The organism is Hafnia sp. CBA7124 (assembly GCF_002355555.1).
Classification (GTDB): Bacteria; Pseudomonadota; Gammaproteobacteria; order Enterobacterales; family Enterobacteriaceae; genus Hafnia; species Hafnia alvei.
Genome location: NZ_AP017469.1, coordinates 230686 through 346028 on the forward strand (window position 1 = coordinate 230686; position 115343 = coordinate 346028).

Consider the following 115343-nt stretch of genomic DNA (forward strand, 5'->3'; position numbering starts at 1 on the left):
GATATCTCTCTACATAATGGGGTAAGAATAATGAGCGTAATCAATCACACTTTAGGTTTTCCGCGTGTCGGCCTGCGTCGCGAACTGAAAAAAGCACAGGAAAGTTACTGGGCGGGCACTATCTCTCAAGATGAACTACTGGCCGTGGGTAAAGAACTGCGTGCTCGTCATTGGCAACAGCAGCAGCAAGCGGGCGTTGATTTACTACCGGTCGGCGATTTTGCATGGTATGACCATGTGTTAACCACCAGTCTGTTGCTGGGCAACGTACCGGCTCGTCATCAAAATGCAGACGGCTCAATCGATCTGGATACGCTTTTCCGCATCGGTCGTGGACGTGCGCCAAGCGGCGAACCTGCGGCGGCAGCTGAAATGACCAAATGGTTCAACACCAACTATCACTACATGGTTCCGGAATTCACGCAGGGGCAGAAATTTTCTCTGGGGTGGACGCAGCTGTTAGAAGAAGTGGATGAAGCGTTGGCGTTGGGTCATAACGTAAAGCCAGTGCTGCTCGGGCCAATCACCTATCTGTGGCTCGGTAAGGTCAAAGGCGCACAGTTTGATCGCTTAGACCTTCTGCAAGATATTTTGCCGGTTTACCAGCAGGTTCTGAAAGCGCTGGCAGATCGCGGTATTGAATGGGTGCAAATTGATGAGCCTGCGCTGGTGCTCGAATTACCGCAGGAATGGCTCGATGCTTATCAGCCAGCCTATCAAGCGTTGGCGGGGCAGGTGAAACTGCTGCTGACCACCTATTTCGAAGGGATCAGCCATAACCTTGAAACCATCCGTTCGTTACCGGTTCAAGGCCTGCACGTTGATGCAGTGCACGGCAAAGATGACCTGAACGCCTTGCATAATGCGCTGCCGCAGGAGTGGTTATTATCGGTCGGTGCGATTAATGGCCGTAATGTATGGCGCGCTGATGTCAGCCAGTGGTTCGAGCGTATTCAGCCGCTGGTGACTCAGCGTCAAATTTGGGTGGGTTCTTCATGTTCCCTGCTGCATAGCCCGATTGATTTGAGCGTGGAAACACGTTTGGACGAAGAGGTAAAAAGCTGGTTTGCGTTTGCTCTGCAAAAATGTGCTGAGCTGGCGCTGTTAACTCAGGCAATTAACGAACCGGTTGCAGAGAATCTGCAAGCGTTAGCGGATTACAGCGCACCGATCCGTGCGCGTCGCAGCTCTCGCCGAGTGCATAACGCGCAGGTAGAGCAACGTCTGGCGGCGATTACAGCGCGTGATAGCGCCCGTAACCAGCCTTATGAACAGCGCGCAGAAGCCCAGCGTAAGCGTTTCAATTTACCGGCATGGCCGACAACAACTATCGGCTCATTCCCGCAAACTACGGAGATCCGTGGCCTGCGTTTAGACTTCAAACAAGGCCGCGTTGATGGCAGCAACTATCGCACGGGCATCAGCGAACATATCAAACAGGCCATTGCCGAGCAGGAACGTTTAGGTTTGGACGTGCTGGTGCATGGTGAAGCCGAACGTAATGACATGGTGGAATACTTCGGTGAGCATCTTGATGGCTTTGTGTTTACTCAAAATGGTTGGGTGCAGAGCTACGGTTCCCGCTGTGTTAAACCTCCGGTTATTATTGGTGATATTAGCCGCCCTGAAGCGATTACCGTTGAGTGGGCGAAATATGCTCAGTCGCTAACGGACAAACCGGTGAAAGGCATGCTGACAGGACCGGTGACGATCCTCTGCTGGTCATTCCCGCGTGAAGATGTGACGCGTGAAACCATTGCGAAGCAAATCGCGTTGGCATTGCGTGACGAAGTCGAAGATTTAGAAAAAGCAGGCATTGGTATTATTCAGATCGATGAACCTGCACTGCGTGAAGGTTTGCCGCTGCGTCGCTCTGATTGGCAGGCGTATCTGGAGTGGGCGGTTGACGCCTTCCGACTGAATGCGGCCGTTGCACAAGACGACACCCAGATCCACACGCATATGTGTTACTGCGAGTTCAATGACATCATGGATTCTATCGCGGCACTGGATGCCGATGTCATTACCATCGAGACTTCTCGCTCTGATATGGATCTACTGGAGGCGTTTAAAGAGTTCGAATATCCAAACGAGATCGGCCCTGGCGTGTATGACATCCATTCGCCAAATGTGCCGAGCGTTGAGTGGATTGAAGATCTCTTACGTAAAGCCGCGCAAAACATTCCGGCTGAGCGTCTGTGGGTAAACCCAGACTGTGGCTTGAAAACGCGTGCATGGCCAGAAACGCGCCAGTCATTGGCGAACATGGTTAAAGCGGCGCAGCGTCTGCGTGAGCTTGAGGCTTAATAGGACGCTAGTTGCTTGAGTTTAATTATGTTTACTCAAGTTTGATTTTAGGGGAATCGTAGGGATGGGGTCGTAGCAGCTTTAGCTGCCGGAGCGCCCCGCCCTGCGATAGCCCCGTGTATCTCGGTTTAATAAACGATCGATAAAATATCTTTGGTTTCGGATGCTGCGCAATGCGGCATCCGACTCATCAGCTACAGGCATTGAGGAATCGCGACAAAGGAACTGCCGTCGTTGGTGGTGAGATAGTAAGTTGCGTTTGCTGGCTGATAAATTAAATGCTTACCGCTGCGATATCCGCGCAGACTATCGACATCAGCACTGTACCAGCGCTCGTTGGCATTGTTTGGGCTTTTATCATAGGCATCCCCACCGATACTTTTGTTTTCTAACAGTAAATTACTCGCCCAAATAGATTCTTGTGTATTTCCACTCCAGCCAAATCGCTTTGCTTTATCGGTGGTGACATAGCTGGCGGGTAGCTCTTGGTGCTGATTGATTTGGCGGATTAAAGAGCTCAAACCCTGAGTATCGTTGATGGTTGCTGAGGATTGATGCATGAGCTGTTCGTTGGCCTGACGTACCACGCTTTCGCAGTTAGGTAGCTGCTCCGCCAAACTGGACGCAGAAAACACCAGCAACGCTGAAGCCAATAAGGTGTGATGGTATCTGATTTTTCTCATAATTTGCCTCCGTACGTAGCTAAACCTATGAATCAAACCGTCATGGAGCTGTTGCGTATAACGAGGCCACCACACGATGTGATGGCCTGCCGAATAGGGTGTTTTAGTTATGAGCAAAGAAAGAGGGTTTGTACGGAATGAATTCGTGTCTATCCATTCCTTAACAATATAAAACCAAACAAAGTGCAACAAAGCATTAACATAATGTGCCATGTGATGAAAAGGTCAAACCAAAGAACCTCTTGGCGCTAAAAGCTCTGTGTTATTCTCAAAAAAACCAAATCAAGCCTATTGATATCAAGGATGCAATGCTGATGAGAGAACTTACCCATGCGCTGACGTTGTGGTTAAAGCAGCCTGAGCGGCAAGGACAGGTGTATTTTACGGGTAATCAGCAACCTGCACCGGAACTGGCATATCAGGTTAATTTCCCGCGCTTAGAACTGGTGTTAGAAGGCCAGCAAAAAATGAGGTGGGAGGACGTGCAAGGCGGTTCGGCTGAACATATTCTGCAAGCGGGCGACGCCCTGTTTGTTCCGGCCGGAGGGTGGAATAGCCCTGAATGGAGTACACCGGTGACAACGTTGAGCATTTTGTTCGGCAAGCAGCAGCTTGGGTTTAGTTTACTAAGCTGGAACGGTGAGCAGTATCAGGATTTGGGTAAGCAAAATGTGGCGCGTCGTGGCCCGCGTGTGGGCTCATTTCTATTGCAGGCGCTAAATGAACTGACGTGGAACCAGCGCGATCAAAACACGGCGCGTTTCATCGTGAAGGGATTGATCAGCCATTGTTTAGATTTACTCGGCAGCCAGGTTCAGACCGCATCACGTAGTCAGGCGTTGTTTGACGCGGTGCGTCAGCATGTTGATGAATTTTATCGCGATCCGTTAACCCGCGAGTCTGTTGCGCAGGCATTTTATATTTCGCCTAATTACCTTTCACATCTATTCCAAAAAGCGGGAGGCGTAGGTTTTAATGAATATCTCAACTACACGCGCCTTGAACAGGCCAAGCATTTGCTGAAACGCTACGATATGAAAGTAAAGGAAGTCGCTCATGCGTGTGGCTTTGTTGATAGTAACTACTTTTGTCGACTGTTTCGGAAAACTACCGAACGTTCTCCTTCGGAGTATCGCCGCCAGTATCGGAGTCAGTTATTGGATAAGGCGTAGCAAAACAGGTTAGCGAATATTCTGTCTAGGCAATGTTGATGTGTGTTTCCTGCGGTGATGTGACGATCTTTTTCACCGCTGTTAATGTGCGCTCCGGGAAGCGCAGAAATGTGCTGATACTGCTGTGAACGCAGCGGCAATGGGTAAAGCGCTCGGCACCTTCCAGTTCTATATCGGCAATTAATAACACGACATCCGCAGAGGCCACGTCGTGCTCTGATAGCAGATTTTCGATACCAAGTGCCCCTTGAGTTTCAATTTTTACCTGCCATTTTTCTTGTTGGCAGATTTTCTCCAATCGCTCTGCGGCCATATAGGTATGAGCTACGCCGCTAATGCAGCCGGTGACTGCAACCAGTTTGATGGTCATTTTCGTATCCTCGCAAGCACACTCATTACCCGCCCGTTATAACACGATATCCAGCCTTGATGGCCAGTTGCCGTATTGGTTCGATCTCTGCCTCGTTAGGTGCTACTACGTCGCTCATTTTATAAGGGCGATTGAGCAGACGATATTTGGCCTCACCAAACTGATGAAACGGCAGTAAATGGATTTCGGGGAGTTTAAAAGGTGCCAAGAATTTTAATATGGCCTGAAAATTGTCTACGTCCAGCGTGTAGCCGGGAATAAGCGGCACACGTGGTATAAGTAGTATTCCTTCTTCTATCAGCCGAGTGAAATTACGTAAAACACGTGGTTGGTGCATATTGAGCAGATTTTTCGCTCGTTCCTCATCCATAATTTTTAGATCAAACAGGATGGAATCACACTGCTTGGCCAGTTCGAGAAACGTTGTGAGGCTGGTATCGCCTGCCGTTTCTATAGCGGTATTAATACCTAAATGTTTAAGCTGGGTGAGAAGTTGGAGGGCAAAAGGCGCTTGCATCAGTACCTCGCCGCCAGAGAGGGTGACGCCCCCTCCAGACGAACGGAAAAATACGTCGTCTTTCAGCACTTCTTTCAAAAGATCGTCGAGCGAAATATCGCGCCCAATACGCTCCATCGCAGCGGCCGGACACTCATCGGCATTATTCAGACACGGCTGGCAATGCAGGCACTTGGCTTCGCGGCGTACGATGTGTATTTGGTTAGAAATAGATTCAGGATTTGCGCACCACGGGCAGGTGTGCGGGCAGCCTTTGAAAAATACGACGGTGCGGATCCCGCCGCCGTCGTTAAGCGAATAACGTTGGATATTAAAGATCCGCGCCATATTGCTGGGCAAGCGCCCAGCGGATGTTGGCGGGTTAGAGCTGATGTGCCGTACGGCGAATGATGTCATCTTGGATCTCCTTCGACAGCTCAACAAAGAAGGCGCTATAACCAGCCACACGCACTACGAGCCCCGCGTAATCTTGTGGTTTCTCCTGTGCGGCACGTAATGTCTCAGTATTCACCACGTTAAATTGAATATGTTGTAGCTTGAGCTTAGTAAATGCACCCAGAAAATCGGCGAGTTTATTCAGCCCAGCTTGCCCTTCGAGTGTGGACGGAGTGAATTTCACGTTCAGCAATGTACCGTTTGAAAGCAGATAGTTATCCAATTTACTTACCGATTTGAGCACGGCGGTGGGCCCCTGTGCATCTTGACCGAGCATCGGCGATAGCCCGCCGTCGGCCAGTTGTTCACCTGAGTAACGCCCATCAGGCGTTGCGCCAACTACCGCACCGAGCGGAACATGGGCTGAAACAGTATAGGAACCCGGTGTGAACTGCCCACCTCGAGGGTTGCGGTAGGTTTCAACTTCTTTGCAGTAAAAACGCAGTAGATCGGCGCTGATGTTATCCACCACGTCGATATCGTTGCCGTACTTCTCAAAGCGATTGATAAGGCGGGCACGAATTTTCTCACCTTCTGGCGTTGCAAAGTTAGCCTTCAGTGTTGCAATCAGCTCATCAAAACTAAGTCGCTGTTGATCGAAAACCATGCCTTTCAACGCATGCAGAGAATCACTAAGGTTTGCGATACCGATGCCTTGCACACCCGAGAAATTGTAGCGCGCTCCCCCTTCGGTGATGTCTTTGCCGTTGCTGAGACAATCACTAATGAAGGATGAAAGCAGCGGTACCGGCGCCCAATCACGGTGGCCGATATCACAGATATTACTGCCTTGCGCCATCAATTTTACGTAGTGGCAAATTTTGTTGCGGATCTGTTCCAAGAGATCTTCGTAATGCAGATTAGCGTTGCCTTCATTTTCAAGCAGAACGATCTCCATGACTTTGAGTAGATTAAACATGGCAATGTCATGCAAGCCGTAGGTTTTGCCCGGAATAGAGAGTTCTACGCAGCCGACCACCGAATAATCTCGTGCGTCTTCTAGCGAAACGCCCCGATTCAAAAATGCAGGGACAACGACTTCATCGTTGAAGATCTGGGGAATACCCGTGCCGATGCGAATAGTTTCGGCAGTTTTCAACAGGAAAGGGCGGTCGATTAATTCATTCACACGCACGCCGAGGTTGGGCTGTGGAAGCTGAGTGCTTTGGTATGCGTCTAGGCATAAAAACGACAAGATGTTGACCGCACTGCGACCTGTTTCCGTTAGGCCACCCAGCAAGATGGTATAACCCGTTGGAAAACCAGCAAAATAGCGTGCGCTTGAGGTGGAGCGTAGTAGCACGATATCGTTGCATTTGATCCACAGTGATTCCAATAGTTCGCGCAGGAAAAGTGGGTCTTCGCCTTGATTCAATGACGATTGATAGAAGGGCAGCATATATTGGTCAAAACGCCCTAGCGAAAGGGAGCTGGCGTTCGACTCATATTGCAAGATGATGTTCATATACCAAAACAGCTGACAGGCCTGATAGAAATCCTGCGGAGGCTCAGTGGAAATGATGCCGGATACTTCTGCTATTGTGACGAGTTCTTGGCGACGATGCTCATCAGGGCAAGCCAACGCCATTTCTTGCGCTAGCGCGCTATAACGCAGTATGTGGCGCTGCGAGGCTTCTAGCAGTAGAAAAGCAGCTTGATAAAAAGCGTTATCAGGTTGCTCGGCGATCAGTAAGCGCATTTCGCTGACCAGCGCGCCTAGGCCATTTTTCAGCAGACGAGGGTAGTCAATGATGATGTGCCCTTGCCCTTTATCGGTTTGGTTAATACTGAAAATTTGCGTTTTTACTGCGGTCTTAACTTCATCGTCCATCTGCCCATTGATAAAGTCTTTCATTGAACGCTTTTCCCAATAAGGGAATAGCTGGTCACGGTAAATGGCTTTATCTGCCTCTGAGATCTCGAAGCGATCCTGTGGGCGAGTCGAAAATTGGTCTAGCTCTTTGAGAAGCCAATAGGGATCCATCTCCGGAGACATGATCCCTGCGCGTGGTTTAACGGTGCGGTTACCCGCAATTAACTCATCGGCTCGGATAGAGATCTCAACATGATCGAGTATGTATGCGGTGGCTTTCGCTCGGCGCAAAATCGTTGGCTCGCCCTCAGTTTGCTGGTGGCTTGCGGTATAGAGCAAGGCTCGCTCCAGTGAAATTTCTCTAGGGTTAGCAAACATCGCTGCTTTTAAGCGTTCGATACGAGCGGTCATAGTGGACTCCGATCCGAGGATTCAGCGGGGAAAATGATTATGGATTTAACAATCCACATCGGTTCCTGCAATTAGGCCATTTGTGAAATATGGGACTCTATTTTGCCCATGATGGCATCTGCACGTTTAACCGCGTCGCTGATGTTGACGCGTACGATGGTTTTACCTTGGAATCTTTCCTCGAACTTGATGCCAATGTCTTTGGTTAAGATCACCATATCTGCAGATGCAACATCTTCGGCCGTTAATTCGTTTTCTAATCCGATGGAGCCTTGGGTTTCAACCTTGCATTCCCAGCCTTTGGTTTTCGCCGCGCGTTCTAAGGCTTCAGCCGCCATATAAGTATGGGCAACACCTGATGGGCAAGCGGTTACAGCGATAATCTTTGTCATAATGATGTCCTCAAAACAGAATTAATTGATTTCAAAATCCAGATCTAAATCGTCTTCTTGATTCTCAAGTTGTACGGCCTGTTTTTTGGCTGCCAAACTTTTCAATAAGTTGACGCACAGCGCGGTAACCACCATGCCAACGGCCAACGCGGCGATATAACCCAGTTTCCCTTCAACGACGGGCAGAACGATAAGTCCTCCCCAGCCGGCGTAGCACTGAGCTCCAAACAATGCCGCGGTCACAGCACCGCAGGCGGAGCCGATCATGATGGATGGGATTACCCGTAATGGGTCGGCGGCGGCAAAAGGTATAGCGCCTTCGGTGACGCCCACGCAGCCCATGAGCAGCGCGGCTTTACCCGCTTCTTTTTCTTCCGTGTTGTAATATTTGCGGCCAATCAGGGTGGCAAAACCCAACCCAAGAGGCGGAATGGCAATCGCGACGGCGGCAATGGCCACAACGCTATAAACGCCTTGAGCAACGCAGATAAGCATGAAGGCGTAGGCGACTTTGTTGACGGGACCACCCATATCAAAAGCCAACATGAGCCCCATGATGACCGCAAGGACGACGATGCTTCCCTGCTGCATACCTTGTAACCAATGGGTCAGGCCTGAGGTGAGCGCACCAACGGGCTCGCCTAATCCCCACATCATGATCCCCGCAGTCAGGAGAGTGCCGATAATTGGAATAACGAAGATAGGCATGACCGAACGTAGGATCTTGGGAACGGGGATCTTCTTGAGATAGAACACGATGATACCGCCGATAATCCCAGCAATGATGGCCCCGAAAAAGCCCGCGCCAAATGAATTTCCTACCCATGCACCGATGGCGCAGGGAGCTAGCGCAGAACGGTCGGCGATGGAGTAGCCAATATAGGCAGCCAGAAAGGGCACCATCAATGTCAGACCAGCAACGCCGATATCAAATAGCTTTTTTAAATTGGGATCGGTCGCTGCGTCGGGCACGGCACCTTTGCCGTACAACATGACGGACACGGCAAGTAGGATGCCGCCGGCGACGACAAAAGGGATCATGTGTGAGACGCCAGTCATTAAGTGCTGGCGGGTATTTTTAAGTATCTGAACCAACTCTTTCATCGCGTTCTCCAGTACAGAGAGTAAATGCATAGGATGAGCCATTAAGGCCGATCTGACTCGAAACTGGACTCCACAATAGGCAATCTAAAGTTCGGCAGACAGTGGAGAAAAATGCCATTTACTGGATATTTGTACGGTGTGGATGAAAATGAGATCGGGCGCAAACTTATGGTGAATGAATCGAAGAATCTAGCGTTAATTTGCGATGTGAGCGGCATCTCACTTTTTACGGGTGATTACATTTGTCCAGTGTTTGGCATTTTTGTCCCATATCCGCATAGGTCGCACTGCTTCTATCCTGTCTAGCATTATCAAGCGTTAGCTCAGGAGAGTGTGCCATGTCGCAAGTGCTGAAATTTACCTGTGAATTACCGAACGGTGTTCATGCCCGCCCGGCGAGCCATATCGAAACGCTGTGCAATCAGTTCACCGCGCATATTGAGTGGCTTAATTTACGCACTGGACGAAAAGGGAATGCCAAAAGTGCTTTGGCGCTGATTGGTACCGATACTTTGCACGGCGATGAATGCCATCTCATGATGGAGGGCGCTGATGCCGAGCAGGCGCTCGAGCGCCTGTCTTCCTTCATTAAGAACGAATTCCCCCACTGCGATGCGCCTTTGCCACAGGTAGCACAAACGCAGGAGGAAGAATTACCGCAGTCCTTAACCAATCTGCACCCTAAAATTGTGCGTGCGCGTTCAGTTTGCGGCGGGATTGCGAATGGCATTTTGGTGCATTTGTCTGGCATCGATTTTAATCGTCTGGGTGAGCTGCCAGCGTCACGCGGCGTGGAAGTAGAGCAAAGAGAGCTGGACGCTGGGCTAAGTCGCCTATTGAAGTCTTTGGAACTTCAATTGATGGATGATAGCGGAACGGCCAGCGCGGTTCTCGAGGCGCATCGTTCGTTATTAAGTGATAACTCTCTGCGTAATAAGCTCTTAGAACAGGTTGTTGAAGGTGCTAGCTGTGCTCAAGCTATCGTGGCTGCCGGTGAGTATTTCTGTCAGCAGTTTGCCGCATCGGCCAGTGAATATCTGCAAGAACGCGCGTTAGATGTACGCGATGTGTGCTTCCAGCTGTTACAGCAAATTTATGGGACTCAACGGTTCCCTTCCCAAATAGCCCTACAGCAAAACAGCATTTGCATGGCGGATGAACTGACGCCAAGTCAGTTTTTAGAGCTGGATAAATCGCTATTGAAAGGGCTGCTGTTGAACAGCGGTGGTAGTACGTCGCATACGGTTATTTTGGCGCGCTCATTCAATATCCCCACGTTGGTTGGCGTTGACGCCAATGCTCTTGCAGATTATGTGCAGCAAAACGTGCAGATTGACGGTGACTTAGGGCTGATCGCGCTGGAGATGTCGCCTGAAGTACAACGCTATTATCAGCAGGAAGCGCAGGTACAGGCATGCATTCGTGAACAGCAGCAAACCTATCTTTCGGCACAAGGACGCAGTGCAGACGGCGTACGTTTGGAAGTGGCCGCGAATATTGCCCATTCCATTGAGGCCGCACCGGCGTTTGGTAACGGTGCCGAATCGGTAGGGTTGTTCCGAACCGAAATGCTGTATATGGATCGTGCGCATGCGCCTTCAGAAAATGAGCTTTACAATATTTATTGCCAGGCGTTAGAGGGAGCGAATGGGCGTAGCATTATTGTGCGAACGATGGATATCGGGGGCGATAAGCCGGTAGAGTATCTTAAGATCCCGGCAGAAAATAACCCGTTCCTTGGCTATCGCGCCGTGCGTATTTATCAGGAATTTATCTCTCTATTCCATACCCAACTGCGCTCGATCCTGCGCGCCTCCGCGCACGGTTCGCTCAAGATAATGATCCCGATGATTTCTTCCATGGAAGAGATTTTATGGGTGAAAGATCAACTGGCTGAAGTGAAGCAAAACTTACGTGCAGAACAGATCCCTTTCGATGAAAAGATCCAGCTTGGCATCATGCTAGAAGTACCGTCGGTGATGTTTATCATCGATCAATGCTGCGAAGAAATTGATTTCTTTAGTATTGGCAGCAACGACCTGACCCAGTATTTGCTCGCCGTCGATCGCGATAATGCCAAAGTGACGAAACACTATAACAGCCTAAATCCTGCCTTCTTGCGTGCGCTGGATCATGCCGTTCGTGAAGTACATCGGCAGGGTAAATGGATCGGGCTGTGTGGTGAGCTTGGCGCCAAAGGTTCTGTTCTACCGCTTTTACTGGGGTTAGGGCTTGATGAAATTAGCATGAGTGCCCCTTCAATTCCTGCCACCAAAGCGCGTCTGGCACAGCTAGATAGCCGAGAGTGCCGTTTGTTACTTAATCAAGCGATGGCCTGCCGCACGTCTTTAGAGGTAGAGCATTTATTGGCGCAATTCAGGATGACGCAGCAAGACGCGCCGTTGATTAGCGCAGACTGTATTTCGCTAAGTAATGATTGGCGCAGCAAAGAAGAAGTCATCAAAGGTATGACCGATAACCTTTTGTTGGCAGGGCGCTGCCGCTATCCACGCAAGCTGGAAGCAGATCTGTGGGCGAGAGAGGCGGTGTTTTCTACCGGCTTGGGTTTTGGTTTCGCTATTCCACACACCAAATCCGAGCATATTGAGCAGTCCACCATCAGCGTTGCGCGGCTTCCACAGCCTGTAGTTTGGGGAGACGAGGAAGCCCAATACATCATCATGTTAACGCTGAACAAACATGCCGCTGGCGATCAGCATATGCGCATTTTTTCTCGATTAGCGCGTCGCATTATGCATGAAGAGTTTCGCTCGGCGCTGGTTGAAGCCAAAGAGGCAACCGATGTGGCTAATTTACTGGCTCGTGAGCTAGATATTTAATCTAAGGAAATAGGCTATGGAACTCTATCTAGATACCGCGGATATTGCAGAAGTAAAACGTTTGGCTCGTATTTTCCCCTTGCAAGGGGTGACAACTAACCCAAGCATTGTCGCCAAAGGAGGCCAGCCGGTTTGGGAGGTTTTGCCGCAGCTTAGGGAGGCTCTCGGTGGCAATGGCATTTTATTTGCGCAGGTGATGGGGCGAAATGCTGAGCAGATGGTTTTAGAGGCCAAACAGCTTGCGGAGCGCAATTCTGGGTTGGTGGTGAAGATCCCTGTAACGCAGGAAGGTCTGGCGGCCATTAAGCAGCTGAAGACATTAGGCATCCCAACGCTGGGGACTGCGGTTTATAGTGCTGCGCAAGGATTATTGGCTGCGCTGGCGGGCGCTGATTATGTCGCACCTTATGTGAATCGCATTGATGCACAGGGTGGTGATGGAATTAAAACGGTGCAGGAACTTCAGTCGCTGTTAGAGATGCATGCTCCGCACGCCAAAGTGCTAGCAGCCAGTTTTAAAACACCGCGTCAGGCCTTGGATTGCTTATTAGCGGGTTGTGAAGCGATAACGCTGCCGCTAGATGTGGCACAGCAATTTTTGGCTTCCCCAGCCGTGGATGCGGCGGTGGATAAATTTGAACAGGACTGGCAAGGGGCGTTTGGTTGTTTGTCGCTCTGTTAACGACATAATGGCGGAGTGAGTCTTTAATTTTAGGCTCGTTCCGCCAATCCATCGCTAGCTTCGAATAAAGGATATGGTTAAAAATATCGCTGACTAATGGGATGCAAGTTCTCGGAAGAATGCGGGGTTAGCCTGAATAGTTGCTAACACTTTTGCAGCCAGACCCGTTGGGTTACGTCTTTTTGTTTCCCAGCTTTTGATGGTATCGACGCTGGTTCCCAGTGCTTTTGCCATTTCGCTTTGCGAAACGTTAAGTTGCTCTCTGATCGCCTTTACATCAGCGATAGCGTAGCGGGTAACGCGTGCTGGGTTTTTAAGGCCATTTTTAATGTCGACAGCCTCCTCAAGAGATGTTTTTAGGTCGTCAAAAAAGCTCATATCACACCTCATCTTTCAGCAATTTCGTTAGCTTCTTTAGCTCTGCTTTTTCTGTATCGGTCAGGCTGTCTTTGGTGCTTTTGGGATAGGCCATGATCAGATAAATAATATCTTCAGTCGCTAGAAAGTAAATCACACGAGCACTACCGCTTTTTCCCTGTGAGCCAGCCGCCATTCTAATCTTTCGTAGGCCACCTGTTTTCTGTATCAGGTCGCCTTTGCTTGGAGAGCTAATCAGTTCTTTTTGAAGCTCTTTTAATTCATCGTCCGTGGCAATCTGCTTGATTTGCCGCGTAAACATCGGTGTTTCGATAAACTCAAGCGCGTGACTCACGGAGTCTGTTCCTTTATGGAGGTAAATAGTACACCTGTAGATGTACTATGTACACTTGAACAAATATGATTCAGCCATAGAGCAGCTAACAATAAGCGTATCGTTCACGGCACTAAAAATATGTGAGTAGAGATAGCCTAGAAAAGTAACTTGGTGGCGAAGATTAGGCGTGAAGGCCAACAATGAAAAAGGATATTTTCTACTTTGGTGAGAATATGCGAGCAGCATTCCAGCAACGTTGTGGAATGGTCATTTTTAGATCAAAAAAGGGAGGCCTACGCCTCCCTTTCAAATTGGAAATCTACTGACTACAGCAGGCGACGAGCGGCCTCAACGACGATTTTCACCGCGTGAGATTCTGTTTTCTTCATCGTTTCTGCATTTGGAATTTCTTGCTGAGTGCGGTTAACGATAACGCCCGCAACCATACCTGCACGCAGGCCTTGGCTTGCACACATGGTCAGCAAAGTCGCTGATTCCATCTCAAAGTTCATCACGCCCATTTCCTGCCACTCTTTCATTGAGCCTTTGAAACGGCTCACTACGCGGCCAGAGAATGTGTCGTAGCGCTCTTGACCAGGATAGAAGGTGTCAGAGGAGGCGGTTACGCCGATGTGAGTGGTTGCGCCAACGGCCTTAGCGGCGTCTACCAGAGCGGTTGTACAGGTAAAGTCAGCAACGGCTGGGAATTCCATTGGGGCAAAGTGCAGGCTCGCACCATCTAAACGTACGGAACCGGTGGTGACCAGGACATCGCCCACGTTGATGTGCGGCTGAATTGCGCCAGTGGTGCCTACGCGCAGGAAGGTACGAATACCCAACTGTGCCAGTTCTTCAACGGCGATAGACGTTGATGGGCCGCCAATGCCGGTTGAGCAAACGATGACAGATTTGCCGTCTAGCTCTGCACGCCAAGACGTGAATTCACGATGTGAGGCCAGCTTAACTGGGTTATCCATCAAATTGGCAATTTTTTCTACGCGCTCAGGATCACCAGGAACGATAGCCAAGGTTGCGCCTTTCAGATCGCTTTTTACGAGGCCAAGGTGGAAAACATCAGACTTAGACATACGGACTCCTCTGTCATTGCTATAAGTTGTAAGGAGGAACAAAAACGCACTCTACTGAAATTCATCGGCTAAATGCGTGACTCAAATCACTACGTATGAAGAAACAATAACAAGAACGACAAATAATTGTGATTAAAATCACATAAAGTGGCGAGTTAGCCGTTTTTTTCACCGCCAACAGTGTGGCATGCCTATTTTGTGTTCGCCAGCGAAGCGGGCATTTGGTGGATGATAATGTGTTGTCTTGGCTTTCCAGAAGATTGTTTATACCCGTCATATATGAAGTTGCATCGGCGTTGGCTACGTTGGCTTATCGTCGCGATGTAACGCCAATTATTGAGGGTTTGCTTCTCAAGCAAACAAATTATTGCTATTTATACTTAACATTCTTGCAATATATTCAGACAGGGAGCTTTACATGAAGACTGAAGATCTCATCACATTGGTAAACTCGCCATCCACGTTCTCCCCCGCTGCGGGCACGATTGCTCAGAGTACCGTTCATACCGATAGCGAAGGTTTGCATGCCGGATTTACCACGATCCCTTCTCAGGGAGACGATCTTCCTGCTTATTTAGCTAAACCCTTGCATGCCGATGGCCCGCTACCGATTGTGTTGGTCGTGCAGGAAATATTCGGTGTGCATGAGCATATTCAAGATGTTTGCCGCCGTTTAGCCAAGCAGGGCTATTTGGCTATCGCGCCCGAGCTGTATTTTCGTCAGGGCGAAGCCAGTGATTACACCGATATTCCAACGCTATTTCAAAACCTCGTCAGCAAAGTGCCAGACAAACAGGTGTTGGGTGATTTAGACCACGCGGCGCATTGGGCGGCCCGTCACGGTGGTGATGCTAGTCGTTTGTATATCACTGGATTCTGCTGGGGCGGGCGTATTACGTGGCTATATGGCGCGCATAATCCGCAGCTTAAAGCGGGTGTTGCGTGGTATGGACGCTTTGTTGGGGACAAAACGCTCACCTCTCCTAAGCATCCTGTAGACATTGCCGCTGAGCTCAGCGCGCCGATGTTAGGGCTTTATGGTGGTTTGGATGACAGTATTCCGCAAGAAACGGTGGACACCATGCGCCAATCGCTTCGTGCAGCCAACGCAACGGCGGAGATTATTGTTTATCCACAGGCAGGCCACGCCTTTTATGCCGACTATCGCCCAAGTTACAACGCTGAGGCGGCGAAAGACGGTTGGGAGCGTATGTTGGCATGGTTTGCTACCTATGGCGGTGTGAATAAGCCTGATTAATCAGCTGGTTTTTGGGATTCAGTGCGGCGGGGTTTTACCGTTTTTCACTGAATCTGATAAGGTGGGAGTGATAATCTAAAATAATAAGAGGTCATGATGACAGCGACTATTTTTTTGCATCCCTCCTTGGCCCCATTGGAAGGCGGCGTTAATTTCCGTGACATGGGCGGCTATCTGGCTGCCGATGGGCGTCGGATTAAGCGTGGTAAGTTGTTCCGTTCGGGCGCGTTAGACCGCCTAACGGACAAAGATTTGAGCTACCTGCAAGACGTACCGATTAAAAATATCCTCGACTATCGTGATGCCGATGAAGTTTCTAATAAGCCTGATGTGCTGTGGGATGCGGTGCGCTATATCAACTTGCCAGCCAATCCGCTGAGCACTGAGGTGAACGCCAATCTGGAGAAACTCACCAGTGAAGCGTTGGAATCTTTTGATGCGAACGCATTTATGCTGGAGCTCTATCGCCGTTTACCCTTCAGTAATCATGCTTATCAGCTGTTAAGCACATTGCTGCAAAGCGGTGAGGAAGGTGCGATTGTGCAGCACTGTGCGGTAGGTAAAGATAGAACGGGCGTAGGCTCCGCGTTGGTGCTGTTTGCTTTAGGCGCCGATGAAGCAACGGTGATGGAAGATTATCTGCTAACCGAAACCACGCTAGCGCCATTCCGCAGCCAAATGCTGGATTACCTCTCTATTAAATTGAACGAAAAAGCGCTGGGGCAGTTTTCTCACGTACTGTCTGCCCGTGAGGAATTTTTGGTGACGGCGTTGGATGCGATCAAAGAGAAATACAGCACGGTTGATCGCTGGCTGGAACAAGAGTATGGGCTAAATATGCAGGTGAGATCACAACTTCAGCAACAGTTCCTTGAGCCGTAAATCTCCGATATTTAAAGCAAGTGGAGCCTTTCGGCTCCACTCAATCCATTTTTCATACCGCTTACGTAACCAAAGCGCCGCTTAACCAAATTCAACCCCCTCCACAAATAGCCCTCCAGTATGTTAGCGCCTGAGAAATCCTCAGGAGATAATAACTATGCAACACGCAATTACATTCGTTATTGCTACGCTGTGTATCCTTACGATCTGCTACCGTTTATACGGTATCTTTTTCGTAAAAAAGGTACTGCGTGCAGATGATAACGAAGTGACTCCATCACATACCTTTGAAGACGGGAAAGATTACGTACCTACCAAAAAATGGGTTAACTTTGGTAGTCACTTTGCGGCTATCGCCGCGGCGGGACCTTTGGTTGGTCCGGTTCTGGCGGCACAGTTCGGCTATTTGCCGGGCTTCCTCTGGCTGCTGATTGGCTGTGTGGTCGGCGGCGCAGTGCATGACACCGTGGTGCTGTTCGCTTCCATGAAACACCAGGGTAAATCCCTATCTGAAGTGGCTAAATCTGAACTGGGGCCGATTGCGGGCTGGTGTACCGGTTTAGCCATGCTGTTTATCATCACGATTACCATGGCAGGCTTGTCGATGGTGGTGGTGCATGCGCTGGAACGTAACCCTTGGGGGACTTTCGCTGTATTCATGACCATTCCTATCGCGATCGGCGTGGGGCTATGGGAACGTGTGACCGGCAGTATGAAGGGGGCAACTTATGTAGGTATCGCGGCTATTATGGCCTGCGTATTCTTCGGCCCACATATTCAAAATACGACTTTTGGCGAGTGGCTGACGTTTAAAGCGACGACCGTAAGCCTGTTGTTGCCAGCCTATGCCTTCTTTGCAACGGCGTTACCGGTGTGGATGCTGTTGACGCCACGCGGTTATCTTTCAAGCTTTATGAAAATCGGCGTGTTTGGCGCGTTGGTTATCGGCGTTATCTTCATTAACCCAGAAATCCAGTTCCCTGCGGTGACTCAGTTCATCCATGGCGGTGGCCCGGTTCTGGCTGGTCCAGTGTGGCCGTTCATCTCTATCACCATCGCCTGTGGCGCAATCTCTGGTTTCCATGCGTTTATCGGTTCTGGCACTACGCCAAAACAGATCGACAAATGGAGCGATATCCTGCCAGTTGGTTTTGGTGCGATGCTGGCAGAGTGTGTGGTCGGCGTGATGGCGCTGATTGCTGCAACCTCTCTGCATCCTGCAGACTACTTTGCGATTAACTCCAGCGCGGAAGCGTGGGCTGGGTTAGGCATGGAAGTGGTTCACTTGCCGAAACTGAGCGAAGAGATTGGTTTGGATCTCTATGGCCGTACCGGTGGTGCCGTTACGTTGGCGGTGGGTATGACGGATATCTTTATCCGTGTGCCATGGTTTAGCAATTTGGCGTCTTACTTCTTCCAGTTCGTCATCATGTTTGAAGCGGTATTTATTCTGACCGCGGTTGACTCTGGTACTCGTGTAGCACGCTACCTGCTGCAAGATTTCTTGGGTGACCTGTGGGCTCCGCTGAAACGTACTGACTGGCTGCCAGGTTCAATCTTCTGCTCTATCATCGCCTGTGCGCTGTGGGGCTATCTGTTGAACTCCGGTGATATTAACTCGGTGTGGGCGCTGTTTGGTGTGTCCAACCAGCTGATGGCTTCCGTTGGTTTGATTATCGGTGCAACAATCATCCTGCGTTTGGCGACCAAGCGCGTGTATATGCTGACCTGCGTTATCCCGTTAGCGTATCTGTTCGTGACCGTAAACTATGCCGGTTACTGGATGATTAAAAACGTCTATTTCAACTCTGCGGCGAAAGGCTACAACATCTTCAACGGCACCATCTCAATCATCATGATGGTATTGGGTGTGATTATCCTGATCTCTGCTCTGCGTAAATGGCGTGAACTGTGGGATGTACGTGGAAAAGAACTGCGTGCTGAACAGACGACCGCAACAGCATAAATAATTAAGTTTTACTACTCTCTTAAACGGCCGATTTATCGGCCGTTTATTTTTGGTTAATCCACAACGCTGCTTTGATGCCGTATCCTGCCAAAATACCCCTTATCAAGAGAGCGATGCCGTGACGTTAGATAGCATTATTCAGGTTGTGGTTGAATTTGTTCGCAACCATGAACATTGGGCCATTCCGATCGTTTTCTTTTTAGCTTTCGGCGAGTCGCTGGCATTTTTATCACTGTTATTACCCGCAACGGTGATTTTGCTTGGCTTAGGTGCGCTGGTTGGCGAAAGCGGGATCGCATTCTGGCCGCTGTGGATTGCTGCTAGCGTCGGCGCCTTTATGGGGGATTGGGTCTCATACTGGTTTGGCGATCGCTATCAGCATCAGGTTGAGCATATGTGGCCGCTTTCTCGTCATCCGCATTTGATGGTGCGCGGGCATGCATTCTTTGAACGCTGGGGAACGTGGGGCGTATTTATTGGCCGATTTTTTGGCCCACTACGTGCTGTTGTTCCGCTGGTAGCGGGGATTTGCGGGATGCCGAAGCGGTATTTTCAACTGGCCAATTTACTCTCGGCCATCCTGTGGGGATTTGCCATGTTGGCTCCCGGCGCTTTTGGCATCCAATGGCTAAACGGCTGGCTTGACTGAGTTTCGCTGCGTTTCATTGCACTTTGCGCGCAGCCTCGCAGACTTTGCTTACTCGCTCTGGACATCCATACAGTATATTATTACCGTGACGTTCAGAAAAAGTCATCAAGGCGGAGGCAGGGTGGATTCCAGCATATTTTATGGTTTAGCAGGCGGCGTTGTTGGCCTGCTGCTGGGTTGGTTACTGGCAAGTTTGCGTATGCAACAGCATCGATTGACGCTGGAGGGCGATTTGCGCCTGCATCAGCAGGAAATTGCGCAGTATCAGCAAGAGCAACAGACGCTGATTCAGCAACGCCAGCAACAAGAACAACAGGTGCGAGAGAAAGAACAAGAACTACGCACGTTATATAGCCAATATGCCGCGACGCAGGAGAAGTTAAACCAACAGTCGATTTGGCGTGATGAATATGAACAACTTAATCAAGAACTTCGCGCTCTACGTGAAGTTAATAGCGCGCAGGAAGCCGAACTGCGCGAAGTGACGATTCGCTTGGAAGAAACCCGACTGGGGGCTGAAGAAAAGCAGCGCTTGCTGATTAACAGCGAGCAGCGCCTGAGTGCCCAATTCGAAAATCTCGCTAACCGTATTTTTGAGCAGAGTGGAAAGCGTGTCGAAGAACAGAACCGGCAAAGCTTAAATGGCTTGCTGAGCCCGTTGCGCGAACAACTCGATGGCTTTCGCCGTCAGGTTCAAGAGAGTTTTGGACAAGAATCGCGAGAGCGGCACACGTTGGCGCATGAAATTCGTAATCTCCAGCAGTTGAATGCGCAAATGGCGCGTGAGGCCGTCAACCTGACTAAGGCCTTGAAAGGGGATAACAAAACGCAGGGTAACTGGGGTGAGGTGGTACTTAGCCGCGTTTTAGAGGCCTCGGGTCTGCGTGAAGGCTATGAGTATCAAACGCAGGTGAGTGTGCAGGTTGGGGTGAATAACCGCATGCAGCCGGATGTGATTGTGCGTCTTCCGCAGGGTAAAGACGTGGTGGTTGATGCCAAGATGTCGCTGGTGGCTTATGAGCGCTACTTTAATGCCGAGGATGATGCAGTGCGAGAGCTCGCGCTGCAAGAACATGTCGCCTCGGTTAAAGGCCATATTCGCCAGCTAGGGCGTAAAGATTATCAGCAGCTCCCCGGATTGCGCTCGCTTGATTATGTTTTGATGTTTATCCCCGTTGAGCCTGCATTTTTGGCAGCGATCGATCGTGAGCCAGAACTGATTAGCGAAGCATTGCGGCATAACATCATGCTGGTAAGTCCGACGACCTTATTGGTTGCGTTGCGTACTATCAGCAATTTGTGGCGCTATGAACATCAAGGCCAAAATGCACAGAAGATCGCCGATCGTGCATCGAAGCTATACGATAAAATGCGCTTGTTCGTCGATGATATGGAATCTCTTGGGCAGAGTCTGGATAAATCACAGGCAAGTTATCGTCAGGCAATGAACAAACTGGCGCAAGGCCGTGGTAATCTGATAGGGCAAGTCGAGAGTTTCCGTACTCTGGGAGTGGAAGTGAAACGGCCAATTAGCCCTTCACTTGCCGAAGAAGCCCGACTGGAAAATGAACCCGAAGATGAGGAGTTTGCTGAACCTGCGGATTACGCTACCCAGCAACCTGCCATAAGAGTCGCTAATGGACTCGATGATTAACACTGCTCCTTGCTTCGACTAGGCCGAGCACTGTTCGCACCACCGAACAGCGCTTAATCGCGTAGATTCACAATCAATCAGATTAAAAGCAGGCTAAGAAAAAATGGTAGATCAAACGCCGGAAACCACTCATTTCGGTTTCAAAACCGTCGCCACCACTGAAAAAGCAGGCAAAGTTGCCCAGGTATTCCACTCCGTTGCGGCAAAGTACGACTTGATGAATGATCTCATGTCATTTGGCATACATCGGGTTTGGAAGCGTTTTACCATTGATTGCAGCGGCGCACGTCGTGGGCAAAAGGTGCTTGATCTTGCCGGTGGTACGGGCGATCTAGCGGCCAAATTTTCACGCATTGTAGGCGAGCAGGGCGAAGTTGTTCTGGCTGATATCAACGACTCCATGTTGAAGATTGGTCGCGAAAAACTGCGTAATCTGGGCGTGATCGGCAATATCAACTACGTTCAAGCCAACGCTGAAGCGCTGCCGTTCCCTGATAACCATTTTGACTGCATTACCATTGCCTTTGGCCTGCGTAACGTGACCGATAAAGATAAAGCGCTGCGCTCGATGTATCGCGTGTTGAAGCCGGGTGGACGCTTGCTGGTGCTGGAGTTCTCTAAGCCGCTACTTGAGCCGCTGAATAAAGCCTATGATGCTTATTCATTCCACATCCTGCCAAAAATCGGCGAGCTGGTTGCGCATGATTCTGAAAGCTATCGCTATTTGGCAGAATCTATCCGTATGCACCCCGATCAAGAAACGCTGAAATCCATGATGGATGACGCTGGTTTTGAAAACACCACGTATTTCAACTTAACCGGTGGGATTGTTGCTCTACATCGTGGTTACAAGTTTTAACTGAAGGATCGCTATGCTGACCCCATTGCTAAACCCATTATTGACTGGTGCGATTGAAACGGCGCTCAACCGAATTTTGTACCGCGATCGGGCGCTAAACAGCGCTCGTCAGCGCCTGACAGGTAAAGTGCTGGGTGTTTTCGTTAATGAAATAAACTCGCCGATCTATTTGGTCTTTAGTGAGAGCCGTGTGGATGTTTTAGGCGCATGGGAAGACAACACGGATTGCAGCGTCACGACGAGGCTATCCGTATTGCCCGAACTGCGCGATCGTCAGCAACTGACTGCACTTATTCGTTCCGGTGATTTAAACGTAGAAGGCGATATTCAGGTGGTACAGCAGTTCATCGGTCTGTTGGATTTAGCCGAATGGGATCCTGCTGAGCTGTTAGCGCCGTACACGGGCGATATTGTTGCCCAAGGGATGAGCCAGTTTTTACGTAAAGGTGCCAGCTTTATTGCCACGGGCTGTAAACGTCAGCAGCAGTACATTGGTCAAGCGATGACCGAAGAGTGGCGTGTGGCTCCGGGTGCATTGGAAGCGGCGTGGTTTAACGAAGAGGTTGATGCCGTCAATCGTCAAACGGAAAGTCTGGATAAGCGACTTTCTCAGCTTGAGGACAAGGTATGACGCCAACGGAACTGTGCCGCTTTTATTTGATTGTGCGTGTGTTCCTGACATACGGCCTCGATGAACTGATCCCGAAAATGCGCATGACTTTGCCGCTGCGCATGGGCAGGCATTTGCTGTTTTGGATGCGTAACAAGCACAAGGACAAACCTCTTGGTGAACGCCTGCGTTTGGCATTACAGGAGTTAGGGCCGGTTTGGATTAAGTTTGGCCAGATGATGTCGACTCGTCGCGATCTGTTCCCGCCGATGATCGCCGATCAACTGGCGCTGCTTCAGGATCGCGTAGCACCTTTTGATGGTGCTCTGGCCCGTAAGCAAATTGAAGATTCAATGGGCGGCCCGCTTGAGCAATGGTTTGATGATTTCGACCAAAATGCGCTGGCTTCGGCTTCTATCGCTCAGGTTCATACGGCAAAATTAAAAGAGAACGGCCGTGAAATCGTGCTGAAAGTGATTCGCCCCGATATTCTGCCCATTATCAAAGCTGACGTGCGCCTGATGTACCGTTTTGCGGGCTGGGTTCCGAAGCTGATGCCGGATGGCCGTCGTTTGCGCCCACGCGAAGTGGTGCGTGAATACGAAAAAACGTTATTGGATGAGCTCAACTTGCTGCGAGAAGCGGCGAACGCCATTCAGCTTCGTCGTAATTTCGAAGACAGCCCAATGCTGTATGTTCCCGAGATTTACTCTGATTACTGCCGTGAAAATGTGTTGGTGATGGAGAGAATCTACGGTATTCCGGTGTCTGACTTGCCTGCTTTACATGCGCAAAATACCAATATGAAACTGTTGGCAGAGCGCGGCGTTCAGGTCTTCTTTACTCAGGTCTTCCGCGATAGTTTCTTCCATGCGGATATGCACCCCGGCAACATTTTTGTGAGCTATGAACACCCAGAAAATCCGCAGTATATCGGTATCGACTGTGGCATCGTGGGCAGCTTAAACAAAGACGATAAACGCTATCTGGCGGAAAACTTTATTGCGTTCTTCAATCGTGATTATCGTAAGGTCGCTGAGTTACACGTTGATTCTGGCTGGGTTCCGCGCGATACCAACATTGAAGATTTTGAGTTTGCCATTCGTACGGTGTGTGAACCTATTTTCGAAAAGCCATTGGCTGAAATCTCGTTTGGTCATGTGCTGTTAAATCTGTTCAACACTGCGCGGCGCTTCAACATGGAAGTGCAGCCACAGTTGGTTCTCTTGCAAAAAACGCTGCTGTATGTGGAAGGACTGGGGCGTCAGCTTTATCCGCAGCTAGATCTGTGGACGACGGCTAAGCCTTTCTTGGAAACATGGCTGCGCGATCAGGTTGGGATACCTGCGATTATTCGTTCCTTGAAAGAGAAAGCGCCGTTCTGGGCTGAAAAGCTGCCGGAGCTACCAGAGTTATTCTATGACAGTCTGCAACAGCATAAAGCCTTGCAGCAGAGCGTCGACCGTTTATTCACGCAGCTTGATAAACAACGTAATCGCCATGGACGCTCACGATATTTGTTTGGGATTGGCGCTACACTATTACTGAGTGGTACGATTTTGGTTGCCGCGAAAATTGCAGTCTGGCCAGTTTGGGTTATTGCTGGCGGATGTGTCGCTTGGATTGCTGGATGGCGTTATACCCGCCAGTAGATACCCAAAACGAGTAATTCATCGTTCCTAGCGCATACTTTTGGTTAATTGTTATTGGTTAGTAGTTCAATATTTCTGCGTGACTACCGTATAATGCGGCGCACGAATAACCCCTATCAATAGAGGTGATTAAAATGGGTGGTATCAGTATTTGGCAGTTGTTGATTATTGCAGTGATCGTAGTACTGCTGTTTGGTACTAATAAGCTGCGTACTCTGGGTTCCGATCTTGGTGCGTCAATTAAAGGTTTTAAAAAGGCGATTGGTGATGAAGACAAAACCCCACCGTCGGCTAACACAAACAACACTGCGGCCCCGCAGGATGCAGACTTTAAGTCTCTGTCCGAGCAGCAGCCTGAAGTGAAGAAAGAAGAATCTAAGAGCCAGAACAAAGAGCAGGTGTAAGCCGTGTTTGACATCGGGTTTGGTGAGCTGCTGCTGGTAATGGTCATAGGTCTAGTTGTACTAGGCCCTGAACGTTTGCCTGTTGCAGTGCGTACGGTTGCCGGATGGATCAGGGCGCTGCGATCTCTTGCGGCCTCTGTTCAGAACGAACTGTCGCAGGAGTTAAAGCTTCAGGAGTTGCAGGATAGTTTGAAGAAAGCCGAAAGCGCTGGTCTTCAGAATCTGACCCCTGAACTAAAAGCCTCAATGGATGAGCTAAAAGAAGCCGCAGAGTCAATGAAGCGCAGTTATCAGACTCAGGTTGCTGAGCCTGTTGCAAAGGCTGCTGAAACCATCCATAAACCGGATGCGACAGACCCTGAAGCGTTTCACGACGAAGTCGATGCAGGCTTAAGAGAAGATGAACGCAAGCGTGCCGAAGCCGTTAAGGTGGAAGCAACCAATGCAACATCGGCTGAGCCGGTAGCCACAGAGGACGCTTTGGTTGATGCTGAAAAACCAGCAGTGAAAATTCCAGAGCAGCCTGTTCCCTCTCACTCTACAACAAGCGATCGTTAAAGCATGGCCGTTGATGATACCCAGCCTCTGATTAGCCATTTAATCGAGCTACGTAAGCGACTCTTAAATTCGATTATTTGTATTCTGGTGGTATTTCTGGCGCTGGTCTATTTTTCCAACGACATTTACCACCTGATTGCATCGCCGCTGATTAAGCAGCTGCCACAGGGCGCTAGCATGATCGCCACCGATGTCGCATCGCCGTTCTTTACGCCGATTAAGCTGACAATGATGGTGTCGGTGTTTGTTTCTGCGCCGATGATTTTGTACCAGATTTGGGCTTTTGTGGCTCCAGCCCTTTATAAGCATGAACGCCGCCTGCTGATGCCATTGCTGGTTTCAAGCTCGTTCCTGTTCTATTTAGGTATGGCGTTTGCCTACTTTATCGTGTTCCCATTGGCGTTTGGTTTCTTTGCGAAAACCGCACCGATTGGTGTGACAATCGCAACGGATATCAATAACTATCTCGATTTCGTTATGGCGCTCTTTATGGCGTTTGGCGTGTCGTTTGAGGTTCCGGTAGCCATTATTTTACTGTGCTGGAGCGGAGTAACTACGCCAGCGGAGTTAAAACAGAAACGCCCATATGTCATCGTGGGTGCCTTCGTTGTGGGTATGTTGCTCACGCCGCCTGACGTGTTCTCGCAAACACTGCTGGCGATCCCAATGTGTATCCTGTTTGAAATCGGCGTATTCTTCGCTCGGTTCTACGTGGGTAAACGCCGTTCTCGTGATGAAGAGGATGAGGGAAGCGAAGAAGATACCGACGAGCAGCCAAAACAGGGCTGACACAATAAGTGCCAGAGGCCGCCGAAAGGGCGGCCTCTTTACATGGTTTTTGGAGTGCTTTCATGCTGGATATTGGTGTTAACTTAACAAGCAGTCAGTTTGCCAAAGATGTTCCTCGGGTAGTCGAGAGGGCACGTATGGCTGGGGTGAGTGCGATGTTGGTCACCGGTACCGACGTGCACGAGAGCAAACGCGCTATCGCCATGGCGCAGGAGTATCCAGATTACTGCTGGGCAACGGCCGGTGTTCATCCACACAATGCCAGTTCATGGGATCAGCAATGCGCCGAGGAGATTGCCGCGTTGGCTGTTTTGCCAGAAGTCGTTGCCGTTGGCGAATGTGGTCTTGATTTTGATCGCAACTTTTCGACTCCCGATGAACAAGAGCGAGCTTTTACCGCCCAGCTGGCGTTGGCATCAGAGCTCAACAAACCGCTGTTTTTGCATTGCCGGTCGGCACATGAAAAATTTATCTCTCTATTGCGTCCATGGTTAGCCAAAATACCCGGCGCGGTAGTACATTGTTTTACCGGTAGCCGTGAAGAGCTACATGAATGTTTGGATCTGGGGCTTTATATCGGCATCACCGGATGGGTTTGTGATGAGCGACGTGGCCTTGAGCTGCGTGCCATGCTGCCCGAGATCCCAACTGAGCGTCTATTGCTTGAAACTGACGCGCCCTATTTACTGCCGCGTGACTTAGAAAACAAACCTAAATCGCGACGTAATGAACCCTGTTTCTTACCGCACATCGTTTCACAGGTCGCTGGCTGGCGTCAGCAGGATGTGGAGTGGTTAAAGCAGGTTACTGAAAATAATGCCCGCCAACTTTTTCGGCTGGTATGAGTAAGGAGAATAACGTGAGCTATGCATTTCCAGGGGCCTTCCCAGGCCGTCGTCTGCGTCGTGTTCGTCGCCATGATTTCAGCCGTCGCTTAGTGGCTGAAAACGTTCTGACCGTAGACGATTTGATTTACCCCGTGTTTGTTATGGAAGGCAAGAATCATCAGGAAGAAGTTTCCTCAATGCCGGGCGTGCACCGTATGACGATCGATCTGCTGGTTAAAGAAGCAGAAGCGATTGCCAAACTGGGCGTACCGGTATTGTCGTTGTTCCCGGTTATTGGCACAGACAAAAAATCACTGCACGCTGAAGAAGCTTATAACCCTGATGGGTTGGTGCAGCGCGCCGTACGTGCGCTGAAAGATGCGGTTCCTGAACTGGGGTTGCTGACTGATGTGGCGTTAGATCCTTATACTACGCATGGTCAGGATGGGATTATCGACGCTGATGGCTACGTCATTAACGATATCACCAAAGAGATTTTAGTGCGTCAGGCGCTTTCTCATGCCGAAGCCGGTGCTGAAATTATCGCTCCGAGCGATATGATGGATGGGCGTATTGGCGCCATTCGCGACCAGCTTGAAGCGCAGCAGATGGTCAATACTCAGATTATGGCGTATTCCGCTAAGTATGCTTCTTGCTACTACGGCCCATTCCGTGATGCATTGGGCTCTTCTGGCAATCTGAAGGGGGGCAATAAGAAAACCTATCAGATGGATCCTGCCAATAGCGATGAAGCCTTGCAGGAAGTGGCTCAAGATCTGCAAGAAGGCGCTGATATGGTGATGGTAAAACCGGGTATGCCGTATCTGGATATGGTGCGTCGTGTGAAAGACACCTTCGGTGTGCCGACCTTTGCCTATCAGGTTTCCGGTGAGTATGCGATGCATATGGCCGCCATCCAAAATGGCTGGCTGCAAGAAAAACCGGCGATTATGGAATCTCTGATTTGCTTCAAACGTGCGGGCGCTGACGGCGTGCTGACTTATTTCGCCAAGCGTGTTGCCCAGTGGCTGCACGATGCAGAAATGAATCGCTAATCATTGCTTGAAGTAGACAAGAACCGCCGTTGATATTTCACGGCGGTTTTTTTATTTAACGCTTTTCGAAATCAGTGTTTTCAACGCTTTGCTGAACCGGTTTATTAAGCAGGTTAAGCAATAGAATGGCGCGTTTTTCGCCATCGGCTTCGCTGTAAATGGCTTCAAAACCTTCAAATGCGCCGCTGGTGATGACAACGGTGTCGCCGGGCGCTGGCGTATCAGGATCAATGAGCTCAGTGGGGGGGGCCGTCATTAACTGCTTGATAACCTTAAAAGGAATAGTGGCCGGTAGAGATCCAAATCGAACGAAATGGCTAACCCCGCGCGTAGATTGCACCGTGGTGGTGTGAATTCTTTCGGGATCAAGCTCGATAAACATGTAGTTAGGGAACATAGGTTCCTTCACCTGTGTACGTTTACCGCGTACGATCTTTTCCAACGTAATCATTGGAGTAAAGCAAGGGATTTCCTGACGCGTCAGATGTTCTTTCGCACGCTCTAATTGACCTCTTTTGCAATACAGCAGATACCACGATTCCATAACAACCTACAATTTAATGACTTACCTAGAGCATAGCAAAAGGTCGGATTGATAGACAGTTTCAGGTATTGATAGCGAGTATTTCCTATTGCTTATGCCGAAGTTTTACATTTTTTGCCACTTCAGGCAGAAGATCACAGCGTTGACCATAATTATTAGTTATAAATGTCGCCCTATATAACCACCCAGATGACGAGTGGTTTCGGCGTGATAAAGCGCAATAAAATTATTCTCAATGTCAGGAGAAATTTCCATGGAGTTGTTTTTACTGAGTAACGGTAAGGTTTCCGGTGAATCTGAATTGCTGGGTTATGCAAAAGGGCCCATCCAGTCCATGCTGCTAAGTAAGAAGATACGTTCTGCTGTACTGGTTCCTTATGCAGTGATCCGCGGTAATTACGACGCCCGTGCCGCAGAATTAGAAAACTCATTAGGTATTCAAGTTACCAGTCTGCATCATTTTGGCGATCCGGTAAAAGCCATTGAAGAGGCTGAATGTATCCTGGTGAGCGGCGGTAATACGTGGCTGCTGAACCAAATGCTGCATGAGAATGGCCTGATTGTGCCGATTCAGCGCGCGGTACGTGAACGTGAGATCCCCTACATCGGCTGGAGTGCCGGTTGTAACGTGGCAACGCCAAGCATTCGGACCACCAACGATATGCCGGTACGCAATAGCGTGGTACTGCCTGCGCTAGGCTTATTCCCTGTTCAGATAAACCCGCACTATATCGATGCCCACCTGAGTGGTCATATGGGCGAAACGCGCGACGAGCGTATCGCTGAGTTCTGTGCGGTGAACCCAAGTGAATATGTGATTGCGTTACGTGAAGGCAGCTTGCTGCATGTCTCGGGCGACGAGCTGGAATACTACAGTGTGAAAGCGCAGGGCTACAAAGTGTTCCGCCACAACCAAGAAACTCATGAGTATTTTGATACGCAAGCACTGGCTGAGATGGTGCCTTTTCGCTGCCGTTAATTGCCCATAAGTAAAGACATACCGTTTGTTGCTGGCAGCCAATCGAATGATAATGCTTATTAAAGCAATTAGTTACCTGCTTGTAACAAAAGTGCAGCAACCAGAGTGAAGAACGCTTATAATGGGTTCTTCACCAGCCCAATAAGAAAGCTATGAAATACCGTGACTTGCGCGAATTCCTCTCTTTGCTGGAACAGAGAGGTGAGCTAAAACGCATCAGCCAGCCAATCGATCCTTATCTGGAAATGACAGAAATTGCTGACCGCACTTTGCGTGCCGGTGGCCCAGCGTTGCTGTTTGAAAACCCGAAGGGGTATGACATTCCTGTTCTGTGTAACCTGTTTGGCACCGCAAAGCGTGTCGCCTTAGGAATGGGGCAGGAAGATGTTAGCGCGTTGCGTGAAGTCGGTAAGCTGTTGGCATTTTTAAAAGAACCGGAGCCGCCAAAAGGGTTCCGCGATCTGTTTGATAAACTGCCTCAGTTTAAGCAGGTTCTGAACATGCCGACGAAACGGCTGAGCACCGCACCGTGCCAAGAGCTTATTTGGCAGGGTGATGATGTTGATTTGGGGCGTATTCCAGTAATGCATTGCTGGCCTGAAGACGCTGCCCCGCTGATTTCGTGGGGGCTGACGGTGACCCGAGGCCCGCATAAAGAGCGGCAGAACCTTGGTATCTATCGCCAGCAGGTTTTGGGCAAGAATAAAGTGATTATGCGCTGGCTATCTCATCGTGGCGGTGCGCTTGATTTCCAAGAGTGGTGCCAAGCACATCCCGGTGAACGCTTCCCGGTGTCAGTGGCTTTAGGTGCCGATCCGGCGACGATACTCGGCGCGGTGACGCCGGTGCCGGATACGCTTTCTGAATATGCGTTTGCTGGGCTATTGCGCGGCAACAAGAGCGAAGTCGTTAAATGTATTTCTAACGATCTGGAAGTGCCAGCCAGTGCTGAAATCGTGCTGGAAGGCTATATCGAGCCGGGTGAAATGGCGCCAGAAGGACCTTATGGTGACCACACGGGTTATTACAATGAAATCGATAATTTCCCTGTCTTTACCGTGACTCATATTACCCAACGTCGTGATCCTATTTACCATTCGACCTATACGGGACGTCCACCGGATGAACCTGCGGTGATGGGGCTGGCATTAAACGAAGTTTTCGTGCCGATTCTGCAAAAGCAGTTCCCAGAAATCGTGGATTTTTATCTGCCGCCAGAAGGGTGTTCATATCGCATGGCGGTCGTTACCATGAAGAAACAGTACGCCGGTCATGCCAAGCGCGTAATGATGGGCGTCTGGTCGTTTTTACGCCAATTCATGTACACCAAATTCGTCATTGTTTGTGATGACGATATCAATGCTCGAGATTGGAACGACGTTATTTGGGCAATCACTACTCGAATGGATCCCGCGCGTGATACGGTGATGATTGAAAATACACCGATAGATTATCTTGATTTCGCTTCACCGGTGTCGGGGCTGGGTTCCAAAATGGGACTGGATGCCACCAACAAATGGCCGGGCGAAACACAACGCGAATGGGGACGCCCCATTGTTATGGATGAAAAAGTCCGTACGCGGATTGATGCCATCTGGGATGAACTGGCAATTCTGGAAGATAACCATACTGACGCTAAGAATAGCCGCAAGCCTAATTAACGGCGGCTGTCTGGTTATGCAAAACCCATTATCCGATAGAGTAACTACATGACAACGTTGAGCTGTAAAGTCACTTCCGTTGAGGCTATCACCGATACGGTTTATCGTGTTCGCTTAGTGCCGGAAGCACCGGTTTCGTTTCGCGCGGGCCAGTATTTGATGGTCGAAATGGATGAGCGTGACAAGCGTCCGTTCTCTATGGCTTCAACGCCATTGGAAAAGGATTTTATCGAACTGCATATCGGCGCTTCAGAGATTAATCTCTATGCGATGGCGGTGATGGATCGCATTCTGAAAGATCGTGTGGTGAATGTTGATATTCCTCACGGCGACGCTTGGCTGCGTGAAGAGGGTGATCGTCCATTAGTGTTGATCGCCGGTGGTACAGGATTCTCCTACACTCGCTCTATTTTAATGATGGCGCTGGCACAGCAGCCTAATCGTGAGATTGCGATTTATTGGGGTGGCCGTGAATCTAAGTACCTTTACGATTTGGCCGAGCTAGAAGCGCTGCAAGAAAAGCATCCACAGCTGAAAGTTATTCCTGTGGTTGAACAACCAGAAGAGGGCTGGAACGGTCGAACTGGCACCGTTTTGAGCGCGGTTTTGCAAGACTACGGTTCGTTGGCAGAATACGACATCTATATCGCTGGGCGTTTTGAAATGGCGAAGATTGCGCGTGAGCGTTTCTGCGCCGAGCGCGAAGCTAAAGCAGAGCATATGTTTGGCGATGCGTTTGCGTTCATCTGATATAACGCCTCTGCTAGTAGTGTATCGGCTGCTAGCTGAGGGTGTTCTGCCAGAAATAAAAAACCCGCCCCTGACAGGCGGGAAGTACGGCAACTAAACTTTGTACCCGTTATGCTTCAAGCGGCAAGAGAGCTGGTTAAACCCGCTCGAATACGGTCGCAATACCCTGACCTAATCCAATACACATGGTTGCCAGACCAAACTGCACGTCACGGCGCTCCATTAGATTCAGCAGCGTAGTTGAAATACGTGAGCCGGAACAGCCGAGCGGGTGACCTAAGGCAATTGCGCCGCCGTTAAGATTCACCTTTTCATCCAACACATCCAGCAGCCCAAGATCTTTTAGACACGGTAAGGTCTGAGCCGCAAACGCCTCGTTCAATTCAAACTGTCCGATATCTGAAATACTCAGTCCTGCACGCTTTAAGGCGAGCTGGGTAGCAGGCACAGGGCCGTATCCCATAATGGAAGGATCGCAGCCCACTACGGCCATCGAACGAATGCGTGCACGTGGTTTTAAGCCCAATGATTTGGCGCGTGACTCGCTCATCAACAACATGGCCGATGCTCCATCGGAAAGTGCCGAGGAGGTGCCTGCCGTGACGGTACCATTTACCGGATCGAAGGCAGGCCTTAACGCTGCCAAGCTAGCGACGGTGGTTTCAGGGCGGATGACTTCATCATTAAACAGCATTTTCAACACGCCATCGGCGTCGTGACCTGCGGTAGGGACGATCTCGTTTTTAAATGCGCCAGAAGTTGTGGCGGCATAGGCGCGCTGATGTGAGCGAGCGGCAAATTCATCCTGCATTTCGCGGCTGATTTTGTGCATTTTCGCCAGCATTTCGGCGGTCAGCCCCATCATGCCAGCCGCTTTAGCAACGGTGCGGCTTAGGCCTGGATGGAAATCAACGCCGTGGCTCATCGGTACGTGGCCCATATGTTCAACGCCGCCAATTAGGCTAATCTGTGCGTCGCCGATCATAATGGCGCGAGCGGCATCGTGAATCGCCTGCATCGACGAACCGCACAGGCGGTTAACCGTCGTTGCCGGTACGCTATGTGGCAGTTCAGCCAGCAGCGCGGCGTTGCGTGCAATATTAAAGCCTTGTTCCAGCGTTTGTTGTACACAGCCCCAGTAAATGTCATCGATCTCTTTTGCATCGACGTTTGGGTTGCGGCTGAGCAGTGATCGCATCAGATGTGCCGAGAGATCTTCAGCTCGAACCTGACGATATGCGCCGCCTTTTGAGCGACCCATTGGCGTGCGGACGGCATCGATAACCACCACGTTTTCAATTGAACGGTTTTCCATGATTCCTTCCTTAATCCTGTTGCGTGGCGCTGGGGGCCATCGTTGCGTCGGTCTCAATCGGCGCCGCCGCCGGATAATAGGTCGCGTTGGTTTCTGCTTTGGCGCGTAGGCCTGCTGGCACCTGATATAGCTCACCTAAATGCTGGTAGCGTTGGGCCATTTCGACATATTGCGTAGTGCCGATGGTGTCTAGATAACGGAATGCGCCGCCGTGGAACGGGGGGAAACCAATGCCATAGACCAGCGCCATATCTGCTTCTGCAGGACTTGCCACGATTTTCTCTTCGAAGCAGCGAACAACTTCGTTGATCATCGGGATCATCATCCGAGCGATGATCTCTTCATCACTGAACTGTGCGTTAGATGGCGCAACCTCTGCTAACAGAGTCGCAGTTTGCTCATCCTGCACTTTGCGTGGTTTGCCTTTGCTGTCTTGCTCGTAACGATAGAAGCCCACACCGTTTTTCTGTCCAAAGCGCTGCGCATCAAACATCACGTCCACCGCATCGCGATAGTTTTTACCCATACGCTGCGGGAAACCTTGAGCCATCACCGCTTGAGCATGATGTGCTGTGTCGATGCCGACGACGTCGAGCAGGTAAGCCGGGCCCATAGGCCAGCCAAACTGTTTCTCCATCACTTTATCAACTTGGCGGAAATCAGCTCCGTCGCGTAACAGCAGGCTAAAACCGGCGAAGTAAGGGAACAGCACGCGGTTGACGAAGAAGCCAGGGCAATCATTTACCACAATCGGCGTTTTGCCCATTTTGGTGGCATAAGCGACAACGGTGCCAATTGTTTGATCGGAGGTTTTAGCCCCGCGAATGATCTCGACCAATGGCATGCGATGTACTGGGTTAAAGAAGTGCATGCCGCAGAAGTTTTCAGGACGTTGCAGCGAGGCGGCTAACTGATCGATAGGGATGGTGGAAGTATTCGAAGCCAGCACCGCGTCTGGTTTAATCAATGATTCTGCTTCCGCTAAGACGGCAGCTTTAATTTTTGGATTTTCAACTACGGCCTCAACCACGATTTGCGCCTGCTCAATACCCGCGTAGTTCAGCGTTGGTTGGATTGTGGAGAGGATCTGCGCCATTTTCAGGCCATTGATTTTCCCTCGTTCGAGCTGTTTGTTGAGGAGTTTGCCGGCTTCATTCATACCGAGCAGCAGCGATTTTTCACTGATGTCTTTCATTAACACCGGCGTGCCTTTCAGCGCAGATTGATAGGCGATACCGCCGCCCATAATACCCGCACCGAGCACCACGGCTTGTGAAGGGACTTGTCCAGACTGGGCAAGTTTCTTGGCTTTGCCTTTCACGAACTGATCGTTGAGGAAGATCCCAACCAGAGCGCGAGCTTGGGTGGTGCGGGTTAATGGCACAAAGCTGGCGGTTTCAAGCTTGAGTGCTTCGGCACGTTTTAAACCGGCGGCGGCTTCAATGGTTTTCACCGCGGTGATTGGCGCAGGGTAGTGTTTCCCTGCGGTTTGCATCACCATGCCTTTGGCCGTGGTGAAGCTCATCAGCGATTCAATCGGGCTGAGCTTTAGCGGTTCCAGCTTTGGCTGGCGCTGTGCTTTCCAATCCAGTTGACCATCGATGGCTTGGTGCAACATTTTGAGTGCGCCACTAACCAGCTTATCTTGCGATACCACCGCGTCGACTAAACCGACTTTGAGGGCTTGTTCAGCGCCAATATCTTTACCGGCGGCAATGATCTCCAGTGCGCTATCCGCACCGAGCAGGCGCGGCAAACGAACCGACCCGCCGAAGCCAGGCATAATTCCCAGCTTAGTTTCTGGCAGGCCAATGCGAACGTCCGGTGTAGCGATGCGGAAATCGGTGGCTAATACACATTCGCAACCTCCGCCCAGCGCATAGCCATTTGTGGCGGTAATGGTGGGGACGGGTAAATCCTCTAAGCGGTTAAATACGCTATTGGCGAAGTTGAGCCATTGCGTGAGTTTTTCTGCTGGAGCCGCAAAGAGAGACAAAAACTCGGTGATATCTGCGCCAACGATAAAAGCGGCTTTGGTTGAACGCACCAATAGGCCCCGCAGCTGCGGCTGTTTTTCAAGCACGTCTAGGGCTGCGCCTAAGCTGGCAACAGTTTTGGTATCCAGCTTGTTAATGGCGGCTGGAGCGTCAAATACCAGCTCGGCAATACCGTCTTCGAGCCAGTTTACATGTAGGTTTTCGCCTTGGTAGAGCATCGTGATCTCCTGAATCAGCGCAGTTGATCTGGTATGACCAGATGTTTTGAAGTGTGGTTTTAATGTTAAAAAAATGCAAACAAAACATTGCGCATTTGCAAACTCGATCACAGAGAGTTGAATGGGATTTTTGCCAACTTCCTGTTTTTAAGGAGGGCTGTGATAAGATGGAAAAATTCGTTGTGGGCAAAGGGTCATTTACATGGAAACACTAGCTTCGTTGTATTCTGAACACATGGAAACGCTGCAGCAGCGCACCCGTGAGGTTTTAGCGCGTAGTCAATTGGATGGATTACTGATTCATTCTGGTGAGTTGCTATCGTTGTTCTTAGACGATCGCGATTATCCGTTTAAGGTGAATCCTCAGTTCAAAGCTTGGGTGCCGGTGACTCAAGTACCTAATTGCTGGCTGTGGGTAGACGGTGTGAATAAGCCGAAGCTTTGGTTCTATTCTCCCGTTGATTACTGGTATAGCGTTGAACCATTGCCAGAAGCGTTTTGGACTTCTCATGTAGAAATGACCGCTTTGCGTAAAGCGGATGACATTGCACAGCTGTTGCCAAGTGCGCGTGAGCGTGTTGCCTATATTGGCTATGTGCCGCAGCGCGCACAGTCTCTGGGCATTAAAGCCGAAAATATTAATCCGCAGGCGGTGCTGGATTATCTGCACTACCATCGCGCATACAAAACCGGCTATGAACAAGCGTGTATGCGCGAAGCGCAAAAGACGGCAGTAGTTGGGCATCAAGCGGCGTTGGAAGCATTCCAGTCAGGTATGAGTGAGTTTGATATCAATCAGGCTTATCTGACGGCAACAGGACATCGTGATACCGATGTTCCTTACGACAATATCGTGGCGCTGAATGAGCACGCTGCGGTTCTCCACTACACCACGCTTCAGCATAAGTTGCCTTCTGAAGTCCGTAGCTTCTTGCTTGATGCGGGCGCGGAGTATAACGGCTATGCGGCTGATTTAACGCGTACCTATGCGGCTAAAAGCGATAGCGATTTTGCAGCCTTGGTCAGCGATATGAACAAAGAGCAGCAGGCGCTGATCGCGACACTGAAATGTGGTGTTCGCTACACGGATTACCATCTGCAAATGCATCAGCGTTTGGCAAAATTACTCAAAAAACACCATATTCTAAAAGATATCAGTGAAGAAGCCGCCGTGGAACAAGGGCTGACATGTCCATTCCTGCCGCATGGCTTGGGGCATCCGCTTGGGCTACAGGTTCATGATGTTGCAGGTTTTATGCAGGATGAAAATGGTACCCATCTGGCCGCGCCAGAAATGTATCCGTTCTTGCGCTGCACGCGCATCATGGAGCCGGGAATGGTGATGACCATCGAACCTGGCCTGTACTTCATTGATTCACTGCTCGCGCCGTGGAAAGAAGGGAAGTTTAGTCAGCACTTTGATTGGGCCCGCATTGACGCTTTCCGTCCTTATGGCGGGATCCGTATTGAAGATAACGTTATTTTCCATGAGAAATCCGTGGAAAATATGACGCGCGATCTGCATTTGGATTAATGAGTCAGCCTTATCTTATTCCCGCTGAGGCGCTGAGCTTCAGCGAGGAAATCAAAAAAAGCCGCTTCATTACCTTGTTGGCACATACGACGGGTAGTGAAGCGGCAAAAGCTTTTGTCACTCAGGTGAAATCAGAGCATCCTGATGCGCGTCATCATTGCTGGGCGTTTGTTGCTGGTGCACCGGATGATTCTCAACAGTTAGGTTTTTCCGATGATGGAGAACCGTCGGGAACGGCGGGAAAGCCCATGCTTGCTCAACTGATGGGCAGTCATATTGGTGAGATTACAGCGGTCGTCGTACGTTATTATGGCGGCATCCGATTGGGAACCGGTGGTTTGGTTAAGGCCTACGGGGGTGGTGTTCAGCAAGCATTAAAACTTTTGCCGGTAGCGCGTAAAGTGCCACAGGCTGAGTATACTTTGCAGTGTGACTATGGATTATTGACCCAAGTTGAAGCCGTTATAGCGCAGGCTGGGGGCGAGATCTTGCAGAGTGATTATGCTGTTGATGTGCTGCTGACGGTGAGTTTGCCAGTGCTGGTTGTAGAAGACGTCGCTGAAAAGTTACGCAACATGAGCCGTGGCTCATTGCAATTACATCAGACTTCGTAATAATCCCCCGCATTATCTTTTTTGTTGTACTTATTACTCTTTAATTGAGCAAGGAACGTGCCCGAATGCATTTTCGTGCCATTATCCGCATCGTCGGTTTACTCGTCATATTGTTCTCTGGAACTATGATCATCCCGGGGCTTGTTGCCCTGATTTATCGTGACGGTGCAGGCCGGGCGTTTACTCAAACTTTCTTTGTTGCGCTAACGATCGGTACTTTGCTGTGGTGGCCACAGCGTAAGCAAAAACATGAGTTAAAGCCGCGCGAAGGTTTTTTGATTGTTGTGCTGTTCTGGACGGTGTTGGGCAGCGTTGGGGCATTGCCTTTCCTGTTTTCAGAACGTCCGAACCTCAGCGTGACAGATGCCTTCTTTGAATCGTTCTCCGGTTTAACAACCACAGGGGCAACGACTCTTGTTGGTTTAGATAACCTCCCTAAGGCTATTTTATTCTATCGACAGATGCTGCAGTGGCTTGGCGGTATGGGGATCATTGTTTTGGCCGTGGCCATTTTGCCTATTTTGGGTGTAGGTGGATTGCAGCTCTATCGTGCAGAAATGCCGGGGCCGCTAAAAGATAATAAGATGCGCCCACGTATTGCTGAAACGGCTAAAACATTATGGTTCATCTATGTTTTGCTGACCGTCGCGTGTGCGGTGGCATTGTGGGGGGCAGGGATGGATGTTTTCGACGCCATTTCTCATAGCTTCTCGACTATCGCGATTGGCGGATTCTCAACGCACGATGCCAGCATAGGCTATTTCAACAGTCCTACTATCAATACCATCATTGCGGTATTCCTACTGATTTCCGGCTGTAACTTCAGTTTGCACTTTGCGCTCCTAAGCGGGCGAAGCTTGAAAGTGTATTGGCGCGATCCTGAATTCCGTATGTTCATTTTTGTTCAGCTGACGCTGGTGGCGGTATGTACCCTTGTTCTATGGTGGCATAACGTTTATCAAACGGGACTACAAACGGTGAATCAGGCGTTTTTCCAAGTGGTGTCGATGGCGACAACTGCTGGGTTTACTACTGACAGCATTGCGCACTGGCCGTTATTTCTGCCTGTGCTTCTATTATGTTCCGCATTCATCGGCGGCTGTGCGGGTTCAACGGGCGGGGGGCTGAAAGTCATCCGTATTCTGCTGCTGTTCTTGCAGGGGTCGCGTGAACTTAAGCGACTGGTGCATCCTAATGCGGTCTATACCATCAAGCTAGGTAGCCGAGCCTTGCCGGAACGTATCCTTGAAGCGGTATGGGGTTTCTTCTCTGCCTACGCATTAGTCTTCATCATTAGTATGCTTGCGATTATCGCGACAGGGGTTGATGATTTCTCTGCGTTTGCTGCTGTGGTCGCAACCTTGAACAACCTCGGACCAGGATTAGGGGTGGTTGCAGATAACTTCACCTCGATGAATGATGCGGCTAAATGGGTGCTGGTCGTCACCATGCTGTTTGGTCGATTAGAAGTCTTCACCTTGTTAGTGCTGTTTACGCCAACGTTTTGGCGTAATTAAAGTATTCACGATTAATTATGGATAATGCCAGAGGCCGTAAGCCATGAAGAAAACATTAGTGCTTTATTCAAGCCGAGATGGACAGACAAAAGCTATCGCCTCTTATATAGCCTCAACCTTATCTGAAACGACGATGTGTGATGTGCAAGATTTGGCAATCTCGATGGATATCGATCTTGCGAACTATCAGGCGGTCGTGATTGGTGCATCGGTTCGCTACGGACACTTTCAACGTGCGCTATATCAGTTCACTAAAACGAACGCCGCACAGCTAAATGCAATGCCGAGCGCTTTCTTTGCCGTAAACCTCACTGCTCGTAAGCCTGAGAAGAGAACACCACAGACCAATGCGTATACGCGCAAGTTTTTGCTTGCGACACCTTGGCAGCCAAAACAATGCTCGGTGTTTGCAGGAGCGCTGCGTTACCCACGATATGGTTGGTTAGATAAGGTCATGATCAAACTTATTATGAAAATGACCGGTGGGGAAACGGATACGACTAAAGAAGTTGAATATACGGATTGGCAGGATGTAGGGCGCTTTGCACAGGAATTTGTCCGTTTAACCAGCGGTATGGTGCGATAATCATCAAAAAGCATAACTTTTGTTGATAAATTACGCGTTCAGTAATTATTTTCAAATAAACACTTGTCAGCCGTTCAGAAGTCCCTATAATGCGCCACCACTGACCGGGAACAACGACGCAAACGTCGCTCGGTGAGGAAGAGAAAAGCCTCGCAGTAATGCGAATTTCTGAAAAGAAAAAAGCTTGACTCTTCAGGAGGAAAGCGTAATATGCACCTCCCGAGTTGCTGGAACGAATGTTCGCAATTCGCTGCTCTTTAACAATTTATCAGACAATCTGTGTGGGCACTCACAAGGCAATATCTAACGTCCTCGGACGATAAAATATTAAAGTCTTGAAGAGTGACCAAGCAGTAATTCATTTAGTTGAATTATTACGAAAGTTAATTTTCGAGCATCGCTTAACTTGTTTAAGCAAATCAAGCTTTTAATTGAAGAGTTTGATCATGGCTCAGATTGAACGCTGGCGGCAGGCCTAACACATGCAAGTCGAGCGGTAGCACAAGAGAGCTTGCTCTCTGGGTGACGAGCGGCGGACGGGTGAGTAATGTCTGGGAAACTGCCTGATGGAGGGGGATAACTACTGGAAACGGTAGCTAATACCGCATGACGTCTTCGGACCAAAGTGGGGGACCTTCGGGCCTCACGCCATCAGATGTGCCCAGATGGGATTAGCTAGTAGGTGGGGTAATGGCTCACCTAGGCGACGATCTCTAGCTGGTCTGAGAGGATGACCAGCCACACTGGAACTGAGACACGGTCCAGACTCCTACGGGAGGCAGCAGTGGGGAATATTGCACAATGGGCGCAAGCCTGATGCAGCCATGCCGCGTGTATGAAGAAGGCCTTCGGGTTGTAAAGTACTTTCAGCGAGGAGGAAGGCATTGTGGTTAATAACCACAGTGATTGACGTTACTCGCAGAAGAAGCACCGGCTAACTCCGTGCCAGCAGCCGCGGTAATACGGAGGGTGCAAGCGTTAATCGGAATTACTGGGCGTAAAGCGCACGCAGGCGGTTTGTTAAGTCAGATGTGAAATCCCCGAGCTTAACTTGGGAACTGCATTTGAAACTGGCAAGCTAGAGTCTTGTAGAGGGGGGTAGAATTCCAGGTGTAGCGGTGAAATGCGTAGAGATCTGGAGGAATACCGGTGGCGAAGGCGGCCCCCTGGACAAAGACTGACGCTCAGGTGCGAAAGCGTGGGGAGCAAACAGGATTAGATACCCTGGTAGTCCACGCTGTAAACGATGTCGACTTGGAGGTTGTGCCCTTGAGGCGTGGCTTCCGGAGCTAACGCGTTAAGTCGACCGCCTGGGGAGTACGGCCGCAAGGTTAAAACTCAAATGAATTGACGGGGGCCCGCACAAGCGGTGGAGCATGTGGTTTAATTCGATGCAACGCGAAGAACCTTACCTACTCTTGACATCCAGAGAATTTGCTAGAGATAGCTTAGTGCCTTCGGGAACTCTGAGACAGGTGCTGCATGGCTGTCGTCAGCTCGTGTTGTGAAATGTTGGGTTAAGTCCCGCAACGAGCGCAACCCTTATCCTTTGTTGCCAGCACGTAATGGTGGGAACTCAAAGGAGACTGCCGGTGATAAACCGGAGGAAGGTGGGGATGACGTCAAGTCATCATGGCCCTTACGAGTAGGGCTACACACGTGCTACAATGGCATATACAAAGAGAAGCGAACTCGCGAGAGCAAGCGGACCTCATAAAGTATGTCGTAGTCCGGATTGGAGTCTGCAACTCGACTCCATGAAGTCGGAATCGCTAGTAATCGTAGATCAGAATGCTACGGTGAATACGTTCCCGGGCCTTGTACACACCGCCCGTCACACCATGGGAGTGGGTTGCAAAAGAAGTAGGTAGCTTAACCTTCGGGAGGGCGCTTACCACTTTGTGATTCATGACTGGGGTGAAGTCGTAACAAGGTAACCGTAGGGGAACCTGCGGTTGGATCACCTCCTTACCTAAAGATAGCGTTAAGTGCAGTGTCCACACAGATTGTCTGATGAAATTAATGAGCAAGAGCACCTGTTGATGTTGTGAGTTTTAAGACTCATGCTGATACGAAACGAGAAGGCGAAAGCTTTGTCGGTATTTTCGTGTCCCCATCGTCTAGAGGCCTAGGACACTGCCCTTTCACGGCTGTAACAGGGGTTCGAATCCCCTTGGGGACGCCATTCCGATAATGAGTGAAAGACATTATCACCCGTTCTAATGAACGAAAAATCTTAAAGATGATTCTAACGAGTCGTGTTTAAGATATTGCTCTTTAACAATCTGGAACAAGCTGAAATTTGAAAGCTTAAGCAACTGTGAGACACACTGACACAGTTTGTATTAAGCAGTCTCTCAATTTTTTGCAATCTTGAATGCTGTCTTGAACCGGTTCGTAACCGCGTTCACTAAAGAGACACCTTCGGGTTGTGAGGTTAAGTGACTAAGCGTACACGGTGGATGCCTAGGCAGTCAGAGGCGATGAAGGACGTGCTAATCTGCGATAAGCGTCGGTAAGCTGATATGAAGCGTTATAACCGACGATTTCCGAATGGGGAAACCCAGTGCAATTCGTTGCACTATCGTTAAGTGAATACATAGCTTAACGAAGCGAACCAGGGGAACTGAAACATCTAAGTACCCTGAGGAAAAGAAATCAACCGAGATTCCCCTAGTAGCGGCGAGCGAACGGGGAGCAGCCCAGAACCTTAATCAGCGTATGTGTCAGAGGAACGGTCTGGAAAGTCCGGCGATACAGGGTGATAGCCCCGTACTTGAAAATGCATATGTTGTGAGTTCGATGAGTAGGGCGGGACACGTGACATCCTGTCTGAATATGGGGGGACCATCCTCCAAGGCTAAATACTCCTGACTGACCGATAGTGAACCAGTACCGTGAGGGAAAGGCGAAAAGAACCCCGGCGAGGGGAGTGAAATAGAACCTGAAACCGTGTACGTACAAGCAGTGGGAGCCTCTTTATGGGGTGACTGCGTACCTTTTGTATAATGGGTCAGCGACTTATATTTTGTAGCAAGGTTAACCGAATAGGGGAGCCGTAGGGAAACCGAGTCTTAACTGGGCGTCAAGTTGCAAGGTATAGACCCGAAACCCGGTGATCTAGCCATGGGCAGGTTGAAGGTTGGGTAACACTAACTGGAGGACCGAACCGACTAATGTTGAAAAATTAGCGGATGACTTGTGGCTGGGGGTGAAAGGCCAATCAAACCGGGAGATAGCTGGTTCTCCCCGAAAGCTATTTAGGTAGCGCCTCGTGAACTCATCTTCGGGGGTAGAGCACTGTTTCGACTAGGGGGTCATCCCGACTTACCAACTCGATGCAAACTACGAATACCGAAGAATGTTATCACGGGAGACACACGGCGGGTGCTAACGTCCGTCGTGAAGAGGGAAACAACCCAGACCGCCAGCTAAGGTCCCAAAGTCATAGTTAAGTGGGAAACGATGTGGGAAGGCATAGACAGCCAGGATGTTGGCTTAGAAGCAGCCATCATTTAAAGAAAGCGTAATAGCTCACTGGTCGAGTCGGCCTGCGCGGAAGATGTAACGGGGCTAAACTATGCACCGAAGCTGCGGCAGCGACACTTAGGTGTTGTTGGGTAGGGGAGCGTTCTGTAAGCCGTTGAAGGTGGCTCGTGAGGGTTGCTGGAGGTATCAGAAGTGCGAATGCTGACATAAGTAACGATAAAGCGGGTGAAAAACCCGCTCGCCGGAAGACCAAGGGTTCCTGTCCAACGTTAATCGGGGCAGGGTGAGTCGACCCCTAAGGCGAGGCCGAAAGGCGTAGTCGATGGGAAACAGGTTAATATTCCTGTACTCGGTGTTACTGCGAAGGGGGGACGGAGAAGGCTAGGCTATCCGGGCGACGGTTGTCCCGGTTTAAGCGTGTAGGGGGAAAGCGTTGGTAAATCCGCGCTTTTATTAACCCTGAGGCGTGATGACGAGTCACTACGGTGATGAAGTAGTTGATGCCAAGCTTCCAGGAAAAGCCTCTAAGCTCTAGGTAACATTGAATCGTACCCCAAACCGACACAGGTGGTCAGGTAGAGAATACCAAGGCGCTTGAGAGAACTCGGGTGAAGGAACTAGGCAAAATGGTGCCGTAACTTCGGGAGAAGGCACGCTGGCGCGTAGGTGAAGTCCCTTGCGGATGGAGCTGAAGCCAGTCGAAGATACCAGCTGGCTGCAACTGTTTAATAAAAACACAGCACTGTGCAAACACGAAAGTGGACGTATACGGTGTGACGCCTGCCCGGTGCTGGAAGGTTAATTGATGGGGTCAGCCGCAAGGCGAAGCTCTTGATCGAAGCCCCAGTAAACGGCGGCCGTAACTATAACGGTCCTAAGGTAGCGAAATTCCTTGTCGGGTAAGTTCCGACCTGCACGAATGGCGTAATGATGGCCAGGCTGTCTCCACCCGAGACTCAGTGAAATTGAACTCGCTGTGAAGATGCAGTGTACCCGCGGCAAGACGGAAAGACCCCGTGAACCTTTACTATAGCTTGACACTGAACATTGAGCCTTGATGTGTAGGATAGGTGGGAGGCTTTGAAGCGTGGACGCCAGTCTGCGTGGAGCCAACCTTGAAATACCACCCTTTAATGTTTGATGTTCTAACTCCGGTCCCTAATCGGGATTGAGGACAGTGTCTGGTGGGTAGTTTGACTGGGGCGGTCTCCTCCTAAAGAGTAACGGAGGAGCACGAAGGTTAGCTAATCACGGTCGGACATCGTGAGGTTAGTGCAATGGCATAAGCTAGCTTGACTGCGAGAGTGACGGCTCGAGCAGGTACGAAAGTAGGTCATAGTGATCCGGTGGTTCTGAATGGAAGGGCCATCGCTCAACGGATAAAAGGTACTCCGGGGATAACAGGCTGATACCGCCCAAGAGTTCATATCGACGGCGGTGTTTGGCACCTCGATGTCGGCTCATCACATCCTGGGGCTGAAGTAGGTCCCAAGGGTATGGCTGTTCGCCATTTAAAGTGGTACGCGAGCTGGGTTTAGAACGTCGTGAGACAGTTCGGTCCCTATCTGCCGTGGGCGTTGGAAGATTGAGAGGGGCTGCTCCTAGTACGAGAGGACCGGAGTGGACGCATCACTGGTGTTCGGGTTGTCATGCCAATGGCATTGCCCGGTAGCTAAATGCGGAAAAGATAAGCGCTGAAAGCATCTAAGCGCGAAACTTGCCTCGAGATGAGTCTTCCCTGAGACCTTGAGTCTCCTAAAGGAACGTTTAAGACTAAGACGTTGATAGGCTGGGTGTGTAAGCGTAGCGATACGTTGAGCTAACCAGTACTAATGATCCGTGAGGCTTAACCTTACAACACCGAAGGTGTTTTAAGACGCAGAGACGCGAAAACACAAAGAGTAAGCTTGTTGAACAGATTGGATTGACTGGTGAGCTGTAGAGATACGGAGCACGGGTTAATTAACAGAATATGCCTGGCGGCGATAGCGCGGTGGTCCCACCTGACCCCATGCCGAACTCAGAAGTGAAACGCCGTAGCGCCGATGGTAGTGTGGGGTCTCCCCATGCGAGAGTAGGGAACTGCCAGGCTTTAATTAAAGTAAAGAACCTCAGTCGAAAGACTGGGGTTTTTTGCTTTATATAATTTGATAATTGCCGACTTGAGCATGGAACGGCCCGCAGGGGCGTATCATGCGACAAAATCGTCGGGAACGATTTTGAACAACGCGCAGCGTTGGCCCGAAGGGCGAGTCTCAGGATGAGACGAGTATTGTAGGGAACGGTCAAACGTCATCGAAAGAACCTCAGTCGAAAGACTGGGGTTTTTTGCTATGGGAAATTTGAAAAGAATAAATCATCTTCATTATTGATATTAATTATCAATTGCATTGACATATTTTCTGCTCTATCTAGAATGCGAATCTCTTATTTCCGCTTGGATGCGCATTATGAAAAACATTTCTCTGGTTATTATTTCCTCTATTTTGTCATTTACCAGCCATTGTTCAGTAGCAAAAGAGCCAACAAAGGCTGTGATCGCTCATGTAACTGCATCGACAGCAGATACATTGAGCATTACACACGCTGCTGGCGTCACTCAAATCCATAAGAACCCACAACGTGTCATTCTGTTTGATTTTGGTACCTATGATTCACTGGAAAAGCTAGGGCTGACAAGCCACGTCGTTGGTTTGCCAAAATCAATACCTAGCTATATAAAAGGCAAAGTATCATCTTCAATGACTGAAGTTGGGGGAATGAAAGACCCGGATTTAAATGCGATTGCACTGTTACAGCCTGATTTGATTATTATTACGGGCCGTCAAGGCAATTCATATGATGCGCTTTCCGCTATCGCACCAACGATTAGTTTAGCTACTGATCAGAATACATATTTTGCATCAGTGAAGACAAATGCGGAATTATTAGGCCAGATATTTGATAAAAAAGATGACGTTGCTCGTTATATCGAGGCTTTATCTCATCAAATAGCGTCTATAAAGTCTGATAAAGCGCCGGAGAATCTTACTGCTTTAACGTTGATACATAACAATGGTAATTTTGGCGTGACTCACCAGCCTATTGTTTTTGATGTATTAGGGATGAAACAGGCAAAGGTTATCTTGCCAAAATCAGATAATAGTCATAAGAAGCGCGTACCGCTAACAACGCACGACATCGCCCAGGCAAATCCGAATATTATCTTCATTGTGGACCGCAGCGCGGCTATTGGCACAAAGCCGTTGGATAAAGCAAAATTTGAAGATGATAATCTGCGTTCTACATCGGCTTTTAAAAATGGAAAGATCGTTTATCTGACGCCTGATCTTTGGTATTTATCGGGGGCAGGTTTAGAGAGCACAGCCGCACAATTAACTGAGGTAGCAAACGCACTTTAGCAGTGAGCTGCAATTAACGGCGGTATAAGATAATGCCGCCATTTTTATTCTCTTTTGGCTACACATCTATTTATCCAAAAATTCAAAGAAGGATCGGTTAGACTAAGCGTAGTTTAGTCAGGATGAGATCCTTGTTTCATGTCTAATAGCCGTACATCGCTTACCAAATTCACTACATTTGGAATCAACGCCAAAGCCAAAGATATTATTGTTGCCACATCACCGGATTCTTTAGCGGAATTCTGGCGCATAGCAGTCGATCGGCATGATCCTGTGTTGATCTTAGGCGAGGGTAGTAACGTATTATTTTTAGAAGACTTTTCTGGAACCATACTACTTAATCGCATCAAAGGTATCACTATTACGGAAGACGGTGATAGCTGGCGACTTCATGTGGGGGCTGGAGAGAATTGGCATGAGCTGGTGAAGTATTCACTTGAACAGGGCATGTCTGGGCTTGAAAACCTCGCGTTGATCCCAGGATGTGCGGGCTCTGCACCTATTCAAAATATTGGTGCTTATGGGATTGAATTCCAAAGAGTTTGTGACTACGTCGATGTATTGAATTTACGTACGAATGAAGTCTTTCGCTTAACCGCTGATGAATGCCAGTTTGGCTATCGGGAAAGCATTTTCAAGCACAGCTATCGTGATGGCTACGCCATCATCGCTGTTGGTTTACGTTTAGATAAGTTATGGCAGCCCGTACTGAACTATGGTGACTTAGCCCAGTTGCCTCGTGAAACGGTAACGCCGAAGCAGGTCTTTGATTCAGTTTGTCATATGCGTAAGACCAAACTGCCAGACCCGCACGAAACGGGTAATGCCGGTAGTTTCTTTAAAAACCCGGTTGTGACGGCAGCCGTTGCGGCGCAGATTAAAATGATATTCCCTGATGCCCCTATGTACCCACAAGCATCGGGCGATATGAAGCTCGCTGCGGGTTGGCTTATCGACCGCTGTGACCTTAAGGGGTTTCAGGTTGGCGGAGCCGCAGTGCATCAGAAACAGGCATTGGTTTTAATTAATAAAGATCATGCTACGAGTGCTGACGTTGCTATGCTGGCGCAAGCTGTACGCAACAGGGTTGCAGAGAAATTTGATGTGTGGCTAGAACCTGAGGTTCGTTTTATATCGGCTACTGGTGAAGTTAACGCGGTTGAGGTTTTGTCATGAAAGATATCAGCGTGCCCCTACGTTTAATCAACATTCTCTCCGATGGTGAGTTTCATTCAGGTGAATACTTGGGTGAGCTGATGGGAATGAGCCGAGCGGGCGTCAATAAGCATATCCAGACAATCCGTGACTGGGGAATCGATGTTTTTACGGTTCCTGGAAAAGGTTATAGTCTGCCATCACCGATGCAGTTACTTGATGAGCAAGAAATTACGAAACAACTACCCGAAGGTGGAGTGACGGTACTCCCGGTGGTTGATTCTACTAATCAGTATCTACTCGATCGTATACACGAGCTGCGCTCTGGTGATGCATGCGTCGCTGAGTATCAGCAAGCGGGTCGTGGACGTCGTGGTCGGCACTGGTTTTCACCTTTTGGTGCCAATCTGTATCTCTCTATGTTTTGGCGTTTAGAGCAAGGACCTGCAGCGGCGATGGGCTTAAGTTTGGTGATTGGGATCGTGATGGCTGAAGTGCTGCGCGAGCTTGGTGCTCCGGATGTGAAGGTGAAGTGGCCAAACGATCTTTATCTCAACGATAAGAAATTAGCGGGCATTCTCGTCGAGTTGACGGGAAAAACCGGTGATGCAGCGAATATTGTTATTGGCGCTGGCATCAATTTATCTATGCGCTCTCCAGATACTTCGATAGTCAATCAACAGTGGATTAATCTTCAGGAAGCTGGCGTTAAAATCAATCGTAATGAGCTAGTTGCCCAGTTATTGAAGCGGCTGCGAGATACTTTGATTGATTTTGAAACACGTGGTTTGGCACCGTTTGTCGAACGCTGGCGTGAGCTTGATAATTTTATTGACCGTCCGGTTAATTTGCTGATTGGTGAGCAAAAAATTTATGGGATCGCTCGCGGCATCGATGCTCAAGGAGCGTTACTTCTAGACCGAGAAGGTGAAGTGACACCATTCATCGGTGGTGAAATTTCTCTGCGCGGCGCATAACAAAAAGGGCATCAAAATGATGCCCTATTCTCGCTAACCTCAACGGGTTATTTACGTAGACGCACGCTTTCAACTGCGTGGTTTCCACCCTTTGTCATGATCAGACTTGCGCGTTCACGCGTCGGTAGGATGTTTTGTGTTAAGTTTAGCCCGTTGATCTCTTTCCATAAATTTGTTGCTATTTCAACAGCTTCCGATTCCGGTAACTGAGAGTAGTGGTGGAAATATGAGTCCGGGTTGGAAAATGCACCTTGGCGGAATTTCAAGAATCGATTGATATACCAGCCTTGTAGTAAATCCTCCGGTGCATCAACATAAATTGAGAAATCTACGAAGTCAGACACGAAAACACGATGTGGATCGTGTGGGTAATCCATGCCGCTTTGTAGAACATTCAATCCTTCCAATATAAGAATATCTGGCTGCTCAATAACTTTGCAGCTGTCAGGGATAATGTCGTAGATCAGGTGAGAATATTGCGGAGCCGTCACTCGCGGTGCACCGGATTTTATCTCAGAAACAAAGCGCACAAGATTTTGAATATCGTACGATTGCGGGAATCCTTTTTTCTTCATCAAACCGCGTTCTTGCAGCACTTTATTCGGATGCAGGAAACCATCAGTTGTCAGTAGTTCAACTTTACGGTGCTCTGGCCAGCGGCTCAATAGAGCTTGTAATACGCGAGCCGTCGTGCTTTTCCCAACAGCTACGCTACCCGCAATCCCAATAATATACGGGATGCGCGGACCGTTAGTGCCTAAAAACTGTTCGAGAACGGCTTGGCGGCGAACGTTTGAGCTGAAATAGAAATTAAGTAGGCGAGAAAGTGGCAGATAGATTTGAGCAACTTCTTCTAACGAAAGATCTTCGTTAATACCCTTTAGATTAGCAATTTGTTCTTCCGTCAGTGTTAATGGAACGGAGTTACGCAGTGCAGCCCATTGTTGGCGACTAAACTGTAGATACGGTGTCGCCAAAGATTGATCTTTCTTCATATGCCCAATTCTGCCTGTTAGCGCGGGTCGGGAACGGCGACAGACGCCAACTCCAGATGGATAACGAGCTGCACATTATAATCAGCTTCGCTACGGCCGTAGTGTTTTTTTTTAAAACTTTGACTCAATCTACGTAATGGTTGTAATGCGATCAAGAGATAAGGGGAATGTAAGAAAGGAAAAAAGCGGAGGCTAAAAATAAATGTGCCCCCGCTAGGAGAACTCAGCTAGCTTTTGCAGGTTGGACAACGGCGAAGAGGCGTTTGTAGTAGATCGCGGTAGGGTGGTATTGACCGTCGGGTGTACAGGCATAGTCAGGGATTTCCCCCATGCATCGATAACCTTCCGTTCGATAGAAAGCTTCAGCAGCCGATCCCGCTTGAGTATCTAAATAGAGTAAGCCTCGATGTGCCTGCATCGCTGACTTTTCAAGCGTGATAATCAGCTGGTGCGCAACCCCTAAGCGGCGTGCGCTGCTGTGAACCATGAGTTTTTGAATTTCAGCCCGATTGCGGCCATTAGGCTTCTGGCAAAGAGAAAGCTGCACTGTACCAATCACACGATGCTCATCACGGGCTATCCATAATAACAGCTCTCCTTTGGCAATCAGGGGCCGCAGGCTATGGAAGTAGCATTCAGCATCATAATGATCAATCTGTGTGTCATATCCCAAAGAGGCACCGTTAGCGACCGCGTCGGTCAAAAGCAGAGCAAGTTCACTGCGGTATACTGGTAATGTGGCATCGTTAAGCAGCACAATTTTCATTGGCGATTCCTCCAGAACGGGTCATGACTTGGTATAAGCAAAGAGCAGGCCAAGTTGCAGAACTGCTAATTACGTGGGGGAGTCAGCCTAATAAGTGTAGCTTTTGCTTTGCGTTGGTGCAGAAAGCATAAAATTAATGCACCAGAAAAGTGTGATTGTGATCAATACCAATGTTTTTGAACACGCCGCCGTGGCTGTGAAACATGAGATGTTGAATGATGTGAGGCGGCTTGTAGGGACTAAAATCATGCTATTTTGTGAGCAATTAAACGGTCTAAAAGACGTTTTTGACTGTTTTCTGACCGAAGGTGCGCAAAATTGAATTTTTTTGTTGCATAGAGCACGATCACTACCTAGAATGCGACCCACTTGATGCCGGCTTAGCTCAGTTGGTAGAGCAACTGACTTGTAATCAGTAGGTCACCAGTTCGATTCCGGTAGCCGGCACCATCAAGTAAAAGCAACACCAAGTGGTGGGGTTCCCGAGCGGCCAAAGGGAGCAGACTGTAAATCTGCCGTCTCAGACTTCGAAGGTTCGAATCCTTCCCCCACCACCATTTATTCGCCTTAGAGATAGGGCCTGAGGTGTGGTTTAATCCTACATCTCAAAATGTATCAGTGAAGATCTCACTTCATCGATACAAAACTCTACAGAACAATCAGGTAGCCGAGTTCTAGGATGCGGGCATCGTATAATGGCTATTACCTCAGCCTTCCAAGCTGATGATGCGGGTTCGATTCCCGCTGCCCGCTCCAAGTATTGCTGATATGGCTCAGTTGGTAGAGCGCACCCTTGGTAAGGGTGAGGTCCCCAGTTCGACTCTGGGTATCAGCACCACTTCTTTTCTCCTCCTCTGATTTCATTCTGTAAAATATTCAGCTAGTGCATACAAATCATTTGCTTGGTTGATGTGGTGATATCACCGATTTATCCGTGTCTTAGAGGGACAATCGATGTCTAAAGAAAAGTTTGAACGTACAAAACCGCACGTTAACGTCGGTACTATCGGCCACGTTGACCATGGTAAAACAACGCTGACCGCTGCAATCACTACCGTTCTGGCTAAAACCTACGGTGGTTCTGCTCGTGCATTCGATCAGATCGATAACGCACCAGAAGAAAAAGCTCGTGGTATCACCATCAACACTTCTCACGTTGAATACGACACCCCGACTCGCCACTACGCACACGTAGACTGCCCAGGCCACGCCGACTATGTTAAAAACATGATCACCGGTGCTGCGCAGATGGACGGCGCGATCCTGGTTGTTGCTGCGACTGACGGCCCTATGCCTCAGACTCGTGAGCACATCCTGCTGGGTCGTCAGGTTGGCGTTCCTTACATCATCGTGTTCCTGAACAAATGCGACATGGTTGATGATGAAGAGCTGCTGGAACTGGTAGAAATGGAAGTTCGTGAACTTCTGTCTCAGTACGACTTCCCTGGCGATGATACTCCAATCATCCGTGGTTCTGCTCTGAAAGCGCTGGAAGGTGCACCAGAGTGGGAAGCTAAGATCGTAGAACTGGCTGAAACTCTGGATTCTTATATTCCACAGCCAGAACGTGCTATCGATAAGCCATTCCTGCTGCCAATCGAAGACGTATTCTCTATCTCTGGCCGTGGTACAGTTGTTACCGGTCGTGTAGAGCGCGGTATCGTTAAAGTTGGTGAAGAAGTTGAGATTGTTGGTATCAAAGATACCGTTAAATCAACTTGTACCGGCGTTGAAATGTTCCGTAAACTGCTGGACGAAGGTCGTGCAGGCGAGAACGTAGGTGTTCTGCTGCGTGGTATCAAGCGTGAAGATATCGAACGTGGTCAGGTTCTGGCTAAGCCAGGCACTATCAAGCCACACACCAAGTTCGAATCAGAAGTTTATATTCTGAGCAAAGATGAAGGCGGCCGTCATACTCCGTTCTTCAAAGGCTACCGTCCACAGTTCTACTTCCGTACAACTGACGTGACCGGTACCATCGAACTGCCAGAAGGCGTGGAAATGGTAATGCCAGGTGATAACATTCAAATGACTGTTAACCTGATCCACCCAATCGCAATGGATGATGGTCTGCGTTTCGCAATCCGCGAAGGCGGCCGTACCGTTGGTGCTGGTGTTGTTGCTAAAGTCATCGAATAAGATTTGACGCGACACGCGATAAAAGGGCATCATTTGATGCCCTTTTTCTACGCTAGTGATACTAGAACCTATCTCATCAGTAGTTTTAGCGTCATAATTACAGGTGAGATGGGCTCTGATAGTACGGCGTATCGTGCCGAATAGCGGATCATTTATCTGATCTTGCTCTTTCTTTGAAGAGGTAACCGCGCTTATCGCGTTTGTTTCTTGTAAGATACCCATTCGGTTTGGTTTGCCTCGCGTTGCGGGGCGAAGTTGTTTTTCACAATCTAGTGACAGGTTGGTTTATGAGTGCGAATACCGATGCTCAAGGGAGCGGGCGCGGCCTACAAGCGCTAAAATGGCTGGTTGTCGCCGTGCTGCTGATCGTGGCCATCGTAGGTAACTTCCTTTACCGTGATGTGAGTCTGCCACTGCGCGCGATGGCTGTAGTCGTGATTATCGCAATTGCTGGTGCCGTAGCATTATTGACAACTCAAGGTAAGGCTACCGTGGCATTTGCCCGTGAAGCGCGTACCGAAATGCGCAAGGTCATCTGGCCAACGCGTCAGGAAACGTTGCACACAACATTGATCGTGGCTGCGGTCACCGCCGTCATGTCACTGATTCTGTGGGGGCTGGATGGTATTCTGGTCCGTTTAGTTTCGTTTATTACTGGCCTGAGGTTCTAAGATGTCTGAAGCCCCTAAAAAGCGTTGGTACGTCGTTCAGGCGTTTTCCGGTTTTGAAGGCCGTGTAGCTCAATCGCTGCGCGAGCACATTAAACTGCACAACATGGAAGAGTTGTTCGGTGAAGTCATGGTTCCGACAGAAGAAGTTGTCGAAATCCGTGGCGGGCAACGTCGCAAAAGCGAGCGTAAATTTTTCCCTGGTTACGTGTTAGTTCAGATGGTAATGGAAGATGCCAGCTGGCACTTAGTGCGTAGCGTGCCGCGTGTGATGGGCTTCATCGGCGGAACTTCTGATCGTCCAGCTCCAATCAGTGACAAAGAAGTTGATGCTATCATGAACCGTCTGCAGCAGGTTGGTGATAAGCCTCGTCCGAAAACTCTGTTCGAGCCAGGCGAAATGGTCCGCGTCAGCGATGGTCCATTTGCCGACTTTAACGGCGTGGTTGAAGAAGTTGACTACGAAAAAAGCCGCCTGAAAGTCTCTGTTTCTATCTTTGGTCGTGCGACCCCAGTAGAACTGGACTTTAGCCAGGTCGAAAAAGGCTGATAAATAATTAAGCGATCGCTATGATTGCTGATTGCCAGAGGCGCGAAATTGAACTACAATTTCGCGCCTTTTGTTTTTATGCGCACCACATTTTCGAATGTATCGCGTGTAAACGTTTTGCAAATAACGGGGAGCCTTTTTGAGGCGTTATCACCCAATCGAGGATATTTACCATGGCCAAGAAAGTACAAGCCTACGTTAAGCTGCAAGTTGCAGCTGGTATGGCAAACCCAAGTCCGCCAGTTGGTCCAGCTCTGGGTCAGCAAGGCGTTAACATCATGGAATTCTGTAAGGCGTTCAATGCTAAGACTGACAGCGTTGAAAAAGGTCTGCCGATCCCTGTTGTTATTACCGTTTATTCTGACCGTTCTTTCACCTTCGTTACCAAAACTCCTCCAGCAGCAGTACTGCTGAAGAAAGCAGCTGGTATCAAGTCTGGTTCTGGCAAGCCGAACAAAGACAAAGTAGGTAAAGTAACGAGTGCTCAGGTTCGTGAAATCGCAGAAACCAAAGCTGCGGACATGACTGGTTCTGACGTTGAAGCGATGATTCGCTCCATCGAAGGTACTGCTCGTTCCATGGGCCTGGTAGTGGAGGACTAAGAAATGGCTAAGCTGACCAAGCGCATGCGCGTGATCCGTGACAAAGTTGATGTTACTAAACAATATGACATCACCGAAGCCGTTGCTCTGTTAAAAGAGCTGGCCACTGCTAAATTCGTTGAAAGCGTTGACGTTGCTGTCAACCTTGGCATCGATGCTCGTAAATCTGACCAAAACGTACGTGGTGCTACCGTTCTGCCACACGGCACCGGTCGTTCAGTACGCGTTGCTGTATTTGCTCAGGGTGCGAACGCTGAAGCTGCTAAAGCTGCAGGCGCAGAACTGGTAGGTATGGAAGATCTGGCTGACCAGATCAAAAAAGGCGAAATGAACTTCGACGTTGTTATCGCATCTCCAGATGCAATGCGCGTTGTTGGCCAGTTGGGTCAGGTTCTGGGCCCACGCGGCCTGATGCCAAACCCTAAAGTTGGTACTGTAACTCCTAACGTTGCTGAAGCAGTTAAGAATGCTAAAGCAGGTCAGGTTCGTTATCGTAACGACAAAAACGGCATCATTCACAGCACCATCGGCAAAGTTGATTTCGACTCTAACCAGTTGAAAGAAAACTTGGAAGCTCTGCTGGTTGCTCTGAAGAAAGCTAAACCTGCGACTGCTAAAGGCGTTTTCATCAAGAAAATCAGCCTGTCCACCACCATGGGTGCTGGCGTAGCAATCGAACAGGGTAGCCTGACCGCAGTAGCTAACTAATTCTCTCAGAGAATAGCTAATTGCGTTTTCGCTTTACGCGGGCGCGAGATTTGTATAAAATCTGACGCCCGCGCATTCTTTAATGAATATAAAGCGAACGAATTTTCGGTTGGAGTCTGGCCTTATCCAGACCTCCGTCCAAGACCGCAGGTGCATCGAAAGATGCTTAATCGTCCTGCGTAGACGGTGACAGAACCTAAAAAATCTTTTGATTACTGGATTCTGCTCACCGTATTTAACGCCTAGACCGTTTTCGGTTTTAGGTGATGTGAGTTCCGGGGAATCCTCCCCGGCCAAAATCCAGGAGCTAAAGCTAATGGCATTAAATCTTCAAGACAAACAAGCGATTGTTGCTGAAGTCATCGAAGTAGCCAAAGGCGCGCACTCTGCTGTTATTGCTGACTCTCGTGGCGTAACAGTAGATAAGATGACTGAACTGCGTAAAGCAGGTCGTGAAGCTGGCGTTTACATGCGTGTTGTTCGCAACACCTTGATGCGTCGCATCGTTGAAGGCACTCCTTTCGAATGCCTGAAAGACACGTTTGTTGGTCCAACCTTAGTTGCATTTTCTATGGAACACCCGGGCGCTGCTGCTCGTCTGTTCAAAGATTTCGCGAAAGCGAATGCAAAATTTGAGGTTAAAGCTGCAGCCTTTGAAGGTGAGTTGATTCCAGCGGCCCAGATCGACCGCCTGGCAACTCTGCCAACTTACGAAGAAGCAATCGCACGCCTGATGGCAGCCATGAAAGAAGCCTCTGCAGGCAAATTGGTTCGCACTCTCGCTGCTCTGCGCGATCAGAAAGAAGCTGCTTAATCAGCCTTTCTTTTCTAACGCGTTTGCTTACGTATAATCTATTTCTGAATTTTAGGAACAATTTTTATGTCTATCTCTAAAGACGATATCTTGAATGCAGTTTCCGAAATGTCTGTAATGGACGTTGTTGAACTGATCTCCATGATGGAAGAGAAGTTCGGTGTTTCTGCTGCTGCAGCTGTAGCTGTTGCTGCGGGTCCAGCTGAAGCTGCTGAAGAAAAAACTGAATTTGACGTTATTCTGAAAGCTGTTGGCGCTAACAAAGTTGCAGTGATCAAAGCTGTACGTGGCGCAACTGGTCTGGGCTTGAAAGAAGCTAAAGATCTGGTTGAATCTGCACCAGCTACACTGAAAGAAGGCGTTAGCAAAGATGACGCTGAAGGCCTGAAAAAATCTCTGGAAGAAGCTGGCGCTGAAGTTGAAGTTAAATAAGCCAACTCTTTTGGTAGCAGCCTAAGCAATTAGGCTGATGGCTGGTGACTTTTTGGTCACCAGCCTTTTTGCGCTGTAAAGGATGCTCGTGGTATTTCACACTGTTTGGCCACTAGTATTCCCTCAATACTTGTTTCTATCTTCGACTTAATATATTGCGGCTTTCCACTTTGGGAGTTCCGGAGTAAAGCGTAACGAAATGGTTTAAGAGTGATAGAAACAAGTATTGCGAAAGGTGTTTCTGCCTTTCGGTCACAAAATGGTGTTGCATGAACTGTCCTACTAGGACGGACAGAGTGGGTCACTGATCAGCGAGCTGAGGAACCCTATGGTTTACTCCTATACCGAGAAAAAACGTATTCGTAAGGATTTTGGTAAGCGTCCACAAGTTTTGGACATACCTTATCTCCTTTCTATCCAGCTTGACTCGTTCCAGAAATTTATCGAGCAAGATCCGGAAGGGCAACACGGCCTGGAAGCAGCATTCCGTTCCGTATTCCCAATCCAGAGTTACAGTGGTAATTCCGAGCTGCAGTATGTCAGCTATCGTCTCGGTGAGCCGGTATTCGATGTTAAAGAATGCCAGATCCGTGGCGTAACTTACTCCGCTCCGCTGCGCGTTAAACTGCGTCTGGTAATTTACGAGCGTGAGGCGCCGGAAGGCACCGTTAAAGACATCAAAGAACAAGAAGTCTACATGGGTGAAATTCCACTCATGACTGATAACGGTACTTTCGTTATCAACGGTACTGAGCGCGTAATCGTATCTCAGTTACACCGTAGCCCAGGCGTGTTCTTTGACAGCGATAAGGGTAAAACCCATTCATCGGGTAAAGTGCTGTATAACGCACGTATCATCCCTTACCGTGGTTCATGGTTAGATTTCGAATTCGATCCGAAAGACAACCTGTTTGTGCGTATTGACCGTCGCCGTAAATTACCTGCGACCATTATTCTGCGCGCATTGAACTTTACGACAGAGCAGATCCTTGACCTGTTCTTCGACAAAGTTGTCTTCGAGATTCGTGACAATAAACTGCAGATGGAGCTGGTTCCAGAACGTCTGCGTGGCGAAACTGCGTCCTTCGATATCGAAGCTGACGGCAAGGTCTATGTTGAAAAAGGCCGCCGTATTACCGCACGCCACATTCGCCAATTGGAAAAAGACGGCATTACGCTGATCGAAGTTCCAGTTGAGTACATTGCTGGTAAAGTCGTCGCTAAAGATTTCATCGACGAAAATACCGGTGAGCTGATCTGTGCAGCCAACATGGAGCTGTCACTGGATCTGCTGGCTAAGCTGAGCCAAGCGGGTTACAAGCGTATCGAAACGCTGTTCACCAACGACTTGGATCACGGTGCTTATATTTCTGAGACCATTCGCGTCGATCCAACTAGCGACCGCTTAAGCGCGCTGGTTGAAATCTATCGCATGATGCGTCCTGGTGAGCCACCAACACGCGAAGCAGCTGAAAACCTGTTCGAGAACCTGTTCTTCTCCGAAGACCGCTATGATCTGTCTGCGGTTGGTCGTATGAAGTTCAACCGTTCTCTGCTGCGTGAAGAGATTGAAGGCTCCGGTATCCTGAGCAAAGACGACATCATTGAAGTGATGCGTAAACTCATCGATATCCGTAACGGTAAAGGCGAAGTGGACGATATCGACCACTTGGGTAACCGTCGTATCCGTTCCGTGGGCGAAATGGCTGAGAACCAGTTCCGTGTAGGTCTGGTACGTGTTGAGCGTGCAGTTAAAGAGCGTCTGTCTTTGGGCGACCTCGATATGCTGATGCCTCAGGACATGATCAACGCCAAGCCAATTTCTGCAGCCGTTAAAGAGTTCTTTGGTTCCAGCCAGCTGTCTCAGTTCATGGACCAAAACAACCCGCTGTCAGAAATTACGCATAAGCGTCGTATCTCCGCGTTGGGCCCAGGTGGTTTGACTCGTGAGCGCGCAGGCTTTGAAGTTCGAGACGTTCATCCGACTCACTACGGTCGTGTATGTCCAATCGAAACGCCTGAAGGTCCAAACATCGGTCTGATCAACTCCCTGTCTGTTTATGCACAGACTAACGAATACGGCTTCTTGGAAACCCCATACCGCCGCGTTCGTGATGGAATTGTAACTGATGAGATTCATTACCTGTCTGCTATCGAAGAAGGCAACTACGTCATCGCTCAGGCGAACTCCAACTTGGACGACGAAGGCCGCTTTGTAGAAGATCTGGTTACTTGCCGTAGCAAAGGCGAATCAAGTTTGTTCAGCCGCGATCAGGTTGACTACATGGACGTTTCCACCCAGCAGGTGGTTTCTGTCGGTGCTTCCCTGATCCCGTTCTTGGAACACGATGACGCCAACCGTGCATTGATGGGTGCGAACATGCAACGTCAGGCCGTTCCAACTCTGCGTGCTGATAAGCCGCTGGTTGGTACCGGTATGGAACGTGCTGTAGCCGTTGACTCCGGTGTTACCGCTGTTGCTAAACGTGGTGGTGTGATCCAGTACGTGGATGCTTCTCGTATCGTTATCAAAGTTAACGAAGATGAGATGTACCCAGGCGAAGCAGGCATTGATATTTATAACCTGACCAAATACACCCGTTCTAACCAGAACACCTGCATCAGCCAGATGCCGTGTGTCAATCTGGGCGAACCAATTGAACGTGGCGACGTGCTGGCTGACGGCCCGTCTACCGATCTGGGTGAATTGGCTCTGGGTCAGAACATGCGCGTGGCATTCATGCCATGGAACGGTTACAACTTCGAAGACTCCATCTTGGTGTCTGAGCGTGTTGTACAGGAAGACCGCTTCACGTCTATCCACATCCAGGAACTGGCCTGTGTGTCTCGTGACACCAAACTGGGGCCTGAAGAGATCACCGCTGACATCCCTAACGTGGGTGAAGCTGCGCTCTCTAAACTGGATGAATCCGGTATCGTTTATATCGGTGCAGAAGTGAAAGGTGGTGACATTCTGGTTGGTAAAGTAACGCCTAAAGGCGAAACTCAGCTGACTCCAGAAGAGAAACTACTGCGCGCGATCTTCGGTGAGAAAGCATCTGATGTTAAAGATTCTTCTCTGCGCGTTCCAAACAGCGTTTCTGGTACCGTTATCGACGTACAGGTCTTTACTCGCGACGGCGTAGAAAAAGACAAACGTGCGCTTGAAATCGAAGAGATGCAGCTGAAGCAGGCTAAGAAAGACCTGACTGAAGAACTGCAGATCTTGGAAGCTGGCTTGTTTGCCCGTATCCATGACGTGCTGGTATCTGGTGGTGTTGAAGCTGAGAAATTGGCTAAGCTGCCACGCGACCGCTGGTTAGAACTGGGTCTGGCTGATGAAGCTAAACAGAACCAGCTCGAGCAGTTGGCTGAGCAGTACGACGAACTGAAATCTGATTTCGAGAAGAAACTGGATGCTAAGCGTCGTAAGATCACTCAGGGCGACGATCTGGCTCCAGGTGTACTGAAAATTGTTAAGGTTTATCTGGCTGTTAAACGTCAGATCCAGCCTGGTGACAAGATGGCAGGCCGCCACGGTAACAAAGGTGTTATCTCTAAGATCAACCCGATCGAAGATATGCCTTACGATGAAAACGGTACTCCGGTAGACATCGTACTGAACCCGCTGGGCGTACCATCACGTATGAACATCGGTCAGATCCTGGAAACCCACTTGGGTATGGCTGCAAAAGGTATTGGTGAGAAAATTAACGCCATGCTGAAGCAGCAGCAGGAAGTGGCCAAGCTGCGTGAGTTCATTCAGAAAGCCTACGATCTGGGCGATAACACGCGTCAGACCGTTGATCTGAACACCTTTACCGATGACGAAGTTATGCGTCTGGCTGAGAACCTGAAAAAAGGTCTGCCAATCGCAACACCAGTCTTCGATGGTGCGAAAGAGAAAGAAATCAAAGAGCTTCTGACATTAGGTGGCATCCCTACCTCTGGTCAGATCACGCTGTTTGATGGCCGTACCGGCGAGCAGTTTGAGCGTCAGGTTACTGTCGGCTACATGTATATGCTGAAACTGAACCACTTGGTTGATGACAAAATGCATGCGCGTTCTACCGGTTCTTACAGCTTGGTTACTCAGCAGCCGCTGGGTGGTAAAGCTCAGTTCGGTGGTCAGCGCTTCGGTGAGATGGAAGTATGGGCACTGGAAGCGTATGGCGCTGCCTACACGCTGCAGGAAATGCTGACCGTCAAGTCCGACGATGTAAACGGCCGTACCAAGATGTACAAAAACATCGTGGATGGCGACCACCGTATGGAACCAGGCATGCCGGAATCCTTCAACGTATTGTTGAAAGAAATCCGCTCGCTCGGTATTAACATTGAGCTGGAAGACGAGTAATTCGTTCATTCGAATTGCAAGTAACACCAGCCGCTAAGCGCCCTGTGAAAGCGGGGCGCTTAGTCAGTGGTTGCACTGGTCACAGGGGCATTTGGGTGGTATCCGAATGCCCAACAGGTCTAACTCCGACAGGAGCCAATCCGTGAAAGACTTACTGAAGTTTCTGAAAGCTCAAACTAAGACCGAAGAGTTTGACGCGATCAAAATTGCTCTGGCCTCGCCAGACATGATCCGTTCTTGGTCTTTCGGCGAAGTGAAGAAGCCGGAAACCATTAACTACCGTACGTTCAAACCAGAACGTGACGGCCTTTTCTGCGCCCGTATCTTTGGGCCGGTAAAAGATTACGAATGCCTGTGCGGTAAGTACAAGCGTTTGAAACACCGCGGTGTTATCTGCGAAAAATGTGGTGTTGAAGTTACTCAGACTAAAGTACGTCGTGAGCGTATGGGCCATATCGAACTGGCTTCTCCGACTGCACATATCTGGTTCCTGAAATCACTGCCATCCCGTATCGGCTTGCTGTTAGACATGCCGCTGCGTGATATTGAACGCGTTCTGTATTTTGAGTCTTATGTCGTTGTCGAAGGCGGCATGACCAATCTGGAACGTCGTCAGATCCTGACTGAAGAGCAGTATCTGGACGCTCTGGAAGAGTTCGGTGACGAATTCGATGCGAAGATGGGTGCTGAAGCTATCCAAGGCCTGTTGAAAAACATGGATCTGGAAGCTGAATGCGAACAGCTGCGCGAAGAGTTGAACGAAACCAACTCCGAAACCAAACGTAAAAAGCTGACCAAGCGTATCAAGCTGCTGGAAGCGTTCGTTCAGTCTGGTAACAAACCAGAGTGGATGATCCTGACCGTTCTGCCGGTTCTGCCGCCAGATCTGCGCCCATTGGTACCGCTGGACGGCGGTCGTTTTGCGACTTCTGACCTGAACGATCTGTATCGTCGCGTCATTAACCGTAACAACCGTCTGAAACGTCTGCTGGATCTGGCTGCGCCGGACATCATCGTACGCAACGAAAAACGTATGCTTCAGGAAGCGGTTGACGCCCTGTTGGATAACGGTCGTCGCGGCCGTGCGATCACCGGTTCAAACAAACGTCCTCTGAAATCTTTGGCCGATATGATCAAAGGTAAGCAGGGTCGTTTCCGTCAGAACCTGTTGGGTAAACGTGTTGACTACTCCGGTCGTTCTGTAATCACCGTAGGTCCATACCTGCGTCTGCATCAGTGCGGTCTGCCTAAAAAAATGGCGTTGGAGCTGTTCAAGCCGTTCATCTACGGCAAGCTGGAACTGCGTGGTCTTGCTACCACCATTAAAGCTGCGAAGAAAATGGTTGAGCGCGAAGAAGCTGTCGTTTGGGATATCCTGGACGAAGTTATCCGCGAACACCCAGTGATGCTGAACCGTGCACCAACACTGCACCGTTTGGGTATCCAGGCATTTGAACCGTTACTGATCGAAGGTAAAGCTATTCAGCTTCACCCGCTGGTTTGTGCGGCATATAACGCCGACTTCGATGGTGACCAGATGGCTGTTCACGTACCGTTGACGCTGGAAGCCCAGCTGGAAGCGCGTGCGTTGATGATGTCTACCAACAACATCCTGTCACCTGCGAACGGCGAGCCAATCATCGTTCCTTCTCAGGACGTTGTATTGGGGCTGTATTACATGACTCGTGACTGTGTTAACGCTAAAGGCGAAGGCATGGTTCTGAGTGGCCCTAAAGAAGCAGAGCGTATTTATCGCGCTGGTCTGGCTTCTCTGCACGCTCGCGTTAAAGTGCGTATTACGCAAACCGAGAAAAATGCAGAAGGCGAATGGGTAACAAGTACCGGTTTGATCGACACCACCGTTGGTCGTGCGATTCTGTGGATGATTGTGCCTCAGGGCCTGCCATACAGCATCGTTAACCAGCCGTTGGGTAAAAAAGCGATCTCCAAGATGCTGAACACTTGTTACCGCATCCTGGGCTTGAAACCGACCGTTATTTTTGCTGACCAAATCATGTACACCGGTTTTGCCTACGCTGCGCGTTCAGGTGCTTCCGTTGGTATCGATGATATGGTTATTCCAGAGAAGAAAGTGGAAATCATTTCTGAAGCCGAAGCAGAAGTTGCTGAGATTCAGGAACAGTTCCAGTCTGGTCTGGTTACAGCGGGCGAACGTTACAACAAAGTCATCGATATTTGGGCTGCGGCCAACGAACGTGTTGCTAAAGCGATGATGGAAAACCTGTCTACCGAACTGGTTATTAACAGCAAGGGTGAAGAAGAGCGTCAGGTTTCCTTCAACAGTATCTTTATGATGGCCGACTCCGGTGCTCGTGGTTCTGCTGCGCAGATTCGTCAGCTGGCCGGTATGCGTGGTCTGATGGCTAAGCCAGATGGCTCCATCATCGAAACGCCAATCACCGCGAACTTCCGTGAAGGTCTGAACGTACTCCAGTACTTCATCTCTACTCACGGTGCTCGTAAAGGCTTGGCGGATACCGCACTGAAAACTGCGAACTCCGGTTACCTGACTCGTCGTCTGGTAGACGTAGCGCAAGACTTGGTCGTTATCGAAGATGACTGTGGTACCCACAACGGCATCGTGATGACTCCGGTTATCGAAGGTGGTGACGTTAAAGAGCCACTGCGCGATCGCGTATTGGGTCGTGTGACGGCTGAAGAAGTTCTGAAGCCAGGCACCGCAGATATTCTGGTTCCACGTAACACCCTGCTGAATGAAAAATGGTGTGATCTGTTAGAAGAACACTCCGTTGACATCATCAAGGTTCGTTCCGTTGTTAGCTGTGAAACCGACTTCGGTGTGTGTGCACACTGCTACGGTCGTGACTTGGCTCGTGGCCACATCATCAACAAGGGTGAGGCAATCGGGGTTATCGCGGCACAGTCCATCGGTGAACCGGGTACACAGCTGACGATGCGTACGTTCCACATCGGTGGTGCGGCATCTCGTGCGGCGGCAGAGTCCAGCATTCAGGTGAAAAACAAAGGTCATCTGAAACTGAACAACGCTAAGTTCGTTCTGAATAGCGATAAGAAGCTGGTTATTACCTCGCGTAATACCGAGCTGAAACTGATCGACGAATTCGGCCGTACTAAAGAAAGCTATAAAGTGCCTTACGGCTCTGTTATGGCTAAAGGCGATGGCGCTGAAGTCAACGGCGGCGAAACTGTAGCTAACTGGGACCCGCATACCATGCCGGTTGTTTCAGAAGTTAGCGGTTTCATCCGTTTCACTGACATCATCGATACTCAGACCATTACCCGCCAGACCGACGAACTGACCGGTTTGTCTTCTCTGGTTGTTCTGGATTCTGCAGAGCGTACCGGTAGCGGTAAAGATCTGCGTCCAGCACTGAAAATCGTTGACGCTAAAGGCGACGATGTATTGATCCCAGGCACCGATATGGCTGCTCAATACTTCCTGCCAGGTAAAGCGATCGTTCAGTTGGAAGATGGTACTCAGATCCATGCGGGTGACACCTTGGCGCGTATTCCTCAGGAATCCGGCGGTACCAAGGATATTACCGGTGGTCTGCCACGCGTTGCTGACCTGTTCGAAGCACGTCGTCCGAAAGAACCTGCGATCTTGGCAGAAATTACGGGTGTCATTTCCTTCGGTAAAGAAACCAAAGGTAAACGTCGTCTGGTAATTACTCCGCTGGATGGTAGCGAACCGTACGAAGAGATGATTCCGAAATGGCGTCAGCTGAACGTGTTCGAAGGCGAACGTGTAGAACGTGGTGACGTGGTTTCCGATGGTCCAGAATCTCCGCATGACATCCTGCGTCTGCGTGGCGTTCATGCTGTGACTCGTTACATCACCAACGAAGTGCAGGACGTTTACCGTCTGCAAGGCGTTAAGATTAACGATAAACACATCGAAGTCATCGTGCGTCAGATGCTGCGTAAAGCAACCATCGATAGCGCTGGTAGCTCTGAGTTCCTGGAAGGCGAACAGGTTGAGTTCTCTCGCGTTAAAATCGCGAACCGTGAGTTGGAAGCGAACGGCAAGATTGCGGCAACATACAGCCGTGACCTGCTGGGTATCACCAAAGCTTCTCTGGCGACTGAGTCCTTCATCTCTGCGGCTTCGTTCCAGGAAACAACTCGCGTTCTGACCGAAGCTGCCGTTGCTGGTAAGCGTGATGAACTGCGCGGTCTGAAAGAAAACGTAATCGTGGGTCGTCTGATCCCAGCCGGTACAGGTTACGCTTATCATCAGGATCGTGCTCGCCGTAAAGCTCAGGGCGAAGCTCCTGTTGCTCCACAGGTGAGTGCGGAAGAAGCTACTGCTAACTTGGCAGAGCTGCTGAACGCAAGCATGCGTGGCGACGACGAGTAATCGTTGATTCGTGCCTAATAAAAACCGCTCTTCGGAGCGGTTTTTTTATGTCTGAAATTTAGAAAATATCTTTAAACGAGGCAGGCTAACCGAGCTTCGGAGACTCGGTTAGCCTGTTTTGGTCAGCAGAGCTTAGAGGGATGAATGAGCTCTGACTAATGCCTTAGACTGCATCAGCGGATGTACTTTATGTTGCCTAATTTCTATTGCTACCCGATGTTTTTTAAACTGGAATATACGCTATTCAGAAACGTCTTTAGTTGCAGTGTTGCCTTTAAAACTGCGGCGTTCTTCCCAAATATCCATCCCAGTCTTTCCATACCGGCTGTAGCCCTGATGAAACTAGCGATGTTGCCACCTGAGCGGGAGTTCGTCCGTCGTGAGGCGTGAACTGTTCGAGCTCTGGATGATTATCGGCATAGCCTCCGGGCTGAGTTTTTGAAAATGCGCTGACGTTGTTGATAGCCAATGGTACGACGTTATCTCTGAATTCAGGAGATTCGCGCGTGGAGAGGGAGAGCTCGATCTCGGGGGCAAAAATACGAAATGCACAGATGGTTTGCACCAGCTGTGCTTCATCCATAATTGATGCCGGTTCGATACCACCGGTACAAGGGCGTAAGCGCGGGAACGAAATGGAGTATCGGCTCTGCCAATAAGTTTGCTGAAGCCACGTTAAATGCTCTGCAACCATAAAACAGTCGGTTCGCCAATTATCCGATAACCCAATCAGTGCACCTATCCCGATCTTGTCGATCCCTGCTTTGCCTAAACGATCGGGAGTTTCAAGTCGCCAAAAGAAATCCTGCTTATTTCCTTTTAAGTGATGTTGAGCATAGACCGAGGGATGATAGGTTTCTTGATAGACCATCACGCCATCTAACCCTAGCGTTTTGAGCTCTGCGTATTCTTCCTGTGCTAATGGCTGAACTTCCATCATTAGCGAACTGAAATGACGCCGGATTTTAGGTAAATGTTGGCGAAAATAATCCATCCCGACTTTTGCCTGATGCTCGCCGGTGACTAACAAAAGACTGTCAAACCCCATAGCGCGAATAGCTTCACATTCACGTTCTATCTCAGCCCCATCCAGCGTTTTGCGCTTAAGGCGGTTACTCATGGAGAAGCCGCAATAGGTACAATCGTTAGCGCACAGATTTGAGAGATAAAGGGGAACGTAAAACCCTACCGTGTTGCCGAAGCGTTGGCGTGTAAGCTGCTGTGCTTTGTATGCCATAGGCTCGAGATAGCCAGCCGCAGCCGGTGATAGCAGAGCCAACATATCTTCGCGATTGGGCCGCGCGGCCATTAATGCACGTTCAACATCGGCATTAGTTTTTGCATTGATTCTTAGCCCGATATCATCCCAGTTCAGCTGTTGCCAGCGTTGTGTGAAGGTTTCCACAATCTAAACCTCCTGTTTCGATGAACGCAAAAACCCGGTCAGTGGGCTGGTGGCGCTGGCATGATGGCTTGGAGACCCCAAACCGCTTTGGTAGGCAATCCGTCCAGCCTCAACGGCGAGTCTAAAAGCTTTTGCCATCGCCACGGGATCACGAGCAACAGCGATAGCGGTGTTAACCAAAACGGCGTCTGCGCCCAGTTCCATCGCTGCACTGGCATGGCTAGGGGCACCGATCCCAGCATCGACAACCACTGGGACCTTCGCTTGCTCAATAATGATTTGTAGAAACTCTCGGGTAATAATTCCCTGATTAGAGCCAATCGGTGCGCCAAGCGGCATGACGGCGGCACAGCCTACTTCTTCTAAACGTTTACACAGCACAGGATCGGCACCGCAATACGGTAGAACAACAAAACCCGCTTTCACTAATATTTCTGCCGCTTTGAGGGTTTCTATCGGATCTGGCAGCAGGTAGCGAACGTCGGGATGAATTTCAAGTTTCACCCAGTGAGTTCCTAGTGCCTCGCGAGCCAGTTTGGCCGCAAATACGGCCTCTTCGGCAGTTTTTGCCCCTGAAGTATTGGGCAGCAGGCTGGCATTAAGCTGACGCAGTGGAGCAAGAATGGCGTCGTTGCCACTTTTAAGATCAACGCGTTTCATTGCCATCGTAATGAGCTGAGAGCCAGACTCATTCAGCGCTGCGAGCATTTTCTCCGCCGAAGAAAACTTTCCAGTTCCGGTGAAAAGGCGTGAAGAAAACGTTTTATCTGCAATCTGTAACATCTCAACCTCCAGCAATAGCTTGGAACACCACAACGTCATCTCCTTCGGCAAGCTGCTGTGTTGCCCAGTGCTCGCGGGGGAGAATTGTTTGATTAAGCGCAAGCGCAGTGCCTTGCTGGTGTCGGCCTAGTTGTGTCAGTAAGTTCTCGACGCTGGTGGGAGTATCGAGCGTTATTTTTTCATCGTTGACGGTGATCTTCATACGCTATGTGCTCCGCATACTGGGCAGGCAGGAGCGCGTTTCAGGCCAAACGTACGCCAGCTTTGCTGACGCCCATCGAATAGCCGCAGTTTTCCAGCTAAAGCAGAAGGCATACCGGCGAGCATCTTGATGGCTTCTAGGGCTTGTAACGTTCCGATCACGCCAACAACTGGGCCAAGTACGCCAGCATTACGGCAATTGCGCTGAGGCTCCACGTCATCTGGCCATAGGCATCGATAACAGCCCTGTGCAAACGGTGGTTCAATGACCATCAGTTGCCCGCCAAACCCCACGGCACTGCCGCTGATCAACGGTTTATTTTGGGAAACGCAGGCAGAATTTACCGCCTGACGCGTAGGCATGTTGTCGCTACAGTCGAGGATTAAATCGACCTGTGCCACAGCTTCCCGAAGAGCGTCACCGGCTAAGCGTTCAGATAGGGTGATGAACTCCACCTGAGGATTTAGCGCCTGTAGGCGTTGCTTCGCCGTCTCTGCTTTGTATTGCTCCAGATCGCGGGTGGTATATAGGATCTGGCGCTGGAGATTGCTGATATGCAGACGATCGTCGTCGGCGAGCAGGATCTTACCAACGCCCGCAGCCGCCAAATACAAGGCTGCCGGAGCGCCTAATCCACCCAATCCAACAATTAAGACGCTAGCAGCGCTGAGATTTTCCTGCCCCTGAGAGCCAATTTCTTCGAGCAACAGTTGGCGGCTATAGCGCATAAAATCGTGATCGCTAAGCATCGTTGGCTCTCCGATTCTCTATGAGCTGTAGCAAAGTATCGGTAGCGGCCAGCCAGTCCGGCGCCTGCGTAATGGCGCTGACTACGGCAATGCTGCCGACACCACATTCCAGCACAGCGGGAACGCGATCGATACTGATCCCGCCGATGGCGACGGTGGAGTAATCAGGAATACGAGCAACCTGCCGTTTGAGATCGATAAGTCCCTGTGGCGCAGACGGCATCACTTTGGTTTGGGTGGGGAATATATGGCCTAATGCGATATATGAGGGGCGATAAGACAGAGCACGATCCATTTCGGCATCGTCATGTGTGGAAAGTCCTAGACGAAGCTGCGCGTTGCTGATCGCTTGAAGATCGGCGATATCCAGATCTTCTTGGCCTAGGTGGACGCCGTAAGCACGATGTTTAATGGCGAGCTGCCAATAATCATTAATAAATAAACGTGCCTGGTAGTGTCGGCCTAAGGCAATGGCGTGAGCAATATCAGACTCTACCGCCTGTTCTGGTAGATCTTTGATTCGCAACTGGATCGTGCGCACGCCTGCCTTAAGCAGGTGCTCAATCCATTCAACGCTATCGACAACGGGATAAAGACCAAGGCGTTGTTCGGTTGCTGGGAAGGTTAGTAAAGCCATTAGCTTTTCTCCGTTTGTAGGTTGCTGGCGGTGTGATAGATCTCGCTACCTTTCGCACGAAAGGCTTCAGACATCTGTGCCATACCCACTTCAACCGGTTGGGCTAACTCTTCCTGTTTTGCGGCATAGTCACGCACTTCCTGAGAGATCTTCATTGAGCAGAATTTTGGCCCACACATGGAGCAAAAATGTGCCACTTTGCCTGATTCTTGCGGCAGCGTTTCGTCGTGATAGGCTCTTGCCGTATGCGGATCGAGTGCCAGATTGAACTGATCTTCCCAACGGAATTCAAAGCGGGCTTTTGACATGGCGTTATCGCGGATCTGAGCGCCCGGATGCCCTTTGGCAAGATCGGCGGCATGCGCTGCGATCTTGTAAGTGATGAGGCCTTGTTTGACGTCTTCTTTGTTGGGTAATCCTAAGTGCTCTTTCGGGGTGACGTAGCAGAGCATGGCACAACCGAACCAGCCAATCATGGCGGCGCCGATGCCTGAGGTGAAATGGTCATAACCTGGAGCAATATCCGTTGTCAGTGGCCCCAGCGTATAAAACGGTGCTTCGTGGCAGTGCTCTAGCTCTTCGGTCATGTTGCGGCGGATCATCTGCATTGGCACATGCCCAGGGCCTTCGATCATGACCTGAACATCATATTCCCATGCAATCTTGGTGAGCTCGCCGAGCGTATGGAGTTCTGCAAACTGAGCTTCATCGTTAGCATCTTGAATCGAGCCCGGACGCAATCCATCGCCCAATGAGAGCGACACATCATAGGCTGCACAGATTTGGCAAATTTCACGGAAGCGCTCGAAGAGGAAGTTTTCTTTATGATGTGAAAGGCACCATTTGGCCATAATCGAACCGCCACGGGAGACGATCCCGGTTAGGCGCTTAGCCGTCATTGGAACGTAGCGTAACAGTACACCGGCGTGAATAGTAAAATAGTCAACGCCTTGTTCTGCCTGTTCTAGTAGCGTATCGCGGAAGATTTCCCAGTTGAGGTTTTCGGCAATACCGTTCACTTTTTCCAATGCTTGATAGATTGGAACGGTGCCGATGGGCACTGGGCTGTTGCGTAAAATCCACTCTCGCGTTTCATGAATATAGCGGCCGGTGGACAAATCCATCACGGTATCCGCTCCCCAACGGGTAGACCACACCAGTTTTTCCACTTCTTCTTCAATCGAAGAGGTAACGGCGGAGTTACCGATATTCGCATTCACCTTCACCAAGAAATTACGCCCAATAATCATCGGCTCTGATTCAGGGTGATTGATATTCGAAGGGATAATGGCGCGTCCGGCGGCCACTTCACTGCGGACAAATTCGGCCGTGATATCTTTTGGCAGCAGTGCGCCAAAATTTTGCCCAGGATGTTGCTGACGCAGTACATCGCCACGGATACGTTCGCGGCCCATGTTTTCACGGATAGCGATGAATTCCATTTCTGGCGTGATGATCCCCTGACGTGCGTAATGAAGCTGTGTTACACATTTGCCAGTTTTAGCGCGACGTGGCTGTGGCAGATTGTCGAAGCGTAAATGATCGAGCCCGTCATCGGCTAAGCGCTGTTGGGTATAGGCTGAGCTCAGCTGATCCAACGACTCGGTATCACCTCGTTCGGCAATCCATGGATGGCGCAGCGGCTTTAGGCCATTACGCACGTCTAAATCGGCATTGGGATCGCCATAGGGGCCTGCAGTATCGTAAACCGGGATCGGCTCGTTGGGCTCATACTGTGGGTTATCTTTGCTGCCGCCAAGCAGCGTTGGACTAAGCTGGATCTCGCGCATCGGCACGCGAATATCCTCACGCGAGCCGGTTAGGTAGATGCGTTGGGAGTTAGGGTAGGCTTCACCGCGTAGATGATCGATAAAGGCCTGAGCCTGCGCGCGTTGTTCACGGCGAGAAAGTGGAGCTTGGATAGTTTCTTTTTTATTCATAGACATAGCAAATTCCTACCAGTGTTCTGGTTTAACAATGATTAAAAATCAAGTTGGAGAATTGCTTGTCTGGAGCTCGGAGGGAGTAATAGATAGCAGGCACCCCATCAGCGATAGATAAATGCTGGTGGGTGCAAAGGATTACTCTTGTTCCCTTCGCGGGTATTAGCCCGATCAGGTTCCGCGGATCCCGAATTAACGGTCTCAGCCTGAAGTGGGAAAGGATCCCGCTCACTAGGCACTCCGACAAGAGTGCCCAGTGTAGGAGCGGGAGCACAAAACTGCAAGCTGTTAACTAAGCTGTAATGTCTATGCTACTTTCAGGCGTTATGCTGGGCGCGCCAATGAATCATCATTATCCGCAGCAGGCGTATTGGCTTGCCAGATGTCATAGGCAATTTGGATCAGGTTGTCTTCTAAGGCAAAACGGGCGGCTAGCGTTTCCCCAATGTGTGAAAGGGCGTCATGAAGAGCTAAGCACTCTTCTTCGCTCAGTTCATCATCGGTAAAGCGATCGTGGAACGCCATAATCAGCTTGGTATTATCGTGTAGCGCAGGATAGATTTTTTTTGTTACCGCCATGTGTGGGCTGTCATCGCCGCCAACCAGTTCTACGATACGATCGTAAACATGGAAATGGCCGGCTGAGAGGTAATCAACCAGATTGTGGCAGAAGTTCTCCAGCGCTTTTTCATTGAGCGGGGTATGCTTTTCTTTATTTGGTTTAATACCAACCAGTGCACAATAGGCCACGAGCAGTTGCTTGCGGGCTTGCAACCATTGGTCGATTAATTCATTACTACCACCTACGCGTTGAGTCAGATGTTCGAGACGGTTGAGCATATATTCAACTCCATGAGGTAAATGTTACAAATTAGCAACAATCGAATGCCAGATTAGCAGAGGTTTAATGTCAAAGATATGGAACAACAGTTAAAAGATGATGACACCGGCTGGTGGGTAATTAGTCATGAAGGTAAGGTCTGGCTACCCCGTGGCGATCTGCCTTTTGGTTCTGCCCTGCAATGGCAACTCAGCACCAAATCGGCGCACCAAATTGGCGAGTGGGAAGGACATCCCATGTGGTTGATAGAAGAGGCGCGTCGGCAAGATATGGTGTCAGTTCGCCAACTGATTGACGTTGATCGCGGCCTTTTCCAGCTCGTTGGCCGTGGTGTTCAACTGGCCGAGTTTTTCCGTTCGCATACGTTTTGTGGTTATTGTGGACATGAGATGTACTCCAGTCGCTCAGAGTGGGCAAGTATGTGCCCTAACTGCCGCCAGCGTTATTATCCGCAAATTGCGCCGTGCATTATCGTGGCTATTCGTCGCGGCGATGAGATCCTGTTGGCGCAACATAAGCGTCACCGGAACGGTATACACACCGTATTGGCGGGTTTTGTTGAGGTGGGCGAAACGCTTGAGCAAGCTGCCGCACGTGAAATTATGGAAGAGAGTCGCGTTCAAATTAAAAACCTGCGCTACGTTGCTTCTCAGCCGTGGCCGTTCCCGCACTCATTGATGGTGGCCTTTATGGCGGATTATGCAGGCGGAGAACTTCAGCACGATCCAAAAGAGTTATTGAATGCGGGTTGGTATCGCTATGACAATCTACCTCAGCTGCCGCCAGCAGGCACGGTAGCGCGGCGTTTAATTGAAGATACCGTAGCACTTTGTCGAGAAGACACAGAAGGCGAATAACGCATGCTACAATGCGATGAGATTATTTAGGGAGCCAAAGGATGACTGAACTGAAGAACGACCGCTACCTGCGCGCACTATTGCGCCAGCCTGTAGACATAACACCGGTATGGATGATGCGTCAGGCCGGACGTTATTTGCCAGAATATAAAGCCACCCGTGCTCAGGCCGGTGATTTTATGTCTTTGTGCAAAAATGCTGAGTTAGCCTGTGAAGTCACACTTCAACCGCTGCGCCGTTATGCGCTAGATGCGGCAATTCTGTTTTCAGACATTTTGACTATTCCTGATGCGATGGGGCTTGGACTCTATTTTGAAACGGGTGAAGGCCCTCGTTTCTCATCACCGATTACCTGTAAAGCCGATGTAGAAAAACTGCCCATTCCCGATCCTGAAGATGAATTGGGGTATGTGATGAATGCGGTACGCACCATCCGTAAAAATCTGGATGGACAGGTTCCACTGATTGGTTTCTCTGGAAGCCCGTGGACGCTCGCGACCTATATGGTGGAAGGCGGCAGCAGCAAAGCTTTCACCAAAATTAAAAAGATGATGTATGCCGAACCAGCAACGCTGCATCTGCTGCTGGATAAACTGGCCGATAGCGTGATTTTGTACCTCAATGCGCAGATCCGCGCTGGCGCTCAGTCAGTCATGATTTTTGATACATGGGGCGGCGTGCTGACAGGCCGTGACTATCGCCTGTTCTCGCTACACTACATGCATAAAATCGTTGATGGGCTGATCCGTGAACATGACGGTCGTCGTGTTCCCGTGACGTTATTCACCAAAGGTGGTGGTCAGTGGCTGGAAGCTATGGCTGAAACCGGCTGTGACGCGTTAGGTTTAGACTGGAGCACGGATATCGCCGATGCTCGTCGCCGTGTCGGTGACAAAGTCGCGCTGCAAGGCAATATGGATCCTTCCATTCTGTATGCGCCTGCGGCTCGAATTGAGCAGGAAGTCTCGACTATCCTAGACGGTTTCGGAGAGGGCACTGGGCACGTATTCAATCTTGGTCACGGTATCCATCAGGATGTGCCGCCAGAAAATGCAGGAACCTTTGTTGAGGCTGTCCATCGGCTTTCAGCTAAGTATCATCGATAGGACTTAAAGCATGGATATGCAAGCACTGCGCGAAGAGCAGGTGGAAAAAGCGAGCCAGATTGTTCGTATCGACGATCTAGGGTTTGAACAACCGACGCTTATCGCCGGTGCTGATGTGGGTTTTGAGCAAGGGGGCGAAGTTACGCGAGCGGCTATCGCAGTGTTACGTTATCCCTCCCTTGAGCTGGTGGAATACCAGATAGCACGTATCGAAACTCAAATGCCGTATATCCCTGGTTTTCTTTCGTTTCGTGAATATCCTGCGCTGCTCAAGGCGTGGGGTATGCTACAACACCGGCCACAGTTGGTGGTGGTCGATGGACAGGGAATTGCACATCCGCGTCGCTTAGGCGTTGCTAGCCATTTTGGCTTGCTTGCGGATGTTCCCACTATCGGCGTTGCTAAAAGCCGCCTGTGCGGCCAGTTTGCCCCTTTAGATAATGCCGTGGGTGCCTTGCAGCCGCTGAATGACAAACAAGAGCAAATTGGTTGGGTTTGGCGCAGTAAAGCACGCTGTAACCCGTTGTTTATATCAACGGGGCATCGTATCAGTTTGCCTACGGCTTTATCTTTTATTCAAAGCTGTATGCGAGGCTATCGCTTACCTGAACCCACGCGTTGGGCAGATGCCATCGCCTCTAATCGACCAGCTTTTCAACGCTGGTTACTCCAAGATTCTGATAATCGCGTGTAGATATAGGGATCTCTTGATTTTTCAGTTACACTGCGCCGGAATTATTTTTCAGAGACTTACTTTTCTCTAAGAGACTTAGCATGCTGCGTAACCCGATTCACAAACGGCTAGAAAAGCTGGAAAGCTGGCAACATCTTACGTTCATCGCCAGTTTGTGTGAACGTATGTACCCAAATTATCAGGCATTTTGCCTGCAAACCGGATTTGGCGATCCTATGGTTTACCGCCGAATTCTGGATCTAATTTGGGAAACATTGACGGTAAAAGACGCTAAAGTGAATTTCGACAACCAGTTAGAGAAACTGGAAGAGGCAATTCCGTCAGCTGACGACTATGATATTTACGGCGTTTACCCTGCGATTGACGCTTGTATTGCGTTGGGTGAAGCTGTGCACTCCCGTTTAAGCGGTGAGATGCTAGAACATGCGATTACAGTCAGTGAAACATCACTGCGTACCGTCGGCATGCTGGAAATGACTCAGGCCGGTCGTGAAATGACCGATGAAGAGTTGAAAGAATTACCGGCAATGCAAGATGAGTTAGACATCCAATGGGAGATTTTCCGCCTGCTCGTTGAATGCGAGGAGCGCGATTTAGAGCTCATCAAAGGATTAAGATCTGACCTGCGTGAAGCAGGTGTCAGTAATATCGGTGTAAATTTAGCGCAATAAGACGGCAAAACGTGATTTAACACCTGATTTGTCGTCCCTTAAGGCTTCACATTCGTACCCCGGTTGTTCTACATTTGGGGGGCGTAAAAAAAGTGGCTATCGGTGCGTGTATGCAGGAGAGTGCTGTCAATCGGCATATCCGTCGCACTCGATGCTTTGCAAACGATAAACACACTGTAAGGATAACTTATGAACAAGACTCAACTGATTGATGTAATCGCAGAAAAAGCTGACCTGTCTAAAACTCAGGCTAAGGCAGCTCTGGAATCTACTCTGGCAGCGATTACCGAGTCTCTGAAAGACGGTGATGCAGTACAATTGGTTGGTTTCGGTACTTTTAAAGTGAATCATCGTAACGAGCGCACTGGCCGCAACCCGCAGACTGGTATGGAAATCAAAATTGCAGCAGCAAACGTACCAGCGTTCGTTTCTGGTAAAGCTCTGAAAGACGCAGTTAAATAAGACCGCGTGATTCACAGCCTGTTTGTGAAAGAAGTAAACAGGGGGGCGTTGACGCCCCTTTTGTTCATCTGTAAACCTGTAGCGGCATTACTGATCGCGGCAGGGCTTGCTGTGACGCTCTCTGGTTGCAGTTCGCAAAACCCCTCCCCTCGTTTTACGGCAACTGGCTATATCGCCGATCAAGGCATGATGCGCATTTGGCGTAAAGACGATCCTCAGCATCAGCCGCAGGCAATTATGAGTGTCTATAGCCCCTTAGAAGGGAAAGGCACGGTAATCAGCTACTACGCCTATCAAGATGGCAAATTGAACCTAGTACGGCAAACTGTGCAGGGCAATGAGCAAAACGTTCTTGAGCTTCGGTTAGATGAGAAGGGCGAAATCAGCTTTATGCAGCGCCAAATTGGCAATCAGCGACAGCTACTCACGTCTGACGATATCGCCCGCAGCCAATACCAGTCCCGCCATATGGTTGAAGTCTCAGAAGCACTGCGAGTCGGTAAAGTTCACCTCATCCAAGGCCGTTGGCAGAATGGTCAGTTCACGAGCTGCGCGGGGGAAACTCAATCTCTGAAGCTAGAAGCGTGGCAGTTGAATTGGATCGAAAGCCGAGCCGCACGTTCGTCTCAGCCTCTCGGGATCGCATGGCTTGATGCGCCAGAAGGCCGCCAGCTATTACTGGCAGCCAATGAAGATTTTTGCAGTTGGGAACCGACGGTAGATACGCTGTAAAGAAAACCGAGAACCACCGTGATGATCCTCGGTCTGGGGATTATTAACGACCGCGCCCGATAGCCCGATAGCCAATATCCTGACGATAGAAACTCTCTTTCCAGCCGACCTGTTTTGCGAGCTGATACGCATTTTTCTGTGCTTGCTCGATTCCATGTCCTAGGGCAGTGACGCACAATACGCGCCCGCCATGAGTCACCACATCGTTGCCCTGCATTTGGGTGCCAGCATGGAAAACTTTCTCGTCCTCTGCTGAAACCGACGGCAGGCCATGAATGACATCACCGGTTCTATAATTTCCAGGATATCCTCCTGCAGCGATCACGACGCCTAGCGCGTCACGTTCATCCCACAGTGACTCTTTCTCGTTTAATTTACCCTCAGCACCGGCTAGGCAAAGCTCTACCAAGTCTGATTTCATGCGTAGCATGATAGGCTGAGTTTCAGGGTCGCCAAATCGACAGTTAAACTCGATAACTTTTGGCTCGCCTTGGGCTGAAATCATCAGGCCTGCGTAAAGAAAACCAGAGTACGGGTTACCCTCTTTCGCCATGCCGTGCACCGTTGGCCAGATCACCTCATCCATAACGCGCTGGTGAATTTCATCGGTGACCACCGGTGCCGGTGAATATGCACCCATGCCGCCGGTATTTGGCCCAGTGTCGCCATCGCCGACCCGTTTATGATCTTGGCTGGTGGCCATTGGTAGCACGTTCTTTCCGTCAACCATGACGATAAAGCTCGCTTCTTCGCCGTCGAGGAACTCTTCAACGACGATGCGATGGCCTGCGTCACCAAATGCGTTGCCTGCCAACATATCGTGAACCGCGGCCTCGGCTTCTTCGAGCGTCATCGCAACAATTACGCCTTTGCCTGCGGCCAGACCGTCGGCCTTGATAACGATAGGTGCGCCTTGGCTACGGATATAGCTAATGGCGGGTTCGACATCGGTAAAGTTACGATACTGGGCTGTGGGAATACGATGACGAGCCAAGAAATCTTTGGTGAAGGCTTTTGAGCCTTCTAACTGAGCGGCTGCCTGTGATGGGCCGAAAATTTTCAGCCCCGCCGCTTGGAACGCATCCACGACGCCAATCACCAGCGGCGCTTCAGGGCCAACAATTGTCAGGCCAATATCATGGCTTTGGGCAAATGCCAAAAGCGCGTTGATATCGGTTGCTGAGATATCGACGTTTTCTAGGGCTGGCTCCAGCGCAGTCCCCGCATTACCTGGGGCTACGTAGACTTTATCTGCTAACGGCGATTGAGCCGCTTTCCATGCTAGTGCGTGCTCACGGCCGCCGTTACCGATAATCAGGATATTCATGCGCTCACCTCAAAAGGTGCGCCCGCAGGCGCACGAAAAACAGAAGAGATTAATAAAGATAAAAATGATTAATGACGGAAATGACGCATATCCGTGAAGATCATGGCGATCCCGTGCTCATTCGCAGCGGCGATGACTTCATCATCACGAATGGAGCCCCCTGGCTGAATAACGCAGGTGATGCCGACGGATGCAGCAGCATCAATACCGTCGCGGAATGGGAAGAACGCATCTGATGCCATCACGGAACCCGCGACTTCTAATCCTTCATCGGCGGCTTTGATGCCGGCGATTTTGGCAGAGTACACGCGGCTCATCTGGCCAGCACCAATGCCGATGGTCATTTTGTCTCGGGCATAAACGATAGCGTTGGATTTCACAAATTTGGCTACTTTCCAGCAAAACAGCGCATCACGCATTTCCTGTTCGGTTGGTTGGCGAGTGGTGACGACGCGCAGGTCGGATTCTTTGACCATGCCTAAATCGCGGTCCTGAACCAGTAAGCCGCCGTTAACGCGTTTGAAATCTAATCCATTTTGGCGAGCATCCCATTCACCACAGGCTAAGACACGCACGTTTTGTTTGGCTGCCAGCAGCTCAAGCGCAGGTTCGCTGATGTGTGGGGCAATAATGACTTCGACAAACTGACGGCTAATAATCGCCTGAGCGGTTTCGGCATCGAGCTCACGGTTAAAGGCAATGATGCCGCCAAAGGCAGAGGTTGGGTCAGTTTTATAAGCGCGCTCGTAGGCATCTAAAATAGAACCACCAATGGCAACGCCACATGGGTTAGCATGCTTCACGATCACACAAGCTGGCTCACTAAACTCTTTCACACACTCCAACGCTGCATCGGTATCAGCAATGTTGTTGTAAGAAAGCGCTTTGCCCTGAAGCTGATTGGCGGTTGCAACAGATGCTTCAGTCACATTCTCTTCTATATAGAAGGCAGCATCCTGATGGCTGTTTTCTCCGTAGCGCATATCTTGTTTCTTTATATAGCTAAGATTCAGCGTGCGAGGGAAGCGGCCAGAAGGTTCTTCGGTATTGCCATAATAAGGAGGAACCATCGTTCCAAAGTAATTTGCGATCATGCCATCGTATGCAGCGGTGTGCTCGAAAGCCTTAATGGCCAAATCGAAACGCGTCGCGTGGGTTAAAGAACCCTCATTGCTATCCATCTCATTAATGATGGCATCGAAGTCACTATTGTTAACCACAATCGCAACGTCTTTATGATTCTTGGCTGCCGAGCGCACCATGGTGGGTCCACCGATATCGATATTCTCAACGGCGTCGGCTAAAGAGCAATCTGGGCGAGCTACGGTTTGAGCGAAGGGATAAAGATTCACAACAACCATATCGATAGGCTTAATATCGTGGTGAGACATAATGTCATCGTCTTGGCCGCGACGACCAAGAATTCCGCCATGCACTTTAGGATGCAAAGTCTTCACTCGGCCATCCATCATTTCGGGGAATCCGGTGTAATCAGAAACCTCGGTCACGGGTAAACCTGCTTCCGCTAACAGGCGAGCAGTGCCGCCGGTTGAAAGCAGCTCAACGCCACGCGAACTGAGCGCCTGAGCAAACTCAACAATACCGGCTTTATCAGATACGCTGAGCAGCGCACGGCGAATCGGACGGTAAACGGAAGCTGAGCTCGTGTTTTGTGAACTGGAATGCATGGTAGTTATATCCCTCGGCTATGGAATCGCAATATAAAGAGCGTTATGTGAATACGGTATGCCCGTTTTATTCAAATAACGCCCCTTCGTTGGAAGAGGTCGAAAGATTTTAGCGCATCCAGATTGTAACGAAAACGTTTGCGTGATGCTCGTCAAATTTGTCACCAATATCGTTCTGTGGATAAGTTTGTGCACAAATGGGTATAAAGCGGGGTTTTGCTGTGGAATGCAGCAAACGATCAATTTAATGAAAATTAAGGGTTGTCAGCCCGCGAGAACTCCCTATAATGCGCCTCCATCGACACGGAACATGTGAATCACTTCACACCGTATCGGCGGTTTCGATAAGAAATCGCAAGAGAAAAAATCCTGAAATTTAGGGTTGACTCTGAAAGAGGAAAGCGTATTATACGCCACCTCGAGTTAGCAAGCTTAGCCTCCTAACTCACTGCTCTTTAACAATTTATCAGACAATCTGTGTGGGCACTCACAAGACAATATCTAACGTCCTCGGACGATAAAATATTAAAGTCTTGAAGAGTGACCAAGCAGTAATTCATTAGTTGAATTATTACGAAAGTTAATTTTCGAGCATCGCTTCACTTGTTGAAGCAAATCAAGCTTTTAATTGAAGAGTTTGATCATGGCTCAGATTGAACGCTGGCGGCAGGCCTAACACATGCAAGTCGAGCGGTAGCACAAGAGAGCTTGCTCTCTGGGTGACGAGCGGCGGACGGGTGAGTAATGTCTGGGAAACTGCCTGATGGAGGGGGATAACTACTGGAAACGGTAGCTAATACCGCATGACGTCTTCGGACCAAAGTGGGGGACCTTCGGGCCTCACGCCATCAGATGTGCCCAGATGGGATTAGCTAGTAGGTGGGGTAATGGCTCACCTAGGCGACGATCTCTAGCTGGTCTGAGAGGATGACCAGCCACACTGGAACTGAGACACGGTCCAGACTCCTACGGGAGGCAGCAGTGGGGAATATTGCACAATGGGCGCAAGCCTGATGCAGCCATGCCGCGTGTATGAAGAAGGCCTTCGGGTTGTAAAGTACTTTCAGCGAGGAGGAAGGCATTGTGGTTAATAACCACAGTGATTGACGTTACTCGCAGAAGAAGCACCGGCTAACTCCGTGCCAGCAGCCGCGGTAATACGGAGGGTGCAAGCGTTAATCGGAATTACTGGGCGTAAAGCGCACGCAGGCGGTTGATTAAGTCAGATGTGAAATCCCCGAGCTTAACTTGGGAACTGCATTTGAAACTGGTCAGCTAGAGTCTTGTAGAGGGGGGTAGAATTCCAGGTGTAGCGGTGAAATGCGTAGAGATCTGGAGGAATACCGGTGGCGAAGGCGGCCCCCTGGACAAAGACTGACGCTCAGGTGCGAAAGCGTGGGGAGCAAACAGGATTAGATACCCTGGTAGTCCACGCTGTAAACGATGTCGACTTGGAGGTTGTGCCCTTGAGGCGTGGCTTCCGGAGCTAACGCGTTAAGTCGACCGCCTGGGGAGTACGGCCGCAAGGTTAAAACTCAAATGAATTGACGGGGGCCCGCACAAGCGGTGGAGCATGTGGTTTAATTCGATGCAACGCGAAGAACCTTACCTACTCTTGACATCCAGAGAATTTGCTAGAGATAGCTTAGTGCCTTCGGGAACTCTGAGACAGGTGCTGCATGGCTGTCGTCAGCTCGTGTTGTGAAATGTTGGGTTAAGTCCCGCAACGAGCGCAACCCTTATCCTTTGTTGCCAGCACGTAATGGTGGGAACTCAAAGGAGACTGCCGGTGATAAACCGGAGGAAGGTGGGGATGACGTCAAGTCATCATGGCCCTTACGAGTAGGGCTACACACGTGCTACAATGGCATATACAAAGAGAAGCGAACTCGCGAGAGCAAGCGGACCTCATAAAGTATGTCGTAGTCCGGATTGGAGTCTGCAACTCGACTCCATGAAGTCGGAATCGCTAGTAATCGTAGATCAGAATGCTACGGTGAATACGTTCCCGGGCCTTGTACACACCGCCCGTCACACCATGGGAGTGGGTTGCAAAAGAAGTAGGTAGCTTAACCTTCGGGAGGGCGCTTACCACTTTGTGATTCATGACTGGGGTGAAGTCGTAACAAGGTAACCGTAGGGGAACCTGCGGTTGGATCACCTCCTTACCTAAAGATAGCGTTAAGTGCAGTGTCCACACAGATTGTCTGATGAAATTAATGAGCAAGAGCACCTGTTGATGTTGTGAGTTTTAAGACTCATGCTGATACGAAACGAGAAGGCGAAAGCTTTGTCGGTATTTTCGTGTCCCCATCGTCTAGAGGCCTAGGACACTGCCCTTTCACGGCTGTAACAGGGGTTCGAATCCCCTTGGGGACGCCATTCCGATAATGAGTGAAAGACATTATCACCCGTTCTAATGAACGAAAAATCTTAAAGATGATTCTAACGAGTCGTGTTTAAGATATTGCTCTTTAACAATCTGGAACAAGCTGAAATTTGAAAGCTTAAGCAACTGTGAGACACACTGACACAGTTTGTATTAAGCAGTCTCTCAATTTTTTGCAATCTTGAATGTTGTCTTGAACCGGTTCGTAACCGCGTTCACTAAAGAGACACCTTCGGGTTGTGAGGTTAAGTGACTAAGCGTACACGGTGGATGCCTAGGCAGTCAGAGGCGATGAAGGACGTGCTAATCTGCGATAAGCGTCGGTAAGCTGATATGAAGCGTTATAACCGACGATTTCCGAATGGGGAAACCCAGTGCAATTCGTTGCACTATCGTTAAGTGAATACATAGCTTAACGAAGCGAACCAGGGGAACTGAAACATCTAAGTACCCTGAGGAAAAGAAATCAACCGAGATTCCCCTAGTAGCGGCGAGCGAACGGGGAGCAGCCCAGAACCTTAATCAGCGTATGTGTCAGAGGAACGGTCTGGAAAGTCCGGCGATACAGGGTGATAGCCCCGTACTTGAAAATGCATATGTTGTGAGTTCGATGAGTAGGGCGGGACACGTGACATCCTGTCTGAATATGGGGGGACCATCCTCCAAGGCTAAATACTCCTGACTGACCGATAGTGAACCAGTACCGTGAGGGAAAGGCGAAAAGAACCCCGGCGAGGGGAGTGAAATAGAACCTGAAACCGTGTACGTACAAGCAGTGGGAGCCTCTTTATGGGGTGACTGCGTACCTTTTGTATAATGGGTCAGCGACTTATATTTTGTAGCAAGGTTAACCGAATAGGGGAGCCGTAGGGAAACCGAGTCTTAACTGGGCGTCAAGTTGCAAGGTATAGACCCGAAACCCGGTGATCTAGCCATGGGCAGGTTGAAGGTTGGGTAACACTAACTGGAGGACCGAACCGACTAATGTTGAAAAATTAGCGGATGACTTGTGGCTGGGGGTGAAAGGCCAATCAAACCGGGAGATAGCTGGTTCTCCCCGAAAGCTATTTAGGTAGCGCCTCGTGAACTCATCTTCGGGGGTAGAGCACTGTTTCGACTAGGGGGTCATCCCGACTTACCAACTCGATGCAAACTACGAATACCGAAGAATGTTATCACGGGAGACACACGGCGGGTGCTAACGTCCGTCGTGAAGAGGGAAACAACCCAGACCGCCAGCTAAGGTCCCAAAGTCATAGTTAAGTGGGAAACGATGTGGGAAGGCATAGACAGCCAGGATGTTGGCTTAGAAGCAGCCATCATTTAAAGAAAGCGTAATAGCTCACTGGTCGAGTCGGCCTGCGCGGAAGATGTAACGGGGCTAAACTATGCACCGAAGCTGCGGCAGCGACACTTAGGTGTTGTTGGGTAGGGGAGCGTTCTGTAAGCCGTTGAAGGTGGCCTGTGAGGGTTGCTGGAGGTATCAGAAGTGCGAATGCTGACATAAGTAACGATAAAGCGGGTGAAAAACCCGCTCGCCGGAAGACCAAGGGTTCCTGTCCAACGTTAATCGGGGCAGGGTGAGTCGACCCCTAAGGCGAGGCCGAAAGGCGTAGTCGATGGGAAACAGGTTAATATTCCTGTACTCGGTGTTACTGCGAAGGGGGGACGGAGAAGGCTAGGCTATCCGGGCGACGGTTGTCCCGGTTTAAGCGTGTAGGGGGAAAGCGTTGGTAAATCCGCGCTTTTATTAACCCTGAGGCGTGATGACGAGTCACTACGGTGATGAAGTAGTTGATGCCAAGCTTCCAGGAAAAGCCTCTAAGCTCTAGGTAACATTGAATCGTACCCCAAACCGACACAGGTGGTCAGGTAGAGAATACCAAGGCGCTTGAGAGAACTCGGGTGAAGGAACTAGGCAAAATGGTGCCGTAACTTCGGGAGAAGGCACGCTGGCGCGTAGGTGAAGTCCCTTGCGGATGGAGCTGAAGCCAGTCGAAGATACCAGCTGGCTGCAACTGTTTAATAAAAACACAGCACTGTGCAAACACGAAAGTGGACGTATACGGTGTGACGCCTGCCCGGTGCTGGAAGGTTAATTGATGGGGTCAGCCGCAAGGCGAAGCTCTTGATCGAAGCCCCAGTAAACGGCGGCCGTAACTATAACGGTCCTAAGGTAGCGAAATTCCTTGTCGGGTAAGTTCCGACCTGCACGAATGGCGTAATGATGGCCAGGCTGTCTCCACCCGAGACTCAGTGAAATTGAACTCGCTGTGAAGATGCAGTGTACCCGCGGCAAGACGGAAAGACCCCGTGAACCTTTACTATAGCTTGACACTGAACATTGAGCCTTGATGTGTAGGATAGGTGGGAGGCTTTGAAGCGTGGACGCCAGTCTGCGTGGAGCCAACCTTGAAATACCACCCTTTAATGTTTGATGTTCTAACTCCGGTCCCTAATCGGGATTGAGGACAGTGTCTGGTGGGTAGTTTGACTGGGGCGGTCTCCTCCTAAAGAGTAACGGAGGAGCACGAAGGTTAGCTAATCACGGTCGGACATCGTGAGGTTAGTGCAATGGCATAAGCTAGCTTGACTGCGAGAGTGACGGCTCGAGCAGGTACGAAAGTAGGTCATAGTGATCCGGTGGTTCTGAATGGAAGGGCCATCGCTCAACGGATAAAAGGTACTCCGGGGATAACAGGCTGATACCGCCCAAGAGTTCATATCGACGGCGGTGTTTGGCACCTCGATGTCGGCTCATCACATCCTGGGGCTGAAGTAGGTCCCAAGGGTATGGCTGTTCGCCATTTAAAGTGGTACGCGAGCTGGGTTTAGAACGTCGTGAGACAGTTCGGTCCCTATCTGCCGTGGGCGTTGGAAGATTGAGAGGGGCTGCTCCTAGTACGAGAGGACCGGAGTGGACGCATCACTGGTGTTCGGGTTGTCATGCCAATGGCATTGCCCGGTAGCTAAATGCGGAAAAGATAAGCGCTGAAAGCATCTAAGCGCGAAACTTGCCTCGAGATGAGTCTTCCCTGAGACCTTGAGTCTCCTAAAGGAACGTTTAAGACTAAGACGTTGATAGGCTGGGTGTGTAAGCGTAGCGATACGTTGAGCTAACCAGTACTAATGATCCGTGAGGCTTAACCTTACAACACCGAAGGTGTTTTAAGACGCAGAGACGCGAAACACAAAGAGTAGGCTTGTTGAACAGATTGGATTAGCTGGTGAGCTGTAGAGATACGGAGCACGGGTTAATTAACAGAATATGCCTGGCGGCGATAGCGCGGTGGTCCCACCTGACCCCATGCCGAACTCAGAAGTGAAACGCCGTAGCGCCGATGGTAGTGTGGGGTCTCCCCATGCGAGAGTAGGGAACTGCCAGGCTCCAAATTAGTTGTGCTGATATGGCTCAGTTGGTAGAGCGCACCCTTGGTAAGGGTGAGGTCCCCAGTTCGACTCTGGGTATCAGCACCACTCTAATTAGTGGTTAATGTTCGGCTTAAAAAGAATTTGTCTGGCGGCAACAGCGCGGTGGTCCCACCTGACCCCATGCCGAACTCAGAAGTGAAACGCCGTAGCGCCGATGGTAGTGTGGGGTCTCCCCATGCGAGAGTAGGGAACTGCCAGACTTTAAATAAAGTAAAGAACCTCAGTCGAAAGACTGGGGTTTTTTGCTTTATATAATTTGATAATTATCGACTTGAGCATGGAACGGCCCGCAGGGGCGTATCATGCGACAAAATCGTCGGGAACGATTTTGAACAACGCGCAGCGTTGGCCCGAAGGGCGAGTCTCAGGATGAGACGAGTATTGTAGGGAACGGTCAAACGTCATCGAAAGAACCTCAGTCGAAAGACTGGGGTTTTTTGCTATGGGAAATTTGAGAATTTTCTATTCAAAGCTTGTATGAAAACATTATAAAAAAGCCATCCCAAAGGATGGCTTTTTGTGTTTCTAGACTTAGGAATTAGTGAGACGTTCCCTGTGAGATCCCAACTCCTGTTTGCGAGCGCACAAACTGTGAGTAGAAACGTCCGCGTTCTTGCACTGCGGCTGCTGAATTATCCGTGATAGAAAATAGCCATGTGCCAATAAAAGCAGCGGCCATTGAGAATAGCGCCGGATATTCATATGGGTAGATTGGCGCAGCATGACCGAGGACTTTAACCCAAATTGTTGGGCCTAAAATCATCAGTATCACCGCGGTCAACAGACCTAACCAACCACCGACCATCGCCCCTCTTGTTGTTAACTTTGACCAGTACATAGAGAGAATCAGTATTGGGAAGTTACAGCTGGCGGCAATAGAGAATGCTAAGCCGACCATGAAGGCGATGTTTTGATTTTCGAACAAAATACCTAAACCAATAGCGACAAGCCCAAGAACTAAAACGGTGATTTTCGATACCTTTAGCTCATCACGCTCTGTTGCTTTGCCTTGCTTAAATACGTTGGCATACAGGTCGTGAGATACCGCCGATGCCCCGGCGAGCGTTAGTCCTGCGACCACCGCAAGAATAGTGGCGAAGGCGACGGCAGAGATGAAGCCAAGGAAGAAACTTCCTCCAACTGCATCGGCTAAGTGAACCGCTGCCATGTTGGTACCGCCGATTAGTGCGCCCGCGGCATCTTTAAAGGCAGGGTTTGAACCAACGAGTACGATAGCGCCAAAACCGATGATGAAGGTTAGGAAATAGAAGTACCCCATAAAACCGGTGGCATAGAACACGCTCTTACGTGCTTCTTTCGCATCACTAACGGTAAAGAAGCGCATCAGAATATGAGGCAAACCTGCGGTACCAAACATCAAAGCTAAGCCGAGAGACAATGCGCTGATGGGATCTGAAACTAATCCACCGGGGCGCATAATCGCAGGGCCTTTGGGATTAACTTCCATCGCTTGATTGAACAAGGTGTTGAAGCTGAAACCGACAGACTTCATTACCATGATAGCCATGAACGATGCGCCAGCCAGCAGCAGCACGGCCTTAATGATTTGTACCCATGTGGTTGCCAGCATGCCGCCAAAGAGTACATACATCACCATAAGTACACCGACTAAAATGACGGCAACATGGTAATTCAAGCCAAACAGTAGCTCGATAAGCTTTCCTGCGCCCACCATCTGCGCAATCAAATACAAGGCAACGACCACTAACGATCCGCAGGCTGAGAGCGTTCGAATCGGTTTTTGTTTAAGACGATACGAAGCCACATCGGCAAAGGTATAACGGCCTAAATTACGCAGGCGCTCTGCAACCAGAAACAGCATGATTGGCCAGCCAACCAAAAAGCCCAAAGAGTAAATCAGTCCGTCATAGCCAGAGGTATAAACCAGTGCGGAAATCCCTAAGAACGATGCGGCTGACATGAAGTCCCCCGCCATGGCGAGACCATTTTGTAGACCGGTAATATTGCCACCCGCGGTGTAATAATCCTTACGCGAACGAGTGCGTTTGGAGGCCCAATAGGTGATGTAAAGCGTCGCGCCAACGAATATGACAAACATGACGATGGCTTGAATGTTTAACGGTTGTCTTTCAACTGCGCCAGTAATGGCATCGGCGGCATAGCTGGAGAAAGGCAGCACCGCCAGAGATAACAAGGTTAAAAGGCGAGATTTCATTGCTCAACCTCCAGCAGTATTTGGTGGTTGAGACGATCAAACTCGCCGTTTGCCCGAATAACATAGACGCCCGTTAATAGGAAAGAAACCACAATCAAGCCAATGCCGATGGGGATCCCGCGCGTTACGCTAGAACCTTCGGATATCGGTGTCCCTAGCCAACCGGGCGCAAAAGCGATGAGGAGAATAAAGCCGAAATACAGGATCATCATTATCCATGAAAGCGTCCAAGCGAATCTTTCACGTTTTTGCACCAGTTCCTTGAAGCGCGGGTTATTTTCAATCCTTTGATAAATGGCATCATTCATCAGAGCGACTCCTAGTAAGGCATTGATTGAATAAAAGCTGCCCCGTGGGCATAACCTTTTGAGGGGGTATGCCCATGAAGTCAACTCATTGCCGCGCTCAGGCGGCGACAGGTCATACGACTAATTAAGATGAAACTTCCATTGATTGTTTTTCTTCTAACAACTTCTCGACAACGCCCGGATCGGCCAGCGTTGAGGTATCCCCCAAATTGCTGGTATCACCGGCTGCAATCTTACGCAGAATGCGGCGCATAATTTTCCCTGAACGGGTTTTAGGTAGTGCATCGGTCCAGTGCAAAATATCCGGTGTGGCTATCGGGCCAATCTCTTTACGCACCCAGTTGCGTACTTCGGTATAGAGCTCTGGCGTTGGCTCTTCCCCGTGATTGAGCGTGATGTAAGCGTAGATCGCCTGTCCTTTAATGTTATGCGGAACGCCGACCACTGCGGCCTCTGCGATCTTTGGATGAGAGACAAGCGCAGACTCGATTTCAGCCGTTCCCAAACGGTGTCCTGAAACGTTAAGAACGTCATCGACACGTCCGGTGATCCAGTAGTACCCGTCTTCATCGCGACGTGCGCCGTCACCGCTAAAATACATGCCCTTAAAGGTAGAGAAGTAGGTTTGCTCATAGCGGTCGTGATCGCCGAATAATGTGCGAGCCTGACCCGGCCATGAATCAACCATCACCAGATTGCCTTCGCAGGCACCTTCCTGTGGGACGCCGCTGTTATCCACCAAGGCAGGTTGTACACCAAAGAAAGGCAGCGTTGCAGAACCTGCTTTAAGCTCGGTGGCTCCCGGCAACGGTGTGATCATGAAGCCACCGGTTTCGGTCTGCCACCAAGTGTCCATAATTGGGCACTTACCATTACCGATTTTGTTGAAGTACCATTCCCATGCTTCTGGGTTGATAGGTTCGCCCACCGAACCCATGATGCGTAAAGAGGTGCGCTGCGTACCTTCGGTCGCTTTGTCACCTTCTGCCATCAATGCACGAATAGCCGTCGGTGCGGTGTATAGAATGTTTACCTGATGCTTATCCACGACTTGCGATAAGCGGTTTACGCCAGGATAGTTAGGCACACCTTCAAACATCAGCGTAATTGCACCGTTGGCGAGTGGGCCGTACAGCAGATAGCTATGGCCTGTAACCCAACCCACGTCGGCGGTGCACCAATAGATATCGCCAGGATGATAGTCAAAGACATATTTGAACGTGGTTGCGGCATAAACCAAATAGCCACCGGTGGTATGCAGCACGCCCTTAGGCTTACCGGTTGAACCTGAGGTATATAGAATGAATAGCGGATCTTCAGCATTCATTTCTTCGGCTGGACAATTAGCATCGACCTGCTCAATTAGGTCATGCCACCAGAGATCGCGCCCTGCATTCCATTCGCCCTGTTTGCCCGTGCGTTTGAAGACCACCACGTGCTCAACGCTTTTAACATTTGGGTTTTTCAGTGCGTCATCGACGTTTTTCTTTAGCGGAATAGGGCGCCCAGCGCGCAGTCCTTCATCAGCGGTAATCACCACTTTTGAATTGGAATCGATAATACGTCCCGCAACGGCTTCGGGAGAGAAACCACCAAAAATGACAGAATGAATGGCGCCGATACGTGCGCAGGCCAGCATCGCCACCGCTGCTTCAACCACCATTGGCATATAGATAGCGACTACATCGCCTTTTTTCACGCCAAGCTTTTTCAGCACGTTGCCGAAACGACAGACATCGTGATGCAGTTCGCGATAGGTAACGGTTTTGCTTTCCTGTGGGTTATCACCTTCCCAGATGATCGCCGTTTGGTTTCCACGCTCTTCTAAGTGGCGATCGAGGCAGTTCGCTGCCAAGTTCAAGGTGCCGTCTTCAAACCAGCGAATGCTGACATGACCGGGATCGAATGAAGTATTTTTTACTTTGCTATAGGGCTTCATCCAATCAACAATTTTTCCGTATTCGGCCCAAAAGCCTTCGGGGTCGCTAACCGAGCGTTGATAGAGTTCACGGTACATCTGTGGATTAATCAGGGTATGTTCTGCAATGTTTGCAGGAATCGAATGTTTATGGATCTGGCTCATCGTTATCCTCCTTGCGGATGTTAATATTATGTCAATATAAGGTTAAATCTGTTTTGCGCGCTCTATTTGTGTCTTTTTTGCGCGATTGATCACGCAATAAAAATATTGATATCTAGCAAGGCAATAACGAGAAGAGTGGGCTTAGTATTTGCTCATCCAAGATGGATAAATTGAGTGAGATTAAATTATAAGAAAATGAATGAAATTACGTGGAGTAACAATATATCTGCTAATAATCGGCTCATAAGAAAATAAAGAGAAAAACCTATTATTAGAATAATCAGAGAATAGAAAATAGAACACAACGAGATTATTTTTTCACCATCATAAAGATAATGAAGTAGGAATATATCTACGCATGCACCATCATGGTGCATAATATCTCACTATCCAACGACTAATTATTCGTTTCAGCTCAAAATTATACCAAAATGCATGCATAATTAATCGCACAAATATACACGCGTGTTTTGTGTTTTATCACCTTAATATTTTCTTTTATAACAAATGGTTATTTGTAGTTCTATTTTGAAAGAAGCCTATCTGGGCACGGTTTCAGCGTACATTCCGATTCAATATTGGCTTGCGGAAAGCCCGTGCAAAATGGTACAGAATATAGGTCACGGTTGGACAGGTCGTGATAGGAACGAGGTAAATCCTTTAGACTATAAAACTACATCTGCAGATAAATATAAGAAGCTGAGTAGGCTCTATTATAATTGAGGAACATTTTCGGGAATGAAAAAATTTAAGTTTACGCTCGCTTGGCAAATCGTCGCTGCATTAATTTTGGGTATTATTGTTGGCGCTGTTTTGCACAATCAGGAAGAGTCTCGCGTTTGGCTGGTGAATAATATTCTGAGCCCTGCTGGTGATATCTTTATTCGTTTGATCAAGATGATTGTTATCCCGATAGTGATTTCAACGCTTATCGTGGGTATCGCCGGCGTTGGTGACGCCAAAAAGCTGGGCCGTATCGGTCTTAAAACCATTATTTACTTTGAAGTGATCACCACGGTGGCGATTATCGTGGGGATTACGCTGGCAAACGTCTTCCAACCGGGGCACGGCATTGATATGTCAACGCTAGCCACCGTCGACATTTCGCAATACGAAAAGACTACTGAACAGGTGCAAAGTGGTTCGCATAGTTTGGTTTCGACCATTCTGGCGCTGATCCCTTCTAACCTGTTTGCATCGATGGCCAAAGGCGATATTTTGCCGATCATCTTCTTTTCAGTGTTGTTTGGTCTGGGCTTATCTTCGTTGCCAAAAGAGACCAAAGAGCCACTGCTGAAGGTGTTTAAAGCCGTTTCGGAAAGCATGTTTAAAGTAACCCATATGATTATGCGTTACGCGCCTATCGGGGTATTTGGCCTGATTTCCGTGACCGTAGCCAACTTTGGTTTTGCGTCTTTAGTACCGCTCGCCAAGCTGGTTGTGCTGGTTTACTTTGCGATTATCTTCTTCGCATTAGTCGTTTTGGGATCGGTCGCCAAGCTGTGTAAGCTCAGCATCTGGACGTTAATTAAGATCCTCAAAGATGAGCTAATTTTGGCTTATTCCACCGCCAGTTCTGAAACGGTATTGCCGCGAATTATTGAGAAGATGGAAGCCTACGGCGCACCAAAATCTATCACTAGTTTTGTGGTACCAACCGGTTACTCGTTTAATTTGGATGGCTCTACGCTTTATCAAAGTATTGCGGCTATTTTCATTGCTCAGCTGTACGGTATTGATTTGTCTATTGGCCAAGAGATCGTATTAGTCCTGACGCTGATGGTCACCTCTAAAGGTATTGCTGGTGTGCCTGGTGTTTCATTTGTGGTGCTATTGGCTACGTTGGGCAGCGTGGGTATCCCGCTAGAAGGCTTGGCGTTTATTGCCGGTGTTGACCGTATTTTAGATATGGCACGTACAGCGTTAAACGTGGTGGGTAATGCCTTAGCGGTTCTGGTCATTGCCAAATGGGAACATCAGTTCGATCGTAAGAAAGCCAAGGCTTATGAAGCAAATATGCTGGTGAAAGCTGAGCAAGTTTAAACGCTATAGTTGACCTACCCCTCCCCCTGCAAAGGGGGAGGTTGGGTGTGGTTCTTAACCTGAACCACATCACTCATTCTTAAACTGTTCCATCTCCAACTGATATTGTTTCAGCTTGCGCCATAACGTAGTGCGCCCAATCCCCAGCATTCTCGCCATATCATGTGGCTTCCCCTGTGCGGCATGAGCGGCCCGGATAATTGCCTGACGCTCGGCGTCTTGCAATGACATCACCGGCATGAGTAATGGGCTTTCTGGCTCAACCGCCAACTTTTCCGTCATCAAATGCTCAGGTAAATCGGCCATGCGGATGTGGTTATGCTGGCAAATCATTGCGGCGCGCTCAACCACGCCCTTTAATTCCTGATCGTTCCCCGGCCAAGGGTAATCACGTAGCTGTAATAGCACGGCTTCATCGACGTGATAACGACAATGAAAGTGCTGGCCTAACGTATTCAGATGATGAGTCACCAGCAGAGGAATATCGGATTGTCGCTGGCGAAGCGGTGGGATCTGAAGTTCGAAAGATTGCAGCGTATAAAACAGCTGACGACGAAAACGCCCCTGTTTCACCAGCAGTGGTAAATTAGCGCCGGTTGCCGCAATGATCCGAACGTCGACCGGAATCACGCGGCTGGAGTTCTGTCGCATGAGCACGCCGGTTTTGATGATTTGTAGCAGCGCTGACTGCATTTCAGGTGGCAAATATTCAATTTGCTCGAGATAGAGAGTACCGCCGTTTGCCAGCTCAAATTTGCTGGGTAAACCCGAGTCGGTTTCGGTGGCATCGCTGCCGAGCAGCTCTTTGGCAAATTGACCTTCAACCAGCGTTTGGCAGTTTATAGCGATGTATGAGCCGTTTGCCCGTTCGCTGGCATTATGAATCGCCTGCGCTAACAGCTCTTTACCGACGCCTTCTTCCCCCTGCAGCAAAATAGGGTGCTGGCCTCGTGCGGCCTGACGACCATATCGCAGTAACCGTCGCATATCTAACGATGCCGCAGGCATTTGATCAAAGGTTTGACTGACTTTGCCGAGCTGATGATTCACCAAGCGTCGTAGCTGATCCAGCGGATGCAGCAATGCAATGAATCCACAGTGCTCGCCATCGGGTACGGGCTTCAAGGTTATCAACGTTGCGATGAACTGCTTACGGCTTTCAAACGTCATCTCGACATGATTGAGCGGAAGGCGTTGCTCAATGGCGTGTTGAAGTAGAGAAGGCAGCGTGATCAATGAAGGAAGTGGGCGGCCGAGGCTGTTTTGCTCATCCAAGAGCAATATGCCAGCGGCACGATGGTTAAGATATTGCAGGCAGCCGTTGTGATCCCACGCTAAAACGCCGTCTTCCACGCCGTCTAACAAAGCATACAGTTCGTTAAGGTGGCGATTGGTTTCGGAGAGCAGCGCATCGGTGTGCAGTGAGTTGCCGATCTCACGGGCAATCGCCAGTGTTAAAGGCAAATCGCTGGCGGCATAGTCATGATTCAGGCATGCGATGACAATCACCGCTCTTTGCCGCCCGCTGTTGTCGTAGACCGGCGTTGCGCAGCAGTGCCACGCACGTAAGGCTTGCTTAAAATGTTCGTCACCGTGAACCTGCACCGGGTTTCCGTCACGCATTGCTAAGGCGGGCGCATTGGTGCCGATGTGCCCTTCAGCCCAATAGCTGCCGATATCAAATCCAAGCTCAGCGAGAGCCGTGCGTGTTTTTATATGCCCACATTGCCAAAGCAAACAGCCGCTTTCGTCTAGGATCTGCAAAACGCAGGGACGAGACTCCATATATTCGTAGGCGTCTTCTAACGCCGCTTGTCCCAAAACCAGCAGGTCGTTTTTACGTTGGCAAATCGAGCGTAACGTTGCGCCTGCGGCACGATGTGGCATTTTCCACGGCATCGGCTGCATCAGCTTTTGGCAGCGGATCCACGATTGATAAATGGGCTGTGCAGGACGCATTGTCTCTGGCAGATTGCCGTGAGAGAAGAAATAGATCCAACGGTCGAGAGAAGTATCTGGCTGCACTAATAAAATCCATCAATTAAAGATATGCAGCTATTAAAGCGAGAAAGGGGAATAAATTCCGTGAGCTAGATGCTCGCAGGGGCTTATGGTACAAAAAAACAGAAGGGCGGAAATCCGCCCTTCTGATTAACAACATCAAACGTCTAACATTAGTGGCGGAAAGGGTTCTTACCTTTGCTGCTGCTAGATGTTGTGGTTGATGCTGAAGCCGGTTGAGCCACTGGGGCTGAAGCGGTTGTGTTGTAATCGCTGTTAACCTGCTCTGCTTGAGTTTTACCCTGCGGAGCAATGATGTCCGGCGTGGTAGAAACAGGCTTGGTCAGACCGCCGTTTAAGGCCATTAGATCGTTCTGGTTCAGCGTACCCAATGCATATTTAATATTGAGCTGGCTGATCAGATAATCATAACGTGCGTTAGACAGGCTTTCTTTGGCGCTGTACAGCGTAGTGGTCGCGTTCAGCACGTCAACGATGGTACGAGTCCCCACCTGATAACCTGCTTCGGTTGCTTCCAAAGAGCTTTGCGCAGAAATTACAGCCTGACGATAAGCTTCAACGCCGCTGATAGACGCGGAGATGTTGTTAAAGGAAGAACGAACGTTTTGTACTACGCTGCGGTGTGCGCTTTCCAGAGATTCACTGGCGCCAACAAAGTTGTATTGCGCTTGTTGAACCTGAGAGTTAGTCGCTCCGCCAGAGTACAACGGCAGATTAAACTGCAAACCAATGGTGTTCTGGCCCTGATAACTGCTTCCGCCACCGCTTTGTTGCTTCTGTGCATTGGTCATACTGTTATAGTCAGTATTGCTAACGCCAGAAGATGCGGTCAGATCCAGTGTTGGCATATAACCTGTCTGTGCGTATTTAATCTGTTCACGCGCCAAGTCTTGGCTCAAACGAGCACTCAATAATGACAGGTTACGTTTTTCAGCTTCTTGCAGCAGGCTGTTGACGTTATCTGGCTTGGTGGTGGTGAAGCGATCAACGTTCAGAGAATCCAGTTGGCCGTAGTACTGACCGGTAATCTGACGCAGTGCTTCCAGAGAGTTATCCAGATCGTTGCGCGCGGTGACTTCGTTAGCTAACACGAGATCGTATTGAGCGCGGGCGTTCTGCACGTCGGTGATAGCAACCAGACCTACGTTAAAACGCTGGGTGGTTTGGTCTAACTGACGATAAATCGCTTCTTTGTTTGCTTCAATGTAAGACAACGCGTCAATCGCACGTAATACGTTGAAGTAAGCAGTCGCAGAGTTCAGCATCAAAGTCTGTTCTGAAGACTGATAAGAGACGTCTTGAATACCCGCCTGTTTTTCAGTCAAAGAGAGCTGACGCCATTTAGACATATCAAAAATGGTTTGGGTCAGCTGTAGCGACGCGCCGTAATTATTGGAGTTCAAGCCGTCGTTATCACGCATCCCATTGGTATAGGTGTAATCTGCGCCCAAGCCGAGCTGAGGTAACAGCGGGCTGCGGGATTCATTAATCTTCTCAAAAGCCACATCACGATCTGCCGCAGCTTTACGCAGATCTGGGTTGCTTTCCTTGGCTTGCTGATATACCTGCAGCAGGTTTTCTGCATGGCTTAACGTGGTAAAGCCACCAAGGCTCAGGCCAATAAGAAGGGGGAGCAGTTTCTTCATTTGCATTCCTTGTTGTGCAGCAAAGTTGCTATTGTAACGCTGACTAAAGTCATATAGCCGCCGATTCTAACAGAGACCGTATCTTAAGGAGCGTGGCTTTACGTGCCATCCCCCTTAATTTACCTAAATAAAAGGTAAAGTGATTGAGTATTTTCAGTTTGACCTTAAATCAATAATATCCATGCTAATAATCACACTACATTTAGGAATTTAGCCGTATGAGCGAAAATAAACCATCACCCGTCACATTTGGTCAAAATGATGTTGAAATTATTGCACGGGAATCACTCTACCGCGGCTTTTTTTCGCTAGAGCGCTATCGTTTTCGGCATCGTCTGTTTGATGGCAGCATGAGCGGTGAAGTTGTGCGTGAAGTTTTTGAACGCGGCCATGCGGCGGTGCTACTTCCTTACGATCCAAAACGCGATGAAGTGGTGCTGGTGGAGCAAATCCGTATTCCGGCATATGACTCCAGTGAAACGCCGTGGTTGCTTGAAATGGTGGCCGGAATGATTGAACCCGGTGAGTCGGTGGAAGATGTCGCACGCCGCGAGGCGCAGGAAGAAGCGGGGATCCACGTCCAACGCTGTAAGCCTGTGCTGAGCTATTTGGCGAGCCCCGGCGGCACCAGCGAGCGCTTGTCAATTATGGTCGGTGAGATTGACGCAGCAAAGGCATCGGGTATTCACGGTCTGCCTGAAGAGCATGAAGATATTCGCGTGCATGTGGTCAGCCGTGAGCAAGCGTATCGCTGGGTAGAAGAGGGTGTGATCGACAATGCCGCATCGGTTATTGCATTACAGTGGCTGGCGTTGCACCATGAGTCGCTTCGCCGCGAGTGGAATTCTTAAATATGATGAAGCGTTATTCCCCAGACTTTCCTCTAATGATGAGACTGTGCGAGACTAATTATGCGCAATTGCGTCGTTTATTACCGCGCAAGGATGAAGTGGGTGAATCGCAGGGATATCAGGTCAACGGCGCGTGTTACCTGATAAAAATTATCGAATCGACGCGCTATACATCAATGGCTGAAATTACTCAGACGGAGCCAGCACCGGGCGCTTGGGGCTTACCTTCGATGAGCGTGCGTCTGTATCATGACGCCATGGTTGCGGAAGTGTGTGCAAGCCAGCAGATCTCTCGGTTCAAAGCACGTTATGATTATCCGAATAAAAAGTTGCATCAGCGCGACGAAAAGCATCAAATTAACCAGTTTCTTGCGGATTGGTTGCACCATTGCCTGACGCACGGTGTTATGGCAATTCCCGTATATTAGAGCCTGTTTTGCTGCACTGAGCCCTAACAACCAGCGCAATGATTATTTTTACAGATTCTTGGCAGACTAAAGTCACAAAGGACACCATTTGGAAAGCCTGTTTCAACTAACCGTAGCACGTGGGGCTCCGGTTAGGATTTTACAAATCACAGACACGCATTTGTTTGCGGGTGAGCATGAGACGTTATTGGGCGTCAATACTTACCGCAGCTACCACGCAGTGCTAGAGGCGATCCATGCCCAATCCCGTCCGTATGACATCGTTGTCGCAACGGGAGATTTGGCGCAGGATCACTCTGTGGCGGCATACCAGCATTTTGCAAAAGGTATCGCTACGCTGAATAAAACCTGTCTGTGGCTGCCGGGCAATCATGATTTCCAACCCGCGATGGTCGATACGTTAGCAGATGCGGGCGTGAGTCCAGCTAAGCATATGCTGTTGGGCGATCACTGGCAGATTATCCTGCTTGATAGCCAAGTTTTTGGTGTTCCCCACGGTGAGCTTAGCGAGTATCAACTTGAATGGTTGGATCGTACTCTTTCGCTGTATCCCGCGCGCCATTCGTTGATTTTACTCCATCACCATCCGCTGCCTTCGGGCTGCACATGGCTCGATCAGCACAGCTTGCGTAATGCGCATATGCTAGGGGAGATTCTGCAACATCACCCACTGGCGAAAACCTTGCTGTGCGGACATATTCATCAGGATTTGGATCTCGAATGGCAGGGGCGTCGTTTGTTAGCTACGCCGTCGACCTGTATTCAGTTCAAACCTTTATGCACCAACTTCACGATTGATACTCTATCGCCCGGCTGGCGTTATCTGGATTTGCATCCAGATGGGACGCTCACGACTGAACTGCACCGCTTAGAAGGTACAGAATTCAGACCGGATCTCGACTCTGACGGCTATTAATGATGCCCACGCTTTTATATCTCCACGGTTTTAACAGTTCTCCTCGCTCCGCCAAGGCCACCGCATTTAAGCAGTGGCTTGCCGTTCACCACCCTGAAATCACTATGTTAATCCCTCAACTTCCGCCTTATCCTTCTGATGCGGCGGAGATGCTGGAGGAGATTGTGATGTCGCGTGCGGGGCGTCCGTTGGGCATAGTGGGCTCTTCTTTAGGCGGCTATTACGCGACGTGGCTGTCACAATGCTTTACCTTGCCAGCGGTCGTTGTAAACCCTGCGGTGAAGCCGTATGAACTGCTCATCGATTTTTTAGGGCAAAACGAGAATCCCTACACCGGCCAACAATATGTGTTAGAGTCTCGCCACGTTTACGATCTGAAAGTCATGCAGGTTGACCCATTGGAATCGCCAGATCTCCTCTGGTTATTACAGCAAACCGGTGACGAAGTTCTGGACTATCGACAAGCTGTGGCTTACTACGCCTTATGCCGTCAGACCATTGAGCCTGAAGGCTCACACAGCTTTGTTGGTTTCGAGCGATTCTTCCCGCAGATCGTCGATTTTTTAGGGCTGACCACCGAGTAATTCTGCGTGGTACGTCTATCACCACTGAACGACACACCAATGTGTGCCGTTTGGTCGACGCTAACTAACGACTTATACGATTCATACCATGACTCAATCCAGCTATAACGCTGACTCTATTGAAGTTCTCAGCGGCCTAGAACCCGTGCGCCGTCGTCCGGGTATGTACACCGATACCACACGCCCAAACCATTTGGGTCAGGAAGTCATAGATAACAGTGTCGATGAGGCGCTGGCTGGCCACGCATCTCGCGTTGAGGTCATTTTATATCCCGATCAATCTCTTGAAGTGATTGACGACGGGCGCGGTATGCCGGTGGATATTCACCCAGAAGAGGGTGTTCCTGCCATTGAACTGATCCTGTGTCGTTTGCATGCGGGCGGTAAATTCTCGAATAAAAACTACCAGTTTTCCGGCGGCCTGCACGGCGTAGGTATCTCAGTAGTTAACGCACTCTCTAAGCGCGTTGAGGTCACCGTTCGTCGCGACGGACAGGTGTACCAAATGGCGTTCGAGAACGGCGATAAAGTCGAAGACCTGCATGTTACCGGCACCTGCGGTAAACGTAATACGGGTACCAGTGTGCATTTCTGGCCTGATGAAAAGTTCTTCGACAGCCCAAGATTCTCTGTTTCTCGCCTTAACCATCTGCTGAAAGCGAAAGCGGTATTGTGTCCAGGCGTAGAAATCGTCTTTAAAGACAAATTGAATAACACCGAGCAGCGCTGGTGCTATCAGGATGGTCTAACCGACTACCTGATGGAAGCCGTTAACGGTCTGATTACGCTGCCAGAACAGGCGTTCACCGGTTCTTTCTCCGGCGATACTGAAGCCGTTGATTGGGCGCTGTTATGGCTGCCTGAAGGCGGCGAGCTGTTAACCGAAAGCTACGTTAACCTGATCCCAACCATGCAAGGCGGTACGCATGTGAACGGGCTGCGCCAGGGGTTGCTGGATGCGATGCGTGAATTCTGCGAATTCCGCAATCTGCTGCCACGCGGCGTGAAGCTATCGGCCGATGATATCTGGGAGCGCTGTGCTTATGTGCTTTCGGTGAAAATGCAGGATCCGCAGTTTGCAGGACAAACCAAAGAACGCCTGTCTTCGCGTCAGTGTGCGGCTTTTGTTTCTGCCATTGTTAAGGATGCTTTCAGCGTTTGGCTTAACCAAAACGTACAGGTGGCAGAACAGCTGGCTGAGCTGGCAATTTCTAGCGCTCAACGCCGTATGCGTGCGGCGAAGAAGGTTGTGCGTAAAAAGCTGACCAGCGGACCCGCGCTGCCGGGTAAATTAGCCGACTGTACCGCACAGGATCTTTCCCGCACCGAGCTCTTCTTGGTGGAAGGGGATTCCGCAGGCGGTTCAGCCAAGCAGGCGCGTGACCGTGAATATCAGGCAATCATGCCGCTGAAAGGTAAAATCCTAAACACGTGGGAAGTCTCTTCTGACGAAGTGCTGGCCTCTCAGGAAGTACATGATATTTCCGTTGCCATTGGTATCGACCCTGATAGTGACGATCTTAGCCAACTACGCTACGGCAAAATTTGTATTTTAGCGGATGCTGACTCCGACGGCTTACACATCGCCACGCTGCTGTGTGCGCTGTTTGTACGCCACTTCCAAGCCTTGGTGCGCGGCGGACATGTGTATGTTGCGATGCCACCGTTGTTCCGTATCGATTTGGGCAAAGAAGTTTACTACGCGCTGGACGAAGAAGAGAAAGCGGGCGTACTGGAACAGCTTAAGCGCAAGAAAGGTAAGCCGAACGTACAGCGATTCAAAGGACTGGGTGAAATGAACCCACTCCAACTGCGTGAGACTACGCTGGATCCGAATACGCGCCGTTTGGTGCAACTCACCATTGATGATACCGACATCGCGCAGACGATGGCGGTGATGGATATGCTGCTGGCGAAAAAACGTTCCGAAGACCGTCGTAACTGGTTGCAGGAAAAAGGTGATATGGCCGATTTGGACGTTTAGTCCTTACGTCTATCATCCTGATAACGGGTCGCCTTGGCGGCCCGTTTTTTTATGCTTGGCGAATGTGACAGCCATCCCATTTATTCGTGGATTGAATAAGATGTATTCGGTCTACGCGTATTATGAGTGGTGCTATTTAAGAGCCGTTTGGAGCCTTGCTGATGATGTCGCCGTATTCGCTGTTGTTGATTGATGATGATGCTGAAATCCGTTCTTTACTGACGGAGTATTTCACCCGCGCGGGGTTTAGCGTGATTGCGTTACCGGACGGTGAAAAACTCATGCAAACGCTTCAGCAACAGGCGGTCGATCTCATCATTCTCGACGTTATGATGCCGGGAATGGACGGATTCACGTTGTGTCGCATGGTCAGAAACACCTCTTCGGTACCAATTATTATGCTGACCGCCGCCTCTGATGAAACGGATAAAGTGATTGGGCTGGAGTTAGGCGCTGATGATTATCTCGCTAAACCGTTTAGCGCGCGCGAATTATTAGCACGTGTTAAGGCCCTATTACGGCGTAATCAGATCGTGCAAAGCCCAACGGCAGAAGCGCGTTATCTCTGTTTTAACGGTTGGAAGCTCGATCTTTTGCGCCGTGAATTGATCAATGCGCAGGGCGTCGAAGAGATCCTTTCGGGAATCGAATTTGCGTTACTGGCACTTTTCTTGCGCTATCCCAACCAGATCCTCGATCGCGATCAGATCTCTGAGATCACCCGCCGTCGCGAGAATAATCCGTTAGAACGTGGCATTGACGTACAGATAAGTCGGCTACGTCAGCGCCTGCATGATACTGACCGACGTTTGCTGCGAACGGTAAGAAATCAGGGCTATATGCTGTGCTGCGATGTCAGCCGTGAATACTGAGTTCAGGCGGTTTGATCCCACGCCAAAAGCGTTGCGTTGGTATCAACGTTTATGGCCGCATTCTTTGATGAGCCGCATGTTATGCATGCTGGTGTGCGCGTTGTTATTAGCGGAAATTATCTCAGGGATTTTTTGGTATCGGCAATATAGCGTGCGTAATAACGCCGGTCTGGAAAGTACTGTTCGCAGCCTGACGCAGAGCATGCTGTCTACCTACAATTTCATGTCATCACTACCACGCAACTATCGTCATCTGGTGCTTCAGCAGCAGCTTGAGCTAGGCGGCTCCCAATTTTTTATCTCGATAAATAACCATCCGCTACCACAGCAGCCGATTGCCAATAGCAACAACGCGCAGCGGGTGCTGGAACTGGCTCAAAGCGAAGTCCGTAGTCAGCAGGGCGATCGGCTGCAAGCTGTTATCTCGCTCACGGCCGCGAATCGACTACGTGTTTTCAACGCTGGCGTGCTGATGGTGGATTTACCGCCCGGCTGGGCACGGTTTGGTTTGGTGACGTCGCGCGGCGATGAGCCGGTACTCGCACTTCAACTCGCCCTCAATAAAGATGAATGGCTGTTTATTGCTGCGCCGCTTCCTCCACCGTATGACCAGTTGGATGTGCCACTGTTGGGCTCTCGACAGGTAGGTTTCACGCTGTGCAGTATGCTGCTGGTGGCACTGTTTGGTGGCTGGTTAATCCGTCGTGAATTACGCCCACTGGCGCGTTTAGCTCAGGGCGCGCACCAGTTGAATACTCAACTTGATAGCCAGCCTTTGCCGGAGGAAGGTAGCGCCGAATTAGTGAGTGCGACTCGAGCCTTTAACCAAATGCAGGATCGACTGCGCGCCTATTTACACAACCGCGAAATCTTATTTACGGCAATCAGCCACGATTTAAAAACGCCGCTCACTCGCCTGCGGCTGCGTATCGAAATGCTCGACGATCCTCCGTTGGAACACAAGCTTGAACAGGATCTTCTCGATCTGGAAATGATGGTCAAAGGCGCGCTGCAAAGCATGAAAGATACCGATATTCACGAGAATATGGAGCGCATTGACCTACGCCATCTGCTCGCTCAACTGATGGACGCGCACACCAACGTTAGCCTACGGGGAACGCCACAATATCTGTTTGGTCGCCCACTGGCGCTCAAGCGCTGCATTAACAATCTGGTGGATAACGGTTTGAAGTACGGCGATAGGCTTGAGATTAGCGTGGAAAACTATGCTGAACATATGACGCTGAGTTTCCGTGATTATGGGCCAGGCATCCCGCAGGCGCAGCTTGAGAATGTGTTTAAGCCTTACTACCGCTTACATAGCGACAGACAGGGAAGCGGGTTGGGATTAGCCATTGCTCGGGGGATCGCCCGTGCACATGGCGGTGATATTACGCTGTATAACCACCCATGCGGTGGTTTGATCGCGGTATTGCGCCTCAGACGTTATTTATAACGGCGTAAAAATTCAGCCAGTAAAGGGAGAGCCTGCCGTGAAAAGAACACTACTCGCCAGCAGTGTGCTGGCGTTAAGCATGAACTGTTTCGCAGCAACGGTTGAAGTGCTGCATTACTGGACGTCAGAAAGCGAAAGTGCCGCGCTAAATTTACTTAAGCAGGCATTAGCGGCAAAAGGGGACACATGGCAGGATTTCACGGTGAAAGGCGGCGGCGGTGAGAGTGCCTATAGTGTGCTGCAAACGCGTATGATTGCGGGTAATCCCCCCACGGCGGCGCTGATGGAGGGCAAATTTATTCAGGAATGGTCTGCGCTTGGTTTTCTGTCTAGTCCCTATACCAAAGAGCAAACGGAAACGTGGGATCGCGTACTGCCGCCGTTGATTCGACAGATCACCCAATATCATGGCGAATACGTCGCGGTGCCGGTAAATAACCATCGAATCAATTGGCTGTGGATTAACCCTAAGCCGTTTAAGGCGCTCAATCAGCCAATTCCTACCACGTGGGATGAGTTCTTTGCGGTAGCCGACAAACTCAAGGCCGCGGGATATATCCCGTTAGCGCACGGTGGTCAGGCATGGCAAGACGCCACGCTATTTGAAAATATCTTGCTGGGTCTGGAAGGCGGGCAGTTTTATCGCGATGTGTTTGAAAAGCTTGATAGTAAAGCGATCACCAGCGATCGCATGATCCGCGTGCTACAGCGTTTTCGTCAGTTACATGATGATATCGACCCGAAATCTGCCGGTCGTCCTTGGCACGAATCGGCAGAGCTGTTGTATAACGGCAAAGCCGCGATGATGATTATGGGGGATTGGGCCAAAGGCGAACTGATGCAAATGGGCGCGGTGCCGGGCAAAGACTTTCTGTGTGTGGCAACGCCGGGAACCGAAGGATATTTTATCTATGGCACCGACAGCTTTGCGATCCTACAGCAGAACGGAAACTCCACGGCGGTAGAGGCTCAGCGCCATTTGGCTGATGTGTTGATGGATCCCGACTTTCAGCGGCGTTTTAACCAGCTCAAAGGTTCGATTCCGGTACGTAACGATATTGATATGAGCACTTTTGACGTTTGTGCGCAAAAAGCGGCAAGAGCCTTTAAAGCGGCGGAAAAGTCAGATCGTTTGTTACCTAGCATGGCGCATTCGATGGCGGCGGATGTGCAAACTAAAGAGGTGTTTTTCCGCGTGCTGAATGATTTTTTTACCCATCCGAATCAAACGCCTGAGCAGGCAGTGATGCAGCTTAATACCGCGTTGATGGCGGTGAAGGGTTAAACGCAGACAGTGCTCGCCGCCGTTCGTGCGGCGAGCGCATTGTGAGAAGTTAGATACCGTCTTCGTCGCTGGAAAGGCTTGGTGTTGTTTCCCGCTGTTTTTGTTTGAAACTCAACATGCCTTGTTGACCACAGGCCAGAGCCTGAGTGACAAACGTTTCTATACTCGAAATATCGTCGCGTTCCATCAACATTTCAGCCAACATTTGCATGTTGGTACCTGCCACAACGTCGCTATGCTCTAGGGTTTGGCTTAACAGGACCGAGCTGCGAAACGGCGATCCGCCGAGCAAATCCGTGAAAAACAATACCCCATCTTGTTGAGGGAGTGAGGTGAGCGCCTGAGTCAGTTTTTCATCCAACTGCTGGGTGCTCATTTCAGGTGGGAAATCGACGGCGATGCACTGTTCCTGTGGGCCGATAACCTGTTCAACGGCGCTAAACAGGCCGCTGGCGAAATGCCCATGTCCGGTGATAATAAGGCTAATCATCTCTTATCTCTTGTTGAAAAAGCGCGGTGTCCCGCGCTATTAAGATTACAGAACACCCAACCATGAAAGGGCAATGGAGAGGACAAAGGTGACCAGAATAAGCGTTACCGGACTCACCTTTTTGGCGCGCAGAAGGTAGTACATCAACAGCGTGTATCCGAGCGGTAACAGGTTAGGGAACACTTTGTCGAAGAAAGCTTCCTGAATTGAAACCTCATGTCCGGCGGTGACCGCAACTTTGGCCGTGACGGTAAGATGCACATACGAGGCGATCAATCCGCCGACCACGGTTACCCCTAAAATGGTCGCCGCACGAGAGATAGCACCTGAACTCGAGCGCAGCTTATCGATGGCTTTCACACCTAGCGAATAGCCCAGATGTGTCCACACCACGCGTAGCAGGAACAGCGCCAGATACACCACGAAGAAAATCAGTGGCCCCAAAATACTTCCTTGGCTGGCGAAAGACGCGCACACCCCAGCGACGATCGGCAGTAACGTGAACCAGAAGATGGCATCGCCGATCCCTGCCAGAGGCCCGAACAACGCGACCTTCAGACCTTTAATCAGGTCGCGGCTTTCGTGTCGTTCCTCGAGAGAAATCAGGAGTCCCATTAGGAATCCGGCTGCGTTGGTGTTGGTGTTAATAAATTCTAAATTGTCTTTCATCGACGCACTGAGTGCGCCTTTATCATTGGCGTATATCTTTTTCAGCAGCGGAGACTGCGCACTGGCAAACCCCGTTGCTTGCATACGCTCATAGTTAAAACCCGACTGCAGCAGCGCGGAGCGAAAACCTAACCGAGTGATATCTCCACGCGTGATAACGGCTTTCGGGGGATTCTGTTCACCGGTAGAAGTTTGCACCGACGTATTTTCTGTTTTGACGATTTCAGATGCCATCTTCCATATCCTCCGCTTTCACCGCCGCTACGGCCGCTTTTTTCTGCTCATTAAAGTATTCATACACCGCAAAGGCTGCGCCAAGTACCGCTACCGGCAACAGGTTTTGCACCGGAATAAAGGTGACAAACAGGAAGCCAACGATGAAGAAAGGAATGAACGGCGTCTTCATCATCACTTTGAGCAGTAAGCCAAAACCTACCGCTGGCAATACGCCGCCCGCGACTTCAAAGCCGTGGGTGAGCCATGCTGGCATGGATTGCACTAAGGTTTGCATCGCCCCTTGAGAGACGTAGGCACATAGGAATGTTACCGCCGCGTAGGTGACTGCCACGATGCTGGTCATGAGCAGATTTAAGCGGCCCAGCGAACGGGTGTTTCCTTCTTCGGCATAGCGATCGGCTTTTTGCATGAAAAATGAAAACGCCGAATAGTAGAACAGAATGATGTACTGCATCAGGAAGCTAAACGGCAGCCCTAGCCCGATAGCGGTTTTGGCATCCACGCCGGTGCTGTGAGCGATAACCGTGGTCATAATCCCCGCCAGTACCGGATTGGGAGGCTGTGTGCCGCCAATCGGTGTCAGCCCGGTAAAGGCCAGTTCGGTTAATGCGCCGGTGATCAGGCCGGTTTGAATATCGCCTAAGATGGCGCCGGTGAGGGTACAGACGATCAGTGGACGGAAGATGTATAACGCTTCAAGCCAGAAATCGATGCCGACAATCAGGGCCATAACCGCGAGCCCCATGCCTTGCATTAAAGTTATTTCATGCATGATGTGTCCTATCTCGATGGATTACACGAAGTTGCCAACGCTTATGCAGTATCAGTCGATGCTATGTTTGCTGTCGCTGGGGGTGTCTTGAATGAAAACGTCAACGCCTGCGGCTTGAATCGCACGGAGGTTATCCAGGTCTTGATCGTCAACGTAAACTTTTTTAGTGATCGCGCGTTTCCCTTCAACAAAATGCATATTGCCGACGTTAACGCTCTTGATAGGTACGCCACCTTCGACTAAAAAGCGCGCTTCCTGTGGTGTACGACAAACGATGAAAATTTTCTGCGCGGCAGACGCTTTGCCAATAATGTCGATGGTTTTTTGCAGGGAGAAAAAGCGAATGCCGATGCCCATGGATTCTGCGGTCATAGACATAATTTGTTGCTGTAACGGATCCTGTGCAACGCCATCATCGGCCACTAACAGTAGGTTAGCGCCAAGTGAAGAAGACCAAGCAACGCCAACTTGTCCGTGAACTAGACGATTGTCGATGCGTAATAGAAGGATGTTTGGATTAGCCATGATGTATCTCCTTGCCAAAGAATGATCGCTTCCCTTTCTCTGCACGCCTGTTGAGGCATTAGGGGTGGGCAGAAAAAGGGACGTAATCAGTCTACGGCGTGGAAAACACCTGAAGGCTACATGATGCTATTGAATTGTTTCACGGCTGCAAGAAAAGTACGTGAATCTTGCAGCCGTGCAATATTCACTAAGCTAGCCCCGTAAATATCTGAAGCTCAAAGGATAGTGCTCGGTGTTGGTATAGCTTAGTGTCAGTTCAAAAGGGATGCCGTGGCTGGTGGCGAGTCGAGATATTTCGATGCAGGGCTGCTGCGGATTAAGCTTCAATAGTGTCGCTACCTGCTGTGGTGCGATGCACGGGCGATAGTCGTCCTGCGCTTGCATACTCAGCAGGTTAAAATCGCGGGCTAAGGTGTGGTAAAGGCCATTCTGCTCGACGTGATGGCGATCCAGTTGAGTAAAGCGTTCAGCGGGCAACAACGTGATTTCATATAACGCAGGCTGTTGTTCGACAAAGCGTAACCGCTCAAGGCACATCACTGCGTCGGTAGCGCCCAGCCCCAGTTTTTCTGCCTGTTTTACGCTAGGGCTAATCGATTCACAGCGCAGTACCTGAGTGTGATGTGTTAAACCTGCCTGAGCCATCTTCTCGCTAAAGCCAATGGGGAGCGTATTGTCCGCCAGCCAAGCTGGTGTAGTGACAAGAGTGCCTCGACCTTGTTTTTTGGTCAGATAGCCACGCTGAGCCAGCATTTCGACCGCGGTACGTAGCGTCACTCGCCCGCATTGATATTGCTGGCACAGTACAGGCTCTGGCGGTAGCAGAGTATCCAGCGGGAATTCTCCCGCTTCGATACGTTCCCGTAGATCTTTAGCAATGTGTAAATAAAGCGGGGCTGCTTGTTCGAGTTCGTTATGCATTAATCCTGCCTGTAAAGAGTCACTTTGCACACCTTGGCAACTTTGCCATCGTTCGACGGCAGGTCGGGTGTGACGCCCAGCTGACGCGCGCGCATCAGACCTAATAATTGAGCAAACATAACATACAACAGACCACTAAAGACTTCAGGCAGTTGGGTTAACTCTGCGGCATCAAAGTGCAGATACTCATCGCAGGCTTGAGCAACGCGGGGATCGGCTTCAGCATAAATTCCGATGATTTTGCCAGCCTGATGGCGCTGGGCTTTGAGCTCGGCGGCCATATCCAGATCGTAACGTAGAATCTGTTGATCCGGCGATAGATAACACACCACCGTTACGGGCTGGTTCACAATAAGTTTAGGACCATGACGAAACGCCAGCGTTGAGAAATCGTCGGTTGCCTGTTTGCCGTTACACATCTCCAATAATTTTAGGCTGGCATCGGCGGCGATAAATTGTAGAGAGGACGAGCCGAGGCTTACCACGACGGGTGCATCACGCTGGGCAATTTCAGCAATTTTTTCTGCCTGCTGGGTAAGAAAATAATCCGCGCCGTGTTGATAAACCTTTAACGCGCGTTGGGCAATATCCCAGTGCTGCGGCAGAAAAATCAGTAGCAGATACCAGATGGGCAGTGTGAATTCGGATGCTGCCGCGAAAGAACCATTTTTGGTTCCGTTAGGCGCTGGAATATAAAGCGTTTTGGCATGCTGTTGACTACGCTTAGGCAGTTCACCCTGCGGGTCGTTCGCGATGATCAAATGATAGCAGTCATCAATGAGTCGCTCGGCGTGTTCAAAAACTGCCACGCTTTCAGGCGTGCTGCCTGAACTGGTGACAGAAACCAGCAGCGTTGGTCGATTGGTTAAGTAGAGTTCAGGCTTTACTACGATATCGGTGCTGGCGAGTACCTGAATGTCGCGCCCAGTCTGCTGCCGCAGCCATTGCGCCGCGACTCGTGCTGCGCTCAGAGATGAACCTGCGCCGCATAAAATGATATTGCGTGGCTCATCGCCCACCTGCTGCCAGAAGTGCTCAATGGCGGCGCAGTGCTGTTCAACCGTATGAAAACCTTCGTGCCATAGGCGTGGTTGGCTGCAAATGGACTGTAGCGTTAATAGGCCGCCGTCCTGCGACCATTGTGTTTCATCCAAGAGCAAAGAGGGTTGCATGATTTATCCCCAAACATTCGAACGTTATGATGTTTGTTAGAGTGCAGAAAAAAAATGTGACCGTCTGTGATGAAGATCGGTTTTGTGAGGTATCGCATTGCATGGTGGATAGCGGGGCGATCCTATATCCCTGTGACAGTTCTATAAAAGATGAGTTACTATCGCGGGCAATTATGCCCGTCATACTTCAAGTTGCATGTGCGTTGGCTACGTGAATTATTTAGAGTATGTACAGACCAAGACAGTCGTGAAGTCCCGCTGCGGACTGTTTTATATATTCAGTTAGGGCGGCGGCCAGAGGATTATTAATGAGCGATCTGATCCATGACGGCAGCGAGCGCCAAGCGCTGCACACATTTACAGAGAACGCCTATCTCAACTACTCCATGTACGTCATCATGGACAGGGCGTTACCTTTTATCGGTGATGGATTAAAACCGGTACAGCGTCGTATCGTATATGCGATGTCAGAGCTGGGCTTAAACAACAGCGCCAAATTTAAAAAATCAGCGCGTACCGTCGGTGACGTGCTGGGTAAATACCATCCGCACGGCGACAGCGCCTGTTATGAAGCCATGGTTTTGATGGCTCAGCCGTTCTCCTATCGTTATCCGCTGGTTGACGGTCAGGGAAACTGGGGGGCACCGGACGATCCGAAGTCGTTTGCCGCCATGCGTTACACCGAATCTCGCCTGTCTAAATACGCCGAAGTGCTGCTGGGTGAGCTGGGTCAAGGAACGGTTGATTACACGCCAAACTTTGATGGTACGCTGCAGGAGCCTAAAACGCTGCCTGCGCGTTTGCCAAACATTCTGCTGAATGGCACCACGGGTATTGCCGTGGGTATGGCAACGGATATTCCTCCGCACAACGTGCGTGAGCTGGCCGCTGCGCTGGTTGATTTGATCGACAAACCAAACCTGACGTTGGACGATATTCTTGAACATGTTCAAGGCCCTGACTATCCAACGGAAGCTGAAATCATTACGCCGCGCGAGGAGATCCGTAAGATCTATCGCACCGGACGTGGTTCAGTACGCATGCGTGCGATCTGGAAAAAAGAAGACGGTGAAGTGGTGATCAGTGCACTGCCGCACCAGACTTCAGGCGCTAAGGTGCTGGAGCAAATCGCCAGCCAGATGCGTGCGAAGAAATTGCCGATGGTTGAGGACTTACGTGATGAATCCGATCACGAAAACCCAACTCGCTTGGTGATTGTGCCGCGTTCCAACCGCGTGGATATGGATCAGGTGATGACACACCTGTTCGCTACCACCGATCTGGAAAAAAGCTACCGTATCAATATGAACATGATCGGTTTGGACAATCGTCCAGCGGTCAAAAACCTGCTCGAAATTCTGACCGAATGGCTAGCGTATCGCCGTGATACCGTGCGCCGTCGCTTAAACTACCGTTTGGAAAAAGTACTGAAACGCCTGCACATTCTGGAAGGTTTGCTGGTGGCGTTCCTCAATATCGATGAAGTGATCCACATCATTCGTACTGAGGATGAACCTAAGCCGAAGCTGATTGAACGCTTCGCGATTTCAGAAACGCAGGCCGAAGCGATTCTGGAATTAAAACTGCGTCACCTTGCCAAGTTGGAAGAGGTGAAAATTCGCGGTGAGCAGGACGAATTAGCCAAAGAGCGCGATCACCTGCAGGCATTGCTGGCTTCTGAACGTAAGCTGAATACGCTGATTAAAAAAGAAATTCAGGCTGATGCACAGGCGTATGGCGACGATCGTCGTTCTCCGCTGCAAGAGCGTGAAGAAGCGAAAGCCATGAGTGAGCACGACTTTATTCCATCTGAGCCGGTGACGATTGTTCTGTCAGAAGGTGGTTGGGTGCGTAGTGCCAAAGGCCATGATATCGATCCTACGGGATTAAGTTACAAAGCGGGTGATAGCTTCCGCGCCGCTGCACGTGGGAAGAGCAATCAGCCGGTGGTGTTTATCGATTCCACGGGGCGCAGCTATGCGCTTGATCCAACCACGTTGCCATCCGCGCGTGGGCAGGGCGAACCGTTAACCGGTAAATTAACGCCGCCGCCGGGCGCCACCATTGAGCAAGTGCTGATGGCCGCTGATGACCAAAAACTGTTGATGGCGTCGGATGCCGGTTACGGCTTCGTATGTACCTTCAATGATTTGGTTGCGCGTAATCGTGCAGGTAAGGCTATGATTACGTTGCCTGAAAATGCTAAAGCGCTGCCTCCGTTGGAAATTAACGGGCCAGATGACATGCTGCTGGCGATCACTCAGGCCGGTCGTATGTTGATGTTCCCTGTCAACGATCTGCCACAGCTATCGAAAGGTAAGGGCAACAAGATTGTGTCCATTCCTTCCGCGCAGGCCGCATCGGGTGAGGATAAACTGGCATGGCTGTTTGTATTGCCACCACAAACGTCAATCACGGTGCATGTTGGCAAGCGTAAACTGGTCATGAAACCACAGGAATTGCAGAAATTCCGCGCTGAACGTGGACGTAAAGGCACGCTGTTACCGCGTGGCCTGCAACGGATCGAACGCGTGGATGTGGAAATGCCAGAGCAGCTCAAAGTAGGGCCGGGCGATAGCGAAGAGTAAGTATTCGGCTTTTAAGCGTTATATTTTGGCTGGTCGAGCCGACGTGACAGGACGTCACGTCGGAGTTTGGGTGGTACAGGATGTACCATCCCAAACCGGAGCGAAGATACCATCTCGGAAAAAGCGCGAGAGTGAAGAGGTTGCGCGCTAGCAACCTTTTCTCGGGAGCCTACATGATAGTTGCATAGATTGGTCATACTGGCAGGCGCTCGAAATCATGCTCGTTCTTGTATAGTGCTTTCTTTGTTTGTGTTCCTATGGGTTTTTGACGCTGCCGCCCAGTAATCTCCGGTGTGTTTTGCAGCTAAGTCGGTATACTAACTCCGGCTAAATGTTTACGAGGTTGTTATGTTATCCATCATTCGCATTGTGCTGGTCACGCTGTACTGTATTTTGGCCTGCATCTTTGGTTGTATTTATTGCTTATTTAGCCCACGCAATCCACGCCACGTGGCGACGTTTGGCCACATGTTTGGCCGTTTGTCACCGCTGTTTGGTTTGAAAGTGGAAACGCGTATTCCTGCAGAAGCAAAGAACTACGGCAACTCCATTTATATTGCTAACCATCAAAACAACTACGATATGGTCACCATATCGAATGCCGTGCAGACCAATACGGTTACCGTTGGCAAGAAAAGCCTGATTTGGGTTCCGTTCTTTGGACTACTCTATTGGTTGACGGGCAACCTGCTGATTGACCGTGCTAACCGCACCAAAGCACATAATACAATTGCACAGGTGGTGAATCAGTTCCGTACTAAAACCATCTCTTTCTGGATGTTCCCAGAAGGTACTCGTAGCCGTGGTCGTGGTTTGATGCCGTTCAAAACCGGTGCTTTCCATGCCGCTATTGCTGCTGGAGTGCCTATTATTCCGGTCTGCGCGTCGAATACTCACGATAAAGTAAAACTAAACCGTTGGAATAATGGTTTGGTAATTGTTGAAATGCTGCCGCCAATTGATGTGACTCAGTACGGCAAAGATCAGGTGCGTGAACTTTCGGCTCACTGCCATGCATTGATGGAAGCTAAAATCAATGAGCTAAACGCAGAAGTGGCTGCGCGTGAAGCTCAAATGCGTGAAGCGAAGTCCTGATCATAAAATACGATAAATTAGGCCTGCCAGCGTTTGGCAGGTTTCTTATTTGAACGGTTGAATTCAATCGTTGATGCTGAATTCCCCCTTTGGAATTTCAGTTTGCATAGCAAATTCATGGAGAAGTTATGTCACTCAGTCGACGTCGGTTTATTCAGACTTCGGGTCTGGCACTGTGTGCAGGTGCATTGCCTCTGAGGGCGCATGCGAGTGGATCGCAAGTTTCGCTGCCCATTCCTCCTCTACTGGAATCCAAACGCGGTCAGCCGCTCTTTCTGACGCTGCAGCGCTCACATTGGGCTTTTATGAGCGGCCGTAAGGCTAGCGCGTGGGGTATTAATGGACTTTATCTTGGCCCGACCGTGCGCGTTTATAGTGGTGATGACGTTAAGCTGATTTACAGCAACCGCCTACCCGATCCTGTTTCGATGGAAATCAGCGGATTACAGGTTCCTGGTGCGTTAAGCGGTGGCGCGGCGCGTTTAATGTCACCTAGCGTTGATTGGTCGCCGGTACTGCCTATTCGCCAGTCTGCCGCCACGCTGTGGTATCACGCTAATACGCCAGGGCACATGGCTGAGCATGTTTATAACGGCTTAGCGGGAATGTGGCTGGTCGAAGATGAAAACAGCAAAAATCTTCCGTTGCCGAATCATTATGGCGTCGATGATTTCCCTATCATTATCCAAGATAAACGCTTAGATAATTTTGGTACGCCAGAGTATGAAGCGCCGTCATCGGGTGGTTTTTATGGTGACACGCTGCTAGTAAACGGCGTGCAAGAGCCGTTTGTTGAAGTTTCTCGTGGTTGGGTACGTTTGCGCTTGTTGAACGCGTCTAATGCTCGTCGTTATACGTTAACGATGAGTGATAACCGTCCGTTCAGCGTCATTGCCAGCGATCAGGGCTATATGCCTGCGCCAGTTATTGCCAGCAGCCTGACGCTTGCTCCGGGCGAACGCCGAGAAGTGTTGGTGGACATGTCGAAAGGCGAGGAGGTTTCCATCACCGCAGGCGTTGCCGCAGGGATTATGGATCGTCTGCGCGGCCTGTTCGAACCTTCGTCTATCTTGGTGTCGACCACGGTATTGACGCTGCGTCCTACGGGGCTGTTGCCGTTGGTCACTGACAACTTGCCAACGCGCTTGTTGGCTGATGACATGATGGAAGGCAGCGTCGTTAATACACGCAGCATTAACTTAGGCAGCGCCTCGCAGCCGGGCATCAACGGTGCAACGTGGGATCTGCATCGTACCGATATTCAGGCGCAGCAGGGAACGTGGGAACGCTGGACGGTTCGCGCCGATACGCCACAGGCCTTCTATATTCAAGGTGCCAAATTCTTGGTGAAAAGCGTCAATAATGCGCCGCCGATGGTAGAAGATCGCGGCTGGAAAGACACCGTTTGGGTTGATGGTGAAGTTTCTCTGATGGTCTATTTCCCTCAGGCTTCATCGGAGCATTTCCCGTTCATCTACTACAGCCAAACACTAGAACTTGCGACCCGCGGCAGCGTTGGACAATTGGTGGTTAACGCCGCTCAATAATGTAATGCCCCTCTCTTACGTGGGAGGGGCCAATTTTTGCAAATCAATCTCGCTTCACACTTCTGCTTTTCTCGCTGCAAAAAACATCAACTCTTTGATAAATCCCAAGCTGCCCGTGCATTTAATTTGATAGCTATAACCGATTGAGCAATCGAACGGAAAAGGATTATCAAAATGAATAATAAAGAAAAAACGCATCACGAAGGGATATCAATTACGCGCCGAGCCTTGGTTAAAGGAAGTGCCTTAGGCGGATTTGCACTGGCGACGGGGGCATTAAACCTGCCCTTTAGCCGAGCGGTTCATGCACAAGAATTGCAGAACACTGCTGCTGATAAAGTGACGTGGGGGATGTGCTCGGTAAACTGCGGTAGCCGCTGCGCGCTTCGCCTACATACGCGTGACGATGAAGTCTATTGGGTTGAAACAGATAACACCGGCTTAGATAAATATGGCGATCATCAGGTTCGTGCCTGTCTGCGCGGGCGCTCTATCCGTCGCCGTATGAATCACCCTGAGCGTTTGAAATACCCGATGAAACGCGTTGGTAAACGTGGGGAAGGGAAATTCAAGCGTATCACTTGGGATGAGGCCTATGATGAAATCGCCCGAAGCCTGAAATACACCGTTGAAAAATATGGTAATGAGGCGGTTTATCAGAACTATGCCACCGGTGTTATCGGCGGTAACGTGACGCGCTCGTCGCCCTATGCCTCGATTATCGGGCGTTTGATGAACTGCTACGGCGGATATCTCAGCCATTATGGCAGCTACAGCACCGCGCAAATTTCAGCCGCAATGCCATACACCTACGGCAGCAACGACGGCAACAGCACCTCGGATATCGTGAATTCCAAGCTGGTGGTGATGTTTGGCAATAATCCGGCGGAGACGCGGATGAGCGGGGGTGGGATCACCTACCATCTCGAACAGGCGCGAGAGATATCTAATGCCAAAATGATCGTCATCGATCCGCGCTATACCGATACCGCCGCGGGTCGCGAAGATCAATGGGTCCCGATCCGTCCGGGCACCGACGCCGCATTGGTAGGCGGCATTGCGCATGTCTTGATCAGCGAAAACTTAGTCGATCAGCCCTTTTTAGATCGCTACTGTGTCGGCTATGACGAGCATACCCTGCCCGAGAGCGCTCCGAGAAACGGGCATTATAAAGCCTATATTCTTGGTCAAGGGCCTGATGGTATTGAGAAAACGCCTGAGTGGGCATCGCGTATTACCGGTATTCCAGCCGATCGTATTATCAAACTGGCACGGGAGATTGGCACCGCTAAGCCTGCTTATATCTGTCAGGGATGGGGGCCACAGCGTCAGGCCAACGGCGAAGAAACCGCGCGTGCCATTGCGATGCTGCCGATCTTAACCGGCAACGTAGGAATTAACGGCGGTAACAGCGGAGCACGTGAATCGACCTATCTCATCACCATTGAGCTGATGCCGGTGCTAACAAATCCGGTGAAAACTTCGATTTCCGTATTTACGTGGACTGATGCTATTCGCCGTGGGCCTGAGATGACGGCGCTGCGCGACGGCGTGCGGGGCAAAGATAAGCTGGATGTTCCGATCAAGTTCATCTGGAACTATGCCGGTAATACGCTCGTTAATCAGCATTCTGATATCAATCAGACCCATGAGATCTTGCAGGACGATTCGCTGTGCGAAAAGATTGTGGTGATTGAAAACTTCATGACCTCCTCGGCTAAGTACGCCGATATTTTATTGCCTGATCTTATGACCACCGAGCAAGAAGATATTGTGCCAAACGATTATGCGGGCAATATGGGGTATCTGATTTTTAGTCAGCCAGCAACTCGCGCAAAATTCGAGCGCAAAGGCATTTATGAAATGATGTCTGAGATTGCCAAACGGCTTGGGCCAGACGTAGAACAGGCGTTTACCGAAGGGCGTACA

At 49.9% G+C, this 115343-nt stretch carries 89 protein-coding genes, 7 tRNA genes, 7 rRNA genes and 1 riboswitch (1 of these 104 running past the window's edge); of the genes, 69 read left to right on the forward strand and 34 right to left on the reverse strand.

Features of this window, described 5'->3' with window-relative positions; translation table 11 throughout:
* Positions 1–30 precede the first annotated feature (30 nt).
* Positions 31–2307, forward strand: a complete 2277-nt coding sequence (gene metE / locus CPY98_RS01105; RefSeq protein WP_096386035.1) for a 5-methyltetrahydropteroyltriglutamate--homocysteine S-methyltransferase — start codon at positions 31–33, stop codon at positions 2305–2307.
* A 194-nt stretch (positions 2308–2501) separates the two neighbouring features.
* On the opposite strand, the gene CPY98_RS01110 is transcribed toward metE, so the two are convergent.
* Entirely contained in the window at positions 2502–2990 is a 489-nt protein-coding gene (locus CPY98_RS01110; protein WP_052959279.1) for a hypothetical protein, read from the reverse strand.
* A gap of 311 nt (positions 2991–3301) precedes the next feature.
* Between CPY98_RS01110 and CPY98_RS01115 the strand changes: the two genes are divergently transcribed.
* Positions 3302–4162: a helix-turn-helix transcriptional regulator gene (locus CPY98_RS01115; protein WP_369828309.1), complete on the forward strand. Its 861-nt coding sequence runs from the start codon at positions 3302–3304 to the stop codon at positions 4160–4162.
* Positions 4163–4187: 25 nt separating this feature from the next.
* Here the strand turns inward: CPY98_RS01115 and CPY98_RS01120 are convergent, their stop codons facing one another.
* The 5 genes from CPY98_RS01120 to CPY98_RS01140 form a co-directional block, all read right to left on the reverse strand.
* Positions 4188–4532, reverse strand: a complete 345-nt coding sequence (locus CPY98_RS01120) for a PTS fructose-like transporter subunit IIB (RefSeq protein ID WP_025802200.1) — start codon at positions 4530–4532, stop codon at positions 4188–4190.
* 25 nt (positions 4533–4557) lie between these two features.
* Positions 4558–5445: a [formate-C-acetyltransferase]-activating enzyme gene (locus CPY98_RS01125; protein WP_096386037.1), complete on the reverse strand. Its 888-nt coding sequence runs from the start codon at positions 5443–5445 to the stop codon at positions 4558–4560.
* On the reverse strand, positions 5411–7708 hold the full coding sequence (locus CPY98_RS01130; RefSeq protein ID WP_096386040.1) for a formate C-acetyltransferase: 2298 nt from the start codon (positions 7706–7708) through the stop codon (positions 5411–5413). Before CPY98_RS01130 ends, CPY98_RS01125 begins: the two co-directional genes overlap by 35 nt.
* Before the next feature lie 71 nt (positions 7709–7779).
* Positions 7780–8100, reverse strand: a complete 321-nt coding sequence (locus tag CPY98_RS01135) for a PTS fructose-like transporter subunit IIB (RefSeq protein ID WP_043490296.1) — start codon at positions 8098–8100, stop codon at positions 7780–7782.
* Between the two features lie 21 nt (positions 8101–8121).
* Complete coding sequence (locus CPY98_RS01140) at positions 8122–9204, reverse strand: PTS fructose transporter subunit EIIC (protein ID WP_046450385.1); 1083 nt, start codon at positions 9202–9204, stop codon at positions 8122–8124.
* 338 nt (positions 9205–9542) lie between these two features.
* On the opposite strand from CPY98_RS01140, the gene ptsP reads away from it, so the two are divergent.
* Together ptsP and fsa are read left to right on the forward strand one after the other, a co-directional pair.
* Positions 9543–12044 (forward strand): phosphoenolpyruvate--protein phosphotransferase, encoded by a 2502-nt coding sequence (gene ptsP / locus CPY98_RS01145; protein WP_046450384.1) that lies wholly within the window; start codon positions 9543–9545, stop codon positions 12042–12044.
* Positions 12045–12060: 16 nt separating this feature from the next.
* Complete coding sequence (gene fsa, locus CPY98_RS01150; RefSeq protein ID WP_096386042.1) at positions 12061–12726, forward strand: fructose-6-phosphate aldolase; 666 nt, start codon at positions 12061–12063, stop codon at positions 12724–12726.
* A 93-nt stretch (positions 12727–12819) separates the two neighbouring features.
* Here fsa and nadS read toward each other — a convergent pair whose 3' ends face one another.
* From nadS to udp, 3 genes are all read right to left on the reverse strand, one after another.
* Positions 12820–13104 (reverse strand): NadS family protein, encoded by a 285-nt coding sequence (gene nadS / locus CPY98_RS01155; protein ID WP_096386045.1) that lies wholly within the window; start codon positions 13102–13104, stop codon positions 12820–12822.
* A 1-nt stretch (position 13105) separates the two neighbouring features.
* Positions 13106–13438: a type II toxin-antitoxin system RelE/ParE family toxin gene (locus tag CPY98_RS01160; protein WP_046360363.1), complete on the reverse strand. Its 333-nt coding sequence runs from the start codon at positions 13436–13438 to the stop codon at positions 13106–13108.
* Between the two features lie 308 nt (positions 13439–13746).
* Positions 13747–14508 carry a uridine phosphorylase gene (gene udp / locus CPY98_RS01165; protein WP_025802213.1) on the reverse strand — a complete coding sequence of 254 codons (762 nt, stop codon included), beginning with the start codon at positions 14506–14508 and terminating at the stop codon, positions 13747–13749.
* A 418-nt stretch (positions 14509–14926) separates the two neighbouring features.
* Between udp and CPY98_RS01170 the strand changes: the two genes are divergently transcribed.
* The 13 genes from CPY98_RS01170 to hemB all read left to right on the forward strand — a co-directional run bounded on the left by CPY98_RS01170 (position 14927) and on the right by hemB (position 27674).
* A complete protein-coding gene (locus CPY98_RS01170; RefSeq protein ID WP_096386047.1) occupies positions 14927–15766 on the forward strand; it encodes a dienelactone hydrolase family protein in 840 nt (279 codons plus the stop codon).
* Between the two features lie 96 nt (positions 15767–15862).
* Positions 15863–16648 carry a tyrosine-protein phosphatase gene (locus CPY98_RS01175; RefSeq protein ID WP_046360365.1) on the forward strand — a complete coding sequence of 262 codons (786 nt, stop codon included), beginning with the start codon at positions 15863–15865 and terminating at the stop codon, positions 16646–16648.
* A gap of 157 nt (positions 16649–16805) precedes the next feature.
* Entirely contained in the window at positions 16806–18614 is a 1809-nt protein-coding gene (locus CPY98_RS01180) for a carbon starvation protein A (protein WP_025802219.1), read from the forward strand.
* A 121-nt stretch (positions 18615–18735) separates the two neighbouring features.
* Positions 18736–19266: a DedA family protein gene (locus tag CPY98_RS01185; RefSeq protein WP_043490314.1), complete on the forward strand. Its 531-nt coding sequence runs from the start codon at positions 18736–18738 to the stop codon at positions 19264–19266.
* Between the two features lie 121 nt (positions 19267–19387).
* Positions 19388–20920 (forward strand): DNA recombination protein RmuC, encoded by a 1533-nt coding sequence (rmuC, locus tag CPY98_RS01190; RefSeq protein WP_096386055.1) that lies wholly within the window; start codon positions 19388–19390, stop codon positions 20918–20920.
* 103 nt (positions 20921–21023) lie between these two features.
* Positions 21024–21779, forward strand: coding sequence for a bifunctional demethylmenaquinone methyltransferase/2-methoxy-6-polyprenyl-1,4-benzoquinol methylase UbiE (gene ubiE / locus CPY98_RS01195; RefSeq protein WP_096386058.1), 756 nt, complete (start codon positions 21024–21026; stop codon positions 21777–21779).
* A gap of 13 nt (positions 21780–21792) precedes the next feature.
* The gene (locus CPY98_RS01200; RefSeq protein ID WP_038501897.1) at positions 21793–22410 is read left to right on the forward strand and encodes an SCP2 domain-containing protein; all 618 of its coding nucleotides are present in this window, start codon (positions 21793–21795) and stop codon (positions 22408–22410) included.
* Positions 22407–24041: a ubiquinone biosynthesis regulatory protein kinase UbiB gene (gene ubiB, locus CPY98_RS01205; RefSeq protein ID WP_096386060.1), complete on the forward strand. Its 1635-nt coding sequence runs from the start codon at positions 22407–22409 to the stop codon at positions 24039–24041. Before CPY98_RS01200 ends, ubiB begins: the two co-directional genes overlap by 4 nt.
* 134 nt (positions 24042–24175) lie before the next feature.
* Entirely contained in the window at positions 24176–24445 is a 270-nt protein-coding gene (gene tatA, locus CPY98_RS01210; protein WP_025802230.1) for a Sec-independent protein translocase subunit TatA, read from the forward strand.
* Positions 24446–24448: 3 nt separating this feature from the next.
* Positions 24449–25003: a Sec-independent protein translocase protein TatB gene (gene tatB / locus CPY98_RS01215; protein WP_025802233.1), complete on the forward strand. Its 555-nt coding sequence runs from the start codon at positions 24449–24451 to the stop codon at positions 25001–25003.
* 3 nt (positions 25004–25006) lie between these two features.
* Positions 25007–25792 carry a Sec-independent protein translocase subunit TatC gene (gene tatC, locus CPY98_RS01220; RefSeq protein WP_025802235.1) on the forward strand — a complete coding sequence of 262 codons (786 nt, stop codon included), beginning with the start codon at positions 25007–25009 and terminating at the stop codon, positions 25790–25792.
* A gap of 62 nt (positions 25793–25854) precedes the next feature.
* Positions 25855–26637, forward strand: coding sequence for a 3'-5' ssDNA/RNA exonuclease TatD (gene tatD / locus CPY98_RS01225; protein ID WP_096386063.1), 783 nt, complete (start codon positions 25855–25857; stop codon positions 26635–26637).
* A gap of 14 nt (positions 26638–26651) precedes the next feature.
* Positions 26652–27674: a porphobilinogen synthase gene (gene hemB, locus CPY98_RS01230; RefSeq protein ID WP_025802238.1), complete on the forward strand. Its 1023-nt coding sequence runs from the start codon at positions 26652–26654 to the stop codon at positions 27672–27674.
* A gap of 55 nt (positions 27675–27729) precedes the next feature.
* Here hemB and rfaH read toward each other — a convergent pair whose 3' ends face one another.
* Positions 27730–28218, reverse strand: a complete 489-nt coding sequence (gene rfaH / locus CPY98_RS01235; protein ID WP_025802240.1) for a transcription/translation regulatory transformer protein RfaH — start codon at positions 28216–28218, stop codon at positions 27730–27732.
* Between the two features lie 253 nt (positions 28219–28471).
* Between rfaH and pepE the strand changes: the two genes are divergently transcribed.
* The 3 genes from pepE (at position 28472) to fre (ending at position 31608) form a co-directional block, all read left to right on the forward strand.
* Positions 28472–29197 carry a dipeptidase PepE gene (pepE, locus tag CPY98_RS01240; RefSeq protein ID WP_043490325.1) on the forward strand — a complete coding sequence of 242 codons (726 nt, stop codon included), beginning with the start codon at positions 28472–28474 and terminating at the stop codon, positions 29195–29197.
* Between the two features lie 152 nt (positions 29198–29349).
* The gene (gene ubiD / locus CPY98_RS01245; RefSeq protein ID WP_043490327.1) at positions 29350–30858 is read left to right on the forward strand and encodes a 4-hydroxy-3-polyprenylbenzoate decarboxylase; all 1509 of its coding nucleotides are present in this window, start codon (positions 29350–29352) and stop codon (positions 30856–30858) included.
* A gap of 48 nt (positions 30859–30906) precedes the next feature.
* Positions 30907–31608: an NAD(P)H-flavin reductase gene (fre, locus tag CPY98_RS01250; RefSeq protein ID WP_040047260.1), complete on the forward strand. Its 702-nt coding sequence runs from the start codon at positions 30907–30909 to the stop codon at positions 31606–31608.
* Between the two features lie 136 nt (positions 31609–31744).
* On the opposite strand, the gene fadA is transcribed toward fre, so the two are convergent.
* Together fadA and fadB are read right to left on the reverse strand one after the other, a co-directional pair.
* Positions 31745–32908, reverse strand: a complete 1164-nt coding sequence (gene fadA, locus CPY98_RS01255) for an acetyl-CoA C-acyltransferase FadA (protein ID WP_043490348.1) — start codon at positions 32906–32908, stop codon at positions 31745–31747.
* Between the two features lie 25 nt (positions 32909–32933).
* Positions 32934–35138, reverse strand: coding sequence for a fatty acid oxidation complex subunit alpha FadB (fadB, locus tag CPY98_RS01260; RefSeq protein WP_096386065.1), 2205 nt, complete (start codon positions 35136–35138; stop codon positions 32934–32936).
* Positions 35139–35340: 202 nt separating this feature from the next.
* Here fadB and pepQ point away from each other — a divergent pair, with 202 nt between their 5' ends.
* The 11 genes from pepQ to birA all read left to right on the forward strand — a co-directional run bounded on the left by pepQ (position 35341) and on the right by birA (position 48411).
* Positions 35341–36672 (forward strand): Xaa-Pro dipeptidase, encoded by a 1332-nt coding sequence (gene pepQ, locus CPY98_RS01265; protein WP_025802251.1) that lies wholly within the window; start codon positions 35341–35343, stop codon positions 36670–36672.
* On the forward strand, positions 36672–37286 hold the full coding sequence (locus CPY98_RS01270) for an IMPACT family protein (RefSeq protein WP_025802253.1): 615 nt from the start codon (positions 36672–36674) through the stop codon (positions 37284–37286). Before pepQ ends, CPY98_RS01270 begins: the two co-directional genes overlap by 1 nt.
* Before the next feature lie 65 nt (positions 37287–37351).
* A complete protein-coding gene (gene trkH / locus CPY98_RS01275) occupies positions 37352–38803 on the forward strand; it encodes a Trk system potassium transporter TrkH (RefSeq protein ID WP_025802255.1) in 1452 nt (483 codons plus the stop codon).
* Between the two features lie 43 nt (positions 38804–38846).
* Positions 38847–39389: a menaquinone-dependent protoporphyrinogen IX dehydrogenase gene (gene hemG, locus CPY98_RS01280; RefSeq protein WP_043490335.1), complete on the forward strand. Its 543-nt coding sequence runs from the start codon at positions 38847–38849 to the stop codon at positions 39387–39389.
* A gap of 428 nt (positions 39390–39817) precedes the next feature.
* A 16S ribosomal RNA gene (locus CPY98_RS01285) occupies positions 39818–41360 on the forward strand.
* Between the two features lie 138 nt (positions 41361–41498).
* Positions 41499–41574 (forward strand) — tRNA-Glu (locus CPY98_RS01290).
* Between the two features lie 250 nt (positions 41575–41824).
* Positions 41825–44732: ribosomal RNA gene (locus CPY98_RS01295) — 23S ribosomal RNA — on the forward strand.
* A 121-nt stretch (positions 44733–44853) separates the two neighbouring features.
* A 5S ribosomal RNA gene (rrf, locus tag CPY98_RS01300) occupies positions 44854–44969 on the forward strand.
* The 16S, 23S and 5S rRNA genes sit together here with 1 tRNA gene alongside, the layout of an rRNA operon.
* Before the next feature lie 359 nt (positions 44970–45328).
* Positions 45329–46279 carry a siderophore ABC transporter substrate-binding protein gene (locus CPY98_RS01305; RefSeq protein ID WP_157743832.1) on the forward strand — a complete coding sequence of 317 codons (951 nt, stop codon included), beginning with the start codon at positions 45329–45331 and terminating at the stop codon, positions 46277–46279.
* A gap of 138 nt (positions 46280–46417) precedes the next feature.
* On the forward strand, positions 46418–47455 hold the full coding sequence (murB, locus tag CPY98_RS01310; protein ID WP_096386070.1) for a UDP-N-acetylmuramate dehydrogenase: 1038 nt from the start codon (positions 46418–46420) through the stop codon (positions 47453–47455).
* The gene (gene birA, locus CPY98_RS01315; protein WP_025802682.1) at positions 47452–48411 is read left to right on the forward strand and encodes a bifunctional biotin--[acetyl-CoA-carboxylase] ligase/biotin operon repressor BirA; all 960 of its coding nucleotides are present in this window, start codon (positions 47452–47454) and stop codon (positions 48409–48411) included. The genes murB and birA overlap by 4 nt, the downstream gene beginning before the upstream one ends.
* A 47-nt stretch (positions 48412–48458) precedes the next feature.
* On the opposite strand, the gene coaA is transcribed toward birA, so the two are convergent.
* Positions 48459–49406 carry a type I pantothenate kinase gene (coaA, locus tag CPY98_RS01320; protein WP_025802684.1) on the reverse strand — a complete coding sequence of 316 codons (948 nt, stop codon included), beginning with the start codon at positions 49404–49406 and terminating at the stop codon, positions 48459–48461.
* Between the two features lie 223 nt (positions 49407–49629).
* Entirely contained in the window at positions 49630–50172 is a 543-nt protein-coding gene (locus CPY98_RS01325; protein WP_043490357.1) for a GNAT family N-acetyltransferase, read from the reverse strand.
* A 374-nt stretch (positions 50173–50546) separates the two neighbouring features.
* Here CPY98_RS01325 and CPY98_RS01335 point away from each other — a divergent pair.
* The 13 genes from CPY98_RS01335 (at position 50547) to rpoC (ending at position 64805) form a co-directional block, all read left to right on the forward strand.
* Positions 50547–50622: transfer RNA gene (locus CPY98_RS01335), tRNA-Thr, on the forward strand.
* A gap of 22 nt (positions 50623–50644) precedes the next feature.
* A tRNA-Tyr gene (locus CPY98_RS01340) sits at positions 50645–50729 on the forward strand.
* Positions 50730–50853: 124 nt separating this feature from the next.
* A tRNA-Gly gene (locus CPY98_RS01345) sits at positions 50854–50928 on the forward strand.
* A 6-nt stretch (positions 50929–50934) separates the two neighbouring features.
* Positions 50935–51010, forward strand: a tRNA-Thr gene (locus CPY98_RS01350).
* A 116-nt stretch (positions 51011–51126) separates the two neighbouring features.
* On the forward strand, positions 51127–52311 hold the full coding sequence (gene tuf / locus CPY98_RS01355) for an elongation factor Tu (protein ID WP_038501901.1): 1185 nt from the start codon (positions 51127–51129) through the stop codon (positions 52309–52311).
* A gap of 287 nt (positions 52312–52598) precedes the next feature.
* The gene (gene secE / locus CPY98_RS01360; RefSeq protein WP_025802775.1) at positions 52599–52982 is read left to right on the forward strand and encodes a preprotein translocase subunit SecE; all 384 of its coding nucleotides are present in this window, start codon (positions 52599–52601) and stop codon (positions 52980–52982) included.
* A 1-nt stretch (position 52983) separates the two neighbouring features.
* The gene (gene nusG / locus CPY98_RS01365; RefSeq protein WP_025802777.1) at positions 52984–53529 is read left to right on the forward strand and encodes a transcription termination/antitermination protein NusG; all 546 of its coding nucleotides are present in this window, start codon (positions 52984–52986) and stop codon (positions 53527–53529) included.
* Positions 53530–53702: 173 nt separating this feature from the next.
* On the forward strand, positions 53703–54131 hold the full coding sequence (gene rplK / locus CPY98_RS01370) for a 50S ribosomal protein L11 (RefSeq protein WP_025802779.1): 429 nt from the start codon (positions 53703–53705) through the stop codon (positions 54129–54131).
* 3 nt (positions 54132–54134) lie between these two features.
* Complete coding sequence (rplA, locus tag CPY98_RS01375) at positions 54135–54839, forward strand: 50S ribosomal protein L1 (RefSeq protein WP_025802781.1); 705 nt, start codon at positions 54135–54137, stop codon at positions 54837–54839.
* 316 nt (positions 54840–55155) lie between these two features.
* On the forward strand, positions 55156–55653 hold the full coding sequence (gene rplJ, locus CPY98_RS01380; RefSeq protein WP_025802783.1) for a 50S ribosomal protein L10: 498 nt from the start codon (positions 55156–55158) through the stop codon (positions 55651–55653).
* A 66-nt stretch (positions 55654–55719) separates the two neighbouring features.
* On the forward strand, positions 55720–56085 hold the full coding sequence (gene rplL, locus CPY98_RS01385; RefSeq protein WP_025802785.1) for a 50S ribosomal protein L7/L12: 366 nt from the start codon (positions 55720–55722) through the stop codon (positions 56083–56085).
* A gap of 328 nt (positions 56086–56413) precedes the next feature.
* On the forward strand, positions 56414–60442 hold the full coding sequence (rpoB, locus tag CPY98_RS01390) for a DNA-directed RNA polymerase subunit beta (protein ID WP_025802787.1): 4029 nt from the start codon (positions 56414–56416) through the stop codon (positions 60440–60442).
* A gap of 142 nt (positions 60443–60584) precedes the next feature.
* Entirely contained in the window at positions 60585–64805 is a 4221-nt protein-coding gene (rpoC, locus tag CPY98_RS01395) for a DNA-directed RNA polymerase subunit beta' (protein WP_025802789.1), read from the forward strand.
* Between the two features lie 274 nt (positions 64806–65079).
* Here the strand turns inward: rpoC and thiH are convergent, their stop codons facing one another.
* The 7 genes from thiH to CPY98_RS01430 form a co-directional block, all read right to left on the reverse strand.
* Positions 65080–66210, reverse strand: a complete 1131-nt coding sequence (thiH, locus tag CPY98_RS01400; RefSeq protein ID WP_096386073.1) for a 2-iminoacetate synthase ThiH — start codon at positions 66208–66210, stop codon at positions 65080–65082.
* 3 nt (positions 66211–66213) lie between these two features.
* Positions 66214–66993: a thiazole synthase gene (locus CPY98_RS01405; RefSeq protein ID WP_096386075.1), complete on the reverse strand. Its 780-nt coding sequence runs from the start codon at positions 66991–66993 to the stop codon at positions 66214–66216.
* A 1-nt stretch (position 66994) separates the two neighbouring features.
* Positions 66995–67195 carry a sulfur carrier protein ThiS gene (thiS, locus tag CPY98_RS01410; RefSeq protein ID WP_025802795.1) on the reverse strand — a complete coding sequence of 67 codons (201 nt, stop codon included), beginning with the start codon at positions 67193–67195 and terminating at the stop codon, positions 66995–66997.
* Positions 67192–67944, reverse strand: coding sequence for a HesA/MoeB/ThiF family protein (locus CPY98_RS01415; RefSeq protein WP_043490372.1), 753 nt, complete (start codon positions 67942–67944; stop codon positions 67192–67194). Before CPY98_RS01415 ends, thiS begins: the two co-directional genes overlap by 4 nt.
* On the reverse strand, positions 67937–68581 hold the full coding sequence (gene thiE / locus CPY98_RS01420) for a thiamine phosphate synthase (protein ID WP_096386078.1): 645 nt from the start codon (positions 68579–68581) through the stop codon (positions 67937–67939). The genes CPY98_RS01415 and thiE overlap by 8 nt, the downstream gene beginning before the upstream one ends.
* On the reverse strand, positions 68581–70527 hold the full coding sequence (gene thiC / locus CPY98_RS01425) for a phosphomethylpyrimidine synthase ThiC (RefSeq protein ID WP_046450429.1): 1947 nt from the start codon (positions 70525–70527) through the stop codon (positions 68581–68583). Before thiC ends, thiE begins: the two co-directional genes overlap by 1 nt.
* A gap of 128 nt (positions 70528–70655) precedes the next feature.
* A riboswitch (TPP riboswitch) is annotated at positions 70656–70777 on the reverse strand.
* 71 nt (positions 70778–70848) lie between these two features.
* Entirely contained in the window at positions 70849–71364 is a 516-nt protein-coding gene (locus tag CPY98_RS01430) for an Rsd/AlgQ family anti-sigma factor (protein ID WP_025802803.1), read from the reverse strand.
* 78 nt (positions 71365–71442) lie between these two features.
* On the opposite strand from CPY98_RS01430, the gene nudC reads away from it, so the two are divergent.
* The 6 genes from nudC to CPY98_RS01460 all read left to right on the forward strand — a co-directional run bounded on the left by nudC (position 71443) and on the right by CPY98_RS01460 (position 75887).
* Positions 71443–72222, forward strand: a complete 780-nt coding sequence (gene nudC, locus CPY98_RS01435; RefSeq protein WP_025802805.1) for an NAD(+) diphosphatase — start codon at positions 71443–71445, stop codon at positions 72220–72222.
* A gap of 41 nt (positions 72223–72263) precedes the next feature.
* Positions 72264–73328, forward strand: coding sequence for a uroporphyrinogen decarboxylase (gene hemE, locus CPY98_RS01440; RefSeq protein WP_096386080.1), 1065 nt, complete (start codon positions 72264–72266; stop codon positions 73326–73328).
* 10 nt (positions 73329–73338) lie between these two features.
* A complete protein-coding gene (nfi, locus tag CPY98_RS01445; protein WP_096386083.1) occupies positions 73339–74022 on the forward strand; it encodes a deoxyribonuclease V in 684 nt (227 codons plus the stop codon).
* Between the two features lie 80 nt (positions 74023–74102).
* Positions 74103–74693 carry a YjaG family protein gene (locus tag CPY98_RS01450; RefSeq protein ID WP_004089424.1) on the forward strand — a complete coding sequence of 197 codons (591 nt, stop codon included), beginning with the start codon at positions 74103–74105 and terminating at the stop codon, positions 74691–74693.
* 189 nt (positions 74694–74882) lie between these two features.
* Positions 74883–75155 (forward strand): nucleoid-associated protein HU-alpha, encoded by a 273-nt coding sequence (gene hupA / locus CPY98_RS01455; protein ID WP_025802812.1) that lies wholly within the window; start codon positions 74883–74885, stop codon positions 75153–75155.
* A 48-nt stretch (positions 75156–75203) separates the two neighbouring features.
* Positions 75204–75887: a DUF1481 domain-containing protein gene (locus tag CPY98_RS01460; RefSeq protein WP_046360927.1), complete on the forward strand. Its 684-nt coding sequence runs from the start codon at positions 75204–75206 to the stop codon at positions 75885–75887.
* Between the two features lie 43 nt (positions 75888–75930).
* On the opposite strand, the gene purD is transcribed toward CPY98_RS01460, so the two are convergent.
* Together purD and purH are read right to left on the reverse strand one after the other, a co-directional pair.
* Positions 75931–77214: a phosphoribosylamine--glycine ligase gene (gene purD / locus CPY98_RS01465; protein ID WP_046450427.1), complete on the reverse strand. Its 1284-nt coding sequence runs from the start codon at positions 77212–77214 to the stop codon at positions 75931–75933.
* A gap of 68 nt (positions 77215–77282) precedes the next feature.
* Positions 77283–78902: a bifunctional phosphoribosylaminoimidazolecarboxamide formyltransferase/IMP cyclohydrolase gene (purH, locus tag CPY98_RS01470; RefSeq protein WP_096386085.1), complete on the reverse strand. Its 1620-nt coding sequence runs from the start codon at positions 78900–78902 to the stop codon at positions 77283–77285.
* 625 nt (positions 78903–79527) lie between these two features.
* On the opposite strand from purH, the gene CPY98_RS01475 reads away from it, so the two are divergent.
* The 6 genes from CPY98_RS01475 to rrf (CPY98_RS01500) all read left to right on the forward strand — a co-directional run bounded on the left by CPY98_RS01475 (position 79528) and on the right by rrf (CPY98_RS01500) (position 84923).
* Positions 79528–81070: ribosomal RNA gene (locus tag CPY98_RS01475) — 16S ribosomal RNA — on the forward strand.
* 138 nt (positions 81071–81208) lie between these two features.
* Positions 81209–81284, forward strand: a tRNA-Glu gene (locus tag CPY98_RS01480).
* Between the two features lie 250 nt (positions 81285–81534).
* Positions 81535–84442 (forward strand): 23S ribosomal RNA (locus tag CPY98_RS01485).
* A 120-nt stretch (positions 84443–84562) separates the two neighbouring features.
* A 5S ribosomal RNA gene (gene rrf, locus CPY98_RS01490) occupies positions 84563–84678 on the forward strand.
* 14 nt (positions 84679–84692) lie between these two features.
* Positions 84693–84768, forward strand: a tRNA-Thr gene (locus tag CPY98_RS01495).
* Positions 84769–84807: 39 nt separating this feature from the next.
* Positions 84808–84923 (forward strand): 5S ribosomal RNA (gene rrf, locus CPY98_RS01500).
* Between the two features lie 338 nt (positions 84924–85261).
* Here rrf (CPY98_RS01500) and actP read toward each other — a convergent pair.
* The 3 genes from actP to acs form a co-directional block, all read right to left on the reverse strand.
* Positions 85262–86920, reverse strand: coding sequence for a cation/acetate symporter ActP (gene actP, locus CPY98_RS01505; protein WP_096386088.1), 1659 nt, complete (start codon positions 86918–86920; stop codon positions 85262–85264).
* Positions 86917–87228 carry a DUF485 domain-containing protein gene (locus CPY98_RS01510; RefSeq protein ID WP_096386091.1) on the reverse strand — a complete coding sequence of 104 codons (312 nt, stop codon included), beginning with the start codon at positions 87226–87228 and terminating at the stop codon, positions 86917–86919. Before CPY98_RS01510 ends, actP begins: the two co-directional genes overlap by 4 nt.
* 124 nt (positions 87229–87352) lie before the next feature.
* Entirely contained in the window at positions 87353–89311 is a 1959-nt protein-coding gene (gene acs, locus CPY98_RS01515; protein ID WP_025802517.1) for an acetate--CoA ligase, read from the reverse strand.
* A gap of 738 nt (positions 89312–90049) precedes the next feature.
* Between acs and gltP the strand changes: the two genes are divergently transcribed.
* Positions 90050–91354 carry a glutamate/aspartate:proton symporter GltP gene (gltP, locus tag CPY98_RS01520; RefSeq protein WP_025802515.1) on the forward strand — a complete coding sequence of 435 codons (1305 nt, stop codon included), beginning with the start codon at positions 90050–90052 and terminating at the stop codon, positions 91352–91354.
* A 69-nt stretch (positions 91355–91423) separates the two neighbouring features.
* Here gltP and dhaR read toward each other — a convergent pair whose 3' ends face one another.
* Both dhaR and tolC read right to left on the reverse strand, forming a co-directional pair.
* Positions 91424–93313 (reverse strand): dihydroxyacetone kinase operon transcriptional regulator DhaR, encoded by a 1890-nt coding sequence (gene dhaR, locus CPY98_RS01525; protein WP_046448800.1) that lies wholly within the window; start codon positions 93311–93313, stop codon positions 91424–91426.
* A gap of 215 nt (positions 93314–93528) precedes the next feature.
* Positions 93529–95022, reverse strand: coding sequence for an outer membrane channel protein TolC (tolC, locus tag CPY98_RS01530; protein WP_040044740.1), 1494 nt, complete (start codon positions 95020–95022; stop codon positions 93529–93531).
* A gap of 218 nt (positions 95023–95240) precedes the next feature.
* Between tolC and nudF the strand changes: the two genes are divergently transcribed.
* The 8 genes from nudF (at position 95241) to CPY98_RS01570 (ending at position 103398) form a co-directional block, all read left to right on the forward strand.
* Positions 95241–95873 carry an ADP-ribose diphosphatase gene (gene nudF / locus CPY98_RS01535; RefSeq protein ID WP_043490403.1) on the forward strand — a complete coding sequence of 211 codons (633 nt, stop codon included), beginning with the start codon at positions 95241–95243 and terminating at the stop codon, positions 95871–95873.
* A 2-nt stretch (positions 95874–95875) separates the two neighbouring features.
* Positions 95876–96301 (forward strand): DUF1249 family protein, encoded by a 426-nt coding sequence (locus CPY98_RS01540; protein WP_025802507.1) that lies wholly within the window; start codon positions 95876–95878, stop codon positions 96299–96301.
* A gap of 88 nt (positions 96302–96389) precedes the next feature.
* A complete protein-coding gene (gene cpdA, locus CPY98_RS01545) occupies positions 96390–97217 on the forward strand; it encodes a 3',5'-cyclic-AMP phosphodiesterase (protein ID WP_025802505.1) in 828 nt (275 codons plus the stop codon).
* 2 nt (positions 97218–97219) lie between these two features.
* The gene (gene yqiA / locus CPY98_RS01550; protein WP_025802503.1) at positions 97220–97801 is read left to right on the forward strand and encodes an esterase YqiA; all 582 of its coding nucleotides are present in this window, start codon (positions 97220–97222) and stop codon (positions 97799–97801) included.
* A gap of 88 nt (positions 97802–97889) precedes the next feature.
* A complete protein-coding gene (parE, locus tag CPY98_RS01555) occupies positions 97890–99785 on the forward strand; it encodes a DNA topoisomerase IV subunit B (protein WP_025802501.1) in 1896 nt (631 codons plus the stop codon).
* Between the two features lie 161 nt (positions 99786–99946).
* Positions 99947–100657 (forward strand): response regulator, encoded by a 711-nt coding sequence (locus CPY98_RS01560; protein ID WP_025802499.1) that lies wholly within the window; start codon positions 99947–99949, stop codon positions 100655–100657.
* Entirely contained in the window at positions 100638–102113 is a 1476-nt protein-coding gene (locus CPY98_RS01565) for an ATP-binding protein (RefSeq protein ID WP_046448796.1), read from the forward strand. The genes CPY98_RS01560 and CPY98_RS01565 overlap by 20 nt, the downstream gene beginning before the upstream one ends.
* A gap of 37 nt (positions 102114–102150) precedes the next feature.
* Positions 102151–103398 carry an ABC transporter substrate-binding protein gene (locus tag CPY98_RS01570; protein WP_231899429.1) on the forward strand — a complete coding sequence of 416 codons (1248 nt, stop codon included), beginning with the start codon at positions 102151–102153 and terminating at the stop codon, positions 103396–103398.
* Positions 103399–103447: 49 nt separating this feature from the next.
* On the opposite strand, the gene agaF is transcribed toward CPY98_RS01570, so the two are convergent.
* From agaF to CPY98_RS01600, 6 genes are all read right to left on the reverse strand, one after another.
* Positions 103448–103888, reverse strand: a complete 441-nt coding sequence (gene agaF, locus CPY98_RS01575) for a PTS galactosamine/N-acetylgalactosamine transporter subunit IIA (protein ID WP_046448795.1) — start codon at positions 103886–103888, stop codon at positions 103448–103450.
* Positions 103889–103933: 45 nt separating this feature from the next.
* Positions 103934–104791, reverse strand: coding sequence for a PTS galactosamine transporter subunit IID (agaD, locus tag CPY98_RS01580; RefSeq protein WP_025802492.1), 858 nt, complete (start codon positions 104789–104791; stop codon positions 103934–103936).
* A complete protein-coding gene (gene agaC / locus CPY98_RS01585; RefSeq protein ID WP_043490419.1) occupies positions 104781–105566 on the reverse strand; it encodes a PTS galactosamine transporter subunit IIC in 786 nt (261 codons plus the stop codon). Before agaC ends, agaD begins: the two co-directional genes overlap by 11 nt.
* Positions 105567–105617: 51 nt before the next feature.
* The gene (gene agaB / locus CPY98_RS01590) at positions 105618–106091 is read right to left on the reverse strand and encodes a PTS galactosamine transporter subunit IIB (RefSeq protein WP_025802487.1); all 474 of its coding nucleotides are present in this window, start codon (positions 106089–106091) and stop codon (positions 105618–105620) included.
* 192 nt (positions 106092–106283) lie between these two features.
* Entirely contained in the window at positions 106284–107012 is a 729-nt protein-coding gene (locus tag CPY98_RS01595) for a GntR family transcriptional regulator (protein WP_096386096.1), read from the reverse strand.
* Positions 107012–108184 carry an SIS domain-containing protein gene (locus CPY98_RS01600; RefSeq protein WP_096386098.1) on the reverse strand — a complete coding sequence of 391 codons (1173 nt, stop codon included), beginning with the start codon at positions 108182–108184 and terminating at the stop codon, positions 107012–107014. The genes CPY98_RS01595 and CPY98_RS01600 overlap by 1 nt, the downstream gene beginning before the upstream one ends.
* A gap of 308 nt (positions 108185–108492) precedes the next feature.
* Between CPY98_RS01600 and parC the strand changes: the two genes are divergently transcribed.
* The 4 genes from parC to ynfE form a co-directional block, all read left to right on the forward strand.
* Positions 108493–110772: a DNA topoisomerase IV subunit A gene (parC, locus tag CPY98_RS01605; protein ID WP_043490426.1), complete on the forward strand. Its 2280-nt coding sequence runs from the start codon at positions 108493–108495 to the stop codon at positions 110770–110772.
* 348 nt (positions 110773–111120) lie between these two features.
* On the forward strand, positions 111121–111867 hold the full coding sequence (locus CPY98_RS01610; RefSeq protein WP_025802479.1) for a 1-acylglycerol-3-phosphate O-acyltransferase: 747 nt from the start codon (positions 111121–111123) through the stop codon (positions 111865–111867).
* 128 nt (positions 111868–111995) lie between these two features.
* Positions 111996–113414 carry a cell division protein FtsP gene (gene ftsP, locus CPY98_RS01615; protein ID WP_025802477.1) on the forward strand — a complete coding sequence of 473 codons (1419 nt, stop codon included), beginning with the start codon at positions 111996–111998 and terminating at the stop codon, positions 113412–113414.
* Positions 113415–113588: 174 nt separating this feature from the next.
* A protein-coding gene (gene ynfE / locus CPY98_RS01620) for a selenate/tellurate reductase subunit YnfE (protein WP_043490428.1) crosses the window boundary here: on the forward strand, positions 113589–115343 show its 5' portion. The gene runs 687 nt beyond the window's last position; the window shows 1755 of its 2442 coding nt (coding positions 1–1755); its start codon is at positions 113589–113591; its stop codon lies off the right edge, out of view.

Bases quoted from the DNA above. Each gene is read 5' to 3' on its own strand.
- CPY98_RS01610 (WP_025802479.1), top strand. From the start codon at position 111,121: ATGTTATCCATCATTCGCATTGTGCTGGTCACGCTGTACTGTATTTTG.
- rplA (WP_025802781.1), top strand. From the start codon at position 54,135: ATGGCTAAGCTGACCAAGCGCATGCGCGTGATCCGTGACAAAGTTGAT.
- hemE (WP_096386080.1), top strand. From the start codon at position 72,264: ATGACTGAACTGAAGAACGACCGCTACCTGCGCGCACTATTGCGCCAG.
- dhaR (WP_046448800.1), bottom strand. From the start codon at position 93,313: ATGCGTCCTGCACAGCCCATTTATCAATCGTGGATCCGCTGCCAAAAG.
- fsa (WP_096386042.1), top strand. From the start codon at position 12,061: ATGGAACTCTATCTAGATACCGCGGATATTGCAGAAGTAAAACGTTTG.
- actP (WP_096386088.1), bottom strand. From the start codon at position 86,920: ATGAAATCTCGCCTTTTAACCTTGTTATCTCTGGCGGTGCTGCCTTTC.
- CPY98_RS01595 (WP_096386096.1), bottom strand. From the start codon at position 107,012: ATGCATAACGAACTCGAACAAGCAGCCCCGCTTTATTTACACATTGCT.
- parE (WP_025802501.1), top strand. From the start codon at position 97,890: ATGACTCAATCCAGCTATAACGCTGACTCTATTGAAGTTCTCAGCGGC.
- murB (WP_096386070.1), top strand. From the start codon at position 46,418: ATGTCTAATAGCCGTACATCGCTTACCAAATTCACTACATTTGGAATC.
- pepE (WP_043490325.1), top strand. From the start codon at position 28,472: ATGGAGTTGTTTTTACTGAGTAACGGTAAGGTTTCCGGTGAATCTGAA.
- tuf (WP_038501901.1), top strand. From the start codon at position 51,127: ATGTCTAAAGAAAAGTTTGAACGTACAAAACCGCACGTTAACGTCGGT.
- CPY98_RS01510 (WP_096386091.1), bottom strand. From the start codon at position 87,228: ATGAATGATGCCATTTATCAAAGGATTGAAAATAACCCGCGCTTCAAG.
- rfaH (WP_025802240.1), bottom strand. From the start codon at position 28,218: ATGGAATCGTGGTATCTGCTGTATTGCAAAAGAGGTCAATTAGAGCGT.
- CPY98_RS01175 (WP_046360365.1), top strand. From the start codon at position 15,863: ATGACAGCGACTATTTTTTTGCATCCCTCCTTGGCCCCATTGGAAGGC.
- hupA (WP_025802812.1), top strand. From the start codon at position 74,883: ATGAACAAGACTCAACTGATTGATGTAATCGCAGAAAAAGCTGACCTG.
- CPY98_RS01450 (WP_004089424.1), top strand. From the start codon at position 74,103: ATGCTGCGTAACCCGATTCACAAACGGCTAGAAAAGCTGGAAAGCTGG.
- gltP (WP_025802515.1), top strand. From the start codon at position 90,050: ATGAAAAAATTTAAGTTTACGCTCGCTTGGCAAATCGTCGCTGCATTA.
- nudF (WP_043490403.1), top strand. From the start codon at position 95,241: ATGAGCGAAAATAAACCATCACCCGTCACATTTGGTCAAAATGATGTT.
- tatA (WP_025802230.1), top strand. From the start codon at position 24,176: ATGGGTGGTATCAGTATTTGGCAGTTGTTGATTATTGCAGTGATCGTA.
- CPY98_RS01560 (WP_025802499.1), top strand. From the start codon at position 99,947: ATGATGTCGCCGTATTCGCTGTTGTTGATTGATGATGATGCTGAAATC.
- purH (WP_096386085.1), bottom strand. From the start codon at position 78,902: ATGCATTCCAGTTCACAAAACACGAGCTCAGCTTCCGTTTACCGTCCG.
- CPY98_RS01305 (WP_157743832.1), top strand. From the start codon at position 45,329: ATGAAAAACATTTCTCTGGTTATTATTTCCTCTATTTTGTCATTTACC.
- hemG (WP_043490335.1), top strand. From the start codon at position 38,847: ATGAAGAAAACATTAGTGCTTTATTCAAGCCGAGATGGACAGACAAAA.
- CPY98_RS01135 (WP_043490296.1), bottom strand. From the start codon at position 8,100: ATGACAAAGATTATCGCTGTAACCGCTTGCCCATCAGGTGTTGCCCAT.
- CPY98_RS01200 (WP_038501897.1), top strand. From the start codon at position 21,793: ATGCTGACCCCATTGCTAAACCCATTATTGACTGGTGCGATTGAAACG.
- CPY98_RS01430 (WP_025802803.1), bottom strand. From the start codon at position 71,364: ATGCTCAACCGTCTCGAACATCTGACTCAACGCGTAGGTGGTAGTAAT.
- nusG (WP_025802777.1), top strand. From the start codon at position 52,984: ATGTCTGAAGCCCCTAAAAAGCGTTGGTACGTCGTTCAGGCGTTTTCC.
- yqiA (WP_025802503.1), top strand. From the start codon at position 97,220: ATGCCCACGCTTTTATATCTCCACGGTTTTAACAGTTCTCCTCGCTCC.
- CPY98_RS01170 (WP_096386047.1), top strand. From the start codon at position 14,927: ATGAAGACTGAAGATCTCATCACATTGGTAAACTCGCCATCCACGTTC.
- udp (WP_025802213.1), bottom strand. From the start codon at position 14,508: ATGTCTAAGTCTGATGTTTTCCACCTTGGCCTCGTAAAAAGCGATCTG.
- ftsP (WP_025802477.1), top strand. From the start codon at position 111,996: ATGTCACTCAGTCGACGTCGGTTTATTCAGACTTCGGGTCTGGCACTG.
- CPY98_RS01540 (WP_025802507.1), top strand. From the start codon at position 95,876: ATGATGAAGCGTTATTCCCCAGACTTTCCTCTAATGATGAGACTGTGC.
- ubiD (WP_043490327.1), top strand. From the start codon at position 29,350: ATGAAATACCGTGACTTGCGCGAATTCCTCTCTTTGCTGGAACAGAGA.
- CPY98_RS01405 (WP_096386075.1), bottom strand. From the start codon at position 66,993: ATGTTACAGATTGCAGATAAAACGTTTTCTTCACGCCTTTTCACCGGA.
- nfi (WP_096386083.1), top strand. From the start codon at position 73,339: ATGGATATGCAAGCACTGCGCGAAGAGCAGGTGGAAAAAGCGAGCCAG.
- nudC (WP_025802805.1), top strand. From the start codon at position 71,443: ATGGAACAACAGTTAAAAGATGATGACACCGGCTGGTGGGTAATTAGT.
- CPY98_RS01415 (WP_043490372.1), bottom strand. From the start codon at position 67,944: ATGCTTAGCGATCACGATTTTATGCGCTATAGCCGCCAACTGTTGCTC.
- birA (WP_025802682.1), top strand. From the start codon at position 47,452: ATGAAAGATATCAGCGTGCCCCTACGTTTAATCAACATTCTCTCCGAT.
- acs (WP_025802517.1), bottom strand. From the start codon at position 89,311: ATGAGCCAGATCCATAAACATTCGATTCCTGCAAACATTGCAGAACAT.
- ubiB (WP_096386060.1), top strand. From the start codon at position 22,407: ATGACGCCAACGGAACTGTGCCGCTTTTATTTGATTGTGCGTGTGTTC.
- CPY98_RS01270 (WP_025802253.1), top strand. From the start codon at position 36,672: ATGAGTCAGCCTTATCTTATTCCCGCTGAGGCGCTGAGCTTCAGCGAG.
- agaD (WP_025802492.1), bottom strand. From the start codon at position 104,791: ATGGCATCTGAAATCGTCAAAACAGAAAATACGTCGGTGCAAACTTCT.
- coaA (WP_025802684.1), bottom strand. From the start codon at position 49,406: ATGAAGAAAGATCAATCTTTGGCGACACCGTATCTACAGTTTAGTCGC.
- rplJ (WP_025802783.1), top strand. From the start codon at position 55,156: ATGGCATTAAATCTTCAAGACAAACAAGCGATTGTTGCTGAAGTCATC.
- tolC (WP_040044740.1), bottom strand. From the start codon at position 95,022: ATGAAGAAACTGCTCCCCCTTCTTATTGGCCTGAGCCTTGGTGGCTTT.
- CPY98_RS01140 (WP_046450385.1), bottom strand. From the start codon at position 9,204: ATGAAAGAGTTGGTTCAGATACTTAAAAATACCCGCCAGCACTTAATG.
- metE (WP_096386035.1), top strand. From the start codon at position 31: ATGAGCGTAATCAATCACACTTTAGGTTTTCCGCGTGTCGGCCTGCGT.
- agaF (WP_046448795.1), bottom strand. From the start codon at position 103,888: ATGATTAGCCTTATTATCACCGGACATGGGCATTTCGCCAGCGGCCTG.
- CPY98_RS01180 (WP_025802219.1), top strand. From the start codon at position 16,806: ATGCAACACGCAATTACATTCGTTATTGCTACGCTGTGTATCCTTACG.
- pepQ (WP_025802251.1), top strand. From the start codon at position 35,341: ATGGAAACACTAGCTTCGTTGTATTCTGAACACATGGAAACGCTGCAG.
- CPY98_RS01130 (WP_096386040.1), bottom strand. From the start codon at position 7,708: ATGACCGCTCGTATCGAACGCTTAAAAGCAGCGATGTTTGCTAACCCT.
- rplL (WP_025802785.1), top strand. From the start codon at position 55,720: ATGTCTATCTCTAAAGACGATATCTTGAATGCAGTTTCCGAAATGTCT.
- parC (WP_043490426.1), top strand. From the start codon at position 108,493: ATGAGCGATCTGATCCATGACGGCAGCGAGCGCCAAGCGCTGCACACA.
- thiC (WP_046450429.1), bottom strand. From the start codon at position 70,527: ATGTCTATGAATAAAAAAGAAACTATCCAAGCTCCACTTTCTCGCCGT.
- secE (WP_025802775.1), top strand. From the start codon at position 52,599: ATGAGTGCGAATACCGATGCTCAAGGGAGCGGGCGCGGCCTACAAGCG.
- tatD (WP_096386063.1), top strand. From the start codon at position 25,855: ATGCTGGATATTGGTGTTAACTTAACAAGCAGTCAGTTTGCCAAAGAT.
- rpoB (WP_025802787.1), top strand. From the start codon at position 56,414: ATGGTTTACTCCTATACCGAGAAAAAACGTATTCGTAAGGATTTTGGT.
- CPY98_RS01325 (WP_043490357.1), bottom strand. From the start codon at position 50,172: ATGAAAATTGTGCTGCTTAACGATGCCACATTACCAGTATACCGCAGT.
- agaB (WP_025802487.1), bottom strand. From the start codon at position 106,091: ATGGCTAATCCAAACATCCTTCTATTACGCATCGACAATCGTCTAGTT.
- trkH (WP_025802255.1), top strand. From the start codon at position 37,352: ATGCATTTTCGTGCCATTATCCGCATCGTCGGTTTACTCGTCATATTG.
- CPY98_RS01120 (WP_025802200.1), bottom strand. From the start codon at position 4,532: ATGACCATCAAACTGGTTGCAGTCACCGGCTGCATTAGCGGCGTAGCT.
- rplK (WP_025802779.1), top strand. From the start codon at position 53,703: ATGGCCAAGAAAGTACAAGCCTACGTTAAGCTGCAAGTTGCAGCTGGT.
- fadB (WP_096386065.1), bottom strand. From the start codon at position 35,138: ATGCTCTACCAAGGCGAAAACCTACATGTAAACTGGCTCGAAGACGGT.
- ptsP (WP_046450384.1), top strand. From the start codon at position 9,543: ATGTCGCAAGTGCTGAAATTTACCTGTGAATTACCGAACGGTGTTCAT.
- ubiE (WP_096386058.1), top strand. From the start codon at position 21,024: ATGGTAGATCAAACGCCGGAAACCACTCATTTCGGTTTCAAAACCGTC.
- agaC (WP_043490419.1), bottom strand. From the start codon at position 105,566: ATGCATGAAATAACTTTAATGCAAGGCATGGGGCTCGCGGTTATGGCC.
- CPY98_RS01110 (WP_052959279.1), bottom strand. From the start codon at position 2,990: ATGAGAAAAATCAGATACCATCACACCTTATTGGCTTCAGCGTTGCTG.
- purD (WP_046450427.1), bottom strand. From the start codon at position 77,214: ATGAATATCCTGATTATCGGTAACGGCGGCCGTGAGCACGCACTAGCA.
- tatC (WP_025802235.1), top strand. From the start codon at position 25,007: ATGGCCGTTGATGATACCCAGCCTCTGATTAGCCATTTAATCGAGCTA.
- nadS (WP_096386045.1), bottom strand. From the start codon at position 13,104: ATGAGCTTTTTTGACGACCTAAAAACATCTCTTGAGGAGGCTGTCGAC.
- CPY98_RS01125 (WP_096386037.1), bottom strand. From the start codon at position 5,445: ATGACATCATTCGCCGTACGGCACATCAGCTCTAACCCGCCAACATCC.
- CPY98_RS01565 (WP_046448796.1), top strand. From the start codon at position 100,638: ATGTCAGCCGTGAATACTGAGTTCAGGCGGTTTGATCCCACGCCAAAA.
- thiE (WP_096386078.1), bottom strand. From the start codon at position 68,581: ATGGCTTTACTAACCTTCCCAGCAACCGAACAACGCCTTGGTCTTTAT.
- CPY98_RS01600 (WP_096386098.1), bottom strand. From the start codon at position 108,184: ATGCAACCCTCTTTGCTCTTGGATGAAACACAATGGTCGCAGGACGGC.
- thiS (WP_025802795.1), bottom strand. From the start codon at position 67,195: ATGAAGATCACCGTCAACGATGAAAAAATAACGCTCGATACTCCCACC.
- fre (WP_040047260.1), top strand. From the start codon at position 30,907: ATGACAACGTTGAGCTGTAAAGTCACTTCCGTTGAGGCTATCACCGAT.